Origin of the sequence: Pseudomonas salomonii (assembly GCF_900107155.1) — a bacterium.
Taxonomy (GTDB): Bacteria; Pseudomonadota; Gammaproteobacteria; order Pseudomonadales; family Pseudomonadaceae; genus Aquipseudomonas; species Aquipseudomonas salomonii.
Map to the genome: position 1 here is coordinate 208238 of NZ_FNOX01000008.1, position 113692 is coordinate 321929.

A 113692-nucleotide genomic window follows, 5' to 3' on the forward strand; every position below is an offset into this window, starting at 1 on the left:
CGTCGGCTCATCGTCCCCCGGAAACAACGCCACCAGGCGTCCGGCGTCGTCGTACTGGTACGCCGTCACCGCCCCAAGCGGGTCCTGCTCGACCGTCAGGCGGCCCTTGTCGTCATAAGACTTGAAGTGTTCAGCGCCGTCCGGATCAATCCGTTGCACCAGCCGCGCACGATCATCATGGACATACACTTCCCGGCTGCCATCGGCGTTATGCACCGTGACACGGCCGTCGTCACCCCAGGCATACCGCGTATCCATCTGCGAAAAGCTGGCCCAATGCCGAACACACCGCGCCGCCTTGCCCGCTCGTTCCCATTCCCAAAAGAAACTCGCGCCACCGGCCAGTCCACGCTCAAGAATGACGTGCTGCTCGTCGTACCGATAAACCTCGCGTTCGCCTACAGCATTGGTCGCAGAAACCAGTCGCCCAAGGTCGTCATAGGCGTAGGAAACAACCTTCTGCTCGGTCACCCATTCAAACGGTTCATGCCCCTTGGCTCGATGAACCTGATAGTCCACCGCCACAATGCGGCCCAATTCGTACCGCAGAAACAGCGAGCGCCCCACACCGTTATCCAGCCGCTCAACCCGCCCCAAACGATCGTGAAAAACGCGCAGCCGGTTGTCATACGCATCGCTGATGGCAACCAGAACGCCATCGTGGAAGTGATAAAACCGCGACGCCTGAGCCAGCACCAACTCATCAGGCAATTCCCCCAAATAAATCGCCGCTTCAGCCAAGCTATTGGTAATCGCCGGTCGAGCAGCGGTAGGCAGTACAAACTCAGTACGGCGATTTTCATGATCGGTCCACACCACCGAATCACCCGAAACCACCAACCGCTGTGCCAGTGAATGGCTCCAGCCAAACCCCAACCCGCCATCCACTTCCACCGCACTGGTGCGATACAGCCGTGTCCACTCAAATGGCAAAATCCCATCCAACGTGCCATCTGTGAGGGTCAGCAATTCCTCGCCGGTGACCATCGACACGGGGCAACCATTGGTAACGGTTTTGTCCGCCGCAGCTGCAGCATCGCCATTCAGGTTTTTGCCTGAAGCTGGCACGTCATCAACACGCTCTTTCTGCTTCAGTACCGCGTTCTGCCGCGCCCGCCAGCGCATTTGCAGCGTGCCTTGCTTCAACCCGCCAACCACACCGCGAACCGCCACCGCCTTGTAACGGTCCACCGCCTGCATGAATGTGGTCAGCATCCCGAGCAGGCTCCTGACAAAACCCACCGCGGCCTCCAGCACCCACGCGCCGTATTTGGCCAGCCGCAAGCCGAGATAAGCCACGCCCGCCGCCGGCAACGCGATGGTCAGTACTGCGCCGATCACCAGATCAATCAGCAGCGACACTACAAACCCTGCCGCTGTCTCCGCGATTTCGCCGGGTGGCAGCGCGTCCAGCCAGAGCATCGCGGTGCGCAATATCAGGTACAGCGCGGCCTCATCGCTGGCCAGTAACATGGCCTGTTCCATGACCTTGGGCGTATCGGTGGCCAACTGCGCCAACTTGGCGGCCTCGGCGCCGAGTTGCTCAGCGAATTTCAGCGGGTCTTCAAGAATCGCCTGCACCTGCTTGATGCTGTCCCACACGTCGCGGATTGCTGCCCAACTGCCCGCCAGTACACCGTTGCCAATCGCGCTGGCGGTCGATTGCTGCCAATAGGGTTTGAAATCTGTCCACTGCTCGCGCAGCCAGTGCTCCAGGTCGGCCGTCAGCCCTGCGTAAGAGGCAAATAGCGCGTCCACTTGCTGCGCAGAAACGCCGCCCTGTACCCGCACCTGATAGCGCCCGCCAGCGGCGCAAAAATGCGAGCCCTTGCCGTGCTCATCGAGCATGACAAGCGTGGAACTGCCGTCATCCAGCCCGACAACCTCAACGGTGATATTGCCGATCGGCACCTCATACACCGATTCGAACAGGCTCTGGATTTTCAGCTCGCCGCCCGCCGGGCACTGGGCCACGGTGGAAAAGCCCATGTCAGTCATACTCACGGACTGCTGCGCATCGCCAACCCGCAGCACGCGGTCCATGCCCAGCAGCGACGGCATGTCCGCCGCATGGCTGAGCGTATCCAACGCCCGCGCATACCAGGCGCCTATCTGCTGGCGATACTCCGCCAGGCTCTGATGAAAGCCATTGAGCTCATGTTCGATAAAGGCGATGTGGGCGGCGTTGGTCATCCGTGACGTCTCGGCAAAAAGGGCAAGGCGTCGGAGTCTGCTGCAGGAAAAAGCCGCTGGACGAATGGTTGAAAAAATCAGAATGGGATGACGCGGGACGGGTAAAAACCGCGAAAAACTATCCCGAAGGACTACGCGAAAAAGCGACCCGGCTCATTGCAATAAAGTCATGCAAATAAAAATGACTCTCATCCTTGCCCGATTTGGCGACATGGCCGTCATGGTTAATAGAACCTCCATTACGCAGGATTTCCCATGTCGCGCCTTGCTCGTCCCTTGCACCCACTGGCCCTGTCAGTGGCGATGGCTTTTGCCGCTGTGCCGTTGTTCGTCGTCCAGCCATCCTTTGCCGAAGAAACCGGCAGCACGTTGCGCCGGTTCTCGATTCCCGCCGGTGACTTGAGCCAATCCCTCAATAGCCTTGCCGAGCAGGCCGGGCTGGTACTGGCGTTTGATCCAGGCTTGACGCGCGGCAAGCACAGCAACGGTGTGAGCGGGCAATACGACACCGACGTGGCACTCGCGCAATTGCTCGCGGGCAGTGGCTTGCAGGCCATCAAGATCTCCGCCGACCGTTACCGCCTCGAAGCGATCCCGGACGATGGCGGCGCCATGCAGTTGCAGGCCACCACCATCAGCGGCGCCTACCAGAGCGAAAGCCCGACCGGGCCGGTGGCGGGTTATGTCGCCACCCGCAGCCTGTCGGGCACCAAGACCGATACCGCGCTGATCGAGACGCCGCAGTCGATTTCAGTGGTCACCAAGGACCAGATGCGTGCGCAAAACGCCGAAAGCCTCAACCAGATCCTGCGCTACAGCGCTGCCGTGGTGCCGGAAACCCGTGGCGCCACGGCATCGCGTCTTGATCAGTTGACCATTCGTGGTTTCGCCCCGGCTACCTACCTCGACGGCTTGCGCATGCCGTCCAGCCGGGATGCCTTGCCGCAGAAAGACGCCTTCGACCTGGAGCGCGTCGAAGTGCTGCGCGGCCCGGCCTCGGTGCTGTACGGGCAGGGCACGCCAAGCGGGGTGATCAACATGGTCACCAAACGGCCACTGGACACGCCGTTTCATGAAATCGGCGTGGAGTACGGCACCTTCAACAAGAAGCGCACCACCTTCGATCTGAGCGGCCCGCTTGATGATCAAGGTGTGTATGCCTACCGCGTGGCGGGGTTGTTCGATGACGCCGATGGCCAGGTCGAACACACCGAAACCCGCCGCCAGTCGCTGTCCAGTGCCTTCACCTGGCGGCCGGACGATGCCACCTCGCTGACCTTACTCGGGCATTTCCAGAAAGACCCGAAGGGCGCGTCGTACGGCTCGGTGCCGGCCTGGGGCTCGGTGCTGCGCAGCCCTACGGGACGCAAGATCGATGTGGACTTCTATGACGGTGAAAAGAACTTCGAGAAAAGCGACCGCGAGCATTACTCCCTCGGCTATGCCTTCGAACATCAGTTCAACGACGTGTGGACGGTGCGTCAAAATGCTCGTTACCTGCGCGCCGAAGGCGTCTACCGCAGCATCTACAACAGCTACCTGATGGGCGATTACCGCACCTCCAAGCGCTCGACCATCGCTGCCGACGTGGACATGGATGCCTACACCCTCGATAACCAGGTGCAGGCCAAATTCGACACCGGGCCGTTGCAGCACACGCTGTTGATGGGGCTCGATTACCAGAACACTCGCACCGACACCAAGACCGGCTATGGCAGTGGCCCGGACCTGGATATCTTCGACCCGGTCTACGGCGCGCCGGTCACCACGCCCGCGTTCATCACCGACGCCACGGCGCGCAGCGAGCAGACCGGTGTTTACCTGCAAGAGCAAATGAAGTGGGACCAATGGGTGCTGTTGCTCGGTGGCCGCTATGACTGGGCCAGCACCGACAGCACCACCAAAACCATCAGCTCCGGAGCCAAGAGCAAGTCGTCGCTGGACAGCAAGGCGTTTACCGGACGGGTCGGCCTGGTCTACCTGTTCGATAACGGCCTGGCGCCGTATGCCAGCTATGCGGAGTCGTTCAACCCGCAATCGGGCACCGGTTACGGCGGTTCGGTGTTCAAGCCCACCGAAGGCAAACAGTATGAAATCGGCATCAAGTACCAGCCGCCGGGCAGCAACAGCTTTATCACCGCAGCGATTTTCGACCTGCGCCAATCCAACGTACCGACCATGGATCCGGACCCAACCCACCTGTGCGGCAGTGGCCGCTGCCAGATCCAGGACGGCGAACAACAGTCCCGTGGCTTTGAACTGGAAGGCAAGGCCAGCCTGAATGACAACCTGGACATTACCGCGGCTTATGCCTACCTGGACAACCGCGCGAGCAAATCCAACAGCACCGTTCGCTACGCGCCGATCAGCGATGTTGGCACCGGGCCGGCGGTTCCCGTTGAGGGCACCACCACCTACGGCGTACCGCGCCATACCGCCTCGGCGTGGGCCGACTACACCTTCCACGACGGCCGGCTCAAGGGCTTCGGCGTGGGCGCCGGCGCGCGGTATGTGGGGTCGTCCTGGGGCGATACCGCCAACACCCTGAAAGTGCCGGGTTACACCTTGATGGATGCGGCGCTGCACTACGACATCCCGAATATCGCCAACCCCACGGACAACCTGCGCCTGGCGCTGAACGCCACCAACCTGGCGAACAAGGAATACGTGGCCTCTTGCTACTCCTACTCGTGGTGCTGGTATGGCTCGCAACGCACCGTGCAGGCGAGCGCCACCTACCAGTGGTAGTAATTGCCGATAAGGCAATTTAATGGCCCCTTTGTAACAAAATCCCCGCCAAAATCACTTTTATTTTCAGGTGGTTAGGTGGGGATGCAAATGCGCACTGTTGGAATGATGCTGATCGCCTGTTCCCTGGTCGGCGGCGCGGCGAGCGTGCAGGCCCGAGAGTTGCGCGAGGGCGACAAGTACATGTGCAGTTGGGGCGCCGGCACCGCCGCCAGGGCTCAGGAACTCAAGCTGTCGGGTGTGTCGCTGTATGCCGCGCGCCAGAAGATCCAGACCATCAAGTTCAGCAAGTCGTGGATGCGCATGATGGCCATGGGCATCACCGAGCAGACCTACGACAGCCGCTCACGGCTCAAGCCCGAGGTCATCCGCCAGAGTTTTTATCAGGACTGCCTGCGCTACAAAGTGGCGCGTAAATGATCGCTGCGCCGGTTCAGCGTGACAGCGGCGAACCGGCGTCCTCCTGGAAAAACGCGCGGGCTATTTCGATAAAACGCCGATTGGCCTGCGACAGGTACTCATTGGCACGCCAGCACAGGTTGAAGTGCATGAACTGCGCGGGTTCGAAGGAAACGCCCACCAGTCCCGCTTCCTGGATTTGAACCGAACGCAAGAGGGTGGACGCGCCCATGCCGTTGCGCGTGGCGGCGATCACCAGCGGCACGAAGTTGCTTTCCAGGGCAATGTTGAACTGCACGCAGGCGTTGCTGCAAAAAGTATCCAGCAGGTGGCGTTGCAGGAACGTGTTGTCGAACACCAGCATGGCCTGATCCTGCAAGCGTTCTGCCGGGATCGAGGCGAACCCGGCCAATGCATGCTCCTGGTTCATGCACAGCACCATCTCATCACTGCCGAGCCATTCCGATTGCCACTGCGGATTGACCCGCCGTGACTCCAGCAGTGCCACGTCAATGTTGCGTGTGGCCAGGCGTTCGCTGATGTCATCGGCACTGCCTTCCACCACATGCATGGCAATCCCCGGATAGCGCGCGCGAAACTGCATCAGCAATTCGGGAATATGCCGGATGCCGTACATGGGCGGCACGCCGACGCGGATCTCGCCGCTGTGCAATTGGTCCAGGTCCTGCAGTTCACGGCGGGCGCCGGCAAGCCCCTGCAAACATTTTTCGGCGTGGGCCAGAAACAGTTGGCCTTCGGCCGTGACACTGATCTGGCGCGTGGCCCGGTTGAACAGCGCCACCCCCAGCTCATCTTCCAAGCGACTGACCGCCATGCTCAGGGCCGGCTGTGCTACGTGCAAGGCCTGCGCGGCTTTAGTGAAACTGCCTTGGCGAGCAATCTCTACGCAGTACTCCAGCGCTTTAAGATTCATAGAGCTCACATAACAAAGAATGATAACAGGCTTCACAAATGGATATTTTTTGTGATGAGCGCAAGTCTATAACCTGTCGTCATTCTTCTCCATGCCGGATTTCATCATGCCCCGTGACCCTCGCTTTTACTGGCCTGTAACGCTGATCGTCGGGGCTTTGGGCGGCAGCCTTGCCCACTGGGCGGGGTGGCCTTTGCCTTGGGTGATAGGTTCATTGCTGGCAGTGTTGCTGACACGTTGCGGCGGCGGCCGGATACCGCAAGTACCTCACGGGCGCAAGGCCGGGCAGTTGATTGTGGCGGTGGCCATCGGTTGCCACTTCACCTTGCCGGTCATGCAGGAAGTGGCGGCCCACTTTGGCTTGATCGGCATGGCCGTCCTGCTGACGCTGGTGCTGGCACTGTGCTCGGTATTGGTCTTGCATCGGTGGGGCGTACCGCTGCCCACCGCATTTTTCGCGTTGATGCCTGCCAATTCCACCGAGATGGTGCACCTGGGCCAGCAGCGCCAGGCCGACCCCCGTTTCATCGCCGCCGCCCACAGTCTGCGGTTGTTGCTCATTCTGCTGGCAGTGCCTGCTGTTGCGAACTTTGGTGTGGCACATAGCGTTGCGCGCACGGCGTTGCCGGTGGTCTGGCCGTGGCTGATCTTCCTCCTGGCCATGGGCTTGCTGGCGGCGTTGGCGTTCAAGCGTTGCAACCTGCCCAATCCCTGGACGTTTGGGCCGTTGCTGATCTGTGCGGTCGGTGTGGGTTGCAACAATCTGTCGATGAGCATGCCCATGTGGCTCAGTGGCTGCGGGCAACTGTTGATAGGGTGTGCGCTGGGCGCCACGTTCGACCGCGACTTTTTGCGCCGCGCCCCCGGTTTTCTGTTGAAGGTGCTGTTGCTGCTGGCGGGCTCGGTGATTGCTACCGCACTGGCCGCATGGGGCCTGGGTGCCGGTTTGGGATTCTCGTGGTTGTCGCTGGCGCTGGGCATGATGCCCGGTAGCGCGCCGGAAATGAGCTTGACCGCCGAGGCGCTTGGGCTGGCAGTGACATTGGTGACGGCGATGCAGATTATCCGCATGTTACTGATCCAGGCCGCGTGCCTGCCGCTGTATCGCTTGCTTGATCGAGCGTTGCGGGCACAAACACCGGCCAGTGCAAAATCTGCGTAAACCTGTCCAACTTTGCCTTGGCGCTGCTGGCCATACTGGCGCCAGGTAAACCAAGAGGTACAGGCCATGACTGATTACGTATTCACCCCCGCGACAACACCATCCCTGGCCGTTCAGGGCGGCGACGCACGTTTCCCGCTGCGTCGCGTGTTCTGCGTGGGCCGCAACTACAGTGAACACGCCCGCGAAATGGGGCACGACCCGGATCGCGAACCGCCATTTTTCTTTATGAAACCGGCGGATGCGGTGGTGCCGGCCGAAGGCGTGATCGCCTACCCGCCGCTGACTGCCGACCTGCACCATGAGGTGGAACTGGTGGTGGCAATCGGCAAGGGTGGGGTGGATATCAGTCCTGACGACGCTTTGTCCCACGTATGGGGGTATGGCGTCGGCATCGACTTGACCCGTCGCGACCTGCAGGCCGAGGCGAAAAAGCTCGCGCGCCCGTGGGAGTGGGGCAAGTCGTTCGATGAGTCGGCGCCCAGCACCGCTTTGCAACCGGCGAGCGTCATCGGTCACCCGGCCAGCGGCAAGATCTGGCTCAAGGTCAATGGTGAGCAGCGCCAGGTCGGCGACCTGGCTGACCTGATCTGGTCGGTGAGTGAAATCATCAGCTACGCCTCAACATCCGTGGCGCTCAAGGCCGGTGACCTGATCTTTACCGGCACCCCGGCAGGCGTCGGCGCATTGCAGCGTGGAGACGTGGTGACCGCCGGCATCGACGGCATCGGCGAGTTGAGTTTCACCCTCAGCCAGGGTTGAGGCTAAAGTGGGGCCCAGGCCATTCGAGAGACCGTTATGCCAGGCACCCGCGTCACCACCTATGGCATGGAACAACGCAGCGACCGCCCCGACTTCTATATCCGCGACAAGCGCGGGCGGGCGGCGCTGACCAGCCCGCATCGGCATGAGTACTTCCAGATCCAGATCAACCTGGGCGGCGACACCGTGCAACATATCGGCGGCGCGGTGCGTCCGTTCCCGCACAAAGCCATGGCGTTTATCCTGCCCCATCGCCTGCATGTAATTCCCCACCCGCAAGACGGCGAATTCATGCTGATCAACTTCAGCCAGGCGTTCTTCCTGCCGCAGTTGGCCTGCGACCCGCTGGACCTGGAAGACATCCCCATCAGCCAGGCGCCGGAACTGTCACCGTTTCGATTTCAGGAGCATCTGGACTTCATCCTTGACGACGCGGACTTTGAGCAAGTGCACACCTGGCTCGGCCATATGCGCACACTGGACGCCCAGCGCACCTTCGGCGCCCGTGAGCGCTTGAAAGGTTACTTGTTCCAACTGGTCGGGTTGGTTTGCCAGCAGTACGCCGAACCCTTGCAGGCGTTTGCCGCCAATAACGCCACCCGGCGCGGACGCAAAGACGCCCTGGCACGGGTGCACGGCTACATTCGCGAGCATCTGCACGAGCCGGGCCTCAATCTTACTGACGCGGCGGCCGCTGCGTTCCTGTCACCCAACTACCTCACCCATTTGCTGCGCAAAGAAACCGGCAAACCCTTCTCCCAGTGGGTGCTCGACCGCCGCATGCAATTGGCGCGCACCTTGTTACTGAACACGGCGCAGATGATCGGAGCCGTTGCCCGGCGTTGCGGGTTTACCGACGAGGCGTACTTCTCCCGCTGTTTTCGCAAGGCCCATGGCCTGGCGCCAGGGCAGTTTCGGCGACAACAACAGGCAAAACCCCTGTAGTCGAGCGCCTTCTCTTACAAATCCACGACAATCTATGTGTTTCTATTTACATACAATTGCGTGCATCCCCTGAGGAGGCATCTATGCAAACCTTTATTCGGCTGGCGACGCTGGCGGATATCGACACAGTGTTCGCCATTCGCACCGCCGTGGTGCAGAACCACTTGAGCCGTGAGCAGATGGCGGATCTGGGCATTACCCCACAGGTGCTGGCCGACAGCATCCGTGAAGCGCCGTGCGTGTGGCTGGCAGAAGTGGCGGGCGAGCCGGCGGCTTTTTCGATGGTCAATTTTGACAGCGGCGAGGTATTTGCGATGTTCGTACTGCCCGCCCATGAAGGCCGGGGCCTGGGCCGCCAACTGATGGCGGTGGCTGAAGCCGCGCTGTTTGAGCACCACCCGACGCTGTACCTGATCACCGACGGGCGCGATGAGATCCGCGCCAACGGGTTCTATCAACGGCTGGGCTGGACGCAGGTGGGCCGGGTCGAGGGCGACGATGTGCGGTATGAAAAGAGCAGGGCACCTTAACTCATGAACCCGGCAGAATCCCCGTCCTCCAACGGCCTTCGCTATGCGGCGATGGGGGTTGTGTGCGCGGCGGTGCTGCTGGGCGTCTTGTTTATGCGTTTCAATGCTCGGGTCGACCTGGAACGGCAAGAGGCCGCCGAACGCTTGGTGCTGTGCCAACATCTTGAAAGTGTGGCCCGCGCTACTTCGACGTCCGGTCTGGAACTGCTTGAAGCCTGTAGGCAACTCAAAAAGCGTTATAGCGAGAGTGTCGCGCCGTTATGAGTAATAACCCCATTTGAATAATGGATATATAGCCACGAAGTGCTCAGGGTTATAGCGGTTTATTGCACCAAAAAGTGGCACTTGTTTGCTTGGCCACCTTAAAAATCATGTGGTTATTGAATGACTTACGCGGCTTTTAATCCGACGAAAGGAATAAAATAATCTTGTTACAGGTTTTTACAGTCGTTACTATAGCCGGGCGTTCACCTCCCACGGTTTATGCATTTTTAAATCCCAAGTTTCCATCAGCTACTTGGGATTTTTTTTGCCCGCAATTTGACCTCGCTTCACACTTCACTGTCGGCGAACTCTGCGCGCATGCGTCCATTGCGTTTGGCCTGATACAGCAACTTGTCGACCGACTCGACGAACGCCAGCAGGTCGCTGTTGGGCGTCACGGTACGCGTGCCCACCCCCAGGCTCAGGCTCAGCAACTTGGAAACCGGCGAAACGGCGTGTTCGATCTGCTGCTGGCAAATCAAGTGCAGGCAGCGTTGCGCCACTTGCCTGGCCGAGGCTGCGTCGGTTTCGGGCAGCAACCACACAAATTCCTCGCCGCCGATACGCGCAATGAAATCCCGCGGCCGGTTAGCCGCCAACGACAAGGTGCGCGCCACCTGGCGCAAGGCTTCATCGCCCTTGATATGGCCATAGTGGTCGTTGTACTGCTTGAAAAAATCGATATCCAGAATGATCAACGACAGCGGCAACTGGCTGCGCAGCGCACTGGACCATTCGCGCTCGAGCACGGTGTCGAACATGCGGCGGTTGGCGATGCCGGTCAGGCCGTCCTGGAAGGAGTATTCCTCCAGTTGTTTTTGCAGGCGAATCAAGTGCTCTTCGGTCTTCTTGCGCTCGCTGATATCGAACATAAAGCCGATCAAGGCTTGGACTTCGTCGCCCTTGCGCACCACGTGCACCACATCGCGGATCCACACATAGTCGCCGTTGACCGTCAGTGCGCGGTAGTCGGCCTCGTGGTCCACGCCGGCGCGCGATTGCGACACGCAAAAGTTCACCACGTATTCACGGTCGTCCGGGTGCATGCGTTCGACCCAGTCATCCACGCTCACCCAGCTTTGCGGGCTCCAGCCCAGCAATGCTTCGATCTGCGGGCCGATGTAGCTGAACGTCATGCTCTGCCAATCGATGCGCCACGGGATGGCGTTGGTCGACTCCAGCAGGGTTTTGTACACGTCGCTGTCGGGCTGGCTCGGAGGAACGATGCTCATGGCGGTCGGCTCGGGATGATGGCGAAAAGCCAAGAGCGTCTTTTGATACAGATCGTGAGTCAAGCCCTTGCCAAAGCAGCAGACGAGAGGTCGTGTGCTGGGTTTCTGACGCCAGTGCACCAGCGTTTACAGGGCGAAATGCGGCACAGGTATCACTTTTGAATTAATTGTTCAGTAGCAGGCAAAACCTTATCTATGCTGGTTGCATCACACCCACAGGGTCGAACCCAGGGATGGGGGCTCAGCATGATTGCGATCAATGAACTCAATAAGATCATGGCCTCAGGCTTCCTGCCGCTGGCTTGTGATTGCAGCCTTAACAGCGACGGTTCACTGCGCATCAGCGTGTTCGAGCCGGCGTCGGGTCGCGTCGATCTGCTGCTGACCCGGGTCTCGCCCCAAGGCCTGGACAGCATCCGTTCCATCTCAAACCTTATTGGCGAACTGCGCACGGAGATCAAGGCCGGGCGCCGTGGTTTTGCGGCGGTAGGTTAGCTGTTCACGGTGCTGGTTAAGGTGTCGACTGCGCCGTAGTAGCGCCAGCAGCAATGCCGGTGTTCAGGCAGGATCACGCAGCCGCTCAGGCTGACAATCAGCAGGGCGGCAACCAGCATAGAGAGTCGACGGGTCATGATATTTCCTCATTGTGTGTTCTGCGTTACGTCTTGAACGCAACCACCTGCACAAATCCGTCGCGATACTTTCAAACATTTCATCCAGCGCATTCATCCTCTGAGCAATACTTCCAGCGTCGAGAAAAAACTTGGGTTTCTCGCGACGGATTTCCCTGTGCCCAGCGTTCAACCCATCAGATGCGAACATTTTCGTCCGCCGTATGAAGGAGTTGCCATGAACCCACTGGCCAAATTGCGCTACGCCTTGCTGGTCCCGCTGGCCTTCGCCGCGCTTGTCAGCACCCCGACCTTCGCCCAGACCGAAGTGATCATTCGCCAGGCCCCACCGGCGGAGCGCGTCGAAGTGATCCCGGCTGAACGCGCAGGTTTCGTCTGGGACCGGGGCCATTGGCAATGGGAACGTGGCGCCTATGCCTGGGTGCCGGGCCACTGGCAGGAAGTGGTGCGTAACGCACGCTGGGAGCCTGGGCACTGGGAATCCCGTGGCCCCAACTGGTACTGGCGCGAAGGGCACTGGATCCGCTGAAACCTCTTAGCCCCCGGACCGAGTATTACCTGATTGAAAGACACTGATCCGGACGTTGAGCTACTGGCACGTATCGGCAACAACGAACCTGCGGCCGTCAACGAAATGGTGACGCGCAAGCTGCCGCGCCTGCTTGCGCTTGCCGGTCGGCTGTTGGGGGATGCCGACGAAGCCAGAGACGTGGCCCAGGAAAGCTTCCTGCGCATCTGGCGCCAGGCGGCCAACTGGCGCCCCGGCGAAGCGCGTTTTGACACCTGGCTGCACCGCGTGGCGCTCAACCTGTGCCATGACCGCTTGCGCCGGCGCAAGGAACGCCCGTTGAATGAGGACGAGGCGCTGGAACTGGCGGACAGCGCACCCTCGCCGGATGAACAGTTGGAAACGGCGGACCGCAGCGCCAGGATGGCCGCAGCCCTGGCGAGCTTGCCCGAGCGCCAGCGTGAAGCCATTGTGCTGCAGTACTACCAAGAGCTGTCGAACATCGACGCCGCGGCCCTGATGAACATTAGCGTCGAGGCACTGGAGAGCCTGCTGTCGCGGGCCCGACGCCAGTTGCGCAGCCAACTTGCCGACACACCCGGGCTCGCCCGCCCAGGAAGGGGAAAACCATGACACCTGAACGCTTTGCGCACCTGGCTGACGCCTACGGTGCCAGCCTGCATCGCTGGCCCAGCGCCGAACGAGCCGCTGCCCAGGCATTGCTCGACAGCGGCAACCCTCAAGCCCGCGAGGCATTGCGCGAGGTCGGTTGGCTCGATGCCCGGTTGGACAGCCACCCGCTTGTGTTCAACGAACCGGCCCTTGCGCGACAGATTCGCGAGTCTGCCCCGCGACGGCCGTCGTTCTGGTCGCGCTATGCCAACTGGCTGTCGCCCGCCGGGTTGGTGGGCGTGGGCATTGCCGGCATTGCCGCCGGGGTGCTGGTGGCGTCACTGAGTGTGCCGTTGCCGATGCTGTCATCCGACGTGCTGCCCAGCGTCTTCGATCAGGGCGACGCCGATGTCGTCTTCACCGTCAACGCCGAGGAAACCGAGCAATGACCCCAACATCCCTTAAACCCTGGCTGGTCTTTTCGGTATTGCTCAACGTGTTTTTGATCGGCGGTGTGGGCGGCGGCCTCTATCACTGGATGGCCACTGCCAAGCCCGCCGAAGCGGTGGTCAACCAGCACGGTCTGCGCCAGGCGATGATCAAGTTGCCGATGGAGCGGCGCAAGGAATTGCGGCAGTTGCTGCGCCACAACCGCGCCGACAGCCAACCGCTGATCATGGCCGGTCGCGAAGCACGCCTGGGGGTGATCAAGCAGCTCGAAGCACCGACGCTGGACCGTGAGGCACTGGTGACTGAACTGGCCAAGGCCCGCGAGGCGGATGCGGCGCTCAGAGCATTGGTGGACTCGACGCTGGCGCAGTTCGCGAGCAATTTGCCCCAGGATGAGCGGCAGAAACTGGTCGAAGCGCTGTACCAGCGCGGGCAGGCCAAAAACCGTGAGAAGCTGCCGCAGGTGGCCGGGGCCAGGCCGCGTTCTTGAACGGTTGCTCACATCCAGCTGATGCCATGCGATCCAATTGTGGGAGCTGGCTTGCCTGCGATGCAGGCGCCTCGGTCTATCTGGCTTTAAGCGGCAGCAGGGGAGAGGGTGATCCAGTACGCGTTGGGTGGGGCGGGATTTGCAGCCGCTGCGGTGTTCGTCAAATCCTTTGTCGAACGGCAGAGCAGGGAATCAGAGGCGGCGCACGAAGGACTTGACGATGTGCCGGGTGGCATCCGTGGTGTCTAGCTCGTCTATGGCGCCATAGGCGTGCCACCGGCAGTCAATGATCTCGTTGCAAGGGCGCGCCTCGCTGATGTTGACCACCGAGGCCTCGAACACGTGATGTACGGTGTCGCGGGCCTTCAGCTCCTGCAAGTACAACAAACCATCCACATTCAACCCGGTTTCTTCTTCCAGCTCGCGTGCGGCGGCGCCGACCGGGCGCTCGTCACGCTCGACCTTGCCGCCCGGCAGCGCCCATTTGGAGCGGGCCTTGCGCACGAAGAGGATATGCCCCTCGTGTTCACAAATAACGGTTGCACGGATTTTCAATGTCTACACCTGCCTGCCTCAGTGACTGTCATTAAAGTGTAATGCAATTGTCATGCTGATTGAGGCTGGCATGCACCAGCGGTGATGTGGATACTGCCCCCTTGATGAAAACGGACGAGGACAACTGATGAATACCGTACGTTGGGGCATGATTGGCTGTGGCAGCGTCACTGAACTCAAGAGTGGACCCGCTTTCTACAAAGCGCCAGGTTCGGCGCTGGTGGCCGTGATGGGGCGCCGTGAAGAAGCGGTGCGTGATTATGCGGCACGCCACGGCATTGCCCGCTTCTATACCAACGCCCAGGCCTTGATCGACGACCCCGAAGTGGACGCGGTGTACATCGCCACACCGCCCGACAGCCACCTCGAATACAGCTTGATGGTGGCGGCAGCCGGCAAGCATTGCTGCGTCGAAAAGCCCATGTCGCTGAATGCCGAGCAGAGCGCCTTGATGCAGCGCACCTTCGAGCGGGCGGGGCTGCATCTGTTTGTTTCCTATTACCGCCGTTCGTTGCCGCGCTTCCAGCAAATACGCGACTGGCTGCAGGCCGGGCGCATCGGCGACTTGCGCCAGGTGACCTGGAGCTTGTGCAAGCCGCCGGCCGCCGCCGATGCCAGCGCTGCCAACTGGCGCACCGACCCGACCATTGCCGGTGGCGGCTACTTTGCCGACCTGGCCAGCCATGGGTTTGATTTGTTCCAGTACCTGGCCGGCGATATCGTCGAGGTCACCGGGTTTACCGCACGCCAGGCCGGCAATTACGCCGCGGAAGATGCGGTAACGGCCTGCTGGACCTTCGCAAACGGCGCGCTGGGCATGGGCTGCTGGAACTTTGTCGCCGACCGGCGCGAAGACCGCGTGGAGTTGATCGGCAGCCGTGGCCGCATCACCTTTGCCGTGTTTGAAGACCAGCCGTTGCGCTTGGAAAGTGAGGTGGATGAGGTGCTGGAAATAGCCTGCCATGAACATATCCAGTGGCATCACGTACTGGCCATGAATGCGCATATTCGTGGCGAAGCCGAACATCCTTCACTGGCGATCGAGGCGCTGAAGACCGACCGGATCCTGGATAAGGTATTACAACGAAACCCCAATTTGCCCGGTTAATCGCGATATACCGGTGTTTTCTCTAAGGAATGGGCAAATGAAATATTGGATGCTGTTGTGGCTGTTACTGGCCACGAATGTGTTGGCGGCTCCGCGTAGCCAAGGGACGCCTGGGGAGTTTGATTTTTATGTGTTGTCGCTGTCATGGTCGCCGACGTTCTGCCTGACCAACCCCGGCAACGAGCAATGCACGGGCAAGGGCTACGGGTTTGTGCTGCACGGGCTTTGGCCGCAGTACGCCAAAGGCGGCTGGCCCGCGTCGTGCGATAAGCAGTCGCGGTTGTCGGCGGCCGACCTGGCCAAAGGCGCATTGATCTTCCCCACGCAGGCCTTGCTCAAGCACGAGTGGGCCAAGCACGGCACCTGCAGCGGGCTGGACCCTTCGCGTTACCTTGAGGCCACCGATACAGCCTTGGCCAACGTGCAGATTCCGCAGCAGTTGCAGCCGTTCAATGTGCCCGGTTACATGAATGCACAAGCGATCGAAAGCCTGTTCCGCCAGAGCAACCCGGCCATGGGCAACCATGGCATGGCGGTCATCTGCAAAGGCAAGGTGCTGTCTGAAGTCCGCGTGTGCCTGAGCAAAGAGCTGCGTTTTGCCGGCTGCCCGCGCAGTGTTAAAACCCAGTGCAAGGGCGGCGATATCCGCATTCCGGTTCAACGCTGATCAACTGTCCGGGTGCAACGCGATGGCGGCAGGCGCCGTTGCACTCGACGCGCCGCTGCGATCGGCCAGGTAACGCGCCGGCGGTTGGCCCACCGCCTTACGGAACATGGTGATAAAACCGCTGGCATTCTCGTAACCCAGGTCCAGCGCTCGGACGTGCTGGTGGCGCCCACGGCCACCACTGCGCGCGGAATCAGGTCGGCATCCCTGGACCGGGGCAGGTCGCGTTCTTCGAGGCGGTGACGTTGCATCGCGGGTTCGCTCTTTGGCCGAATTGCGAAATATTCTGGCTATTCTGTGCAATGCCGTCCAGTCGCGAGATCACTATAGTGAGAGCCACTCTCATTCAGGAGCTCTGCCATGCGACTCGACAGTACAACCTTCCCCGTGGTGAAAATCGTGTTTGACGCGCCGAACGAAGGCGGCCCCGAGGATGCTTTTGTGGTGTTCGAAAGCCTGCTGGCTCGCGAGCAAGCATTTGTGCTGCTGCACGAAAAAGCCGTCGACGAAAACAACCACAAGCACGCTCACGATGAGCGCAAACACGCATCGATCTGGATGAAAAAAAACAAACAGGCGCTGCGTGCCTACGTCAAAGGCATGATCCAGGTGGAACCCAGCGCCGCGCAACGCCTGGCCCTCAAGCCCTTTGCGGTGATGTTCGGCAAAGCCTGGGGCTATCCGCTGCTGGTGGTGGAATCCAGGGACCGCGCCTGGGCGCTGGCGCGGGATGTGCTCGATGAGCAGGTGTCGGATGTGGCGCATTTTTGACGTGCCCGATCGTTGCGCTATCGTTCCCATGCTCCGCGTGGGCATGCATCCTGTGACGCTCCGCGTCACGACTTCAGGTGCGGGACGCGAAGCGTCCAAGGCGGCATTCCCACGCAGAGCGTAGGAACGATCAAGGGGGTGTCCTCGCGGGCGCATTAAAGTATCCTCCGCGCCCCGCCTATCACTGATTCAATAAGAATGACCGGAAAAGACATGCAGGCACTGCTGGAATCGATCCTGGGCGAAGTTCGCCCCCTGATCGGCCAGGGCAAAGTCGCCGACTACATCCCCGCACTCGCCGATGTACCCGCCAACCAGCTCGGCATCGCCGTGTACGGCAACGACGGCTCGGCCTATTGCGCAGGCGACGCCGACACGCTGTTCTCGGTACAGAGCATCTCCAAGGTGTTCAGCCTGGTGCAGGCCATCGACCATGGCGGCGAAACCATCTGGGAGCGCCTGGGCCACGAGCCTTCGGGGCAACCGTTCAACTCCATGGTGCAGCTGGAGTTCGAACGCGGGCGCCCGCGCAACCCCTTCATCAACGCCGGCGCCCTGGTGATCTGCGACATCAACCAGTCACGCTTTGCCGTGCCGATTCTGTCGATGCGTGACTTCGTGCGGCGCCTGTCGGGCAATCCGCAAATCCTGGTCAACAGCGTCGTCGCCGACTCCGAGGCCCAGCACGGCGCGCGCAACGCAGCCATGGCCTACTTGATGAAGTCTTTCGGCAACTTCCACAATGACGTCGACGCGGTGCTGCACAGTTACTTCAACTACTGCGCGCTGCAAATGAGCTGCCTGGATCTGGCCCGGGCCTTCAGCTTCCTGGCCAACGAGGGTGTGAGTGCCCACAGCGGCGAGCAGATCTTGACCGCGCGCCAGACCAAGCAGGTCAACTCGATCATGGCCACCAGCGGGCTGTATGACGAGGCGGGCAACTTTGCCTACCGTGTGGGTTTGCCGGGTAAAAGCGGGGTGGGCGGCGGGATTGTCGCGGTGGTGCCGGGGCAATTTACGGTGTGCGTGTGGTCGCCGGAATTGAATGCGGCGGGGAACTCGCTGGCGGGGATGAAGGCGTTGGAGTTGCTGAGCGAGCGGATTGGGTGGTCGGTGTTTTGAGTGCGTCGACCTCGATGCACGTGTCGCTGACACTGGCTGAGAGGACAGGGGATATATATTGAGGTAAAGTTGAGCCAGCGATCGACGCCCGGGGTGATCTATGCTAATCGTCATTGATCCTCCCTTGTCTTAAGCCGGAGACCAGCATGTCGCGTAAAAAAGTTAAGCCGCAGATCACCGAAGCACAGGTGCTTGCCCAAGAATCGAGTATTCCTTCCATCGCCGCCAAGGCATTTCGGGACGCTTATGAGGTGGCCATTTCCAAGGGCGAGTCTGTCCTCGTGGTGCGTGCGGGCCAACTCATGAAAGTGTCAAACACAGAGGCTCTGGTTATTCGACCGGTCGAAGCCTACGGGACCCTCAAGGCCGGCACGCGCTTGAAAACCAGAAAATCTCTGTTGGATCGCCGATCCGACCAGGCGCAGATCCAGGCTTGAGTACAACGCCCCGAGTCCGGATGTTTGCCGGACCTAACGGGAGTGGGAAAAGTACGTTTAACTCAAAGGTTCCGGCGCATTTGCTGGTTAACTACATCAACCCTGACGCGATTGAGTTAGGCATCCGAGAAACGGGAGCATTCGAGTTCGCTACGTTTGAACTTGAGCAATATGCCAGGCTGGCGCTTCCATTCTTGCGCAGTCATACGCTACTTTTAAAATTCCCCGACTCTCTTGCCAAGCTGGATAACCTGGTGGTGGACGGCGAGCGGATGACCTTTCCATCCCGGCAAATTGATTCCTATATTGCGTCAGCTTTATCTGACTTTATTCGTGTGTCTCTGATTAAAGAACGCGTGAGTTTTACCTTTGAAACCGTGATGTCGGACACTAGCAAAATAGAGTTGTTGCGGCACGCGAAAGCTGCAGGTTATCGCGTCTACGTTTATTACGTCGCTACGGCAGACGCAGATATCAATGTTGCTCGGGTTGCTTACAGAGCTTCCATTGGCGGGCATGATGTTCCTGCCGACAAAATCCGATCTCGATATAACCGCTCTTTGGAGAATCTTTCCGAGGCGATATTGCTATCCAATCGAGCTTATATTTTTGACAACTCGCAGGACGGTGAGCCTAGCTTTGCTCAGCTTGCTGAGATCACAGAGGGCGAGGATATTGATATCGTCTCTGATACACAGCCGGCGTGGTTTCAGCAATATGTAATTGACAAGCTGACGTAGCAAAGAGGGCGTGGGCCTTGGGGTTGACCATGCCTCGGTGCTGATGTTGTTGTTTAAGGCGTACGCGGCATTGATCGTTCCCACGTAGAGCGTGGGAACGATCTTTATGCAACCCAAAGTGATCACGTAAAGCGGCGAAACGTTATGCCTGGAGGTAGTTGAGGTGACCTGCTACATCTATGAATAATGCCTCCATATAACAAAGGAGTCATGTTTATTGCGCTTTGTGTCTTCGCAGACGGAAATGCACTCGACTTCCCTGTTTTATCAAGCGCTTAGAGAGCATCTGGTCGCGTTAAAATATAGTTAACTATTTCGCTTGACGTGCGAAAATTTTCCGCAGTCGCGTCCGGGATCTCAATAGAAAACTCTTCTTCTACTGCCGTGGCGATTTCAACTTGAGCAAGAGAGTCAAGGCCGAGATCCTTATGGAAATCTGCCTGAGGCGTGTATTTGTTCTTGTCGACTTTTTCAAAGTTGATGATGAATTGACGTATTCGACTCTCTATATCTTCTGCTGAAAGACCAGATGCAGTGCTCATTTTTTAGTTCCTCAATGAAAAGCTTCTTGAGAGGCTAGTTTTCGTTTTTTAAGTTGTAAAGATTTAGTTTGACAGGATGGAGTAAATACCTTTTTGAAATATTAAATTTATTTTTATGTTGATGGTGTCTAAAAAACTGTAATTAATAACAGTTGTAAATCTTAAAGATCCAATGTTCTTAAATAAGTGGGGGCGATAGGCGACGTCATCACTGATTGAGGTTATTGATCGTTCCCACGCTCTGCGTGGGAATGCATCTTGTGACGCTCCGCGTCACGTTGCTGGGGACGCAGAGCGTCCGGGGCGGCATTCCCACGCAGAGCGTGGGAACGATCTTCAGGCTGCCGGGTGGGCCACGTTCAGGGCTATGTCCACCAGCAACTGCACGCCTTCGAGCATGCGGCAGATGCCCAGCGCGACATTGCGTTGGGAGCCTTCTATTTCAAACGCCAAGTGGTTGGCGATATCGCTGATGGACGCCAGATCCTGGGAGGCGTTGACCAGCAGGGTTTCGGTGCCCAGGTCGGCGCGCACGGTGAAGATGCCTTCACTGGGCTCGGGAATGGGTTTGCCGGGGTTGAGGTAGTGGTTGATCGCACGGTAGGCCACTTCATGCAGGGTGCTGGTGTCGTAGTCTTGCTGGCCTGGGGGATTTGGGCTGTCTTTGATCACGGTGAAGGTCCTAAGATTGAGTGAAGCTGCCAACATTCGCGGTCAAGCGAAGAGGGTGGCAGCTGTACACGGGTTGACCGACCGGCAATCAAAGGAAATCCGGCATACCCGAAGGTATCCCGCGTACAGCCACCGCAACACGATACCTCAGGCGTGAAAAAAACACCTGAAATAGGTTAGAGCCAAGCTATACTTTAATTAATCGGACGGTCAAATCCGGCCGCTGAATTGGCAGCGACGAAGCAGAGATTAGTCAGCGCACGTCCGACCGACAACCTGAAACCCTTGTGGGAAATATCTGAACGCACGCGATCACCTGTGGGAGCCGGCTTGCCTGCGATAGCCGTGTGTCAGTCAACCCATGCGGTACTGAAAGACTGCAATCGCAGGCAAGCCAGCTCCCACCTATTGATCTTCATCCGATTTGAGGTTGATCGGTTGATCGTTCCCACGATCTTCAGGCGGCTGGGTGGGCTACGTTCAGGGCTTTGTCCACCAGCAGTTGCACACCTTCGAGCATGCGGCATATGCCGAGCGCGACATTGCGTTGGGAACCGTCGATTTCAAACGCCAGGTGGTTGGCGATATCGCTGATGGACGCCAGGTCCTGGGAGGCGTTGACCAGCAGGGTTTCGGTGCCCAGGTCGGCGCGCACGGTGAAGATGCCTTCACTGGGTTCGGGGATGGGTTTGCCGGGGTTGAGGTAGTGGGCGATCGCACGGTAGGCCACTTCGTGCAGGGTGCTGGTGTCGTAGTCTGGCTGGCCAGGGGGATTTGGGCTGTCTTTGATCATGGTAAAGCTCCTTTATAAATGGAGCTGCCACGCTTCGCGGTCAAACGAATTAGGGTGGCAGCTATACGCGGGTTGACCGACCGGCTAAAGAAGCAAATCCGGCATACCCGAAGGTATCCCGCGTACAGCTGCCGCGACACGATACATCAGACGTAAAAAAACGCCCAATATCGGTGTTGGTGCAGTTGCTCTTTAAAGTCGGACGGTCAAATCCGGCCGCTGCATTGGCAGCGACGAAGCAGAGAGTAGTGAGCCAACTTCCGACCGACAACCTGAAACCCTTGTGGGAACTATCTGAACGCACGCGAGCACCTGTGGGAGCTGGCTTGCCTGCGAAAGCGGTCTTCCAGTGCCGGATGTATTGACTGAATCACTGCCATCGCAGGCAAGCCAGCTCTCATATTTGCCTACCTGCGGCGTTACATTCAGCTGATGTTGAGGCGGTCCAACAAGCTGTACCACGCCACACCCGCACCAATATAGAACCGTTGCAGCCCATGCATCGGCAAGCGCTGCAATGGCGTCACCGGGTAGGCAAATTCCGCCTGGCTGTCACACAAGCGTGCCGCCAATTGCTGGCCCAGGCTGGTACACAACGCAATCCCGCGCCCATTACAACCCAAGGCCAGCGTCAGCCCCGGCGCAGGCTGGTGAACATGCGGCATAAAATCCCGTGTGATCGCGATGCGACCGGCCCAACGGTACTCGAATTCCAGCGGCCCCAGTTGCGGAAACAGCAATGCCAGGGAGCGTTCAAGGTGCGCAAAGTCGGCAGGCGATGTGGGGTCGTTAAACAGCCCGCGCCCGCCCATCAATAAACGGCCATGGCTGTCCTTGCGAAAATACAACAGCAACCTTTGCGCGGTCGACACGGTTTCCTGGCCCGGCAAAATGTTCTCGGCCGCGCTGCCGCTTAACGGCTTGGTGGCGACGATGAAACTGTTGGCCGCCAGGATGCTCTGCGCCATGCCCGGCCACAGGTTACCGCTGTAGCCATTGGTAGCCAGCACTACTTGATCGGCTGACACCTGCGCACCGTTGGCGGTCTGTAATTGCCAACCGGACCCCTGGCGTTGCAGGCCGATCACAGCGCTGTGACCGTGAATGCGTGCACCCGCTGCCAACGCCGCCCCCACCAACCCGCGCGCATACGCCAGTGGCTGAATTGCCCCGGCGCGGCCATCCAGCCAGCCACCGGCAAACGACTCACTGCCCATGCGTGAAGCCACCTGCGCGGCATCCAGACGCTGCACTGGCACGCCACGCCGCGCCCATTGCTCGGCTCGCGCATGCAGCCCGGCCACGCCTTTTTGTGTGTACGACACCTGCATCCAGCCTTTGCGCACCGGCGCGCAGTCGATGTTATGGCGTTCGATCAGCTTGAATACCAAATCCGCAGAACTCGAGACGGTCGAAATCAACGGCTCAGCGCGCTCAGGCCCGTACATCTGCATCAGATGTTCAGGGTCGTATTTGAGTGTGGGGTTGACCTGCCCACCATTGCGCCCCGACGCGCCCCAGCCCGGCTCATTGGCCTCCAGCACGCACACACTCACGCCGCGCTCGGCCAAATGCAGCGCGGTGGACAGCCCGGTGTAACCTGCGCCAACAATCGCCACATCGACTTTCACCGACGCCCCCAGCGCGGGTGTCGGCACCACGCACGGCGCGGTCGCTGACCACAACGACCTCATGACAGGCTCCGCGTATTACCGATGGGGTGCAGCACGCGGCGCAGGAAGTCCTGGGTGCGTGGGTGCTGCGGGTTACCCAGTACCTGCTCGGCCGCGCCGCTTTCGACGATGTAACCGCCATGCAAAAAGCACACGCGGTCGGCCACTTCACGGGCAAAGCCCATTTCGTGGGTGACCACGATCATGGTCATGCCTTCGTCGGCCAGGGTGCGCATTACCGCCAGCACGTCGCCGACCAGTTCCGGGTCCAGTGCTGAGGTGGGTTCGTCGAACAGCATGGCGTCAGGCTTCATCGCCAGAGCGCGGGCGATGGCCACGCGTTGTTGTTGGCCGCCGGAAAGTTGTTCCGGGTAGGCGTCGGTCTTGGCACTCAGGCCGACTTTTTCCAGCAGCACCAGGGCTTCTTCGCGGGCTTGTTTCAAGGGTTCGCCTTTGACGTACACCGGGCCTTCCATAACGTTTTCCAACACGGTGCGGTGCGGGAACAGGTTGAAGCGCTGGAACACCATGCCCATACGGCTGCGCAGTGCGTGCACGCTTTTGCTGGCGCGCTGCACGGTCTGACCGAACACCGTGATGACCCCGCCGTCGTAGGCTTCCAGCGCATTGATGCAGCGCAGCAAGGTGGATTTGCCCGAACCCGACGGACCGATCAGGCACACCACTTCGCCCTTGGCCACGTCGAGGTCGACGCCGTGCAGCACGCGGTGGCTGCCGTAATGTTTTTGCAGTTGGCGAATCTCGATCATGCTTTTTTCCTCCGGCTCAGGTGCTGTTCCATGCGGCGCAGGCCATACACGAGCGGCAGGCTCATCAGCAGGTAGAGCAGGGCAACCAGGGTGTAGACGGTCATGTTCTGGAACGTGGACGAGGCAATCAATTGGCCCTGGCGGGTCATCTCGGCGACGGTGATGGTCGACACCAGGGACGAGTCCTTGAGCATCATCACCAAGGTGTTGCCATAGGGCGGCAGCGCGATGCGAAACGCTTGCGGCAGGATTACCCGGCGCATCATCAACACCGAACGCATGCCCAGCGCTTCGGCGGCTTCACGCTGGCCCTGTTCGACGGCAATGATGCCGGTGCGAAAGTTCTCCGCCTGGTATGCCGAGTAGGCGATGCCCATGCCGATCACACCCGCGTAGAACGCGGTGAGGTGCACGCCCATGTCCGGCAGCACAAAGTAGATGTAGAACAGTTGCACGATGATAGGCAGGCCGCGAATCACATTGATGACGGTGCTTGCCGCCCACGACAACGCGCGGATCGGCGACAACTTGAGCAGCGCCAGCACCAGGCCGATGGCGCTGCTGAGCAGGAACGACAGTACGGTGATCTGAATGGTCACCCAGGCGCCTTGCAGCAGAATCGGCAGGAAGTCCTGGGCGTTTTGCAGGAATTCAGCCGGATTCATGGGCGCACCTGGGTATCAAGTCCCCACTTCTTGAGGATGTTGTCCAGGGTGCCGTCGGCCTTGATGCTGGCGATGGCGCTGTTCAGGCGCTCGAGGGTTGCGGCGTCGCCCTTGCGCACTACCAGGCACACTTCGCCGACATTGGTGGGCGTGTAGTCGCTGGCCAGTTTTACGCCTTTAAACAGCTTCTGACGGATCTGGTAGGCCACCACTGGCTGGTCACCGACGGCAGCTTTGATCCGGCCCAGGGACAGGTCTCGGACCATCTCACCGATAGAATCGTAGGTGCGGATTTCCTTGAAAATGCCCAGTTTGTTCAACTGGTCGTAGAAGACAGTGCCGGCTTGTACGCCGACCACCTGATCTTTCAAGGGCGTGAGGTCGGGGTAGGCGGCGTTGTCATCAGCGCTGATGATCAGGCCTTCACCGTAGGCGTACACCGGGGCGCTGAAGTCGACCACCTTGGTGCGCTCTGCGGTCTTGAGCATGCCGGCGGCGATGAAGTCCAGCTTGCCGGAGGTGAGGGAGGGGATCAGCGCAGCGAAGTTGGTCTGTTCGATCCGGCTGGTAAACCCGCCGGCTTTGCCCACTGCCTCAGCCACATCGACCATCACGCCCTGGATGCTGTTGCTCTTGATATCGAGGAAGGTAAACGGAGAGCCACTGGCCGTTGCACCGACTTTGTACGAGGACGCACTTTCTGCGTGCACGGCGGTAACGGCGAGCGTGGCGCATATACCGAAGGCGAGGCGGCGAAACAGGGGCGAAAGACTGTTCATCGGGTTACTCCAGAAGGAAAACGGATCGTCAGTACCGCAAGCGGTTACGGATGAAACCGCAAGCTCTGTGCCATTTCGATTCATAAAAATCGTATATCGCTATCTAAATTCGACAAAATGAACCATTCGTATCGATATGCGATTTTTAATGGTCTATTTTTGTGATATGAGGTAGAAATATCGCCACGCCCGACCGACCAGACCCCTGAGCTCACCATGTCCGAAGAACGCAACAGTTTGCACAACCAATCCTTGGAAAAGGGCCTGTCGGTGCTTAAGGCATTCAGCGCCCAGCGCCGCAGCATGAGCCTTGCAGAGGTGGCCGAGGCCGCCGGCATGACCAAAAGCTCGGCCCAGCGCATGGTGTTTACCCTCGAAAGCCTGGGTTACCTTCGGAAACACTCGCGCACACGGCATTACCAACTCACACCCCGCGTGCTGGAATTGGGGTTCAGTTATCTGGATGCGCATTCGCTGATCGAAGTGGCCAACCCGTTTCTCTCGGAGTTGACGCGCTTGACCGGCGAAACTTCATGCCTGACCGAGCCGGCAGGCCTGGACATGACCTACATCGCACGCTTTGTCAGTGCGGGTTTTGTGCCGGTGCACATGCCGATCGGTTCACGGGTGCCGATGTACTGCACGGCGTCGGGGCGCGCGTATTTGAGTGCCTTGCCGGTGGATGAAGCGCTGGTGTTGATCGAGAACAGCCAGCGCATTGCGCACACCAGCCAAACGTTGACTGAGGTCGACAGGATTCTGGAGTCGTTGCAGCAGGTGCGCGAGCAGGGCTACGCGGTGAATGGCCAGGAGCTGTTCCTGGGCGACATGACCATCGGCGCACCGGTGCTCGGTGCCAACGGCCGGCCGGTGGCGGCGGTGCATGTGGTGGCGCCGACCAGTCGGTGGAGCCGGGCGGATGCGGAGAAGCAGCTAGCGCCGGCGCTTTTGCAGTGTTCAAGGGCATTGAGTAATTCGGCGCGGAATCTTGAATAGCTCCATTCTCAAGAACACAGCCAATCCAATGTGGGGGCTTGCTCGCGAAAGCGGTGTGTCAGTCATACATGTATTGGCTGATCCACCGCATTCGCGAGCAAGCCCGCTCCCAAATTTTGATCTTCATTCTTCGTTGAGCGTTATGTGAGCCCCAACAAAAAATGCGCCTCTGAGGGCGCATTTTTTTGTTCGGTCAGCAATCACCTGATCAGGCCATCGCATCCCAAGCCCGATCACCGTGCTCGTCTTTAATCCGAGTCGGCAAGCCCATCACGTCCAGCGCCTTCAGGAACGGTTCAGCCGGCAGTTCCTCAACGTTGGCCATGTGTTTCACGTCCCACTCGCCACGCGCGACCAGCAGCGCAGCGGCCACCGGTGGTACGCCTGCGGTGTAGGAGATGCCCTGGCTGTCGGTCTCGGCAAAGGCTTCTTCATGGCAGGCCACGTTGTAGATGAACATCTCACGTGGCTGGCCGCCTTTGGTGCCTTTGACCAGGTCACCAATGCAGGTTTTGCCGGTGTAGCCCGGGGCGAGCGAAGACGGGTCGGGCAGCACGGCCTTGACCAGTTTAAGCGGCACGACTTCCAGGCCTTCGGCGGTGGTGACCGGCTTTTCGGAGAGCAGGCCGAGGTTTTTCAATACGGTGAACACATTGATGTAGTGTTCGCCGAAGCTCATCCAGAAACGCACGTTGGGCACGTCGAGGTTTTTCGACAGCGAGTGCACTTCATCGTGGCCGGTAAGGTAGAGGTTCTGCGAACCGACGACCGGTAGGTCGTCGGTGCGTTTGACTTCGAACATGGTGTTGCTGGTCCACTGGCTGTTCTGCCAGCTCCACACCTGCCCGGTGAACTCGCGGAAGTTGATTTCCGGGTCGAAGTTGGTGGCAAAGTATTTGCCATGGCTGCCGGCATTGACATCGAGAATGTCGATCGAATCAATGCGGTCGAAATGCTGTTGCTGCGCCAGCGCGGCATACGCGTTGACGACACCCGGGTCGAAGCCCACGCCAAGAATGGCAGTGATGTTCTTCTGTTTGCACTCTTCCAGGTGGTTCCATTCATAGTTGCCGTACCACGGCGGGGTCTCGCAGACCTTGCCCGGCTCTTCGTGAATGGCGGTGTCCAGGTACGCAACGCCCGTGTCGATGCAGGCACGCAGTACCGACATGTTGAGGAACGAGGAACCTACGTTGATGACGATCTGCGACTCTGTCTCGCGGATCAGGGCCTTGGTCGCTTCCACGTCCATGGCGTTCAGCGCAAAGGCTTTAATATCCGCAGGCACCTTGAGGCTACCCTTGGCCTTGACGCTGTCGATGATGGCCTGGCATTTGGAGATGTTGCGCGACGCGATAGCAATACGACCGAGTTCGTCGTTGTGCTGCGCGCACTTGTGGGCCACCACCTTGGCGACACCTCCTGCACCAATGATAAGAACGTTCTTTTTCAATTGCTTTATCTCTCCTTTATCCGCCAGCTTACGAAAGGCTGGACAGGTAGTCGTCGTAACCAAATTCACGAACCACCTCGACTGTACCGTCGAGTTGTTTCACTACGATGGACGGCATTTTCAGGCCGTTGAACCAGTTTTTCTTGACCATGGTGTAGCCTGCGGTGTCGATGAACGACAGCCGATCGCCGATGGCCAGCGGACGATCAAATTGATACTCGCCGAAGATGTCCCCGGCCAGGCAGGATTTGCCGCACACCATGTAGGTGTGTTCACCCTCGCTCGGCGCCAGCTTGGCGTTGAGGCGGTAGATCAGCAGGTCCAGCAGGTGGGCTTCGATGGAGCTGTCTACCACGGCGAGGTTCTTGCCGTTGTAGAGGGTGTCGAGCACAGTCACTTCCAGCGATGCGCTGTTGGTGATCGCCGCTTCGCCGGGTTCCAGGTACACCTGCACGTCGTACTTCTGCGAGAACGCCTTGAGGCGCTGGCAGAAGGCGTCGATGGCATAGCCTTCACCGGTAAAGTGGATGCCGCCGCCGAGGCTCACCCAGTTGACCTTGTGCAGCAGTGCACCGAAGCGTTCTTCGATGGTGTTGAGCATCTGGTCGAACAGGTTGAAGTCACCGTTCTCGCAGTTGTTGTGGAACATGAAGCCCGAGATCTGCTCGATCACGCCTTCGATCTTCACCGGGTCCCACTCGCCCAGGCGGCTGAATGGGCGCGCCGGGTCGGCGAGCAAATAGTCGGAGCTGCTGACCTGCGGGTTGACGCGCAGGCCGCGGGTCTTGCCTTCGCTGCGTTCGGCAAAACGTTGCAGTTGGCTGATGGAGTTGAAGATGATCTTGTCGCAGTTCTCCAGCATCTCTTCGATTTCGTCGTCAGCCCACGCCACGCTGTAGGCGTGCGCTTCACCTTCGAACTTCTGGCGACCGAGCTTCAATTCATACAGCGACGACGAGGTGGTGCCGTCCATGTATTCCTGCATCAGGTCAAACACCGACCAGGTGGCGAAGCACTTGAGCGCCAACAGCGCCTTGGCGCCGGACTGCTCGCGCACGTAAGCAATCTTCTGCATGTTGACCAGAAGCTTCTGTTTATCGATGAGGTAGTACGGCGTTTTGATCATTTTTGAGAGCCTGCGGCGGTGCCTGCCAAAAAAGGACACGCATTGTGCCCGCACTTGGATCAGATCGAAAGGTTAGCGGGCGGATTTTGCGCGCCAGGTTTCCAAGGGTAGCGTCTGAGTATGACTGTTTATGGCTACAACGCCGGTCTTCGGTGGCTGCAGGTGAGCCAAATCACTGCACGGACTTGGCGTGAGTGGCGGTGTCATCAGTTATCGAGTGAAACCCGCACTGTAGATAAAACGCTGCACCCTGCGCTGTATCTGTAGTCAGGCGCACCGTTTGAAAGTGCATGGCGGCGAATGCCAGCAACTGTTGCACCAGTGCTTTTCCAATATGTTGCCCACGCATCGATGGCGCGACGTAGACGCGGCGGATTCGGCCGTTGTCGGGAGTGGCATACGGATCGCGTGAAACGCCGCCGATTGCGACCAACTGGTCGTGGCGAAACACACCCAAAAGGCACTCGCCGGGTTGATCAAACCGAGTGGTGCGGTTTTCCCATTCGGTGACAAGCCGCGTGAGGAACCTGAACCCTTCGGCGACGGCCTGCGCGTGCAGCGTGTGGAACTGCTCGGGCAGATCTTCCAGGCGTTTTATCGAAAAGTCTTGGCAGGGAACCATCACGCCACCCGATTGCGACCCGCGCCCTTGGCCTGATACAGCTGCATATCCGCACGCTTGAGCAACGCCGAGGAATCCCGGTCGGCTGACTCTGCGATGCTCACGCCAATACTCACCGTCACCTGCCCCACCGCTGCAAATGTCGCCGCCGCCACTGCTGCGCGGATTTTCTCGGCGACCACCTCAGGGCTGTCCGGCTCTTCGACTTCCGGCAGCAACACCGCGAATTCTTCACCGCCATAGCGTGCGACAAAGTCGGTGGCGCGGGTGTTGCTTTCGATCAGGGCTGCCAGTTGGCACAGCACCTCGTCACCGACCGCGTGGCCGTAGCTATCGTTGACGCGTTTGAAGTAGTCGGCGTCGATCAGCAGCAGGGCGAAGGTGCGACCGGTGCGTTGGAACAGCAGGCTGTTCTCGGCAAGTTTTTCGTCGAAACGGCGGCGGTTGTAGACGCCGGTCAGCGCGTCGTGGGTCGCCAGGTTGAGCAGGTCGGCGTTGGCCTGGGTGAGGTCGGCCGTGCGTTGGGCGACGGTGGCCTCGAGGGTGGCGTTTGCCTCTTGCAATTGGCGCTCCTTGGCCAGCAGCGATTGGGTCATGCCAGTGAGGGAACGGCCCAGTTGCGCGATCTCCAGCACTGAATGTTCCTGTGCAAACGCGGCGCCAGGTTGCTGCTCCTGAACGAGCCTGGCGGATTTGGCCAGGCGTTCGATCGGCCGGCTGAGGGAGGCGGCGAGGTAGTAGGCCGCCAATACGAACGCGACCGCTGCCAGCACGCCGAGTATCAGCAATTTATACAGCAGCGTACGCGCCGGCTGCAGGGCCACGTCCAGCGGCTGGCGGACCATGATGTACCAGGTCATGTTCGCATTGGATGGGCTCGGCACGGCGACCGAGGCGGTGACGTAGCCGTTGCCGGCCCACCAGCCGGAATGGGTGATCAATTTGCCTGGCGGCATTTGCTCGCCGGCGAGGCTTTCGGGGTAGAGCACCTTGCCGTCGAAGTCGACGATCAGGGCCTCGATATCAGGGATAGCGTCTTTTTGCATCACTGCCGAGTCGACGATCTGCGTGACCCAACTCCAGTGCGCATGCGCACCCAGCACGCCGATGGTCTCTCCCTGGGCATTGCGGATAGGTGCGGCAAAGTCGATAAAACGCAATGGCTCGCCGTTGGCCGAACTGGGCAACAGCTTGGCCAGCAACACCGCTTCGTGAGGGTCACCGGTGTATTCGCCGTGCATGCCGGCCTGGAACCAGGGCCGCTGGCTGACCGACTGGTTGACCAGTAACCCATTGACCGCCTGACGAACATGCCCCTCGGCGTCGGCGATACCCATCCAGGCATATTCGGCCCGTGACTGGGTGCGCAGTTCCATCAGAGCGAGGAGGTCCGGCGCATCCAGGTTGCCCTTGCGCATCAGGGGCGCCTTGCTCAACAAAGACACTTCCAGCTGGCGTTCACGCAGCTGCACGGCGAGCAAGGCCGCGGTGGAACGCGCCGTGCTCAGCAGGGCATTGCCGCTGGCCTGCTTCATCTGTTCGGTGGCGATATGGCCCACGTAGATCCCGACGCTCAGCAGTGTGAGCAGTGACAAACCGGCAAACCATAAGGTCAGGTGAGTGCGCAGGCTGGCGTTGATCATGGGTACTCATTTGAGTGGGTATTTTAAACATGATAGTCGTTGTGCAGAGGTGATGAACAACCACAAACGTTCAAGAATGCGCACCAACCTCCTCAGTAGACTCGCCAGACTTCTTCTACTGCAGGTTCCCCATGGACATTTTTCTCTACGCGTTCAGCGTCATGTACAGCCCCGGCCCCGTCAACCTGATGGGCCTGAACGCCGGCCTCACGGGCAAGTTCCGTCGCTCCACCGGCTTCTACATCGGTGTGGGGTGCGCGATGCTGTTGATGTTCGTGCTGTTCGGCTACACCGGCGAAGCGATCATCTCCCAGGCGGCGTTGCCGTATATCTCGTTGATTGGCGGCGTGTACACGCTGTACCTCGCGTACCAGGTGTTCACCGCGCGTACCGAGGTGGATGACGCTTCAAGCTCGCCTGCCAGGACCCTGACCTTCTGGAATGGCCTGGTGATTCAGTTGCTCAACCCCAAGGGCATCGTCGCGGTGTTGCCGATTACCAGCGTGATGTTGCCGGCGGCGCATATTACCGGCGCCTCGATCTTTGGCGTATCGGCCTTGCTGGGGCTGGGGGCGGTCGGCGCGCCATGGGCGTACGCCTTGCTGGGCGCGCTGCTGGGGCGGCGGATCAACGGGGCGGCGGCGTTTACCTGGTTCAACCGCTGCATGGGGCTGGCGCTGGCCGGCTGTGCGTATTTCATGTTTCACGCATTCTACCTGCACGTCTTTACACCTTAAGCCGTGGGTCAGCCTCGGTGGCGCGCAGTCTCAGGCTCCGACGTCAAGGGCGTTCAATACCCACAGGTGCGAACGCGCACCAGCTTGCGCGGCGCTTGTGGGAAACTGAATGGATATCGCCGACGTCGATGATGAAATCTACCGGGCTTTTTTTGCGTTAAAGAGTGGGAGAGAACAATGACGAGCATGAACGAACAAACCGCCGAGGAGGTGATCGCGTTCTGGAAGCAGGCAGGGCCTAAACGCTGGTTCGCCAAGGACGACGCATTTGACGCAGCCTTTCGCGAGACCTTTCACGCCACGCATATGCAAGCCGCTCGAGGCGAGCTGGAAAGCTGGCTGGAGTCGGCGCAGGGCGCGCTGGCGTTGCTGATCTTGCTGGATCAATACCCGCGCAATGCGTTTCGCGGCACCGCGCATATGTTCGCCACCGACCCGCTGGCACGTCTGTATGCGCGGCGGGCGGTAGAGGCCGGGTTGGATCAACAGATCGAGCCCCAACTGCGCGCCTTCTGTTACCTGCCGTTTGAACATTCCGAAGACCCGGCGGACCAGCAGCGTTCGCTGGCCTTGAACCAGCATTTGGACGCCGGTACCTACCATTGGGCCAAGGAGCACGCCGATATCATTGAACGGTTTGGGCGGTTTCCCCATCGCAACGCGGTGCTGGCCAGGGCAACCACCGAACTCGAGCACGAGTTTCTCAAGGCCGGCGGCTTCGCCGGCTAGGCGGCGGTCGCGTGATCGTTCCCACGCTCTGCGTGGGCATGCATCCAGCGACGCTCTGCGTCGCCTTGCGCAAGGCTTAAGGCATGCGCCAACTTGGGACGCGGAGCGTCCGGGGCGGCATTCCCACGCAGAGCGTGGGGACGATCATGCTTCTTGGGCGCTGGCGGGCGCCAAGGTTGCCTTGGCGCCCACTGGACGAAAGCGCCGCAGCCCCTTGAGGTCGACCGCCCAGCGCAGTGCTTCGGTGGCCGAGGGGCGCGGGCCATGGGTGGTCGCGTGTTCATCCTGGGTGAGCGTGCCGAGGTAGCCCTGGGCACCGCCGCGTTCGCTCCAGTAGCGGGTGTGGCTGAGCCAGGAGCGGGCGAGCCAGCCTTTCCAGGTGCCCACGGTGACGGGTAAATCCAGCACGCCTGCACCCATCACCGGCATGACCGGGCCGCCGACGATATCGCCAAACAAGCCGTAGGGCGCGGGGAAATACAGGTTGGTCCAGCGCGTCACGGCAAACGCCGCGGCGTGGTGCAGGTACTGCGGGGTGAACGGTTTTTGCCCGAGCATCGCCGGCTGGCGGGCGTTGTAGCCGTAGCCCTTGGTGTCTTCGGTTGGCGGGCAGGCCGGCGCTTCGCGGCGCTCGATGCGTTTTTTAAAGTCACTCACGCTGCGGCCCAGTAACAGGCTGGCGTGGGCCATGGGGCTACCCACCGTGACCAAATCCGTGATGCGCCAGGGGTTGCCCAGGCCACGCTGTTCGATAAACGCTTGGGCCTGTTGTTCACGAAATGTCAGGACACTGCCCAGGCTACCGTTGAGGGCGGCGCCGGCGTTGGGCAGCGTTTCGTTGATCACCGGTTGCAGCGGTTGGCGCTCGGCATAACGGTCGGCCAGCTCGCGGTTGCTGGGGATCACCTTGGTCAGTTGATCGTGATGTTCATGCCACAGGTAGCCGACGATGTCGTAGGCAATCACACTGCCCAAACTGTGACCGACGACGATGATGCGGTCGTAGTCGCCCTTGTTGTGCAGGGCGCGCAGTAACGCGACGCCATCGGCGCGGATCTGTTCGCGCACCACCACGTTCTGCGGGTTGGGGCTCAGGTAGCGGGCCGCATCGCCCAGGTAGGACAGCGCGGAATAACGCAGCCCCAGGCCGATGGCGCCGAGCAGCAGCGGCACCAGCGCGAAGGGGTTGTCGCTGTGGTCGAACCGGCCCCAGGCCGTGGCGAGGGTACCGCTGGCAATCAGCAGCACAAGCACCGTCACCGTCCAGCGCGTGGTGCGCCAGATCGGCACGATGGCCTCGGGAATGTCACGGCGCGGGCGCTTGAAAATATCCCACAACCAGCCCAGCAGGTGGCCAACCTTGGTGCCCTGCATCTTGTGGGCCCAGTAATACTCGTAGAAATCCGTGCTGGTGCGGCCGGAGGACTTCAAAACGCGCAGGTCAAAATTGCGCGAAAGCCGGTCCGGCTTGCTCCAGTAAAACGGCGTGCCATCGGGCGTGTCCGCCGGGATCATCGCTTCGACGAAGCCGCGCAAGGTGTCCATCGGGCGCTGTTCGCCGATGCCATGGATAACGACAACTGCTTGTTTCATAGGCTTATCTTCCTTGAAAGCTATGGGTGAGTGGTGCGAAGGCTGGAACGGCTTCGCGGCGTGGCAAAGAGCTATGATCTTGCCACTAATGCTGCTATTCCTGCCAGGAATGCCTCCATAAAAACTGCGCATTGTCTTTCTGGTTGCCGATCTCGTAGCGTGGGCCTTCACCCAAGGAGAACCTTATGCCTGCACCGTCGTTGCGCCTTTATGTCGATGCTCAATTCACCAGCCCCTACGCCCTGTCGGTGTTCGTCACCTTGCTGGAAAAGGGCCTGGCCTTCGAAACCGTCACCCTTGACCTGGACACGGCGCAAAACCGCGCGGCGGAATTTGCCCAACTGTCGCTGACCCAGCGCGTGCCCACGTTGGTGCAAGGCGACTTTGCAGTGTCGGAGTCCTCGGCGATCAGCGAATACCTGGATGAGGCTTACCCCGAGACCACGGTGTACCCGACGGACCCAAAACAGCGGGCGAGGGCGCGCCAGGTCCAGGCGTGGCTGCGCAGCGACTTGCAGGCGATTCGTCAGGAACGCTCGACGCTGGTGGTGTTTTACGCACAGAAGAGGCCGCCGCTGTCGCCTGCAGGTGAGGCGGCCGCACGCAAGTTGATCAGCGCGGCACAGGCGTTATTGGCAGGCCACTCGGAATACCTGTTCGGCGCGTGGTCGATTGCCGATGTTGACCTGGCCGTGATGCTCAACCGCCTGATCCTCAACGGTGACAAGGTGCCGTCCGAGCTGGTGGCCTATGCACAGCGCCAATGGCAGCGGCCCTCGGTGCAGGCCTGGGTCAACCTGCAACGCCCGGCGCTCTAGGGGTTACAGCCATTCCTGGGCCACGCGCCGGTCCAGGTCTTCCCAATCGGCCATGCCCAGCACGCGCATGGTGTTCAAGCCGCGCAGGTAGCCGCGCAGTTGCTGGGCGCTGGCGCAACGCAGGTCGGCATCTGCGGTTGGGTCCTGCAGCACGTTTTCATAATCGACCAGGTAATCGGCGACCCGCTCGCGAAACTCCGGCAATACGGCTTCGCGGATGCGGTCGAAGGTTTTCTGGTGGGGCTTCATGGCGTGGTCCTTATAGGTTTTATGAGAAGAGGCTGCCTGACACTATCGGTTCAAATGATAGTCACCATCAAGGATCACACGTTCTGTTTTTGCGCCAAAAGCGGACAATCGCCCCATCGACACGCTGCTCAAGGAAATGCGCGATGAGGACGATTATTCAGCTGGGCTTGATGATACTGATGCTCGGCACCACGGTGCTGGCCAACCCGGCGATTGCCGATGATCTGCGTACCGGCCATTTGCTGCCCATCGTCGGTAGCGTAGACTCGCTGCGGCACGCGCAATCGGTGGGGGTGCTGTACAGCGATAACACCCGCGACAACCTCAGCTACCTTGAACGCTACCACGCCATGGCCATGAACGGCGCCAAGGATGCCCTCGACGGGCGCATCCGTGAGGCATTCGTCAACAGCTCCGACCCGGAACTGGCGATCGATTGGTTAATGAGTTCGTTGCAGGGCACTTTTCTTGCCGTAACGGTCTATAGCAGCCTGGATGAACTGGTGCAGGCGCACCCGGATGTGGTGGTGGTGCTCGATACCCACAACCAACTGTTGACCCAGCGTAACGATCAGGTTGAGGCGCGCTTTGTTGCACGCTTCTATGACGCGAACCTGCAATACATCGCCAAGGCCGAAGGCTCGGTGCACAAGCAAGTGCCGTCGGTGTGGGTGCATGACAAGGCGGCGCCGGAAATTGCCGCACAGATTGAACAGCAGCGTGATGTACAGCTTGATGCGTTGAAGCAGTTCGATGTGTCGCTCAAGGCGTTGGTACGCGCCAGTTGATGTGAACTTTTCTTTTTATACTCAGGATTTTATATGCGCGCTTTTTTCATTCCGGCCCTGGCTGCTGCACCTTTGTTGCTGACCGGTTGTATCACCGCTCCCAATGCTCCGAGCTTGACTCTGCAAACCAACAAGACCCCTGAGGGCTATGTGCAGTGCGTATTGCCCAAGCTCGAAAAGCACGGCATCACCTCGACTGTGACCCAGAACTCGCGTCACGCCAAAGTGGTGTTGACCAGCAAGATTGCCGCCGATGATGTGCTGGAAGCCTACAAGTCCCAGGACGGCACCAAAGTGTTCCTGTATGAGCGCAAGCCACTGGCGTCGGCAATCAAGCCTTCGCGGCTGGAGTTGGCGGCGCAGGATTGCAAATAATCCTGGTAGGCGTACAGATTTAAACGTGGGAGCGAGCAAGCCCGCTCCCACATTGTGCTGTGTGTTCGGCTTAAGGTTTGGCTTCGTTGCTGAAGGCGTTCACGCTGTTGACCAACCCCTTGGCCGCCAACGCTACCAACTCACCGCCTTTTTCCACCGTCGCCAGCGCCGGGTCCGAACCCATGCGCCCATCCGGGAAACGCGCGCGAAAATCCAGCGCTTCGCGGATCGGCCCGGTATTGGCGATTTGCGGCGAGTACTCCGCCGACTTGATCGATTCCGGGTACGCCCACTGCGTCACCGCAATCTCCGAAGGCGTGGCGTGGCTGCCGTGGCCCACCGGGAATTGGCGGTGAGCCAGCTCATTGACGCCTTCCAGGTCCCACCAGTTCACCAGCTTGAGCGCAAACCCGGCGGGGCGTCGGGCGTAGCTGGCTTCGGCGTACAGCTCTGAAAAGGCCGCTTCGATGGTGGCGATGTTGCCGCCATGGCCATTCAAGAACAGGATTTTCTCGAAACCATGCCCGGCCAATGAACGCACCCAGTCGCCAATTGCAGCGATAAAGGTGGAAGGGCGCAACGAAATGGTGCCGGGAAAGCCCAAATGGTGCTGGGCCATGCCGATATTGAAGGTCGGGCCGATCAGAATGTCGGCGTTCTTCTGCGCCTCATGGGCGATGATTTCCGGGCACATCCAGTCAGTGCCCAGCAGGCCGGTGGGGCCGTGTTGTTCGTTGGAGCCGATGGGAATCACCACCGTGCGGCTGCGCTCCAGAAACTGCCCGATCTCGATCCAGGTGGATGTGTGTAGAAGCATGCGACGCTCTCTTTTATCTGTGGGGACAGGCTAACCACCACGGATTGTACGACTACTCGCCACTTGTTGGGGCTTGCAGTTCAAGTACGTCGAAGACTTCAGCCAGCGCTGGTCCGGGTACCAGGAGAACATGAACTGCCCATCCTTGAGTTTGTCTACCACCTGGCGCGCCACTTGCGGGCGTACGGCCGGGCAGCCCTGGCTGCGGCCGATACGGCCTTCGCGCCTGCTCCAGGCCGGGTTCACGTAGTCGGCCGCATGAATCACCAGCGCGCGGTCGCGGGCCTGGTCATTGAAGCCCGGCTCCAGGCCGTCCATGCGCAACGAGTAGCCGTGGGTGCCCAAGTAACTCTCCTGGGTGCGGAACAAACCCAGGCTGGATTGGTGGCTGCCTTCTCGATTGGAAAATTGCGTGGCGAAGTTTTCCCCGGATTTGGCACCATGGGCCACCAGGTCGCGCAGTACCAGGGTCTTCTTGCGCAGATCGAAGATCCACAGCCGACGGGCGGTCGAGGGCTGGGAGTAGTCAATGACGGCCAGGCGATCCGAGCGCTCTTCGCCGTTATTGACCGCGCATTGCACCGCGCTCAGGGCGCTTTTCAGTACAGTGGGATTGAGTTCTGGAGCCGAGCGCGCCAGGCTGCTATACAAAGTAGGAGGGTTGGCAGTGGCGGCGAGCGTAACATTGCTCAGCGAAGCCAGGGTCACGGCGATCAAGCCGACGCGGCATATTAAAGTCAGCATGTACAGTACATCCCCCCGCTGTGGATTGGAGTTGAGTCAATTGTTCAAAAAACACGCATGTTACTTGAGCATTTGCCTGCTCGTTGCACCACTGGTCGCGACAGCTGATGAGCTGCCGGTGGATGCTGTGCCGGTGGTTTCGACCAGCCCGGTGCAATTGGCCCTTTCTCAACTGCCCAGCGTTTGCCCCGACCTTGCCGCGCAGATAGACGCCACGGCCCAAGCGCGCTTGCAGGCGTTCTACCAGCAACAGGGCAATGTGACGCTGTGGTCCGATGAGCGCCGCCACGCACTGCAATCTCAGTTGCTGATGCTGGCCGACGATGGCCTGGAGCCTTCCCACTATAGCCTGCCTATCGTGGAGGCCACCGGTAACATGCTGTGCAGCGATATCGGCAGCAGCCGGCAATACCTGCAAGCCCTGCAGGATTTGCATTACGGGCGTCTGCAACAATCGCGTTTAGAACCGCTGTGGCATTCCCAGCCACCCACCCTCGACCCCAATATTCAAGTGCTGGCCTTCGCCGCCACCGGCCTGCAAGACATGGCCCAAGCCTTTGACCAGGCGCGCCCCAGCGCCGATCTGTACCGCAGTTTGCGCAATACCTATGCCACCGTGCGCCTGCAGCCGTTGCCCCACTGGGACCCGGTCGCTACCGGGCCGCTGCTCAAGCCGGGCATGGACGACCCGCGCGTGCCCGAACTGGCGCGGCGCTTGTACAACGGCGGCTACCTGGCCAAGGCGCCGGCGGGCAACAGCCGGCAGTACCGCGATGAGTTGGTCAAGGCGGTGAAGGCTTTCCAGCTCAGCCACTCGCTGCAGGCCGACGGAGTGATAGGCACGGGCACCGTGGCCGAGCTCAATATCAGCCCGGCGATGCGCCGCGACCAGCTGCGCATCAACCTTGAACGCTTCCGCTGGCTGGCCCAGGACCTGGAGCCCGAAGGCGTGGTGGTGAATGTCGCGGGCGCGCAACTGAGCGTCTACCAGAGCGGCATCCCGGTGTGGCAAACCCGCCTGCAAGTCGGGCGTGCCGAGCGCCAGACGCCACTGCTCAAGTCGCGCATTACCCGGCTGACCCTCAACCCCACGTGGACCATTCCGCCGACCATCATGCGTGAGGACAAACTCCCGGCCATCCGCCTCAACCCCGAATACCTGCGCCAGCAAAACCTGCAAGTGCTCGACGCCCAGGGCCGCCCATTGACGGCCGACCAGGTGGATTGGTCGCACCCCGGCAACATTCTGCTGCGCCAGGAAGCCGGCCCGCGCAACCCCTTGGGCCGCATCGTGATGCGCTTTCCCAACCCCTATTCCGTTTACCTGCACGACACGCCGAGCCAGCCGCTGTTTACCAAAGGCCCACGGGCTTTCAGTTCGGGCTGTGTGCGGGTTGAGCAACCGATGATGCTGCGCGACCTGCTGGTAACCCCGGCCGAACGCACGCGCACCGAAGAGTTGCTTGCCACCGGCACAACCCATGAGTTCAGGCTGGCCACGCCGGTGCCGGTGCTGTTGGGCTACTGGACAGTGGAAGTCGATCGCCAAGGCGGGTTGGTGTACTCGCCGGATATTTATGGGCGTGACCCGGTGTTGGTGAAGGCGATGGGGGCGGTGCTCTGAAGCTCATGTGGCCGGCTTTTCGTGGCCAGTAGGCTAGCTGTGGCGAGCGGGCTTGTTCTCCACATCATGCCTGCTCGCCACAAGGTTGATGTGCGCCAGGATCACGTCGACGGCCTCGGCAGCTGTCGCACCTGCAGTGTCGACAGTCAGTGGCGTTTCAGCCCACGCTTCATATTCATGGACTGAAACGGATTGCCAGGAAGGCGGCACCAACCCGGCAACATCACCGGTGCGGCTTTCCACACGACGCCGATGTTCCCGCAGGTCAGAGCAAACCACTTCAATATCAAGCAGCTCGACACCCGCTGTCGCCGCCACGGCCTGCCACGCCTCCCGGCTCTCCTTCACCGGGTTTACACAGTCGGCAATCACCGTCTGCCCCAATCGCAGGTTACTCAATGCCAGCGCATTCGCCACCCCATAACCGCTGGCACCCACATCAGCGTTCAATACGTTTGCGTCCCTAAGCGCCTGCTCAATCACGTCAATGCGCAGGTAAACCGCGTTAATCCGACGTGCCAGTGCGCTGGCAATCGTGGTCTTGCCGGTGCCGGGCAGGCCGCTGAATACAATAAGCATGGTCAATCCTTTAAGTAGGGCGCCTGGCCAGTCTAGCGTTGCTTACTTCAAATAGCAGGCGCTGATCCAGTCGGCGGGGCGGGCGGCCAATTGCGTGGCTACGGGCAGGTAGCGTTTATCCAGTTGCGCCGCCAGCCAGAACAACGTTGCGCTGCTTCTGGCATCCCAGGTGCCGCTGTAACCGGCTTCACCCACCTTGGCGCGGTCTTTGTCGAATTGTACGTGGGTGTGCACGAACTCCTGGTGGCTGCGTTGCCCGTTGGCATAGGGCACCAGCCAATCCAGGGCGGCGCCCAGGGACGCGCCATTGCTCTTGAGGTTGAGCCAATCGACGCCGTAGGGCTTGGCCGCCAGTGCGGCTTGCACCAGCGGTTCAAGGTCGTAGACCACGTAATGCAGGGCGTCACGGTCCTGGAAGTCGGTGACCGAGCCGTCGGGCAGGATGTTATCGGCGACTTGCTGTTTAAACAGCTGATGAGCCTGCTCAAGCATGGCTCGGTCGTCGAGTGCGGCGGCGGCCAGGGTCACCAACTTGACGCGGTGACTCTGCCAGTTATTGGTCTGGGTGCCTTTTTTCTGCCCGTGGAATTGCTCGATATGCGCGATGTAGCCATTGCCCAGGTTGCTGATCAAGCGGCGGCTGGCGGCGCGGGTTTCCAGGCGCAAATGGTCGGCGGTCAGCGCATAGGCCGTGATCAGCATATCGAGGTTGGTTTCGTCGATGGGGTTGAAGTCCGGCTGGTAGACATCGGCCCAGGCGGCAAGGTACTCGTCGACTTGCTTGAGGTAACGCGGGTCACCGCTGATGCGCCAGGCCAGCGCCGCCTGGCGCATCAGCGGCCAGTCCTTTTCGGCAACTAGGCTTTGCTCGCGAATGCCATGGTTTGGCAGGGTGCCTTCAGTGTGCACATGCGGCAACGGCGCTGGCCGGTCTGCCAAATGCCGTTGGGCGGCGGCCAACAAGGCGTTGGCTGCGGGGTTTGCAGCCGCAGGCTGGCAGAGGCTTGCAGCCATCGTCACCGCGGGCGATGCGGCCAGCAGCAAGGTAAAGGCAAAAGTCGTTTTGTTCATGAGCGGTTCTGTTGGACAAGGATGCGCCAACGCTAGCACGCGGCTGAAACGGCCTGGATGAAACTCCCGTATGCTTGCAGGCTGATCTCGACCAAGGACCGCCCATGACCTTGCCCTTTGTGAAGATGCATGCCCATGGCGACGATTTCATCATCATCGACCGCCGTGGCCAGGACGACCCGATCACTGCGCAGGTCGCCCGGCGCCTGGGCAACCGCCACACCGGTATCGGCTTCAATCAACTGGCCGTGGTGCTCGACTGCGAAGATGCCCTGGCCCGCATCAAGTTCTGGAACCCCAACGGTACGCTGCTGCAAACCTGCGGCAGCGCCACCCGCGGCGTGGCCGACCGCTTGATGCATGAAACCGGCCGCGACACCGTCGTACTGCGCACCGATCGAGGCTTGCTGACCTGTGTGCGGGCCGCCGGGCAGCAAGTGTCGGTGGACATGGGCGCGCCCTCGTTGGACTGGTCTGCCGTGCCGCTGGCCGAAGCGCTGGACACCCGCACCTTGCCCATCGATGGCACGCCTGCCGCCTGCAGCATGGGCAACCCGCATTGCACGTATTTTGTCGACGACATCAGCGCCATCGACGTGGCGGCCGTGGGCCCGGCGCTGGAAACCCATCCGCTGTTCCCGGCCAACACCAATGTGCATTTTGTGCAGGTGCTGGACCGCAGCCACATCCGCCTGCGGATCTGGGAGCGCGGCGGGGGCGTGCCGCTCGGTTCCGGCTCCTGCTGCTGCGGCGCGGTGGTCAATGGGATTCGGCGCGGGTTGCTGGATGCTACGGTTGAGGTGCAGTGCGACGGTGGCACGGTCACTGTGCAGTGGGATGGGCAGGGCGGTGTGGTGTTGACCGGCCGTGTCGAGCCGGTCATGCAGGGCACGGCGTATCTGGTCTAAAACGTCACGGTAAAGGTCGTGCCCTTGGTGGCGCAGGAACTCACCACCACGTCGCCACCGTGGGCCTTGGCCAGTTCACGCACGATATACAGGCCCAGCCCCACACTGCGCACCTCGCTGCCCTGGTCGGTGCCACGGGTCATGGGCTCGAACAGCCCGGCCAGCAGTGTTTGCGGGATCGCGGCGCCGTGGTTATGCACGGCCACTTGGCAGCCACCTTCGCCCAAGCGTGAAGTGATGGTGATGGGCATCAACAAGTCGCCGTAGGCCACGCTGTTGGCCACCAGGTTACCAATGATCTGCTGAACCCGGTCGGCATCCAGGCACGCTTCGCCCATACCTTCGGCCTGATGCTTTAACGTGGCCGTGGGGAAAGCCACGCGCAGTTCATCCACGGCGTGCAGGATCACGCTGTGCAAGTCCAAGGGCGTGGTTTTGATGCTGATCCCGTGGCCGACCCGGGCCTGAGTGAAATCCAGCAGGTCGGCAATCATGCGCTGAGCGCGCTCGGAGGATTGGCCGATATGGCCCAGCAACTGGCGCTCCTTGGGCGTGCGCTCGCTGCGCGCGAGGATGTCCGTGGCCATGCGGATGGCGGTCAGTGGGTTTTTCAAGTCATGGCTGACGATCGCCACCATCTGCTCGGCAAACAACGCGCGACGCTGGGCGATGGCATAAGCTTCGCTCAGTTCCGCCTGGGCCTGATGCAGCGCCAATTCGGTACTGGTGCGTTCCTGCAACAGGGCTTCGGCAAGCTTGCGTGCATTGAGCAGCTCGCGCTCGTACTTGTCGCGGTCGGTGGTGCCGAACAGCGCGATCTCGTGTAGCAACGCGCCGGCCTGTTCGCGGGCGCTGGCGTTAAGCAATACGGTCACTTTGTGCCCGTCGTGGTGCACCAGGTCGAGTTTGACTTCGCTCACGCTGCCGCGCATGCGCAGCATGGGTGCCAGGTGGGTCTGGTGGAATATTCGCCCGCCCATGGTCAGCAAGTCCTGGAAGCGCCGCCCGCACAGCTCGGCGCTGCGCAGCCCCAGCCATTCGCCGAACAGCGTGTTGGCACGCAGGATCGTGCCGTCCTCAGTGGTGACGGCCAGCGCACAGGCGGCGCTGTCGAACAGGTCAGCCGACATGGGCCACGGCCCACGGCGCCAGGAAGTCGTCCATCGCCGCCGTGCAGGCCAGGGGCGCGCTCATATGCGGGCAATGGCCGACGTTATCGACCAGGCAATAGGTGCTGTTGGGCAGCACGCTGTGCAGGTATTCGCCCACTGCGACTGGCGCAATCACGTCGTCGCGTGATTGCAGGATCAGCACGGGCGTGGTCAGGCCGATCACGTCCTTACGGTTGTCCGACATAAAGGTCACTCGCGCAAATTGCTTGGCGATGTCCGGTTCGGTGCGGCAGAAGCTGTCGCTCAGCTCGGCACTCAACGCCGTTGGCTCGGGGGAGGCACCCATGATCACCGGGGCCATGGTGCTGGACCAGCCCAGGTAGTTGCTGTCGAGTGTGTCAAGCAGGTCATCGATATCGCTGCGCTTGAAACCGCCGATGTAACCCACGTCGTCGATATAGCGCGGCGAAGGGCCGATCATCACATGGGCGGCGATACGGCCTGGTGCCAGGCGGTCCGCGAGGGTGGCGATCATCGCGCTGACCGAATGGCTGACCAGGATCACCGGGCCGCTGGCGAACGCGTCGATAATCTCGTTCAAGTCACGGGCGTAGCCCTCCAGCGCAGCATATTTGGTCTTGTCGAATGCGCTGAGGTCCGACAGGCCGGCGCCCACCAGGTCATACATCACGACGCGAAAACGCTCGGTAAAGTGCGGCACCAGATAATTCCACATGGCCTGGTTGCAGCCGAAACCGTGGGAGAACACCAGGGTCGCCGTGCCGTTGCCCATCACACTGATGTTGTTGCGGTGCTTTAGGTTCATGGGGTTCTCTGCTATGGCGCATTGCTATATGTGTGGCAGTTTAGATAGTCGCGGGCGTGGGGTCACGCGTTATACGTCTATAAGGTAAAGTCGACGCCTCCTCGAAGAAACTTCAGGTAACAAAGCATGCGGCTGTATTTGCGCCAATCCGTCTTGAGCCTGCTGTCCCTGCTGCTGATGGGGCTGTTGAGCATGGCCCAGGCGGACACTTCGCCGATCAAGGTCGCCCTCAACCAGCGGGTGATCGACCTCACCCATTCGCTGGATAACGACACAACCGAGCGCTTGAAGGCTCAACTCGCCGCCCTTGAACAACGCAAGGGCGCCCAGGTTGCGGTGCTGCTGGTGCCCACTACCGGCGGCGCAACCATCGAGGACTTCGCCAACCAACTGTTCCGTGCCTGGAAACTGGGGCGCAAGGACGTCAATGACGGCATCCTGCTGGTGGTGGCCAAGAACGACCACACAGTGCGTATCGAAGTGGGTTACGGCCTCGAAGCCACGGTTACCGACCTGCTGGCCCATCGCATCATCGAAGAACACATCACCCCGGCGTTTCGCCAGGGCGACTATGCGGGAGGGATTCAACAAGCTGTCGATGACCTGGGCGTGCTGGTAGACGGCGGCGACCTGCCCGAACCCGTGGGGCCTGAGGTCAACCCGCAGGCTATTGCAGTGTTGTTGGCGTTTATCCTGGGCGGCGTCGGCGGCGTGCTGATCGCCGCCGGCAAGCTGCCCTGGCGCCGGGCGTTAATCGCCACCGCGGCGGTTACGGTGTTGTTGACGCTGTACGGGGGCGGCCGCGACTGGCCTATGTACCTGCTGGTATTGCCCCTGACCCTGCTGATTGGCGGCGCGACTTTCGGTGCGTTGTGGCTGGCGCGCATCGTATTTTATTGCGTGATTGGCGTGTTGGCCTACGTTGCCGTGCTGCTGGGGGTGGACCACTTCGTGGCCGTCAACTTCGTCCATTGGCTGGTGTGGCCGTTGGGCAGTGCGTTGGTGCTGGGGTTATACGTGGGACTGTTTTTCGTTATCCACCAATCCTGGAAGAACAGCCCGCGCTTCTTCCTCCTGCGGGTGCTGGCGGTGGCTGCCGTTTATGTGGCGGTGGGGTTGCTGCTGGGGCACGGCTACCAAGGCTGGATCATCGCCATACCCGCCGCTTCGGTAGTGGCGTTTATTGTGTTTTTGCAGAGCATTTCCGATGGCGGCTCGGGTTCAGGGGGCGGTTCCGGCTCAAGCTCCGGCAGCTCAGGTTCAAGCTCCAGTTCAAGCAGCAGTTCGTCCGGCGGTGGGGGTTCCAGTGGTGGCGGTGGGGCATCCGGTAGTTGGTAAGCGCTAGCGCGGTTTGTAGCTTACCCATCCGGCCTATGCAGGTCATCGAAACCCTGCACCAGGCGCACAGGCCCTTCGGCAGAGGCAATTACCGTCGCCTGTATTCGTGGTAAAACGTTAACCCTTGCACCCCTGGGTATGGAGACTCAATGTCTGCTTTCAACGCACCACCCATGACTGTTCGGGAGGCCACTGCCGAGGATGCCTTATGCATTGGCGTGCTCGGTATGCAGGTGTTTCTCGACACGTACGCCACCCAAGGCATCCGCGCCTCAATTGCCAATGAGGCGTTGCAAGCCTTTGCGCCGCAGACCATCGCCCAACTGCTGGCACAACCCGGTCTCTCGCTGGTGGTGGCTGAGTCGAATGGCCATCTTGTTGGCTTCGCCCAGATCAAACTCCATGCCACTCATTCGATGATCACAGCACCGGATGCCGCCGAGTTGCAGCGCCTTTACATCCAGGAGCGATTTACCGGGCAGGGCATTGGCTATCGGTTGCTGCAGGCGGCGGAACAGCGCGCGGCCCTGGGCGCCGCGTCTTTATTGTGGGCGACCGTATGGGAAGGCAATGAACGCGCGTTGGGTTTTTACCCTCGACGTGGTTACGAGGTGCTGGGTTCGCCGACCTATACCTTCCAGGGAGAAACCCACGGTAATCGTTTATTTGGCAAAGCCTTGGAGCCCTGCACATAAGGGCTCAGGGCAGGGTGATGTAATCGTTCTGCTGGATGATCGGCTGGTGTGCGCCTTGCACCAGGTGAATATAGCGCCCGTCCACCAGATCGATAGGCAGGCAGTCGTCAATATCCATCACGCCATCGGTATGGGCCTGCGACCAGTGCTGCAATAGCTGCTGCCGGCCCTTGCGCTTGGCTTCCTGTTTGTCGCGTGCCACCACCAGTAAGTAATGGTGGGCCTCGCCGAACACCCTGGCTTCATAACCACCCAGGTTGATGAAATACAGGTGATGGGCACCGGCAGGCGGCGCCATTTGGCTGAGTTCGACCTTCCAGCCGTCTACGCCATCGACCGCCATCCAGGCGTCGATATGCATACCCTTGGGGCTGCCGAACCAGCCGTCGCGCAACTGCGAGTAGGTGGCTTGCAGCGTATCCGCCACTGCGAACACCACATCGTGAACTTCGATTTTCGCCCTTGGGTGCTTGCCCCCGAGCATGACCACAAACAGCATTACAGTTCCTGCCTGGCGGTTGGGTAAAGGCTAACCATACTTCGATTGAACCCTTTTGTCCGGTCAGTGCCACACTGTTAATTCGCCAACTCATCAGGAGGTTGTTATGCGCACCATTGATCTGGCCGGTGTTCCCGTGCCTGTCATCGGCCAAGGCACCTGGCGCATGGGTGAAAACCCGGACCTGCGCAAAGCCGAAGTCACCGCGTTGCAATTGGGTATCGACGAGGGCATGAGCCTGATCGACACCGCTGAAATGTACGGCGAAGGCGGCGCCGAAGAGGTGGTGGGCGAGGCCATTCGCGGCAAGCGCGAGCAGGTGTTCCTGGTGAGTAAAATCTACCCTCACAATGCCAGCCACAAGGGCGTGCCGCGTGCCTGTGAGGCCAGCCTCAAGCGCCTCGGCACTGACTATATCGACCTGTACCTGCTGCACTGGCGCGGCCAGTACCCGCTTGAAGAAACCGTCGAAGCATTTGAACGTCTGCGCGAGGCAGGCAAGATCGGCCGCTGGGGTGTTTCCAACTTTGACGTCGCCGACCTGCAGGAACTTGCATCTCCCAACTGTGCGACCAACCAGGTGCTCTACAACATTGAAGAGCGGGGTATCGAGTTCGACCTGTTGCCCTGGTGGCAACAGCACCATTTGCCACTGATGGCGTACTGCCCAATCGCCCAGGGCGGCGAACTGCTGTCCAGCCCGACCCTCAAGCAAATTGCCCACCGACATGAGGCCACCCCGGCACAGATCGCCCTGGCCTGGGTACTGCGCCAGGACGGTGTGATTGCCATCCCCAAGGCGGTGAGCCCCGAGCATGTGCGGCTTAACGCAAACGCCGCGAAACTGGTGCTCGACGAGCATGATCTGGATGCGATCGACCGCGTGTTCGGCGCACCCAAGCGCAAGCATCCACTGTCAATGGTCTAGCAGACCCGCAGAAACGGTGCCGTCCATGGCCGCCGTTTCTGCGTCACCCAGGGTTAGCCGGCGACCGGGCTACGCCAGTCGTCCGAGCCGGAAGTGCCCGCTACTTCGTGCGTCCAGATGATCTTGCGATAGGTGAAATGCACGTCTTCCAGATGCGTGAAGTGCGCGTTTTCCGGTGCCTGGCAGTTGGGCATGCGTGACTGGATGTCCACGATGGTCGCCCCCTCAAGCTCGATGGTGAAATAGTGTTCCTGGGTGCCGGCCGAAGAGGTACGGAACCATTGCAGTTGGCATTTGACTTCCTCGCCACTGGTCAGCGCGCTGAACAGCAGGGGCGATGATTTATCGAAGACCTTGCTGATCATCAGCGGTTTGTGAACGCGCTGGCCGGTTGGCTGACCGGATTGCGGGTCACGGGGAATGATCACCTGGTGCGAAAAGGCCTGGACCAGGATCTGGTCTTCATGGCCCTCCTGGTAAATGTTGCCTACCGAGTCCTGGGTGAACGTGCCTGCCGTAATCAGTCCTTGTTTGACACCGGTGATCGAGAGGTATGCGGGTGTTGGCATGACGGGTTTCCTTGCCTGATGGATGAAGTAGTAGCCAGCCGTAGTTGTGCCGGCTGGGCAAGTTCCTATAACAAGAAGCGTGCCTGAAATTAACAAGCCCAGTAAAAGCAGGGGGTTTGCTTGTTATTGAACTTGATTTCATTAAAGGCGTGGATGTTTTAATCAGATTTAAATGAAATTGGTTGCGCGGAAGTGTGCATTAATTTGCTCGTCTAGCTTTTTCGTGTGCTTGTTGGGGGAGAGGTTTAATTGAACGTGGTGTGTTGGTTTTGCTGCGCAAAATGGTGCGCACGCCAATGATTTAGGGGTTTGTAGGAAAATCCTTAAGTGCGGTTTTGACACTTGCTGGATGTTATTTGTCCGGCTAGTGTTTGCGAACTTCGTGGAGAGAATGGCGAGGTTTTTATAATCGTATTTTTTGCACCTGAGTGTGCTTCAGGTGCGTGGAATTTAATGTTTTAAATGGTGTGCGGCCCAAAATGGATTATTCAGGCGCTTTGTGTGGTTATTATCTTGAACTTGCCTTAGTGCCCTGTTCGCCAGGTAACTATGCCGGCGCAGACATGCGCTTTTCAAGTGAATATGAGGCTTTGGAAGCCGAGCTTGGCAAGCTGCAATCGATGCATGTCAGCACCCAGCCGGACTGGCAGGTGGTCATGCAGATCAGCGAAGGCCTGTTGCGTCAGCACACCAAGGATCTGCGAGTGGCGGCCTGGTTGACCTGGGCGTTGTACCAACGCGAATCTTTTCCAGGGCTGTTGGCGGGCCTGGGGTTGATGCGTCATTTGTGTGAGCACCATTGGGCGGTTGTCTATCCGCAAAAAATGCGCACCCGTGGCGCCGCACTGGGCTGGTTGGCGCTGCGCCTGGAGCAGGTGTTTGCACACAACGTTTCGCTCAAGGATCAACAGCCACTATTTCGCAGCATGCTTGAGCACCTGGCGCACCTTGATCAGCTCTGGTCTGCGCACTTGAGTGATGAGGCGCCGCTGTTGCTGCCGCTGCGCAGGCAGTTGACGCAGCGGTTGGAGCAGGCCGTACAAGCAGAACTGCCAGAAGCCGTTTCGGCGGGTGTGATTGCTCAGGTCAAGCAGGCGGCGACGCGGTTGCTGAGCCCCGAGCCGGCAACAGGTCATGAAAAAACAGGCAACCCTGCGATAGCCAGCGAAAAAGAGGCCCACAAGTCACTGCGCACGTTGCAGGAGCATGGACGGCACTTATGCAACTGGTGGCTGCGCCAGGATGCGACCGACCTGCGCGCCTTGCGCCTTAACCGGGCACTGACCTGGCTGGCGCTCAACAGCTACCCCGACGCTGACAGCGACCGGCTCACGGTGCTGCGTGGCCCGACGCCCGACAAGCTCAAGCGCTACCGGGAGCGTTTTGCCCAAGGGCATTACGGCGAACTGTTGCTTGAGCTTGAGGCCAGCCTGGCGGGGGCGTTGTTCTGGTTTGACGGCTTGCGCATGGTCTGGGAATGCCTTGAGGCCTTGCAGGCCGATCTGGCCATGACCGAACTCGAAGTCAGCTTCGCGCTGTTACTGCAACGGCTGCCGGACCTGCCCGAATTCAGGTTTCACGGGGGTGCGCCATTTGCCGATACCGCCACCCGGGACTGGATCACGCTTCAGGTCGCTCGGCACTTGCAGCCGCCTGCGCCGTCCGGCGTGGTGGTGGATGCCAACGCCGAACCCTGGGAGGCGGCCTTGCAAGAGGTCATGCCCAGGTTGCGCAAGGACGGGCTCAAGGAGGCAATACACGACCTCAAGCAGGGTATGCACAGCGCACGCAGCGAGCGCGCGCGTTTTCATTGGCGGCTGGCACTGGCGCGGTTGTGCATATCGGCAGGCAAGCATGAGCTGGCGAAGGTGCAGCTGGAAGGCCTGGACCACGAGCTTCAGCGCGCCGGTCTGGATCGTTGGGAGCCGGAACTGGCACTGCAGGTTGCACAGCTTTTGTATCGCTGTTGCGAGCTTTTGCCGCAAAACCAGGCCATACGCGAGCGCAAGGAAAGTACCCACCGAAGGCTCTGCCACTTCGATGTTGAAGCGGTACTTGAATAGGCTTTTGAACCCCCTCGAAAAAGGAGATTTACCGTGGCCAAAGAAGGTTCGGTAGCACCCAAGGAACGTATCAATATCACCTTCAAGCCCGCCGTCGGGGGCGCCCAGGAAGAGGTCGAGCTACCGCTGAAGTTGCTGGTGCTGGGCGACTTCGCCCAGCGCGAAGACCCACGCAAGCTCGAAGACCGCAAGCCGATCGGTATCGACAAGCACACCTTTGATGACGTGCTGGCCAAACAGGCACTGGCGTTGACCCTGAGCGTGCCGAATCGCCTGCAGGAACAGCCCGATATCGAAGCGCTGTCGATCCATGTGCGGGTCAACTCGATGAAGGATTTCACCCCGGCGAACCTGGTCGAGCAAATTCCGGAGCTGCAAAAGCTCATGGCGCTGCGTGAAGCGCTGATGGCCCTCAAGGGGCCGTTGGGTAACACGCCGAGCTTTCGCAAGGCGATCGAACAGGCGCTGGCGGATGACGACTCCCGCGCCCGGGTATTGGCCGAACTGGGGTTGAGTGACCCCGCAGCCTGACATTTTCAGTGAAGGAAACTGATGCCATGACCATCCCACAGCATGCGCTGCCCACCCGAATGGCTGACGAGCACAGCATTCTCGATACCATCATTGCCCAGACACTGCTGAGCGCGGATGACGAGGCCTACAGTATTGCCAAACGCGGTGTCTCGGCGTTTATCGAAGAGCTTGTCAAACCGCACAACAGCGGCGAGCCGGTCAAGAAGCGCCTGGTCGATCGAATGATCGCCGAGATCGACATGAAACTCAGCGAGCAAATGGATGAAATTCTTCATCACCCGGATTTCCAGGCGCTGGAAGCTGCCTGGAGGGGGTTGCACCTGCTCGTCGATCGCACCAATTTTCGCGAGAACATCAAGATCGAACTGCTGAACGTCTCACGACAGGACCTGCTGGACGATTTCGAAGACTCCCCGGAAACCACTCAGTCCGGGCTGTACAAGCATATTTACAGTGCCGAGTATGGCCAGTTCGGCGGCCAGCCCGTGGGTGCCATCATTGCCAACTACTTCCTTGGGCCCAGCGCGCCGGATGTGAAGCTGATGCAATACGTTTCCAGTGTTGCCTGCATGGCCCATGCACCGTTTATTGCCGCCGCAGGGCCGAGCTTTTTCGGTTTGGAAAGCTTTACCGGTTTGCCTGACATGAAGGACCTCAAGGATCATTTCGAGGGGCCTCAATTTGCCAAATGGCAAAGCTTTCGTCAGAGCGAAGACGCCCGTTACATTGGCCTGACCGTGCCGCGGTTCCTGTTGCGTACCCCTTACGATCCCCTTGAGTGCCCGGTCAAGACATTTGCCTACCAGGAAAACGTGGTCAACAGCCACGAACACTATTTGTGGGGCAATACCGCGTTTGCCTTTGCCACCCGGCTGACGGACAGTTTTGCCCGCTTTCGCTGGTGCCCGAACATTATCGGCCCGCAAAGCGGTGGCGCGGTGGAAGACCTGCCCCTGCATCACTTCCAGAGCATGGGAGAAATTGAAACCAAGATCCCGACCGAAGTGCTGGTCTCTGACCGTCGCGAGTACGAACTTGCGCAGGAAGGCTTTATTGCCCTGACCATGCGCAAAGGCAGTGATAACGCAGCGTTCTTTTCCGCCAGCTCGGTACAAAAACCCAAGTATTTCGGTAACAGCGCCGAGGGCAAGGAAGCTGAGTTGAACTACCGCCTGGGAACGCAACTGCCCTACATGATGGTGGTCAACCGGCTGGCGCATTATCTCAAGGTGTTGCAGCGCGAGCAGTTGGGTTCATGGAAGGAGCGTACCGACCTGGAACTGGAACTCAACAAATGGATCCGCCAATACGTTGCCGACCAGGAAAACCCCAGCGCCGAAGTGCGTGGGCGACGCCCATTGCGGGCTGCTCGCATCGTGGTCAGTGATGTCGAGGGCGAACCGGGTTGGTACCGCGTCAACCTCAGTGTACGGCCGCACTTCAAGTACATGGGCGCGGACTTCACCTTGTCCCTCGTCGGCAAACTCGACAAAGAATGAGAAAGGGGCAGGGGATACCCGACTATCGCAGCCTGTTTGAGCGTCTCGAAGGCCTGGCACCCGCCAGGGCCGGCAGCGTAGCGTCGATCGCCGCGCACTTGGAGAACATGCTCGGCACACGTGCAGGCAGTGTCTTGACGCTGCCAGACTACGGGCTGCCCGACCTCAATGACATGCGCTTGAGCCTGCATGAGTCATTGAGCCAGTCGCGGCTGTCGATTGAACGGTTCATCCAGGTATACGAACCACGTCTGTCGAATGTGCGTGTCAGGGGCTTGCCCGATACCGGCAACCCTTTGGTCCTGGCGTTTGTGATTGAGGCGACACTGCTCATCGACGGCGTTGTGCAACCGGTGGTTTTTAATGCGCAGTTGGCCGGTGGTGGTCAGGTTGAGGTACAGCCTGATGTCCTTTAACCACTTTTACCAAAGTGAACTCAGTGCCTTGCGCCAACTTGGGCGGCGTTTTGCTGAGCGTAATCCTGCCTTGGCACCTTTTCTCGCCGATTCAGGCCAGGATCCGGATGTAGAGCGTCTATTGGAAGGCTTTGCGTTCCTGACCGGGCGCTTGCGCCAGAAGCTTGCCGACGAGCTTCCAGAGCTGACTCATTCATTGATGCATCTGTTGTGGCCCAACTATATGCGGCCACTGCCGGCCTTCAGCATCTTGCAGTTTGACCCGTTGAAACATGCGTGCACCACGGTCAGCGTAGAACGGGACACGCCGGTTGAAAGCGTGCTGGTCAATGGTGAGCGCTGCCGCTTTCGTACCTGCTACGCCACCCAGGTGCTGGCGCTGCAACTGAGCCGCCTGGAGTACGTGGCCCAGGGCGCACAAACGCTCCTCAACCTGCGCATGGAGATGAGCGTGGAGGGCAATTTGAGTCAGTTGGCATTCGATCAATTGCGCTTGCACCTGGCGGGTGATCGGCAGGTGAGCCAAGGTTTGTACCTGAGCCTGCTGCGTCATCTGGAAGGCATCGAACTGCGGCTCTTTGACCATGAAGGGCTGGTGATCAGTGATCGCGAGGGCCAGCCGTTGTCGCTGCGGCTTGCTGCAAACCAGGTAAAACCGGTGGGGTTCGATGAGGAACATGCACTGATTCCCTATCCGGCGAACACTTTTTGCGGCTATCGCCACCTGCAGGAGTATTTTGCGTTTGCGGACAAGTATCTGTTTGTCGATGTACTCGGGCTGGATGCGTTACAGGCGTTGCCACATGAACTGCTCAAGCGGGCCAGGTGTGTAGAGCTGCGTTTCAAGTTAAACCACCACGCGCAGGCGACGTACCGTCCCACTCTGGACAACGTAAAGCTGTATTGCACGCCCATTGCCAACCTGTTCAAACATGATGCAGTGCCGATTCGCCTGGATGGCAAGCAGGATGAGTACCTGCTGCTGCCGGGTGGCATAGCGCGGGGCAATGCCGCGGTCTTTTCCGTGGACCAGGTGACCGGATGGCGCCCGGGTGGGCTGGGCTACCAGGCGTATGTGCCGTTCGAATCCTTCGAGCATGGCAGTGGCAATGCCACTTCAGCGCGCACGCCCAGCTACAGCATTCGTCAGCGTTCGTCGGTGCAAAGTGCCGAACTGGATACCTGGTTGAGTTTTGGTATTGGCCCAGGCCATGAGCAGGAAACCCTCTCGATTGAATTGACCTGCACCAACCACAACTTGCCACAGCTGCTGCAAGTGGGAGAGATCAACCAGCCCTGCGAACAAACACCGGAATTCCTGACGTTTCGCAATATCTGTGCGCCGACGGCGAGCTTTGCTCCGCCTCTGGACCAGGACTTCCTCTGGAAGTTGATCAGCAACATGTCGCTCAACTACCTCTCGTTGACCGATACCAGCGCCCTGAAAGTCATCCTCCAGACCTACGACTTGCCGCGCTATCACGATCGACAGGCACACAACGTCAGTCAGCGAAGACTGGATGCATTGAAGGCCATCCGTCATCAAGCCGTCGACCGAATGCACCGTGGGCTGCCGATACGCGGCCTGCAAGTCGACCTGAGTATTGACGCCAACGGCTTTGCCGGCCAGGGCGACTTGTTTGTCTTCGCCTCGGCACTCAATGAGTTTTTTGCCCTCTACGCCGGCCTCAATTCGTATCACGAACTGCGGGTCACCAGCACACAAGGAGACGTGTATCTATGGCCACCCCGGATGGGTCGGCAGGCCCTGCTTTGAGCGCTCTAACACGCACAATTCGCGAGTATTCGTTGTTCCAGGCGGTGCTGCAGGTGATCGAACGCCTGCGCGACAGCCATCCATCGCTGGATGACGACACGTTATATGACTTGCTCGAGTTCCAGGCCAACCCAAGCTTGGGGTTCCCTGGGCACGACATTGACCGGGTGGCTTTTTTTGTCGAACACGGACAGTTACGCGCTCGCCTGCGGCTTAACGTGCTGGGCCTGTTTGGCGCCGGTTCGCCATTGCCCGGGTTCTATCAAGAACAGGCGAGTGGCAGCGTGAGCCGCGGCTTTCTTGACGTATTTCACCATCGCCTGCAGAGGTTGATGCTGCCGATCTGGCGCAAATATCGCTATCGAGCGAGTTTTCGCACCGACGCCAGTGATGCTTTTTCCGCGCAGATGTTCGCGCTGGTCGGGCTGGGCAGCCACCAGATTCGCGACGCGGCGCAATTGGACTGCAAGCGATTGTTGCCGTACCTGGGGCTGCTGAGCCTGCGAGTGCACTCGGCCACCTTGATCGAAACGGTGCTGCGTCATTACTTCAAGCACAGCCGTTTGTTCATAGAGCAATGGGTTGAACGCACGGTGGTTATCGGCCAACAGCAACGCAATCAACTCGGGGCGGCCAACAACGTGCTTGGCGAAGACCTGCTGCTCGGGCACCAGCTTGCCGATCGCAGCGGCAAGTTCAGGGTGCAGGTCGAGGGCTTGAGCTGGCGGCGCTTTCACGCGTTTCTACCCGCTGGCAGCGCGTGCAAGCCGTTGTGCTCGCTGGTTCGCCTGATGCTGCGCACGCCACTGGAATATGACGTGCGCCTGGTACTGGCCGAGGGTGAAGTTCGGCCGCTGCATATTGGCGAGCGCAACGTGTGTCGTCTCGGTTGGACCAGTTGGTTGGGGTACGAGAGTGCCGACGGTGTGGTCACTCTGGCCAGCAACTCTGATTAGGGACTGATGATTATGATGAATGTAGACCTGCAACAACTGATCCGGACCTTGACGCCTCAGACGCGCCTTGACCTGGCGCGGTCCGCCGAGCGTTGTGTAACGCGTGGCGGCAAGGAAGTGTTGGTTGAGGACCTGCTGCTGACGCTGCTGGAACATGCCGAGGGGCCTTTGGTAAAGGCGCTGGCGGATGCCGAAATTGCTCCAGGTGAGCTTCAGGCCCTGTTACTGCTCAAAGGCGAACAAAGTGCATCGCGCAGCCCGGTGTTTGCCCCGGCACTCGTGCAATGGTTGCAACAAGCGTTAATGGTTGCCCACCTGGAGTTGGGGCAGGTTGAGGTCGGCGCCGGTGCTTTATTGCTGGCACTTCTGCGTCATCCGCTGCAACACGCGGGCAGTGCTTATCAGCCGTTATTGAGCCGCTTGGACGCGCAACGCGTGCGTGATTTTTTGTTGAGCCGGGGCTGCGAAACCGCGCCGTTGCGACAAGGCGAGTCACTGCTGGAGCGCTTTACCCATGACCTGACGCATCAGGCGCGTGAAGGGCGGATCGACCCGGTCCTGTGTCGTGACGCGCAGGTCCGTCAATTGATCGATATCCTTGTGCGTCGGCGCAAGAACAACCCGATTCTGGTGGGAGACGCGGGCGTGGGTAAGACCGCCATCGTCGAAGGGCTCGCATTGCGAGTGGTTGCCTCACAGGTGCCCGAGCCACTCAAGGGCGTACGCATACTGACCTTGGACATGGGCTTGTTGCAGGCCGGCGCCAGCATCAAGGGCGAGTTCGAACGGCGGCTCAAAGGTGTGATCGACGAGGTTAACGCCTCTCCACAGGCCGTGATCCTGTTTATTGACGAGGCACATACCCTGGTGGGTGCCGGCGGGCAGGTGGGTGGAGGCGATGCCGCCAATTTGCTCAAGCCCGCCCTGGCGCGCGGTCAATTGCGCACCATCGCCGCCACGACCTGGTCCGAGTACAAAAAATACATCGAAAAAGACCCGGCATTGGCACGGCGCTTCCAGCCGGTAAAAGTCGACGAGCCAAGTGTGGCGGCGGCGGTCTCCATTTTGCGCGGGTTGGTGCCGGTGTATGAAGCCAGCCATGGCGTCTATATACGTGACGACGCGGTGGTGGCAGCAGCACAACTGAGCGCTCGTTACCTGGCAGGGCGACAGTTGCCGGACAAAGCCGTCGACGTACTGGATACCGCCTGTGCGCAAGTGCGTATCCGCCTGACGACGGCGCCTGAGGCGTTGCAGCAGCTGTGCGCTGAATGGGCTGAGGGCACTCGCCAGCGTGTGGCGCTTGAGCGCGATGTTGAAGCCGGCTTGCCCGTTGACCAACCGGCGTTGCAGGCACTGGCCCAGCGGCTGGACGCTCTCGAGCTTGAGCGCCAGCAAACCGAGCAGCGCTGGATGCAGCGTGAACAGCAGCAAGCCAGCCATGAAGTATGCCCACGGGTAGTCGCCCAGGTCATCAGCGGCTGGACCGGCATCCCGGTTGAGCAACTGGCCTTGGAGCACAGTGAGCGCGTCCTGGGTTTTGCCGACGCCCTGCGCGAGCGAATCATTGGGCAGGAACCGGCGGTGCAGGCGCTGGATCGTAACCTGCGAGCGGTGGCTGCGGGCCTCAATAATCCTGAGGCGCCGGTGGGCGTATTTTTGCTCGCCGGCCCGAGCGGGGTCGGCAAGACCGAGACGGCGCTGGCACTGGCGGACTTGCTGTACGGCGGTGAGCGGTTTGTGATCACGCTGAATATGTCGGAGTACCAGGAGCAACACTCGCTGTCCCGATTGATTGGTGCGCCTCCCGGTTACATTGGTTACGGCGAGGGCGGGGTGCTGACGGAGGCCGTGCGCCAGCGACCTTATTCGGTGGTGTTGCTCGATGAAATCGAGAAGGCCGACCCAGAGGTGCTGAGCCTGTTCTACCAGGTCTTTGACAAGGGTTTGGCCAATGACGGTGAAGGCCGCGAAATTGATTTTCGTAATACGTTGATCCTGATGACGTCCAACCTGGGCAGCGATTGCATCAGCGCACTGTGCGCCGATGGCAGGCGACCTGACGCTGCGGCCCTGGAGGAAGTGATTCGCCCGGTATTGCGCGCTCACTTCAAGCCGGCTCTGCTCGCTCGCATGCGAGTCGTACCGTATTACCCACTCGCAGGCGAACGCTTACAGGACGTGGCAAGGCTCAAGCTGGCGCGCCTTGGCCAACGGTTGCAGGCGCGCGAACTGGTGTTCAGCTACAGCGCCGAACTGGTCACGCACATGGTCGAGCGTTGTATGCACCAGGACAGTGGGGCGCGTTATATCGACCAGTGGATCGAGTCCCACCTGCTGCCGCCGATCGTTGATCGTCTGCTCGGTGCGATGGCCGTTGGCGAATCCCTCTCGGCCACCCACGCGACGCTCGATGGCAGCGGTGTGCCAGTGTGTGAGTTCAGCCCATGACGCACAGCCCGTTCAAGTCGTTGCCTGATTCGCCGGCCTACGTCGACCAACTGCTGGGCTGGTTTACCCGCCTGGGCTTCGAGCGCGAGGAGTCGAGGTTGGCAGACCTTTGCGTCACGGCCGCTGCGCAGTTGAGCCAGTGCGACCTGTGCCAACTGTATGCACGGGATGAAACCACCGGCCAGCCGGGGCTGATCGCTCAGTATTTTCCCGACGGGGAACCCTCAGGCCAGCGTGGCGCAAGCGTAGATGTTCAGCACCAGCAGTTATTGCACTACGTCCTTGATCAGGGGCGTGAACTGACCATTGATCAACTGTGCAACAGCGCCTATGACAGCGGTTTTCTGCCCTTGGCGGCGCTGCCTTGGCACTCGCTGACCTGCCTGCCCTTGTTTAATCGGAGCAAGGCGGTGTGCGGCGTTCTGCTTTGCGCCAGCCTGCGCCCTGCGCAATTGCACGGCTACGCCGCTTCTTTGGGCCGATTGGGCAGCTTTGCCCTGGGCCAATCAACCCTGTTGCGGCTTGCCCAGCCCAGGCAAGTCCGGCTTGTTCCCCCGTGCGATACACCCGTGACCGGCGCCTATGGCTTGATTGGCAACAGTGCCGCGATGGAGGCGACCTGCCACCTGATTGGCAAGGTTGTGCAGGCACCGTTTACCGTGCTGTTGCACGGAGAAACCGGCACGGGCAAGGAGGTGGTGGCGCGTGCGATTCACGCCGCCGGCCCGCGCAGCACGCGAGCGTTTGTGGTGCAAAACTGCGCAGCCTTCCCTGAGGGCTTGCTGGAGAGTGAGCTGTTCGGCTACCGCAAAGGCGCGTTCACCGGTGCGGAGCGTAACTATGCGGGGCTGTTTGACGCAGCCGATGGCGGCACACTGCTGCTGGATGAGATTGGCGATATGCCACTCTCCCTGCAGGCAAAGCTGCTGAGGGTTCTACAAGAAGGTGAAGTGCGCCCGTTGGGTGCCAATACCGCTCACAAGGTCGACGTGCGAATTATCGCCGCCACCCATCGCGACCTGCTGGCAATGGTCAGCCAGGGGACTTTTCGCGAAGACCTCTATTACCGATTGGCGCAGTTCCCTATCCAGTTACCGGCATTGCGTGAGCGCGACGGCGATGTGCTGCTGCTTGCCCGGCACTTTGCTGAAAAGGTCTGCGCGGCACTCGAAAAACCGGTGGTCAGCTGGTCCAGCGCGGCGCTTGATCAGCTCTCCAGCCATGCCTTCCCTGGCAATGTGCGTGAGCTCAAATGCCTGGTCGAACGGGCGGTGCTGCTGTGTGATGACGGGGTGATTTTACCTGCGCACCTGTCGCTGTCATCGGCGCCCGCAGGTGCAACCATCGAGGCCACCCTCCGTCAGCGCCTGGAGCGCGTGGAGCGGGTCTTTCTGATCGACTGCCTGCACAAGAACCGTGGCAATCGAACGCGCACTGCGCGTGAACTTGGGGTAGCGCGTCGCACGCTGCTGTACCGGCTTGCGCGGTTGAATATCCCCAATCGAGGGGAATGTTGAATGGCGTATTCACGCTGGCGTGCTCATGGGCTCTGCGCTTACCCGTTTGTCTTATCTACCTGGGAGAACCCCGATGCCTGATCGTCCATGGCGAGCCGTGGTGCTTGTGTTGTGTTTGCTGAGCGGCTGCAGCGGCAATTACGTGTTTGATGATGCTGACTATCGTCCTTTGGGTGATCCCCAAGCGACCCGTCGCGGCCAATGAGATGGAGCCTTTCATGCAATTAGTGCTTGAGGTGTGTGAGGGCGGGGGCGATGAGCCGCCACCGCGCAAGGTGTTCGATGGGATGGGCGGCGTGGTCGGTCGTGGAGCCGGTTGCGACTGGATTATTCCTGACCCCAGTCGTTTGCTTTCCAGTCACCACGGGTTGATCGCTTACCGTGACGCGCGTTATTTCCTGACGGATATCAGCAGTAATGGTATCCGTGAGGTGGGCAGTGGCAAGTCGCTGCAAAAGGGGCAGGCGCGGCTGATCGTGGAGGGTGATGTTTTCCAGTTGGGGCCATTTGCTATCCGTGCGCGCTTGATTGAACGCGTGACGCCGCATCGTCAGCCATTATCCGCTGCGGGCGGGGTGATACCCGAGGATGCTTACCTGGGCCTGGACCCCGTTCAAGAATGGGATCGCCAGTCGATGCACGGGGCACCACCGTGCGAGCTGGACGCCTTGAACGACGTGCAAGAGGCACCGAGTGCCTGGATGTCGAGTGACTGCGTTGAGCGCGATTACCTGGCCTTACCCGCCCAGGCAGACGCTCCGGGAGAGAGGGTCGAGCCTGTCTTGCCTGATTCGCAGGCGCCGCAGACCGATGAAGCGTTCTGGACGCAGTTCGCCACAGCGTTGGGCGTCCGTGTGCAGACGCTTGATTGCGCTGGCCGCGAGGCGTTGGCGATTAGAGCTGCGGGCTTACTCAGGCACGTGATTGATGGGTTGCAACAGAACCTGCGCACTCATGACGAATTGCACAGTGAATTGAGCCTGGACCCTAGCACCTTGATCAAACGTCCGAACGTGTTGAAGGACAACCTGGGCATTGACTCAGTGTTGGCGTCGCTGCTGGGCATGGGAGCGTTGGCGCAACCCGGCGCCGAAGCGGCCATTACGCAGGTGTACCGGCAAATGCAAGTGCATCAGGTCGCGCTGCTCGTTGCGTGCCGCACGGCGCTGCGCACCTCGCTGGCGACGTTTGCCCCCGGCCATTTGCAGGCCGGTTTTGCGCGCGATGACAAGCTGCCAAGGTTCTTTGCCGACAGGGCGCATTGGCGGGCCTACCAGCGCCACTATCAACGCTTGGTCGAAGCAGATGCATTGAACACGGGCCCGTTGCGCGGCGATTTTGCCAAGGCCTATGAGGAACAGGTACGCCTGGCCTCAGCCTTGTTTGCCACACCGTCAGGAGGATGCCCATGACCCGTGTCGCGCTACCTCTTTTGGTCGTATTGATGCTGCTGGGTGGTTGCACCAGCCTGTCACCCTTTTCCACAGTGACCAAGCTCGACCTGACGCTGGCCGCCAGTGACGAAGTGAATCCCGACCTGCATGGGCGCCCCTCTCCGGTGGTGGTGCAGCTGTTCGAACTCAAGCATCCAGTGGCATTCGAAAACGCGGATTTTTTCACGCTGTACGGGCATGCCGAGCAGGCACTGCCCAAAGACTGGGTGAGCAGCGAGGAACTGGAGTTGCGCCCCGGCGAGCAGGTGGCCCTCAAGCTCAGGAGCGAACCGCAAAGCCGTTACGTGGGCATCATCGCGGCATACCGTGATTTGCCCCATGTGCAATGGCGTTGGGTGCTGCCGCTGGCGCCACAGCAAGTGACGCGAGCGCACCTGGTGCTTGACCAGGCGGGCATCCGTGCTGGCGACCCGCTCGTCAGCGCCTTGGAGAATTAAGATGCAGGTTCATAAAGTCATCTGGCAGGAAGGGATGTTGCTGCGCCCCCAGCACTTGCAACACAACGACCGTTATTACCAGCACCAGCTCAACCGAACCCGCTTGCTGGGCAGTGATGCCTGGGGGTTCCTGAGCCTGGACATCGATCTGCAATACCTGGGCCTTGGCAAGTTGGTGGTCAATCAAGCCAGTGGCGTTTTGCCGGACGGCAGTCTTTTCGAGTTGACCACCACCATGGCGCCACTGGTACTGGAGGTGCCGGCCAACGCGGGCAGGCAATCGGTGTACCTGGCGTTGCCGATGGCGATCGGCAATCAGGTTGAAACCCGCACGCAGGAGGCGCCGGATGTGCTGGCGCGCTACATCGCCTGTGACGTTGAAGTGGCGGACTCCAATGCGGGCCGGGACGCGCGTTGCCAGATCAGTTGCGCACGCCCGGATTTGCGCCTGTTGCTGGGCGAGCAGCCGGGTGATGAGGTCTACGTGAAGCTGAAGATTGCCCAGGTGCTGGAATGCTCTGCGCAAGAGGGGCTGCGGATGGAGCCTGATTTTGCCCCGACGTTTATTTATGTGCAGGGCTCGGGGTTTGTTTCGTCCTGCCTCAAAGAAGTGATCAGCCTGCTGGCCAGCCGGGGAGATGCGATTGCTGAGCGGATTGGCGGCAATGGCGCCACGGCGGGTGCGCAGATTGCCGACTTTCTGATGCTGCAACTGATCAATCGGGCCGAGCCGGTGTTGCGTCATTACCTGGCTCAGCCGCAAGTGCGTTCAGAGGCGTTGTTCCGCGAGATGCTGTCGATACTGGGCGAACTGGCGACGTTTGCCAGTGACAGCAAACGTGCCACCCAGCAGGTGCGCTACCTCCATGGCGACCAGGGCGCGAGTTTTCGTGGGTTGATGGCGGGGTTGCGCACGGTGCTGTCGATGGTCTTTGAGCAGCATGCCCTGGAGCTGGTGCTGCAACAACGCCAGTACGGGGTGATGGTCTGCCCGGTGGCCGATCTCAAGCTGTTGGGCAGCGCGACATTCATCCTGGCGGTCGCGGCTCAATGCGATTCGGAAGAACTGCGCCATCGTTTGCCGGCCCATCTAAAGGTCGGCCCCGTAGAGCGCATCCGTGAACTGGTCAACCTGCACCTGGCGGGCATCAAGGTCAAACCGCTGCCGGTCGCGCCACGCCAGATCCCGTTTCATGCCGGTAAAACCTATTTCATGCTCGAGCTCAGTGCCCGTGATATCGCGCAACTGGAGCAATCGGGTGGTTTTGCGTTCCATGTCGGCGGCGAGTTTAGCGAGTTGGAACTGACCTTCTGGGCTATCAGGAATTGAACATCATGAGCATGGACAGTGAATACCCGCTGGATGAGAAAACCGTCTTGCTGGACCGTAATGGCCACGGCCCGGCACAGGGGCCGGTGACGGACTTCGTCTCGCCACCGCGTTTTGAACAGTTGGAAGACCGCATGGTGTACGCCGCCGCAGTACAGGGCGCGCAACGTTTCAACGTGGGCCTTAACCCGCTGGTGACAGCGGCCTGGGAACTGATGTCCGAGGTGCTTGAGCTCAAACTCAGCAGCGGCCGGGAGAACCTGCAAACGCTTAACGACCGCCTGGCCGCGAGCCTCACACGCTTTGAGGTCCGCGCCCAGCATGAAGGCATGGAAAGTGCTCAGGTGATTGCTGCTCGTTATGTGCTGTGCAGCGTCGTTGATGAAGCGGTAGTGACCACGGCGTGGGGGAGCCGCAGTGACTGGTCGAAGATCAGTCTGCTGAGTCGTTTTCACAACGAAACCTTTGGCGGCGAAAAGTTTTTCCAGCTGTTGGAGCGACTGTCTCGCGACCCGGTAAAACACTTGGCCATGCTGGAGCTGATGTACCTGTGCCTGTCGATGGGGTTTGAAGGCAAATACAGAGTCATGGAGCGCGGCGTGATCGAGCTTGAGGGCGTACGTGACGCGTTGTATCGCCAGATAAGGCATGTGCGTGGCGCCCCGGTTTCTGTGTCTGCCTGCGCCTCCCGACCCCAGCAGGCACGCCACAAGCGGCTGCGCACGCTCTCCGCAACCGGGTGTGTGGTGCTGGGCGTGATCGCTTTGCTGGCGATGTATTCGACAACTGCCTGGGTACTGGGGCAGGAGCGAGCCCATGCATTGCAACCCTTTCAATCTTCGGCGCCGGAACTGACTCCGACGCCCTTGTAACGCCGGGAACATTCAATGAACGCTTTTTTCAAGGGCGCGGGCACCCTGCTGCGCATCGTTTGGGTATGGAGCTTGTTGCTGGTGCTTTGCAGCGCCTGCCTGGTGTGGTTTTTCGGGCCTCTGCTGGCGGTGGATGACCACCGGTTCTGGCAAGGCGCTACGGCTCGCCTTTTGACCATCAGCACGCTGTTTCTGCTATGGGGGCTGGCAATGGCTGTTATGGGAACACGCCGCAGCGTGCTGCCCCGGATCGAGGAGGACCAGGCTGGCCGTCAGCACCCTGGGCTGGTAGAGGATGAGCGCAAACAGGTGCGCGGGCGTTTCAAGGAGGCGCTGCATACCTTGAAAACATCTCGCCAATATGTCGGGCGCAGCTTGCGCGCACGCAATGAGCTGCCCTGGTACTTGTTGATCGGACAGCGAGGCAGCGGCAAGAGTGCTTTGCTGGCGGCCAATGGCTTGCAGCGCCCGCCGGATCACCTTCAGGCCGTATCATCAGGGGCCGGTGCTTACTGTGACTGGTTCTTCGCCGATCAGGGCGTCCTGATGGAGAGTGCCGGGCGCTACCTGGACCAACCCGACCGCGCAGTCGATGCCGCAGGTTGGTCGACGTTACTCGGGCTGCTCAAGTCCAGGCGCCGGGTGCGGCCACTCAATGGCGTGGTGGTGACGTTGTCGGTGGACACCCTGTTGGGCAGCAATGAGCATGATCTGGAGCGCCATGCACGGCATGTGCATTCCCGGTTACAAGATATCCAGCAGACGCTGCATATCGATATTCCGGTGTATCTGGTGCTGACTCACGCTGACCACATCCCGGGCTTTAGCGCGTTTTTTGATACGCCGCACGACAGCGCCGCAGAGGGCGTGCTGGGTGAGCTGATCACTGGCGACCCCACGGGTGTGCCCATGGCGCAGGTACGCCAGGCGTTCGAGGCGTTGCTCCAGCGCGTGAGTGGCGAACTGATGCAGCGCCTGCACCAGGAGCGCAATGTCGAGCGCCGTGGCCGGATGCTGGATTTTGTGCCCCAGGTGGCACGCATCGGTGAGCGTTTGTGCCTGTTTATCGAAGTGGCGTTCTGCGCCCATCGCAATCAGCGCATCCAGGGGGTGCGAGGTTTCTTTTTGACCAGTGCGGGTGAGCGGCACGAACGCTTTGTGCAAGGTCTTTTCAACCAAGTGATTTTCGCCGAGGCCGATCTGGCGGGGTTGCACACCGAGGAGCATCAACGCATTCGTTGGCAGCAGGCGGGATGGGCGAGCGCCGTCGCGTTGGTAATCGGTGCGGCGGGCATGCTCTGGATGCACAGCTATGGGATCAACCACCAACGCCTGGAGCAGTTGGCGCAGTTAGGTCAGGTGGATACGTCGGCCCCGACCGATGCGGACCAGACCCTGAAGTTACTGACGTTGCTGGACAATCGCCTGGCGGCGACGCGGGTGTTTCCGCCGGTGTCAGAGGCGGGCGTGCTGGAGAGAGCCGGACTGTTTCAGGGCGAAGTAAGCCGGCCGCCGCTAGTCAATGCCTACAACGATGCCCTGCAGCAAATGGTTGTGCAGGTCGCTTCGCTGCTCGAAGAGCAGGTGCGGTCGAGCCTTGGGGATCGCGAACGGTTACTGGATAACCTGCGCGCCTACCTGATGCTCAATCTGCGCGAGCGACGTGACGCCGGGTGGCTGGCGGAGCGCGTGGCCAGTCGGTGGTCCGAGCGCTTTGCCGGGGAGTCTGCGACGCAGGCGCGCCTGAGTGAACACTTCGCCCGGCTGCTTGAACAACCCTTTGCCGCGCCACTCAATGATGAGCTGGTTGCCCAGGCTCGCCAGGTGTTGCGCGGAGAGTCGTTGGCAGATGTGGTGTATCGCGTACTGCGCGAGCAATCGCATACGCTGGAACCCAGCCGCCTCACGGACGGCACTGTGTTCACGGCGCTGGATCAACCGATTGCCGGGTTTTACAGCAAGCGCTATGTGCAGTATTTCGACCAGCAAGGCCCGCGACTGGTTAACGCGATTGTCCTGGACAATTGGGTGCTGGGGCAGGCGACTGACCTCAGTGCGATAGAGTTGCGCCGGTTGATCGTCGAGCTGCAACAGCGCTATTTCAGTGAGTACGCCGATGCGTGGAGCCAGGCCTTGGGTCAGGTTCGATTGCGCGAAACCGACAACCTGCGCCAGGACGCCGAACAACTGGCGCGCCTTACCTCGGCGCAATCACCGCTGGTGTTGCTGTTGCAGCAGGTGCGTGAAAATACCCGTTTGCTATCCACCGATGCCCCGATGTCAGCGGTGCCCCACGAGGCCGGTGACGTGGCGGCTATCGCTCAGTCGATGGCTGCCCGTGTACACGCAGGCGTTTTGCCCAAGCCCACAGGCGATGACGCCGCAAGACGCGCCTTGCAACGCCGTTTCGAGCCCTTGCATCAACTGCTTGATGAGCAGCAAAACCCCGGTGAACAACTGACCCAGGCATTGCGCCAGCTTGATGCTGTGCACCTGCAACTGGCGGCGCTGAATCGCGAAGGGGCGCCGGAGCAGGCGGCTTTCCAGATGGTGAAACGGCGTATGGAAGGGCAACAACCCGGGTTGGGACAGTTACGCGACAGTGCCGCACGTTTGCCGCTGCCGCTCAAAGGTTGGGTCGAGGGCCTTGCCGACGACAGTTGGCGGCATTTGTTCGATGAGGCTTATACGCATGTGAACCAACGCTATCAGAGCGAGGTGTATAGCCTGTATGCCAGGGCTATCCGCCAGCGTTACCCGTTCAATGCCCATGCCGGCAGCGACGTGGCTTTGGGCGATTTTGAGGAGTTTTTCAAACCCCAGGGCGTGCTGGCAAGGTTCCATGACCATTACCTGCGCCCGTTTATCAGCGCCGACGGCGGGCGTTATCGCTTGCGCGGGCTGGAAGGCCAGAGCCTGCCAATGTCACGCGCGTTGCTGGAGCAACTCGGCAAAGCGCAGATCATCCGCCGTGGTTTTTTCGGTGGCGACCCCGCCGAGCTGGCGGTTCGATTTACGTTGGCGCCTTATAGCCTGGACCAGGCGGTCAGCCGCGCGGTGTTTAGCTTTGGCGGTCAGCAGCTGGAATACCGCCATGGGCCGATTGTGCCTGTGACGTTCCAGTGGCCCAGCGAGGCGGAAAATGGTCGCAGCAGCCTGGTCCTGGAGCGCGGCGCACAGCGGCCATTGGGCATCGAGAACAATAACGGGGCCTGGTCGTTGTTTCGCTTCTTTGACTTGCTGCACAGCGAGCCCGCCAGTGGGCGCGATGCGCAGCTACTCAAGGCCGATCTTGCCGGTTTGCGTGCCAATTACCTGTTGGTCAGCCAGCGCACACCCAGCCCGTTTCAGATGGACGCGTGGCGCACATTCCGTTTGCCGGAGCGACTATGACCGCGTCGCAAGCCGCTGCAAACAGCGCGGCACGCAGCCAACGTGGCAAGGCCAGGCAGCGCAACGAAGATGCGTTCCTCGACTGCCCCCAGCAGGGTTGCTGGGCGGTTGCCGACGGTATGGGCGGCCACCGGGCAGGGCACAGGGCGAGCCAATGGGTGATCGACAGCCTTTCCGCGTTGCCGGCCCAGGGTACGTTCGATCAGCGCATTGATGCAGTGCGGCGATGCCTGCAACGGCTCAATCAGAGTTGGGGGGATAACGCCTCTGCGCCGGCCGAAGGTCGCGACGACAGAATGGGCAGTACCGTCGTGGTCCTGCTGCTGGAGGGCCGGCGCGCAGCGTGTATCTGGGCGGGGGACAGCCGCTGTTACCTGTGGCGAGGCGGGCGGTTGTACCAGCTGTCGCGCGATCACTCACTGCTGCGCCAGTTGATGGATGAGCAGCGGTTGAGCCTGGCGCAGGCTCAGGCGCATCCCGGCGCCAGGGCATTGACCCGTGCCGTAGGCGCCCGGCACCCGCTGAAACTCGAAGTGTTGGAGTTGGGCGCACACCCGGGCGATGTTTTTTTGCTGTGCAGTGACGGGGTGTACCAGGCGATGACGCACGCCGAGCTGGGCTGCGCCATGGACAGCGGTACGCCACAACAGGTGGTGGCACGGCTGTTCACGGCGGCGCTACGCGGCCCGGCGCGGGATGACCTGACGGCCGTTGCGGTGCGCACATGACCACGGCACCTGGCATGCCCACCTTGCTGGCGGGGCGTTATCACCTTGAGCACGTGCTGGGTTCGGGCGGCATGGGCGTGGTCTACCGGGCGCGCGACCTGCTGCATGAGCAGTTTGGCGAGCCCTGTTCCAGTGTGGCAATCAAGGTGCTCGGTGAGAATCTGCGCCTGGCGCCCGATGCACATGTGCTGCTCTACAGCGAGTTCGCCCTGACCCGCAGCCTGCAGCATGAGCGCGTGGTGCGCATGTTTGCGTTCGAGGTGGATATCAGCAGCCAGATGGCTTTTTTCACCATGGAGTTGATGCGCGGCATGACCCTGGACCGGCTCCTGCTGGAGGGTCCCGATGGCTTGCCCTGGCGTGAGTTGCAGCCCCTGGCCGTGCAATTGCTGGATGCCGTGGCGTATGTGCATCGCCAAGGTGTACTGCACGGTGATGTAAAACCGGTGAACATCATGCTGGGTGACGACGGTATTCGTTTGTTCGATTTCGGCCTGGGGCAGGCGACGGCAGAGGCGATGGCGGGGCTGGCGAGTGTGAGTCGTGACCGGTTCAGCGCCTGGACTCCGGCTTATGCGGCGCCGGAGTTGTTGGCGGGCGGTGCGCTGACGGCGAGTGCTGATCTGTATGCGGTGGCGTGTGTGGTGTATGAGTTGGCCCATGGCAAACGCTTGGGCGAGCGTCGGGCCACTGAGCGGCTGGAGCGCCCCCGGCACCTGCCCGCAGCGTGTTGGCCCGCCTTGCGCTTGGCGTTGGCGATGGATCCTGAGCACCGAACGATCAGCGTGGAGGAGTTGGGCGAGGTGATGGCGCGTTGTCGATGGCGCTGGTTCAGATAGCTAGGGGTGTCTGCCGATGTTTCGATTGGGCCGACGCTGTGTATCTGCTGTTTTGTGGGGGGCTCCCACATTAGCTACCCGGCCAAGTCATGCAGCCGGCAGTACTCTTCCCACCCCAACCCGGCCATCTGCGCGACTTCCTTGTGCACTTCCAGGCGCTGAGCCTCAAAGGCTTCGGCCGATTCGGCCGTCAACTTAAGCGTCAGCTCCCAGGCAAACAGATTCTGGCGCTCAGCCTCGGCCTCGAAAGCCTCATGCAAGCGCTCGGCGCGATACTGCGCGAGGGTTTCGCCTTTGGCTTGGGCGGCCAGAGGGTTGAGGGTGTCCAGTTGCGTAGCCACCTGGGGGTGTTCACTCAAGAAACGGTCCAGGGCGCGCTGGTGGTTATCACCGGGTTCTGACAAGGGCTTACTCCTGATTGGATGAAGTCAATAGATGGGGGCATGCACTAGGCTTTGCAATCAGTCAGCGGGCAATCGCCATACAGGCGGCCAGGGTCGCCGGCCTGGCATGGGGGAAGCCGGTTTGAAGGCTAACCCGATGGCCCCGACAAATCGCGCAAACTGACATTAATTCTGAATAATTAATCGTAGTACGGCAAAAGCCTTTCGCTACCGGTAGGTGGCCGTGTAGCGTTACATGGGATTTGGGCACTGCCAAGCATGGGCAGAAAGCGATACGGGCAGAGGGACGGGGCATGTCGCAAACGCTGTTCAAACTTTTCCTCACCCAGCGCCTGGCTGCCTTGGCCAGCACCGAGTCATTACGCGCTATTCGCGAGGGCTTGTTGTGGATCCTGCCGTGCCTGCTGGTCTCCGCCGGTTTCCTGATCTTGTCCGAATGCGCCAACGCGCTGGGCTTCGATCCGCAGGTAGTGGCGTTTCTGTCGGGGTTGCATAACCAGATCAGCTCGGTAATTCCGCTGCTGGTGGCGGCCTCCATTGGCTACATGCTCGCCATCCAGCACCGCCTGCCACAATTGCCGGTGGCATTTTTGTGCCTGGCGCACGTGGTAGTCGCCACGTTTGTGTTGCGTGACTACCCGCGCGCATCGGCGACGTTTGTGTTGTTTATCGCCATCGCATCGCCCCTGTTGAATGTGCCGGCAATCGCCTGGCTGCACCGCTTTCGCTGGACGCGCCTGGTCAACGAAGACCTGGTGGGCCACAACCTGCGCGGCACCATCAATATGGTGGTGCCGGGCGCCATTACGGCGCTGTTGCTGGTGCTGGTGTTGTCATTGCTGGTGCAGATTCCCTCTGTGGCGCAACTTCAGGGGCCGCAGGTACTGGATGCGCTGCAATCACCCTATGGCAGCGGGTTGTTTGTCACCCTGATGAACTCATTGCTGTGGTTTTTCGGCATTCACGGTGTGTACGCCATGCAGCCGCTGTTCGACGTACTGGACCAGGCCGTGGTGCTCAATGGCGCCGCGCTGGCGGCGGGTGAGCCGATCAAGTACCTGCTCAACAGTGGCCTGCTCGGCTCTTTCGCATTTATCGGTGGGTCGGGCGGGGCGTTGTGTTTGCTGTTGGCGATCCTGCTGTTTTCCAAAAGCCAGTCCATGCGTTTGCTGGCGATGGCCAGCCTGCCGCTGTCGTTGTTCAATGTCAGCGAAGTGCTGTTGTTCGGCTTGCCGATCATCCTTAACCCGCGTTTGTTTATCCCGTTTTTGCTGGTGCCGGCGTTCAACACCCTGCTGGCCTTGACGGTGGTGCAGTGGGGCTGGGTGTCGCCGGCAGTGGCCAGCGTGCCATTTACCGCGCCCGTGCTGCTCAATGCTTACCTCAGCACCCACGGCGACATCGCGGCAGTGGTGCTGCAAGTGCTGCTATTGGGCCTGGGCACCCTGGTGTATGCGCCCTATGTGCGCGCGATTCATCGCCAGTCCAGTGATGGCGGCACCGTGTACCTCAAGTCGTTGGATATGACCTTCCGCGGCCTCGAAGAGAAAGGCCGCCTGCTGGAACTGGACCCGGTGTTGGCGTCCCACAAGGCGGCCGCCCGTCAGGCCGTCGAATTGAGCCGTATCCAGCAGATCAGCGATTACGAGTTCTACCTGGAATTCCAGCCCCAAGTCTCGACCCGCACCGGCCTGTGCACCGGCTGTGAGGCGCTGATGCGTGCGCGCGACAGCCAGGGCACGGTGCATTCGCCCTGGGAATTCCTGCAATGGCTGGCCCAGGCGCGGTTGATGCCGGACGTGGATGTGTGGGTGGCCTCCCAGGCCGTACGCCAGTATCAGAAGTGGCAGAAGATCGGCTTTGACTTGCCCATGACTATCAATATTTCCAGCGCCACGCTGACCCAGGCTGGCTATGGCGAGCGCCTGGTGGAAATTCTCGCCCAGGCCCATGGCCGGGTCTCGGTGGAAATCACCGAAGACGCATTGGTCGGTGATCTCCAGGCCACCCGCCAGACCATCCAGAGGCTCCAGGCGATCGGCGCCAAGGTGTATATCGATGACTTCGGTACCGGGTTTTCGGCCTTGAGCTATCTGCACCAGTTTCCGGTGGACTTTATCAAGATCGACCGCAGTTTCGTGGTGGCCCAGCGCGACCCCAAAGGCGCCCAGGTATTGACCGGCATGCTGCGCTTCTGTGAGGCGCTGAACCTGGGCGTGGTGGTCGAGGGCGTGGAAACCGCCGAGCAGTTGGCCTTTTTGAACACCGGCACCGAGTTGTTTATCCAGGGCTGGTATTTCAGTAAGGCGCTGCCCGGCGACCTGCTGCCGGGCTTTGTCCGCAGGCGGGCGGCGGCTCAGCTGTAAGCGTGGGCGGATGCGTATTCGCGCTGGGTCTGTTCGATCTCTTCGACCAGAGCGTCGATACCCGCCAGCCGTGCACGATTGTCATGGTCCCAGGGGTGAAAGCCCGGTTTGAAGTAGTGCAGCCACGGCCGCAGCATGCGTGGGAACACGCCCTTGGGTCCGTATAGAAACTTGAGCATGCGCCAGAATCCCTTCAGGTGCCCACCGGCTTTGCGGTCGGCCAACAGCAGGCGCACGTGGAAATCAAACACCACCAGCCAGAACAGCAGCGTGGTGGTCAACATGGTGCCGGTGCGCAACAGATAGCGCATCGGCCCAGGCTTGATCACGGTGTTCCACACATCGAACGCCACGGCCTTGTGCTCGGTTTCTTCGAGGGCGTGCCAGTACCACATCTGCTGGTAGCCCTTGAGTGACTTGCCAAAACGCGACGGGTCGCTGAGCAGGATTTCCGCGAGCATCGCGGTGTAGTGTTCCAGGGCGATGGTCACCGCCAGGTTGAACGACGGTGGCAGGTGTTTCTTTTGCAGGTCGAGGAAGAACTTCAGGCGCTTGTCGAGGGGGTGCGCCGGCAGACCGGCCGCTTGCAAGTGATCGTTATAGGCCACGTGTTCGCGGCTGTGCATGGCCTCCTGGCCGATAAACCCCTGGATTTCTTTCTTCAGCGCCGGGTCGTCGATGCGCTGGCGGTAGTGGCGCACGCTGTCCATGAAAAACAGCTCGCCCTGGGGAAACAGCAGCGACAAAGCGTTGAAAAAGTGCGTGATGAACGGGCCTTGTTCGTGCCAGTCCTTGATGCGCTCGGCAGGCAAGGCAAAACGGATATCGCGACGGATCGGCAGCATGGTGCGTGCTCCTGTTCAGAGTCGGGTTTCGTCGTTGGTTTCGAACACCGGCGTGCGTGGTTTGGGCGCCATACGCTTGCTGGCGAAGACCACAAGGGCTTGATAGGCCGCCGGCAGGCAACGGGCGAGCAGGTCGAGAAAATACGCGTCGCGACCGATCAGCACGCGGCGCTTGTTCTTGAGCACACCGTGCAGAATCACCTTGGCGGCCTGGTCGGCGTCGGTAATGAAGAGTTTTTCGAAGTCGGCGCGGGCCTGTTGCTCGCTGTGGATCAGAAAGCCGGTCATGTTCGCGTCGATACGGCTGCTGCGGCAGATATCGGTGCGAATGCCGCCGGGGTGCACGCAGGTGGCGGACACACCGCAGCCTTGCAGGTCGAGTTCCTGGCGCAGGGATTCGGTAAAGCCGCGCACGGCAAACTTGGTCGCGTTGTAGCCGCTCATGCCCGGCTGGGCAAACAGGCCGAATACGCTGGAAGTATTGACCACATGCCCTTCGCCGCTGGCTTTGAGGTGTGGCAGAAACGCCTTGGTGCCATGCACCACGCCCCAGAAGTTGATGCCGACGATCCACTCAAGGTCGGCATAGTCCACGCCCTCGACCGTACTCGACAGCGCCACGCCGGCATTGTTGAAGATCAGGTTGACCTGGCCATGCTCCGCCGCGCAGCGTGCGGCCCAGTCTTGCATGGCCTGGCGGTCGGCCACATCGACGACGTGGGTGGTGATCATGACCGGCGACAAGGTCGATGACTTGATCAGCGCCAAGGTCTGTTCCAGGCCTTGGCTGTTCTTGTCCGAAAGCGCCAGGTGGCAGCCTTCGCGCGCCAGTGCGAGTGCCAGGGCGCGGCCCATGCCGGAAGCTGCGCCGGTGATTGCCGCCACGCGGCCCTTGAATGACTTCATGACAGGCTGCCTTCTGCAGTGGGTTGCGGGGCCACGACAACCGCGCGCGACGCAGAGGCCGGCAACGGGTTGGCGAGGTAGTCCTTGAGCGCAAAGTGCCGGGTGACCTGCTTGAAACGCCAGGTCGAGCCGGGCCACAAGGTGGTGTTCTTGCCGGTGCGCGGGTCCAGGTACCAGCTCTGGCAACCGCCGGTGTTCCAGATGGTGCGCTTGAGCTTGTCCTGCAACTGTTGGTTGTAGGCCTGCTCGACGGCGGGTTTGACCTCGACCGTGGCAATGCGCTGGTGCTGCATGTGTTTGAGCGCATCGAGGATGTAGGTAACCTGGGCTTCGATCATCAGAATCATCGAGTTATGCCCCAGGCCCGTGTTAGGCCCGACAATCAGGAACAGGTTGGGATAACCCGGCACCGTCGTGCCTTTATAGGCGTGGGCGCCATCGCGCCAGGCGTCCATCAGGTCGACGCCGTCGCGACCGATGATGCAGTCGCGGGGCAGCGGGTCGGTGGCCTGGAAACCGGTGCCGAAAATCAGGCAGTCGGCCGGGTGCTTGATGCCGTCGCTGGTCACCACGCCGTCGGCTTCGATGCGCAATACCGTGTCGGTCACCACCTCGACATTGCTGCGTGACAGCGCCGGGTAATAGTCATTGGAGATCAACACGCGCTTGCAGCCGATGGTGTAGTCCGGCGTCAGGGTTTTGCGCAGGGAAGGGCGCGCCACCTGTTTGCGCAAGTGGCGCAGGGCGATCTTCTGCACCATCTTCATCAGCCGTGGATGCAGGGCAAAGCCCACCACGCGGCCTTCCAGCGCCCAGTAAAAGGCGCCGCGCACCAGGCGTTGGGTAAACGGCAGGTGTTTGAAGGCCCAGCGTTCCACCCTTGAAATCTCGCGATCCGGCTTGGGCATGATCCACGGTGGCGTGCGCTGGAACAGGTCCAGGTGCGCCACCAGCGGGGCAATCTGCGGCACGAACTGGATCGCACTGGCGCCGGTGCCGATCACCGCCACGCGCTTGCCTTTCAACGAATAGTCGTGATCCCAGTGCTGGGAGTGGAAGCGTTTGCCCTTGAAGCTGTCCAGCCCAGGAATATCCGGCAGCGCCGGGCGTGACAGGCCGCCCATGCCCGACACCAGCACCCGCGCGCTAACCTCGCGGCCATCGCTGAAGCTCAGGTGCCAGCGTTGCTGCTGCTCATCAAACACCGCACGTTGCAGGCCCATGCCGAAGCGCAAATAGGGCGTCAACTCGAAGCGCTGCGCGCAGTGCTCAAGGTAGGCGCGGATCTCCGCTTGCGGTGCGAACTGCCGCGTCCAGGTGGGGTTGGGCGCAAACGAGTACGAATACACATGGGACTGCACGTCACAGGCGCAACCGGGGTAGTGGTTGTCACGCCAGGTGCCGCCCAGGGTGTCGGCCTGCTCGGCGACAAAGAAGTCGGTAAACCCGGCTGCCTTGAGTTTGATTGCCATGCACAGGCCGGCAAAGCCTGAGCCGATGATGGCGATGTCGATTGAATCACTGTGGGCATTCATAGGCTGTCCCTCATGGGCATCAGATGTGCTCCTGTTTTTGTTTTGTCTTTTAGATAGAACACCATTGCAAAGAAAAAATGAATTAATTATTTTAAAAAAGATTTTAAATAATCTACCTGAAAATATCGCCTACGCTAGGACCTTGTTCCCAATGTGCGCCTTGTCCGACGGACGAGCACGCTGGGCAGCAAGTCCGGGTCCAGGGTGTGGACGGTGGCTGAGGCCTTGACCAATACCGGTCAGGGAGCAGCAGCAGGGAAGCAGAGGACCGAGCTATGGCGGTTGAATGGGTTGTCGCTGCGGGTGTGGTGGTGGGTGCCAGTGCGTTGTTGTGGGGCTTGAGTGCCTGGATGACACGGCGCATAGAAGCCACCGTTCCGATTAACGGGCGTTTCGTTGAGGTCGATGGCGAACGCTTTCATTATGTAGACGAAGGTAAAGGCCCACCGCTGGTGATGATTCACGGGCTCATGGGCAGCAGTCGCAACCTCACTTATGCATTATCCGGGCAATTACGTGAACGCTTTCGGGTGATTACGCTGGACCGTCCGGGCTCCGGCTATTCCAGCCGGGGCGCACACACGGCGGCAGACCTGCCGGCCCAAGCCCGGCAAATCGCCGCGTTTATCAAGACCCTCGACCTGGATAAACCGCTGGTGCTGGGGCATTCCCTTGGCGGTGCGATTGCCTTGGCATTGGCGCTAGATCATCCGCATGCGGTGTCCGGCCTGGTCCTGGTTGCGCCGCTGACCCACCCGCAGCGCCTGTTGCCGCTGGTGTTTTTGTCATTGGCGGTGCGTCCTGCATGGTTGCGTCGCTGGCTGTCGCACACCCTGACCATGCCCGTGGGGCTGCTGACCAAAGGTTCAGTGGTCAAGGGCGTGTTTGCTCCCGATGCCGCGCCGCCGGACTTCGCCACCCGTGGCGGCGGCCTGTTGGGGATGCGCCCGGACAACTTTTACGCCGCCTCCACCGAGATCAACACGGTCAATGATCACCTGCCGGACATGGTCAAATGCTACCCGCAACTGACCCTGCCCATCGGCCTGATCTATGGCGCGCGGGACAAGGTGCTGGACTTCCAGAAGCACGGGCAGGCCCTGGCGAGCAAGGTGCCCGGCTTGAAGCTGCAAGTGGTGGAGGGCAGGGGCCATATGCTGCCGATTACCGCCACAGAGCGCGTGGTGGCGGTGGTGGAGCAGATTGCCAAGCGCGTCAAGCCGCCGCAAAACGACCCGCTGCCGCAACGGCCATTGGCCTTGGTGGGCAAGTAGCTGAGTAAACAGCTGAGTTAAAAAATTGTGCTACCCGACTCGCGGTTCGACGGCGTCGATGCCTGCTTTAGACACCTGACCAAACGGCAAAAAAAGAGACTGCCTGGTCACGTAAAAAAGCCTACGAGAAACTAGTTGACGACCTAACGATTCCGCGCTATTAATTTTAAAAAATTATTTCAATGTATAATTTGAAACAATTTTTGAAATGCCTAAGAGCGAATAAAATAATGAAAAAAACGCCTTTTATCGCATGTCCAATCTGCCTCGTTCGGAGGCTGCCATGAATCACACTCTGGCAACCCCAGCTGTCTGGACCGACGGCAAGCGTCACCTGTGGTGGCTCGGCATCATGCCGCTGGCAACTCCGCTGCTGTCCGGCGCCTTGGCGATGACCACCGGTGTACAGCAACTGTGGTGGGTCGGTGTGCTGGTGATCTTCGGCCTTATCCCGCTGATCGACGGCCTGCTCGGTGAAGACGTCAGCAACCCACCCGAATCCGCCGTCAACCACCTCGAATCCCAAAGCTACTACCGCTGGATCGTCTACACCGGTGTGCTGTTCGTCATCTCGTCGGTGGTGATCACCGGCTGGCTCGCCGCCGGCGGCATCGACTGGATCATCAGCGGTGGTCTGTTGAACGCCACCGCCCACCTGGCCCCGTCGAGCTGGCTGGCCAAAACCGCCGCCTTCATTACCGCGCGCACTGAGTTGCACGGCGCCGTCAGCGGGTTCACCTACCTGGGTATGGCGATGTCCACCGGCGCCGCCACCGGCATTGCCATCAACACCGCCCACGAGTTGGGGCACAAGCCCAAGCCGCTGGAAGTGTTCCTGGCCAAGGTCACCCTGGCGCCGACTTTCTACGGGCACTTCTACACCGAACACAACCGTGGCCACCATGTACGCGTCGCCACCCCGGAAGACCCGGCCAGCTCGCGCCTGGGTGAGAGTTTCTGGGCGTTTCTGCCGCGTTCGGTGTGGTTCAGCGCCGTGTCGGCCTGGAACCTGGAGCGCGAACGCCTGCGCAAACTCGGCCTGCCGGCTCTGCACTGGAAGAACGCGGTGCTCAGCGCCTGGATGTACAGCCTGGTGTTGTGGGGCGCGATGATTGCCTGGCTGGGCGCGGCGGTGATTCCGTTCCTGATCATCCAGGGCATCTACGGGTTTTCGCTGCTGGAAGTGGTCAACTACGTCGAGCACTACGGGCTTAAACGTCAGAAGTTGCCCAACGGCCGTTATGAGCGTTGTTCCCCTCGGCATTCGTGGAACAGTAATCGGATTGTCACCAACATCTTTCTGTTCCAACTTCAGCGCCACTCCGATCACCATGCCAACCCGACCCGTAGTTACCAGTCGTTGCGCCACTTTGATGAGTCGCCGCAACTGCCTTACGGTTACGCCAGCATGATTGTTTGGGCTTATGTGCCGTACTTGTGGCGACGTCGCATGGACCATCGTGTATTGAATCACTATGCCGGGGATATCACCCTGACCAACCTTCAACCCTCACAGCGGTTGAAGTACCTGGAGAAGTACAGCAACAGCGCGACACCGTTTTAATCTGAACTAACGCGTGTGTGGGTGAACGCGGGGTCTGTGTACCACGCAGGCTTTCTTCGCCCGGGATTCATCGGTTTTATTGCAAGTTAGTGGTTTGACCCTACAACAATAATTTCAAGGGAAGGACGTACACCATGCAAAGCCCTGCCAACTTTACTGCCCATGTCATCCTGGCCGCACTGGGTCTGATGGTTTACCAACAGGCCCAGGCTGCGCGGATCGAGCCGGCCGGCAGCGCCTTTACGGCCCAAGGTCCGATCAGCTTTTCCAAGGGCGCGCTGATCAGCGCCGACTGCACCATCAAAGTGGCCGGCAAGGTCGCGGCCGATGGCACGTCGGTGAATGTCGATAAAGTTGAATTCGACGGCGGCCTTAAATGCAGCCGTGTCGAGGCCATCAACTTACCCTGGGTACTCATTGCCAAAGACACTAAAAGCGGCTCGATGTCGAACATCAGCGTGGATGTGCATGCCTTCGGTTTAGGCGGCAAGTGCGGCCCGTCCACCGCCGACGGTACCTGGGATAACGCCACCGGTAAGTTGGAAGCGGCGAATGTGCCGATTGGCGAAGACTGCAAGATCAAGACGGTGTCGATCAAGATGCCGCCGACCTTCAAAGTGGTCGAATAAACGAATTCTAAAACTGTAGCGGTATATGCATTGAAATTTGGCTGGAAAGGGAAGTTCTGCAGTTTCACCGTGACCTCTCGATCATGGCCATTACCCCTGGCGAAATGATTCGCCATAACATGTGAGGAAAAACAATGAAAAGCTTGAAAACTCTCGTGTCGTTGACTGCTCTGGCTGTTTGCATGGGTGCTACTTCCATGGCGAGTGCAGCCACCATTTCTCCTGCGGGCACGGGCTTTTCCACGCCTGCCGGGACCATTGCGGTGTCGTCGCCGGCGTCGTTCGGTGCGCCTGTTTCCTGCAATATCGTGTTCACCGGTAGTGTGGCTGCCGACGGTTCCGCCGCTGCTATTACGGGCGCGACCGTCAGTGGTGCCAACCCACTCTGTGGCGTGCCGGTGTTGCTGGGTCTGCCTTGGACCTTGACGCCAACCTCCACCGCCACGGGTGCAGGTGTGTATGCGGGTACCGTGTCCGGTGTTAACTTCAAGATTGTCAGCAACTGCGCCAGTGGCCCGACCACGATCAACGTGCTCTACAACAACAACACCCACACCATCACCCTGCCATCTGCTCAAACGGTCGGCAGCTGCAAGATTACTGCTCTGAACGCCGCTCCAACCCCAGCAATCACCGTAAATCCTTGATAGCAATGCGTTGGACGTGATGATCACACGTTGAAATGCAGGTGCTCCTTTCGGGGCACCTGTTGAGGAAAACCAGGGACGGTAGGCCCGGCCGTGGTGGATAAAAATAATAAGGAGTGGAGCATGAATAATAAGAAACAACCGGCCCAGACGTTAATCGGCTTGGCATTGTTGGGCGGTCTCATGGTCGCGGGCGGTTCGGTGCAGGCCGGCGGCTTCTCGACTCCTACATTTGGTGCCCAAGGTTGGGGTCGTGCGTTCGGTGGTGGTTCGTTGTTCAAGGACGACCCGTCTTCGGCGTACAACAACCCGGCTGCCATGGCGTTTATCGACCAAACTATCGCGCAGCAAAACGTCATTTATGCGCGCGTCAATATCAAGTTCAAAGGCAATGCCACTGATTACAAAGGCGACCCTGCCTCTGTAGGGGTGTTGGACGAATTTGGCGGCGTTACCTCTACGCCGCGTACGGGTGACGGTGGCGAAGGCGGGTTCACCGCTTGGCTGCCGACCGGGTTCCTGGTGATACCGATTAACGATCGCTTCAGTGTTGGTCTGAGCCAGGTGGTGCCCCAGGGGATGAAGTCGACCTGGGACCCGGATTGGAAAGGCCGCGATTTTGCGGTGGACACCAAAATCGAAACCGTGGGCCTGACCGGTTCGCTGTCCTTCAAAGTTAATGACCAGTTCTCTATCGGTGGCGGCGCCATCGTTCAGCATACGAGTGGGTTTGTCAGCCAGAACGTCGACTTGTACGCAGCCGCGGCAGTGTCACCGGGGCTGGGCGGCTTTGGTATTCCCTTTCCATCCGGGGTGGGCCAATCGCTGATTCGGGTCAAGGTCGATAATACGTCTGTGGGTTGGTTTGGCGGCATGGCGTGGAAACCCACCGACCAGGATACCGTTGGCTTCAACTACCACGCCAAAATCAAGAACAAGCTGGAGGGCAAGTACAAATTCAATGCCGACCCAGGCAGTCGGTTACTGATGACTGACGCAGGCGGCGACGGCTTGACGCTGGTTGAGCGCGCTTACCCAGGCTTGAAACTGTTCCCGGACGGTGCCAACGCCAGCACGCAACTGGACATCCCGGCGACCGCTGCCATCGATTGGGTACACGTGTTCAATGACCGCTTCACCCTGGGCGCCAGTGCCTTGTGGACCCAGTGGTCTTCCTTCAAGGCCCTGACGTTGAAGTCTGACGGCAATACCATTGTGTCGATTCCCTACAAGTACAAAGACGTGATGATGTACTCGCTGGGCGGCGACTATAAGCTCACTGACGATTTCACCCTGCGTGCCGGTGTTGCCTATGATCAAACGCCTACCCGTGACTCCACGCGGGATCCGCGCATTCCTGACGGTGATCGTTATTTCGCCTCGTTGGGTTTTGGCTACAACATCAAAGCGGTTCCAGGCTTGAGTGTTGACGGCGCCTACTCGCGGCAGTTTGTACAAGAGGTCAAGCTCAAGACTGTCAACGAAGATCGCCTTGGGGCTGCGCGCCTGGATGGCAAGGTGGACAGCAAAGGGGAGGTGGTTAGCCTGTCGGCCACTTATAAGTTCTAACCCACAATCTGTGCGTGCTCAGGTGTGAAGTGGTCAGTCGGCGCATCTTTCTGGCGCTTCACACCCGTGCTGTACATGCTCCGTTTTTGTAGTTTTCCCGATGCAGAAACCGGCTGATTCGATCAGCCTATTTTTTTTGCGTATGCATTAAATAAAAATTTCAAAACAAAATTTGAATTTATCCTTTCAAGTTTGTAGTGTGGCTTTACGCCCTCGTTCATCCTGAACGGGCGACGCGCATGCCATACCCTGAATTGAGTAGAGGTATCCCCATGGTTATCTGGTTATTGATGGGTGTCGCCGCCGCGATTGCCCTGGCCTATCGACAAGCCGCCGCGGCCCTGTGGCTGGGCGTCGGCCTGGTCTGGCTGGCGCTTGGTTATCTGTTCAATGTGGTCGCAGGCGTTGGCGCCAGCGTCGCAGCCATCCTGGTGGTACTGCCCGCTGTGCTGATGACGATCAAGCCGCTGCGCCGCACACTGCTGACCAGCAAGGCGCTGGGCCTGTTTCGCACGATCATGCCGGCGATGTCCGACACCGAGCGCGCGGCCATCGAGTCCGGCACCGTGTGGTGGGACGCTGAGCTGTTCAGCGGCAAGCCGAATTGGCAGCGTCTGCTGCAAGCCGCGCCGGCCAGCCTGAGCGCTGAAGAACAGGCGTTCCTCGACAACGAAGTGGAAACCCTTTGCGACATCGCCAACGACTGGGAAACCACCCAGGTTTGGCAGGATATGTCCCCCGAAGGCTGGCAGTACACCAAGGACGCCGGGTTCCTGGGCATGATCATTCCCAAGCAGTACGGCGGCAAAGGCTTCTCTCACTATGCGCATTCGCAGGTGGTGATGAAGCTGTCGACGCGCTGCTCGGCGGCGGCGATTTCGGTGATGGTGCCCAACTCCCTCGGCCCGGCTGAACTGCTGCTGCATTACGGCACCGATGCCCAGCGCAATTACTATTTGCCGCGCCTGGCACGCGGCGAAGACATCCCGTGCTTTGCCCTGACCAGCCCATACGCCGGCTCGGATGCCGGGGCGATTCCAGACCTGGGCATCGTCTGCAAAGGTGTGCACGAAGGCGAGGAAGTGCTGGGTTTCAAAGTGACCTGGGACAAGCGCTACATCACCCTCGGCCCGATTGCCACGGTGCTGGGCCTGGCGTTTCGCGCCGAAGACCCGGACGGTTTGCTCGGCAAGGCCGGCTCGCTGGGCATTACCTGTGCGTTGATCCCCACCTCCCATCCGGGCGTGAACAGCGGTCGTCGGCATTGGCCGCTGAACGCGGTGTTCCAGAACGGGCCGACCACCGGCAAGGATGTGTTTATTCCGCTGGAATGGGTGATCGGCGGCCGCGAACAGGTCGGCAATGGCTGGCGCATGCTGATGGAATGCCTGGCGGCCGGGCGCGCGATTTCGCTGCCGTCGGCCAATGTCGGCCTGGGCAAGGTGGCGGTACGCGGCACCACGGCTTATGCGGCGATGCGCAAGCAATTCGGCCTGCCCATCGGCAAGTTCGAAGGCGTGCAGGCGCCCTTGGCGCGCATGGCCGGGCATCTGTATGCCTGTGATGCGGTGCGCAAGGTCTCGGTGGCGTCTTTGGATGCGGGTGAAAAGCCTTCGGTGATCTCGGCGATTGCCAAGTACCACGTCACCGAGCGCGCGCGGATGATCGTCAATGACGGCATGGACATCGTGGCCGGCAAAGGCATCTGCATGGGCCCCAACAACTTCCTGGCCCGCGCCTACCAGCAAAGCCCGATTGCGATCACGGTAGAGGGCGCGAACATCATGACCCGCTGCCTGATCATCTTTGGTCAGGGGCTGATTCGTTGCCATCCGTATGTGTTCCGCGAGATGGAAGCGGCGCACAACCCGGATCGGCGCAAAGCCCTGGAAGCCTTTGACAGCGCGATGTTCGGCCACCTGAGTTTTGTGCTGGCCAATACCGTGCGCGCTGCGGTGCATTCGCTGACCGGCGGGCGGCTGCTTGCCGCACCGGCCAAGACCGACCCGGCGCTGGCGTCCTACTACCGCCAGGCCAATCGGCTGTCGGTGGTGCTGGCGTTGATCTCGGATGTGTCCATGGGCGTGCTCGGCGGTGCGCTCAAGCGCAAGGAAAGTATCACCGGGCGCCTGGGCGATATTCTGTCGCAGCTGTACATCTTGTCCTGCGTGCTCAAGCGTTTTGAGGACGACGGTCGGCCTCAGTCCGACTTGCCGCTGGTGCACTGGTCGGCCCAGGACGCGTTGTTGCGCGCCCATGAAGCCCTGGCCGAAGTGCTCGACAACTACCCGTCGAAACCGGCGGCAGCCGTGGTGCGTGCCTTGAGTTTTCCGTTCGCTATTCCCCTGCACAAACCCTCGGACCGCCTGCTGGCCCAAGTGGCCGACGTGGTGCAAACCCCCGGCGAAACCCGCGACCGCTTGCTGGCCAATTCCTACATCCCGCGCCCGGAAATCGACAAGCTGGCCTATGGCGAATTGGGCTTGCGGCTGTTACCGCAGGTGGAGCTGATCGAAGCGCGGCTCAAGCCTGCGATCAAGCAAGGCCTGATCGAACCGATGCCGATTTCCGCCACCGCCTTCACCGCCTGGCGCGTCAAGGCGCGGGCGCTGGACCTGATCAGCGATGAGGAAGACAGCTTGCTCGGGCGTTATGTGGAATATGCCGACCACGGTATTCAGGTCGACGATTTTCCGCAGGATTTTGGCTTGTTGGAGGCTTTGCAACAGCGCAAGCAAGCCTTGGAGCCGACGACCAAACGCCGCAGCAGCCAAAGCGAAAACGCCTCAGTTAGTTAACACGGTCAGTGTGGGAGCTGGCTTGCCTGCGATAGCGGTTTACCTGGCACACCGCTATCGCAGGCAAGCCAGCTCCCACACTGGATCGGGTTTACAGGGAAAGAATGTTTTATGAGTGACAACTACCTATCCTTCGTCAATTCCCCCTGGGGCCGACGCCTGGCCCAGGCCATTGGCCTGCCGCAACCCTTGCCATTGCAACGCCACCGCAGCGGCCAGCAGGGCCTGGCCAACCCGGTGATTGTCGCCGGGGCAGGGCGCCTGGGTGCGCAGGTGCAACAGCTCTTCAAAGACACCGACACCGTCGTCGCCACGCCGGCAACCCTCAAGGCGCCGTCTACGGTCAAGGTGCAGGGCGCGGTATTCGACGCCACGGCGGTGCTCGACCTGCACCAACTCGACGAGCTCTACCTGTTCTTCCACGCCAATGCCAAGCGCCTCGGCCAGCACGGCCGCGTGGTGGTGCTCGGCACCGCGCCGGAACATTGCCAGGACTTGCCCCAGGCCATCGCCCAGCGTGCCCTTGAAGGGCTGGTGCGCTCGCTGGCCAAGGAATTGCGTCGGGCGATCACGGTGCAATTGATCTACGTGGCGCCGGGCGCCGAAGACGCGCTGGACAGCAGCCTGCGGTTCTTTTTGTCACGCCGCTCGGCCTATGTGTCGGGCCAGGTGGTGCGCCTGGAAAAACCCGTGGACGCCCAGGTGGCGGTGAACGGGGACAAACCCTTCGCCGGTCGCCGTGCCCTGGTCACCGGCGCCTCCCGTGGCATTGGGCTGGCAATTGCCCAGGTGCTGGCCCGCGACGGTGCTCATGTGGTGTGCGTTGACGTGCCCCAGGCCCAGGCGGCGCTGCTTCAAGCCGCCGACAGTGTGAACGGCTCGGCCTTGCCGCTGGACATCACCGCAGCCGATGCGGCCGCGCTGTTGCAGGCGCATGTCAGCCAATACGGCGCATTCGACGTGGTGGTGCACAACGCCGGGATCACCCGCGACAAAACCATCGCCAAAATGACCGAAGCCGCCTGGCGCAGTGTGCTGGCGGTCAACCTCGAAGCGCCGTTGCAGCTCAGCAGCGCATTGTTGGAGGGGCAGGGCTTGAACCCCGGCGGGCGGATTGTGTGCGTGTCGTCGATTTCCGGTATCGCCGGCAACCTTGGGCAAAGCAACTACGCCACCTCCAAGGCGGGCGTGATTGGCCTGGTGCAGGGCCTGGCACCTCAGGCGGCCGCGCTGCACGTCACGGTGAATGCGGTGGCGCCAGGGTTTATCGAAACCCAGATGACCGCGAAAATCCCGCTGATGATCCGTGAGGCCGGGCGGCGCATGAACTCGTTGTCCCAGGGCGGGCAGCCGATCGATGTGGCCGAGACCATCGCCTGGCTGGCGCACCCGGCGTCCGGCGGCGTCAATGGCCAGGTGGTGCGCGTGTGCGGCCAAAGCCTGTTGGGAGCCTGAGCCATGGACTATGTGACGCAGATCATCGACCCGCCACCGTCGCGCACCCAGCTGTTGCTGGACGGCGTGCGCGCACTGCGCAAACCCAAGCTCGACGGGCCGCCGCCGCTGCCCACCGCGCGCCTGGTGCGCTCGGCGGTGGAGCTGAGTGCCGCTGGCATCGCCGACTATGGCCGCGCCTGCGGGTTTCGCCGTGAGCAGGGCGTGCCACTGTCTTATCCGCACGTGCTGGCGTTCCCCTTGCACCTGATGTTGCTGACCCGGCCAAGCTTTCCGTACCCGGCCAGTGGCATGGTGCACCTGGCCAATCGCATTCGTCAGCACCAGCGTTTGCACGAAGGCCAGGCCTTGCGCCTGGAAGTGTATTGCGAACGCTGGGTGGCGCACCCCAAGGGCCAGGCGCTGAGCATCGCCACCCGCGCCTTTGCGGCGGATACGCTGGTGTGGGAAAGCGACAGCCTGTACCTGCGCCGCGACGTCAAAGACCCGGTTGGTGAGCCTTGGGAAGACGTATTGCCCCTGCAGGAAGACGGCCTGTTGCGCACCCAGCGCTGGGTGCTGCCCGCCGACCTGGGGCGCCGGTTTGCCAAGGTCTCGGGGGATTTCAACCCGATTCACACCTCGGTGATCGGCGCCAAAATCTTCGGCTTTCGCCGTGCCATCGCCCATGGCATGTGGACCCTGGGCCGCGCACTGGCGGCGCAGCAACCGCCGGGCGGCCTGGATCAGGCCCAGGCGCATTGCGACTTCAAGCTGCCGATCTTCCTGCCCGGCCAGGTTGCGCTGTGGAGCCGCCCGGTGACCGGGCCGCGCCGTGAGTTCGAAGTGCGCAATGGTGCCGGTGATAAACCGCATATGCGTGGGCTATTTATTTGGAAAGAGAGCCACGAATGAGTGACTACAGTTTCAACCCGGCCCCGACCCGCCGCGTGGCGATTATCGGCGGCAACCGTATCCCGTTTGCCCGCTCCAACACCGTGTATGCCCACGACAGCAATCAGGACCTGCTGGTGGCGGCCCTGCAAGGGCTGGTCGAGCGCTATAACCTGCACGGCCAGCGCCTGGGCGAGTTTGCTGCGGGCGCGGTGATCAAGCATTCGCGGGACTTCAACCTGGCGCGTGAGGCGTTGCTGTCCACCACATTGTCACCTGACACGCCGGCCTACGACGTGCAACAAGCCTGCGGTACCGGGCTGGAAGCGGCCTTGCTGGTGGCCAACAAAATTGCGCTTGGCCAGATCGAAGTGGGTATCGCCGGTGGCGCCGACACCACCTCGGATGCGCCCATCGGAATCAACGAATCGCTGCGCCACACCTTGCTGGCGGCCAATCGCGCCAAGGGCATGGGCGCCAAGGTGAAGACCTTGCTGAAGGTGCGTCCGTCGATGTTTTTCAAGCCGCTGCTGCCGCGCAATGGCGAGCCGCGCACCGGTTTGTCCATGGGCGAGCACTGCGAAGCAATGGCCAAGCGCTGGCAGATCAAACGGCTGGCCCAGGATGAACTGACCCTCACCAGCCACCAGCGCCTGGATGCGGCCTATAAGCGTGGCTTTTTCGATGACCTGATCAGCCCTTATCGCGGGCTGGCACGCGACAACAACCTGCGTGCCGACACCAGCCTTGCGAAGCTCGCCGGCCTTTCGCCCGCCTATGATCGCCAGAACGGCACGCTGACGGCGGGCAACTCCACGCCGCTGACCGATGGCGCCTCGGTGGTCTTGCTGGCCAGCGAAGCCTGGGCGGCCGAACAGGGTTTGCCGGTGTTGGCCTACCTGCGTACCGGCGAGACTGCCGCAGTGAACTTTGTCGACGGCACCGAAGGCTTGTTGATGGCGCCGGCGTATGCCGTGCCGCGCATGCTCAAGCGCGAGGGTCTGGGGTTTGCCGACTTCGATTTCTTTGAAATTCACGAAGCCTTTGCCGCCCAGGTGCTGTGCACGCTCAAGGCGTGGGAAGACCCCGAGTATTGCCGCGAGCGTCTAGGCTTGGAGGCACCGCTGGGCGCCATCGACCGCAGCAAGATGAACGTCAATGGCGGCTCCCTGGGCTGTGGCCATCCGTTCGCCGCCACCGGTGGCCGGCAACTGGCGGCGCTGGCCAAAACCATCCATGAGAACGGGGGTGGGCGCGGCCTGATTTCGATTTGTGCAGCCGGCGGGCTGGGCATTACCGCCATCGTCGAAAAATAGCCTGATCAAAAACAACAATAAGGAGACTGCCATGAACGCTGTAAGCCAGGAACACACCGAACGGATCTGGTTGAACGCCTACTTGCCGGGCGTGCCGGCGGACATCGAGGCCGGTATCGAGGCGTACCCGTCGCTGCGCGAGGTGTTCCTGGAGCACCTGGAAAAATTCCGCGAGCGGGTCGCCTACGTCAGCATCGGCACCGAAATGACCTACGCCGACTGGCAGGTGCAAGGCCAGGCGTTCGCCGCGTGGTTACAGGGCCAGGGCGTGAAAAAGGGCGACCGGGTGGCACTGATGATGCCCAACTGCTTGCAGTACCCGATCTGCCTGCTGGGCACGATCCTGGCCGGCGCGGTGGTGGTCAACGTCAACCCGTTGTACACCTCCCATGAACTCAAGCATTTGCTCAAGGACAGCGAAGCCGAAACCCTGGTGATCTTTGAAAACTTCGCCCATACCTTTGAAAAAGTCGCGCAGGGCAGCCGTGTCAAACGCGTGGTGGTGGCGGCCATTGGCGATCTGCTGGGCACCTTCAAGGGCGCGGCGATGAACTTTATCCTGCGTCGCGTGCAAAAGCAGGTGCCAAAATTTCATCTGCCTGGCGCAGTGCGGTTCAACAACGTGTTGAAACAGGGGCGGGCGCTGAACCATTTTCCGGTGGAGATGCACCTCGATGAACTGGCGTTTCTGCAATACACCGGCGGCACCACCGGCGATGCCAAGGGCGTGATGCTCAGCCACCGCAATATCATCGCCAACCTGCTGCAAGCCAAGGCCTGGGTCGGTGATCAGTTGGATCAGGACAAGCAGGAAACCAACGTGACCTTGCTGCCGCTGTATCACATCTTTTCGCTGACGGTGAACTGCCTGATGTTCATGTGCCTGGGCGGGCGCAACATCCTGATTGCCAACCCACGGGACGTGAAACGGGTGCAGATGATTTTGCGCAAGGAGCGCTTCAATGGCATTGCCGGGGTCAACACCTTGTTTAACGGCTTGCTCGAAAACAAGGAGTTCTGTGCGCGGGATTTCTCTGACCTGCGCATGGTGATTGCGGGCGGCATGGCCACGCACACGGCGGTGGCCAAGCGCTGGAAGGAGGTGACTGGGTTGCCGATCATCGAGGGCTATGGGCTGACGGAGTGCTCGCCGGTGGTGAGCATCAGCCCGATCAACATTGCGCGCATGCGCGAGATGGAATTCACCGGCAGCATCGGCGTGCCGCTGCCGTCGACCTGGGTGCGGTTTATGCGTGAGGATGGCGAGCTGGCGGAGATTGGCGAGCAGGGTGAACTGCAAGTGCGTGGCCCGCAGGTGATGCAGGGGTACTGGAAGCGGCCCAAGGAAACGGCTGAAGTGCTGGATGCGGAGGGCTGGCTCTCCACCGGGGACATCGGGGTGATGGATGAGCGTGGGTATATTCGTCTGGTGGACCGCAAGAAGGACATGATCCTGGTGTCGGGGTTTAACGTGTATCCCAATGAGATTGAAGACGTGGTGGCCTTGCATCCCGGTGTGGGGGAAGTGGCGGCGATCGGGGTGGAAGATCCGGTGACGGGGGAGAAGGTCAAGATCATTGTGGTACGCAAGGACCCGAGCTTGACCCAGGAGCAGATCCTGGCCCATTGCCGGGAATATCTCACGGGGTACAAGGTGCCCAAGTATGTGGAGTTTCGCAGTGTTGAGTTGCCCAAGACTACGGTGGGTAAGGTACTGCGGCGGGCGTTGCGTTGATTTGATTTGAGGGTTAGGGGCTTTAAGTGTGGGAGCTGGCTTGCCTGCGATGGCGGTTTGTCGGTGTACATATCCGTTATTCGGGTAACGGCGGCTTATGGTTCCGCTCTTACAGCGGGTCACTTTTGGCAAACGCCCCAAAAGTAACCAAAAGGTCTTCGCCCCACCACTCGGTGCCTCGCCTAGGCTCGGCATGCCCGCACTCCGGCTTGAATCCGTGGGCCGCCGCGATGGGCCATCCTTGGCCCAGCGCGGCTAACCCGGCGTCCTGCCGGGTTACCCACGGATTCAAGCCTGCGTTCGGCCATCGTGGTTAACGGGGCGCCTCAGATCAAAAGCAAGATCAAAAGCAGAGCACGGCGGCCTGAAAGCCGACCTGAGTGGTTGAGGCAAGAGCCAGATCAAGTGCAAAGCAAAAGCCTGTCTACCTGATGCAACATAGTCTAAATGTGGGAGCGGGCTTGCTCGCGAAAGCGGTGGGTCGGTCAATTCATCTGTCACTGACCCACCGCATTCGCGAGCAAGCCCGCTCCCACAGTTGACCGAGTATGGCTCTGCTGTTGCTGTTGCTCCGGCCCTTACATCCTTTTCGATGACGAAGTCAGCGGTCTTTTGATCTGCGCTTTTGATCTTGATCTTGATCTGAAATCGCCCCGTCAAACACGATGGCCGGAATTCGACAGGGATTTGGGGGGTAAACCGGCAGGGATGCCGGTTTAGCCGCGCTGGGCCAAGGATGGCCCATCGCGGCGGCCCCCCAAATCACTGTCGGATTGCGGGCATGCCGAGCCACAGCGAGGCACCGAGTGTTGGGGCGAGGACTTTTTGCTTACTTTTTGGTCCTTCAAAAAGTGAGCCGCCGTAAGGGCGGAACCCTAAGTGGCCGTTACCGCAGCAACGGATATGTACACAGCAGCGACGCCAGTCACCGAACCCGCCAACGGACCCACCGCAAGCTCAAGCATACACACTCGGATTAACCAGATTGTCCGGCCGCTCCCCAGCCAGCGCCGACAGCAAATTTTCCACCGCGCAAGCGGCCATAGCCTCCCGCGTCTCGTGGGTCGCCGAACCGATATGCGGTGTGGCCACCACATTGTTCAAGCGCAACAACGGCGAGTCATGACTTAACGGCTCGCGCTCAAACACATCCAACCCCGCCGCCCGAATCGTGCGTTGTTGCAGCGCCTCAACCAGCGCCGCCTCATCCACCACCTTGCCACGCGAGATATTGATAAAAATCGTCTCCGGCCCCATCAACGCAAACTCACGCGCGCCAATCAGCTTTTCGGTTTCAGCCGTGAGCGGCAAGGTCAGGCACACAAAGTCAGCCTGCTGCAACAACTCCGGCAAGCTACGAAACTGCGCCCCGAAGCGCTCCTCTACCCGCGGCTTGGGCGAGTGACTGTGGTAGATCACCGGCATGCCAAAACCAAAATGCCCACGCTGAGCCAGGGCTTCGCCGATGCGGCCCATGCCGATAATGCCCAGGGTCTTGCCATGCACATCGGTGCCGAAATGCGCCGGGCCGATGTTTTTGTTCCACTGGCCGGCGCGCACCATTTCGGCCAGTTCGACCACCCGGCGGGCAGTGGCCAGGATCAACGCAAAGCCGGTATCCGCTGTGGTTTCGGTCAGCACGTCCGGGGTATTGCTGAGCAGGATGCCGCGTTGGGTCAGGTAGTCGATGTCGTAGTTGTCGACGCCCACCGACACACTGGCCACCGCTTCAAGCCTGGGGGCCAGGTCGAGCAGCTTGGCATCCAGGCGCAGGCTCGCACCCAGCAGGCCGTGGGCGTTGGGCAAGGCGTCACGCAGCCGGGCCAGGCCGGGTTCGTCGAGGGCGTCAATCAGGGTCACGTCGACGTGTTCGTGCAAGCGAGCCATCAATGGCGCGGAAAGTTTTTTGTACAAAACGACAGACTTTTTCATGAGGTTTTTACCTTCAACTCCAGGGTTGGCACCGGCACGCGATCACTGGCGCCGGGCTTGAGGAAAATCGTCAGCACCACGGCTAACATCAGCGCGCCGCTCATCAGCAGGTAGGAGGCGCCGGGTGAACCGGTGCTGCTATTGAGGTAACCGACCAGGTACGACCCGCCGAACGAGCCCAGCGCGCCCATGCTGTTGATCAGCGCCATGGCGCCGCCGGCGACGTTGGCCGGGAGGATTTCCGGGACGATGGCGAAAAACGGACCGTAAGGCGCGTACATGCACGCCCCGGCGATGACCAGCAGGGTGTAGGACCACCAGAAGTGCTCAGCACCCAGCGCGTAGGACGCGTAGAACGCGATCGAGGCAATCAGCAGCGGCGGCCACACAAAACGTTTACGTTTTTGCAGCTTGTCCGAGCCCCACGACACCGCCAGCATGCCGATCACCGCCGCGAGGTACGGCAGCGCCGAGAGCCAACCGGCTTCGACCATGTCCATCTGCAAGCCGGCCTTGAGGATCGACGGCAGCCACAGCACAAAGCCATAGACGCCGATGCTCCAGCAAAAAAACTGCAGCGCCAGGATGATCACCTTGGGCGAACGAAAGGCTTCGGCGTAGTTCTTCACCGCCTTGATCCCGACCTGTTCGGCGGCCAGGGCGCTTTGCAGGTCTTGTTTATGCCGCTCGCTCAGCCACTGGGCGTCGGCGGGTTTTTCATCCGCCAGCTTCCACCAGATAAACGCCCAGATCACCGCCGGCAGCCCTTCGATGATAAACATCCAGCGCCAGCTGAAGTGCTGCACCAGGTAGCCCGACACCACCGACATCCACATCATGGTCACCGGGTTGCCGAGGATCAGGAAGGTGTTGGCCCGTGAGCGTTCGGCACGGGTAAACCAGTGGCACAGGTACACCAGCATCGCCGGCATCACCGCCGCCTCGACCACGCCGAGCATGAAGCGAATGGCGATCAGCATATAGGCGTTGGACACCACGCCGGTCAGCGTGGCCAGGCTGCCCCACAGAATCAGGCTGACGAAAATCAGCTTTTTAACGCTGCGTTTTTGCGCGTAGATCGCGCCCGGCACCTGGAAGAAAAAGTAGCCGAGAAAAAACAGCGCGCCCAGTAATGACGACATGCCGGGGGTGATCATCAGGTCTTCGGCCATGCCGGAGGCCGCGGCGAAGCCGTAGTTGGCGCGGTCCAGGTACGCCAGGCTGTAGGTGATGAACACGATAGGCATGATGTACCACCAGCGGCGGGTGGCGAGTTTCACAGTTTCCATGGGGTTGCTCCTGAGCTTGTTGTAGTTGTGGCAACAGGGAGTGGGTCATGCAACAGATCGGCTGGGTAATTCAGAGCGGTTGGGCAAACCCTCCATATCACCCCGGCTTTGCACTGCGCGGCTGCCGATCCAGTTGCCGCGCTGTACCGCCTCAGGGAAGCTCAGGTTTTCGAGCAGGGCGCTGATCATGCCGACGGCAAAACCATCACCGGCGCCCACGGTATCCACCACGGTTTCCACCGGGACGGCGGCAATAAAACCCTGGTCCATGTGGGTGCGGTAGTAGGCGCCGTCCGCGCCCAGCTTGATCGCCACGGCTTCGGCGCCCTGGTCGAGGTAGAACGCGGCGATGTCGGCCGGGTCGTCAAAGCCGGTGAGCAAGCGGCCTTCGCCCAGGCCCGGCAAGACCCAGTCGGCGAGGGCGGCGAGGGCGTTGATTTCGCGCACCATCTGCGCTTGGCTGGCCCACAACGACGGGCGCAGGTTCGGGTCGAACGACACGCTGCGCCCGGCCTTGCGCATCTGCGTCATCAGTTCCACGGACAACTCGCCGGTGGCCTCGGACAAGGCGGGCGGGATGCCGGTGGCGTGCAGGTGGCGCGCTTGCAGCACGGCGGGGCTGATCGCGGCAATCGACAAATGGCTGGCTGCCGAGCCTTTACGGAAGTACTCCACCTGCGGGTCGGCGCCGGCTTCTTCGCGGGACTTGAATTGAAAGCCGGTCGGGTGCAGCGGGTCGATCGCCACATGCCGACAATCCAGGCCTTCTTTTTTCAGCGTGTCGGCCACAAAACGCCCCAGGGAATCGTCGCCGACACGGCTCAGCCACGTCACGTTGAAACCCAGGCGCGACAGGCCGATGGCAACATTGCTGTCGGCCCCGGCAATGCGCTTGTGAAACTGCGCCACCTGGGCCAGGTCGCCGGTCTGTTCGGCGACAAACATCGCCATGGTTTCACCAAACGAAAGGATATCGATCTCAGACATGGGCGTTCTCCGCACGGGGCTGGCCAAGGAGGGCGAGGGCGGTCACCTGCTGCGCGGTAACGGCAACCAGGTCGTCGCCTTGCAACGGGAATTCCACGGCCCGGGTAATGCCTTGAGTCATATGTTTGAGCAGTTGTTCCCACAGATGCAGGTCAGTGGCGCCGGGCGGCAAGGCCACCAGCTTGCCGTCCTGGCGCCGCGCCACGGCCTTGCAGTGCAGGTAGTCCACATGCCGGCCCAGCAGGCGTGCGGCAGTGAGCGCAGATTGGTCTTGCCACTGCCAGTTGCCGATGTCGAAGGTCATTTTCACCGGCAGGCCCAGGCGTTCCACCTCACTGAAGAAGCGCTGCATCGGCTCGATGCGCCCGCCGTGCAGGGTCTGGTCGTTCTCCACCAGCAGCTTGACCGGGTGGCGGTTGAGCAGGGCCTGCAGGCTTTGCAAGTCGTTGGTGTCGGTGAAATAACCGAGGGACACTTTAAGCCAGCGCGAGCCGAAGGCCTGGGCGCGGTCCAGGGTTGCACTCAGCTCGGCGTTGGGCTGGGCGCGCCCGGCCACCCACAGCTCCAGCGGTGAAGAGAACACCGATTCCAGGCCGTGTTCGGCAGCGGCTTGGGCGAGGGCGGCGGGTTGTTCGCTGGTCAACAGTTCTTCGCGCCACTCGATGCGCTGGGCGCCGGCGGCACTGAGCAGATCGACAAAACTCAATTGGCCAAGCGTACGTACCAGGTCGGCACCGTAGCTGGATAGGCTGATGGAAACGGGGTATTTATGCATTGTTATGTACCTCTGAAACCGGTTTCATTTTTACTCGCAAACAATGTGAAAGCTGGCTTGCCTGCGATAGCGGTGTGTCAGTCGGCTACGGCTTCGCCTGACAGACCGCCATCGCAGGCAAGCCAGCGCCCACAAGGGATTGGGTGGAGCCGCGAACGATCAGTTCGGGCAAAAAATCCAGGGTGCGCGGTGGCGCGTCATCGCCGCGCAAGCGTTTAAGCAGGCAGTCGAAGGCGCTGGCGCCAATCGCGTCGGTGGGTTGGGCGAGGGCGGTGATGCCGTTGCCCACCAGCGGGTACCAGTCGAGGTCATCCAGGGCAATCAGGCCGATGTCATCAAAGAGGTTGCAGCCCAGCGCTTTGAGCACGTGGGTGCAGGCCAGCGCAGCCACGCCATTGGCGCAGAACAACGCCTTGGGGCCGGGCTTGGTCAGGAAGCTGTGCAGGTGGTTTGCCAGGCTGTCATCGAGTTCGAGCACTGCGCCGGTCAACGCCGGCCGGGCCGCAATTTCCGCCGTGAAACTCGCTTGGCGCTCCACGCGTGAACTGGTGCCATCGGCCTTTTCGCTCACCAGCAGCAGGTCGCGATAACCCTGCTGTGCGAGGTGCTGCACGGCAACACGGACCGCCGCAGGGTTATCCAGGCCGACCATATCGCTGTGCAGCGGCTCGACCTTGCGGTCCACCAGCACCAGGGGCATTTCCCGCTGCAACTCCAGCAACTGGTCAAGGTGGTGGCCGAGGGTGTTCACAATCAGCCCTTCGATGTTGTACGAGCGCAATGCCGCCAGGTGCTGGCGCTCTTGCTCGTCATCGCGGTCGGTGTTGCACACCACCAGGCTGTAGCCATGCTGGCGGCAGGCGGTTTCGACGCCGTGCATCACGGCAATGGAGTAGGGGTTGCGGATATCGGCCACCAGCATGCCGATCAGGCGCGTGCGGCCGCGCTTCAAACCGCGGGCCATCTGGTTGGGGCGGTAACCGAGCTCGCTGATCGCCTGCTCGATGCGCAAGGCAATTGCGTCGGAGAGCAGCGCGCGGTCGTCACCGATAAAGCGCGACACGCTGGCTTTGGACACGCCGGCGCGTTCGGCAACGTCGAGCATGGTCACGCGGCTGCGCTGGGCGGCGGAAAAAGGAGTCACGGTGGCAGGCCTTTCTTATTGGAGGTAGTGATGCTCTGAAACCGGTTTCAGGAGAACTCATTCACGGAACAACGTCAAGTGTCATTCAGCGCAAAACAACGGCTCACGCGGTCGCGCATCCGACGGACGGCGGTGCGACCTGTTAAATCTGACAGTTACGAGAAGTTGTCGGCAGGTATTCAATCGAGGCTAAAGCAATCAGACAATAAACCAGTGGCTGGCGCAATGTTGATGTTCTGGAGAGCGATATGAGCACCCCCCCAACCAATAACAATGGTCAAATCAATAGAGCCACAACGTTGCCCATCGATGCAATGACAGCTGCTTTCGGAACGCCGACGTTACCCGCACTCAGGGTGGAGGGCAGGTTACCGAGTGGTGTCATTCCTACTGCCTTTTTATATCAACCGCTGAAAATTTTTTTGGATACACCTTGGGTACTGCTGCCTCAGTTAGGGGAGAGTGATTTTTTTGTACTGGTTTGGGAGGTCGAGGGGAGTGTGCCTTTCCCTCTTCCTGCCAGAGAGTTGGTGGGGCCTATAACCGCCAAAGACTTTCCGTTGGAACTCTCTATTCCTGCGTCTTACCTGCTTAATAATGCCCGTGTGCGTATTTACTACCGTATACATAACCTGTACGAAGATGCTCAGGTGTTCGAGTTTTCGCACCCGGTGGACATTATTATTGATCGCAGGCCGCCAGCAGAAAATGAGGTGCTTAAAGCGCCCTGGTTTGTGGATGACGACATCACTGAGTCTGATGCGACTGATAATGCAACCTTCGATGTTGTCGTGCCGGGGGATTATTCAGGTCGTGCTGCGCTTGACAAGATATACCTGTATCTCATGGGCACTAATGCATTTCCGGTCGGCCTGCCAATTTTAATAGAGACATTTGCTGCCACCACCGATGCTATGGTTCTGAAAGTACCGGCTGCTGAAATTCGTAAGTATGCGGGTACCTCACCACTGTATGCCTGTTATAAAGTCATGGACGAGGCAGGCAATATAACCCCGCAGTTTTCCTTGTTCGGAAGTACCAAGCTCTCTCTGGAGGCGTTGCCAGCCGATTTGCCTGTGCCCACGGTGCCCGCGTTTGATTTTGATCGCCTTATCAATCGGGAAGACGCGCGTAATATCGTATCGTTCGGTATCAGCACCTATACCCATTATCGGCAGGGGGATCTGTGTATCCCTGTATTGGCCGGGGTTGAGTACCCGGCAATACCCGTAATGTCATTGCCGTTTACCGGGACCTTAAGTTGGCAGCAGTTGATTGCCAATGGCGCCAATCTGCAGCGCAAGGACAATGTACCGTTCCGCTACTTTATTCGACGTGCTTCCAACCCGGGGAGTGGTGGGACGCCTTCTCCTCTGAAATTGATCAATATGGATTTCACGGTGTTCGGCCGCGATCATAATCAGGCGCCCGCGCTGTTGAATCTCCTGCTGGACAAGGTCAACATCTTTGGCGCTGAGTCTAATACGGCTAATCAGCTGGACAGTCGCGACAATAACCAGCCTTGCAGGGCTGAAGTGCTGCTCTCCGGCGACCCTCAAGTGGGTAACATGCTGTCGCTCTATGTGCAAGGACAGACAAATGTAGTAACGACCTATACCGTCAAGAAAGGGGACGTCGCCGGTACCAATATAATCTTTGATAATTTGATCCCCTGGTCGGTAATACAGTCTGTCGGTAATAAAACTGCGCTGTTTTACTATCTGTCCACAAATGGGGTCAACCAGCAACAATCAGCTGATCAACCGGTGGCGGTAAATATTACGCCGCCCACTGTCTTATCCAAACCCACTTATCCGCACGCAGATGATAGAGGGTTTATTACGTGCAGAACGGATCCGCCGATTTGGGAGGGGCTGACTATTCGGGTGATCCCCGGCAGTAAAGTATTGCCGGGGGATATACTGACACTGGCCTTTGTTGGGTATTTAATCCCCCTCAATCAACAGCCAATAAAGTCTACGGAACATACAATGACTCATCGATGGGACGCCACGCAAACGTTCCACGATTTTGTGATCACGGACTATAAGAACTATCTTCAGCCGTTGAAGGCTTTTGCCAGCGCGGGTGCCAAGTACAGTGTTATTCGAAACAGCGTACTAATAGGGGTGTCTGAAACCGGCTACGTGAGGGTGGATCGTAAACATTCGACCGGGTTTTACTGTACGCCGACAGGTAAAGGCGTGGATTGATTCGCCGAGGATGGCAGGCGCATATTTGCAATTGAAGGTAGGGTGGTCAAGCAATTAAAAGTGTTTCAATGCCAGGTAGTCAGTGGGTCGTGAGCGGTGGCTCTGCAGGTAAAGCATATCTGATGATAACGGAGAATATGAAATGACTATTAAAATCGTTCCAAGAATTCTTATAGGTCCTCCCAGCTCGAACTTAAGCGCGGCAGTGCTTGATCCATCAGTTGTCATAGATCCGGCACTGGGGCTTGTTTCAAAAGATGGAGCCAGTAAAAATTTAATCTTTACAATCACGTCGGGACCGATTTCGTTTGATGGGGACTGGTGCAGGATTTATAAACAACCTGTAAATAGTCCAACCCCCACTCAATGGACGCTGGTGGAAGACTACTTCCAGTTCACCATTGCGAATCCAGGCGATACCTTTACTTATGAAATGAAAGTTCGACCGGATACGGGCCTGCAGGAACATGGTGCGTGGCTTTTCTGTTTTGATTTAACAGAAAATTATCCGGCGAGCAATCCAGGCGACGTAGACGTTCCTGCTAACACGTCAGAAACTTCGCCGCCTACCAGGTTTGAGATCGACTTGATTCCTGCCTATTCCAATGGCAACACTGCCATTCGGCCACCGCCACTGGTCTATACGGGTACGCTCCCGGCGGGTCAGGCCTTTACGTTGGCCCATCTGACCCAGTTCGGATTCCCATTCAGCATTCCTGCCAACACTTACGCTTTTAAAAGCGGGCAGTGGGACCCGAATGATAAAGTCCGGATGTATCTCACTAAAGGCGACATCGTCATTCCTGCGGAAGAGGTGGGGGGGATAATTCCACCGCGGCTCATGCTGCAAGCCGGCAATACCGGCGTACTGACCGAGAGTGACTTGAATAAAAGCGGTAGTGACTGGCGGCTTATCTATCAAATCGAGGACCGGGCAGGCAATCTCAGTGAGCCTTCATTGCCCTCCCTGCCTTTCACAATAGTGCTGGCGCCTGCGCCAGCGAATTTGCAGCCGATTATAATTGATCAGGCTCCAGACTTGGCTGACGACCTGATCAATCTTGCAGACCTCGCCGTAGGCCCAACCGGTAAAATCCCGGTTTTTGGGAACTACAACAGTGCGAGCAAGTACCGGTTTCGGGTGACATGGGGCGGTCAGCCTGTGAGCCAGTGGTTTGATGTTGTCGCGTTTCCGATAACCTTGGATCGGCTCTTCCTGAACCCGCTGTGTACGGCTGACTATGGTAATGCAAAGGGTCCCAAAACCACCGTGGTGGGCTATGAAATCGAACAAGACGGAGACATTGTACCCGGCCCGACCACCACGATCAGAGTGGATCTGAGTTACTCTGGACCGACTACCACAACGCCGGGTAGTGAAAATGGCCGATTGCTTGTTGCAAGTTTTATGGGTGAAGTCTCGAAGGAGTTGAATATACTCAGGGAGGTAGACGCTAACCAGGACGTGACCATTACCGTTGTGACATGGACCGGCCTTGAAACGCCGACCAGAGGTATGTGGTTGGTTCCTCAGCTGGCCGATGGAACGTTTCTGGCACCTGCTCAAGAATTGGATGACACTCAGGTAGCCGGAACTCCGGTCAGTTGGAAGCTCCCCTGGTCTTACTTCGCCGCATTGGGGAACGGCCCGCATAAGATTAGATATGTTGTTTCGCCTACGCCAACGCCAACAGCGGCCACTAACCTGAACCCTGCACCCTACACCGACATTAATCTGATAGACGCCGTGGTTACTGCCTTGCCAGCACCTCAATTTGGGGGCGCTCGAGGCATGGGGGCGTCCCTTTCGGTTAACTGCGATGCGCTGACCAGGATGCCGGTGACGACGCCAAAAATCTTTGAGCTACGGGTTTTCGTAGCCGGGAATCCGAAAATGGTGGTGGGTGAACGGCTGACTTTGGACCTGCGGATTACGAGGCCCATCGCAGCACCTCTGGCTTATGACCAAACGCAGTCCCCTAGCGTCCCTATTACGGATGCGGTCAAGGCCAGTGGGCACACTTTCATATTCGATTTCGCTTTCGTTGGGAACGCACAGGCAGGGCGCGCTTATGCGCGTGCTTTTACCAAGCTAAACGACGGTACGCTGGGGGTCGGCACGGCGACGGCCATTATGCGTACTGGGCTGTCGGCCTCGCGGTGTGATCTCTCGCCACTCGTTAGCCCGTAACAGGCGTTAGTCAGGCGGTGACAGCATCCCCCCTCTCTTTACCTGAGAGAGGGGGAACTCCCTCACACCACTCCATCCCATAGATCACCCATTACTCAGGTTTCTTACCAGGGTTCTACAGACTAATCCTACATAAGCGGGAGCGTTTAATTCTTACTCTACGCGCTGCACAGGTAAGGCCGCATTTTGTCTGCAGTAGGCCAAACCGCTTTTGTAAGTTTCATCATGAGAGTGATTGAGCATGTCGGCACTGAATACGTTTGACCTCAAGCCATTGAGTGTGAAGATGAAAGTTCCCACCCTTACATTCTGCTTCTTCGTAGCAGTACAGGGCCAAGCACAGGCGATTCAGCTGGATAACGGTGCCCAACGTACTATCGGCCCTAATACGGCCGCTACGGATTGGCAACTGTCGGACGGGTCCACGCTGACGATGAACAGCGCGAGAGCCACCGGCATCGACCTGTCAGCTTCTACATTAAACATGAACAGGGGCAGCCAGTCGGGTGCAGTGCGTGCTTCTGGCCGTTCTACCGTCAATATCAATGATTCGCACGTGACGTCGAGCGACCCTGTTCTGGGCGCCGTGCGGCTTGAAAACAGTAAAGCTTTTATTACTAACAGTACGGTCACCAACTCCGCCGGCATGGGGTTGCAGGCGGTCAGCAACGCAGGTGCAGCCTCACTGGCACAAATCGCCAGCAGTTCTATCAGTGGGGCTTCTGGCGGTGCGCTAGCCACCAGTGGCAGTGAGCTTCACTTCACCCAAAATTCAGTCGTGCAGGGTACGGGAGCCGCAGCCTTTGGCCTCGCTTTGGTCGGTGCAACGGCAACCGCCAACCAGAGTGCGATCATCGGCAACGGTCATGGTGTCTTGTTTACTCGCGGTCGCTCCGATACAACCGATGGCAAACTGGTGTTGGACCAATCTGTGGTTGAGGGACGCACGGGTTCGGCCCTCTCGGTCAGGGGCACGCCAGGTCAGGTGCCAGTGGTGTCGATCGACGTACTCAACGGTTCCACGCTCAAAGGCGGCAATGGCAATCTGCTGTCGGTGTCGGGTGGTGCCACCGCGACAATGAATGTGGATAACAGCCGGAACCTGGTCGGTAATGTGGTCGGCGACGCCACCAGCACTGTGCATTTGAACCTGCAAAACAACGCAGAGTTGAAGGGCCAGCTGCAAGGTGTCGACACGGTAAAGGTGGGCAGCAACTCCAATTTGTTCATCACCGGCGACAGCCAGGCACGCTCACTGACGATGGACCGTGGTACGGTGACCCTCGGCGCACCGGGCGAGTTCTATCGGTTGAAATTGGACTCGCTGTCCGGCGAGGGCCGGTTTGTCGGGAGCGTCAATTTTGATGAGGGCAAGGCGAGTTTTATCGACGTCGCCAATCAGGCCTCGGGCAACCACACGCTGGCGCTCTCCGCCAGCGGCAGCGAACTGGTCAAAACCCAGGTTGTGCACACCGGCGGCGGTGACGCGGTGTTCTCCCTTGAGGGCGGCCCGGTCGACATGGGTGCCTATGCCTACAACCTGAAACAGGAAGGTAATGACTGGTTTCTGGACACGCAAACCCGTGTAGTCAGCCGCAGTGCCCGCGTGGTGACGGCATTGTTCAACACCCCGGTGACCATCATGACCGCCGAAGAGGGTTCGTTGCGTGCTCGTATGGGTGAGTTGCGCTACTCCCCGAACAGTACCGGTCTCTGGATCCGTGGTTTCGGCAGCAAATATGATGTGTCCCAGAGTTCGGGCACCGGCTACTCGCAGAGCCTGCAGGGTTTTTCCATCGGTGCTGACATGCCGCTGGCCGACACCCAATGGAAGGTGGGGGTATTCGGCGGCAACAGTAATTCTGACGTGAACCCGGCTCGCGGCGCTGCCGGTACCGTCAAGAGCTACTTCCTGGGTACTTATGCCACCTGGGTGGACGAAGAGAGCGGTTTCTATTTTGATGCCGTGGCCAAAGCCAACCGGTTCCAGAACCAGGCCAAGGCAACACTCAGTGATAACACGTCCACCAAGGGTGGCTACAACAACGTAGGCGGTGGTATATCGGCTGAGTTCGGCCGTCATATCAAGCTGGGTGACAGCTCCTTTATTGAACCTTACGGCCGACTGTCGACCATTGTGGTCCAAGGTGGCACGTACAGCCTGAAAAACGGCTTGCAAGTGGACGGTGAACGTACCCGCTCAAGGACCGCCGAGGCCGGCGCGACCGTTGGCCATGAGTTCCAACTCGATGATGGCACACTGATCAAGCCTTACCTGCGTGCGGCAATGGTCCACGAGTTTTCCGACAACAATAAGGTCACGGTCAACAACCAGACCTTCAACAATGATTTGTCGGGTTCGCGCGCCAAGTACGGTGCCGGTTTGGCCGTTTCGTTTACCCAGGACCTGCAGGCACATGTCGACGTGGAGACCAGCACCAGTGACAAAATCAAGCAAAAAGCCGCGGTTAACGTTGGCCTGCGTTATGCGTTCTAAATAAACAGGCAACGCTAAAAAGCCCTGATCGAAAGATCAGGGTTTTTTTTGATGAACGCAAAAGCGTTTTTCAATCGCCTTCCCGGTTAGATCAGGATTGGCGCCGCAGCATTTGGGTTCAACTGAACAGTCCGGCAGCAATATTGATCGAGAAACCCAGAATCGCCGTATTGAACAGAAATCCAATCAATGACTGGCCCAAAACGACTTTGCGCATTGCACGTGTTGCAACCCCTACATCCGCCGTTTGCACTGCTACGCCAATGGTGAACGAGAAATACAGGAAGTCCCAGTAATTGGGGTTACGCAACCCTTCGGCAAAACGCAACGCCGGCTCGTCGCCCTCCCAGGTGTAGAACAGACGGGCGTAATGCACGCTGAAAATCACCCCGGTCAGCAACCATGAGCCAATCACCGTCATGCCGGTAAAACCGTAGTGCAGCAGGCGCGCCGTGCTGTCCAGGTCTTTGCTGCCCACAAGGTTCACCGTGATGGTCGCAAGGCTGGCTATCGCGGCAATGCACACCATGAACAGTACCAGCCCGGCGTTTTCATCCTCGATCTCGGCGATGCGTTTTACGTCATCGGCGTGTGAACGGCTGGTGAGCCACAGCATGAGCGCCAGGTAGGTCCAGACCCCGGCGTTCCAGCCAATCAGGATTTTGCTGATCAGCGTATCGGCCGGCGCCAGAATGCCCACGGCAAGGCCAAGGACGGCGGCGGATGAGAGGCGAGGGTGGGTGCGGGCGAGGAAGGCCATAGGTGCTCACAACAGGAGGGAGGTTGTGAGCACCATAGCTTATTCAGGCGGACTTGATCATGAACAGCACGATGCCTCCTGTGGGAACGGGCTTGCCCGCGATTGCGGTGTGCCAGTCAAAACATCTGATCTTGATACACTGCTATCGCGGGCAAGCCCGCTCCCACATTTTGACCGAGTTCTGTCGGGTTAATCAGGCTTGCTGCGCCTGCGCACCAGCTTCATCACCACCACAAAAAACACCGGCACAAACACCACCGCCAGCGTCGCAGTGATCATCCCGCCGATCACGCCTGTACCAATCGCCTGCTGGCTGGCCGAGCTGGCACCGGTGGCAATCGCCAGTGGCACCACGCCGAGAATAAACGCCAGTGAGGTCATGATGATCGGCCGCAACCTCAGCCGCGCGGCCTTCAGGGTGGCGTCGATCAAGTCTTCACCTTGGTCTACCAGGTCCTTGGCAAACTCGATAATCAGAATCGCATTCTTCGCCGACAAACCGATGATGGTGATCAGGCCGACCTTGAAGAACACGTCATTGGGCATGCCACGCAAGCCCACCGCCAATACGGCGCCAAGCACACCCAGCGGCACCACCAGCAACACCGAGGTGGGTATCGACCAGCTTTCGTACAGTGCCGCCAGGCACAGGAACACGATCAGCAACGACAGGCCCAACAGCAACGGCGCCTGGGAGCCGGACAAGCGTTCCTGCAACGACAACCCGGTCCATTCCTGGCCCAGGCCGGCCGGCAGTTGGCTGACCAGGCGCTGGATTTCTTCCATGGCCTCACCGGTGCTGTGCCCCGGCGCCGCTTCGCCGCTGATGGAAATTGCCGGGTAGCCGTTATAACGCGTCAGCTGCGCCGGGCCTTGGGTCCAGCTGGCTTCAACGAATGATGACAAGGGCACCATCTTGCCGGCGTTATTGCGCACGTTGATCTTCATCAGGTCCGCCACCTGGCTGCGCTGGTCGCCTTCGGCCTGCACCACCACCCGCTGCATGCGGCCCTGGTTGGGGAAGTCGTTGACATAGGCCGAGCCGATGGCCGAGGACAGTACATTACCCACATCGGCAAACGACACGCCCAGGGCGTTGGCTTGCTTGCGATCCACCTGCAACTGCACTTGCGGTGCTTCGGCCAGGGCACTTTCGCGCACGTTGGCCAGGATCGGGCTTTTTTCCGCGGCCGCCAATAACTCGGTGCGCGCCTGCATCAGCGCGGCATGGCCGACGCCGCCACGGTCCTGCAAGCGGAACTCGAAGCCGCTGGAAGTGCCCAGGCCGTCCACCGGCGGCGGCAGGATCGCGTAGGCAATCGCATCCTTAAGCTCGCTGAACGCTTCGTTGGCACGTTCGGCAATTGCCGAGGCCGAATCTTCGCTGCTGCGCTGCGACCAATCCTTGAGCGTGGTAAAGGCCAGCGCCGCGTTCTGCCCGGAACCGGAGAAACTGAAACCCATAATCATGGTGGTATCGCCCACCCCGGGTTCGCCGGCATTGTGCGCCTCAATCTGCTCGGCCACCTGCACCGTGCGGTTCTTGCTCGCGCCCGGTGGCAGCTGGATATCGGTAATGGTGTAACCCTGGTCTTCCACCGGCAGGAACGAGGAGGGCAGGCGACTGAACATCCACCCCAGGCCCACCAGCAGCACCAGATAGATCAGCAGGTAGCGGCCGCTGCGCTTGAGGGCATAAGCCACCCAGCCTTCATAGCGGTCGGTGAGGCGCTCAAAACGCGTGTTGAACCAGCCGAAAAAACCACCCTTGGCATGGTGCTCGCCCTTGGCAATCGGCTTGAGCAAGGTGGCGCACAGTGCCGGCGTCAAGGTCAGGGCCAGGAACGCCGAGAACAGGATCGAAGTGGCCATCGACAGCGAGAACTGCTGGTAGATCACACCCACCGACCCCGGCATGAACGCCATCGGCAGAAACACCGCCACCAGCACCAACGTGATACCGACGATGGCGCCGGTGATCTGGCCCATGGCTTTTTTCGTCGCGTCCTTGGGCGACAGGCCCTCGGTGGCCATGATGCGCTCGACGTTTTCGACCACCACAATCGCATCGTCCACCAGGATGCCGATCGCCAGCACCATGCCGAACATGGTCAGCACGTTGATCGAGAAACCCAGCAACAGCATGGTGGCGAAAGTGCCCATCAGTGCAATCGGCACCACCAGCGTGGGGATCAGGGTGTAGCGTACGTTCTGCAGGAACAGGAACATCACCGCAAACACCAGCGCCATCGCCTCCAGCAAGGTGTAGACCACCTTGGTGATCGAGACTTTGACGAACGGCGACGTGTCGTAAGGGATCTTGTACTCCACGTTGGCCGGGAAGTAGCGCGACAGCTCGTCCATTTTCGCCCGCACCAGGGTCGCGGTGTTCAGCGCGTTGGCGCCGGGCGACAGTTGCACACTGACGGCGGTCGACGGCTTGCCGTTCAGGCGCGTGGAGAACTGGTATTCCTGGCTGCCGACTTCCACCCGCGCCACATCGCCGATGCGCACGGTGGAGCCGTCGGGGTTGGCCTTGAGCACGATGTCGGCAAATTCCGCCGGGGTCGACAACTGGCCCTTGACCAGGATTGCGGCGGTGATTTCCTGGGTCTTGGTGCCCGGCAAATCCCCAATGCTGCCCGCCGAGACCTGGGCGTTCTGCGCGCTGATCGCGGCGTTCACGTCAGCCGGCGTCAGGTTGAAGCCGATCAGCTTCTGCGGGTCGATCCAGATGCGCATGGCGCGTTCGGCGCCGTACAACTGGGCCTTGCCCACGCCGTCCAGGCGCTTGAGTTCGTTCATCACGTTACGCGCCAGGTAATCGCTGAGCGCTACGTCGTCGAGCTTGCCGTCATTGGAGGTCAGGGTCACCAGCAGCAGGAAGCCGGCGGAGACTTTCTCCACCTGCAAACCTTGCTGGGTCACGGCTTGCGGCAAGCGCGGCTCCACCGCTTTCAGGCGGTTTTGCACATCCACCTGGGCCATTTCCGGGTTGGTGCCCGGCTGGAAGGTTGCGGTAATGGTGGCCGAACCCAGGCTGCTTTGGGATTCGAAGTACAGCAGGTGATCGGCGCCGTTAAGCTCCTGCTCGATCAGGCTGACCACGCTTTCATCCAGGGTCTGGGCCGACGCGCCTGGGTACACCGCGTAGATCTCCACCTTCGGCGGCGCGACGTTGGGGTACTGGGCCACCGGCAACTGCGGGATGGCGAGCGCGCCGGCCAGCAGGATAAACAGGGCCACCACCCAGGCGAAAATCGGGCGGTCAATAAAGAACTGCGGCATGGCGGGTTATTCCTTGACTGGCTGGCCGGAGGCGGGGCTGTCGTCCACCTCGACTTTTTCACCGGGGCGCGCGTGTTGCAGGCCTTCGACGACGATGCGGTCACCGGGCTTGAGGCCGCTGCTGACGATCCAGCGGTCCTCAATCACCGCACCCAGTTCCACCGGCTGCTGGCTGACGATTTGCTCGGCGTCCAACAGCAGCACCATCGGGATGCCGGCGCTGTCACGGGTGATGGCGCGTTGCGGCACGCTGATACCTTGCTTGTCCACGGCCTGTTCGAGGCGCACACGCACAAAGCTGCCCGGTAACAGGTCAAGGTCCGGGTTGGGGAACTCGCTGCGCAGGATGATCTGCCCGGTGCCCGGGTCGACGCTGATTTCGGCAAACAACAGCTTGCCCGGCAACGGGTACAGGCTGCCGTCGTCCTGGATCAGCGTGGCCTTGGCCTGGTCCTGGCCGACCTGCTTCAAGCTGCCGGCGCGAAAGGCGCGGCGCAGGTCATTGAGTTCGCGGGTCGACTGGGTGAGGTCGGCGTGGATCGGGTCCAGTTGCTGGATAATTGCCAGCGGCGTGGCCTCGTTCTGGCCGACCAGTGCACCTTCGGTCACCAGCGCACGCCCGATACGCCCGGAAATCGGCGCGGTGACGGTGGCGTAGCCCAGGTTCAACCGGGCACGTTCGACCGCGGCCTTGTTGGCAGCGACTTCGGCGTTGGTCTGGCGCAGGTTGGCGCGGGCATTGTCGTAGTCCTGGCCGCTGATGGCGTTGCCTTCGACCAACTGGCTGTAACGCTGCTCTTGCAGACGGGCCTGGAACGCGTTGGCCTCGGCCTTGCTCAGGTTGGCCTGGGCGCTGTCCAGGTCGGCCTTGAACGGCGCGGGGTCGATGCGAAACAGCACATCACCCTGTTTGACGTCGTGGCCTTCCTTGAACACCCGCTGCATGACCACGCCGGCGACCCGTGCGCGCACTTCGGCAATGCGCGGCGCGGCGATACGCCCGCTCAATTCGCTGGTGATCGACAGGGGCTTGGCTTGCAGGGTTTCGATGCGCACTTTGGCCAGTGGCGTCTCTGGCGCTTCATCGGCCGACTGGCCACAGCCGCTCAGGGCCAGCGTCAGGGCCAGCAGGCAAAACGGCGCAAACAGATTCTTCGACATGCTCATATCCCAATATTGACTGGCGCATCCTAAAGACACCTGCGCCTTGGTGCTGTGAAGCTGTGTAGGCCGTGTGTGAAGAAGTGTAAGGTGCGGCGCGCTGCGCGACGGGGGCGTATATCCTTGCACAATCCTGCAACACACCAACAAACAGTATTATTTGGAAACACCATGCCCAATATCCTCCTGGTGGAAGACGACGCCGCACTCTCCGAGCTGATTGCCAGCTACCTGGAACGCAATGGCTACCACGTCAACGTGCTCAGCCGTGGCGACCATGTGCGCGAACGGGCGCGGCTCAACCCACCGGACCTGGTGATCCTCGACCTGATGCTGCCCGGCCTCGACGGCTTGCAGGTGTGCCGCCTGCTGCGCGCCGACTCGGCGGGCCTGCCGATTCTGATGCTCACCGCCCGCGATGACAGCCACGATCAGGTGCTGGGCCTGGAGATGGGCGCCGACGACTACGTCACCAAGCCCTGCGAGCCACGCGTGCTGCTCGCCCGTGTACGCACCTTGCTGCGCCGCAGCAGTTTGTCCGAACCGCAGGTGGCCAATGACCAGATCGTCATGGGCAACCTGTGCATCGACCTGTCGGAACGCACTGTGACCTGGCGCGAGCAGGCGGTGGAGTTGTCCAGCGGTGAGTACAACCTGCTGGTGGTACTGGCTCGGCATGCCGGTGAAGTGCTCAGCCGCGACCAGATCCTGCAACGCCTGCGCGGTATCGAGTTCAACGGCACCGACCGCTCGGTGGACGTGGCCATTTCCAAGCTGCGGCGCAAGTTCGATGACCACGCAGGCGAGGCGCGCAAGATCAAGACCGTGTGGGGCAAGGGCTACCTGTTCAGCCGTTCCGAGTGGGAATGCTGATCCATGTTTCGTGTACTGCTGCGCCTCTACCTGGTCACCATCATTACCTTCAGTGCCGCGATCTTTCTGATACCCAAGTTGGTGATCCAGCTGTTTGAACACCGCTACATGGACTACAACATCGAGCAGACCCGTGGCCTGCAAAAGCTTATCGTCAAGCAGTATCTGCGCGCGCCGGTGGAGCGTTGGTCCCGTGTGACCGAGCAACTGAACCGGGATTTCGCACCGCTGCAAGTCAAGTTGCTGCTGCGCCAGGACGCCAGCTATACGCCCGAGGAAGAGCAACTGCTCGAGCACGGCAAGCCGGTGATCCGCCTGGGCGAGTGGGGCTGGATGGAAGACATCAGCTCGCCGATCAACCAGCAGTTTGCGGTGAAACTGAGCATCCCGCCGGACCCGCTGGACATGAACCTGTTGTATTGGTCGATGAACGTACTGATCGGCGCGGCCTTGCTCGCCTGCCTGCTGTTCTGGCTGCGCCCGCACTGGCGTGACCTGGAGCGCCTGAAAAGCACCGCCGCGCAATTGGGCCGGGGCAACCTCAGTGAGCGCACGCAGATTCCCGCCAGCTCCAACATCGGCAGCCTGGCGTCGGTGTTCGACACCATGGCCGACGATATCGAACGCCTGCTCAACCAGCAGCGCGACTTGCTCAACGCCGTGTCCCATGAACTGCGCACGCCGCTGACGCGCCTGGACTTCGGCCTGGCCCTGGCACTGTCCGAAGACTTGCCCCAGGCCAGCCGCGAGCGCCTGCAAAGCCTGGTGGCGCATATTCGCGAACTGGACGAGCTGGTGCTGGAATTGCTCTCCTACAGCCGCCTGCAAAACCCGGCGCAGTTGCCGGAGCGGGTCGACGTGGTGCTCGATGAGTTTATCGACAGCGTGCTGGGCAGCGTCGATGACGAACTGGAAAACCCCGAGATCGTCATCGATGTGGCGCTCGACTGCGCGGTGGAGCGTTTCAGCCTCGACCCGCGCCTCACGGCCCGGGCGTTGCAGAACCTGTTGCGCAATGCCACGCGCTATTGCGACAGGCGCATCCAGGTGGGGGTCAAGGTGTGTGCCGACGGCTGTGAAATCTGCGTGGACGATGACGGCATCGGCATTCCTGTGGAGCAGCGCGAGCGTATCTTCGAACCCTTTTATCGCCTCGACCGCAGCCGTGACCGCGCCACGGGCGGTTTCGGCCTTGGCCTGGCGATCAGCCGGCGCGCCATGGAAGCCCAGGGCGGCACCTTGACGGCCCTGGCCTCGCCTCTGGGCGGGGCGCAATTCAGGGTGTGGTTGCCCAGCTCCAGCTGATCAAAGCACTTTGACCGCGCGGCCGATGGCCTGGATCGGCCCGGTCGGCTTGCCGGTCGGTGAACCGCGAGGGTCTTCCAGGGTCAGCTCGAACAGTTGGTTAGGTGTGAGCGGCGGCAGTTTGTTCAGCGGCACCGACAAGGTTTGCCCAGGCTTGACCAGCCCCAACGAAACCGGAGCCTGCCAGCCATCGCCCTTGGTCCAGAATTGCAGGGCTTTGTCGCTCGGTACCTCCATCACCCCCAACGGAATCAGTTGGATCTGCTGATCATGGCTGGCCTGTATCACCCAGCCGGGTGCCTGGCTCTGTGGCGCGACCAGCACCACCACAAAGGTTGGTTCTGCCACGGGCGGGCGGGTCAGCAGAAGCGCGGCCAACACCAGAGTGGTCACCAAGCCTGCGCCGGCCAACCCCCGCCAGAGCGCCAGCAGGTTCCACCACGGCACGCCGGCTGGCTGATCGGCCGTGCTGCGTTCGATGCGCCGCCACAGTTGTGCGGACGGCGGCACGGGTTCGGCCAAGGCGGTCAGCGGCAACAGGCGCTGCTCCCAGGCATCCACCGCCGCACGTAATTCGAGGTCATGTTTCAAGCGTTGTTCGACCTCGGCGCGTTGCTCGGCGGGCAGGGTGCCCAGCACGTATTCGCTGGCGAGTTCATCCAGTGGGTTGCTCATGCCATGCACTCGCGCAGCGCGACGAGGCTCCGTTTGATCCAGGCTTTGACGGTGCCCAGGGGCGTGTCCAGTTTCCGGGCGATTTCGCTGTGGGAAAAGCCGTCGACATAGGCATGAAGAATGCACGCGCGACGGGTTGGGTCGAGTTGTTCCAGGCAGCGGTACACCTGATCTTCTCGGGCGCTGAATTCGAAGCTGTCATGGGCGGCGGCGAGCTGCTCGTGTTCTTCGCCCAAGGCCACCTCCCGGGCGTGATTGCGCACGGCATTGAGTGCCAGGTGCCGGGTGATGCTGAACACCCAGCCCCGCGCCGAGCCACGGCTTGGGTCGAAACTGCCGGCGCCGCGCCAGACCTTGATAAACGCGTCGTGCACGACATCTTCGGCCAGGGCTTTGTCGCGCACGATGCGCAACGCCACGCCGAGCAACCGGCTGCTGTCCTCGGCATAGAGTTGGCGCAAGGCGCGTGGGTCGCCACGGGCACATGCCGCCAGGCACGCTTGATAATCAAACAAACACGGCATCCTTAAAAAGGCTGGGTCCTGTGGCGAGCGCACTCGCCACAGGCAGCGTAGCCGAGTTTGCTCAGTTGGCCGCCCAGAAGATGTAGTCGGCCTGGTACTTCACCACGGCCTGCTGGCCTTTGTTCGCCGCCGTGCATTCGCTGCTTGGCGCCACGCCGCCTTTGAGCGCGACCCGCTGGATGTAACTGACACCACTCATGGCACCTTTACCTTCGGCCGGGTTGGCCTTGACCAGTTGATAGGGCAGGTTGCCTGCACTGGAAGGCGCTACCGCCAATTGAGTGCCGGTGATTTTCGAGCCGTCCTGGGCTTGCCAGGTGGCAGGCGGGCCGAAGTAGCTGCCCACTGGCTTGCCGCTGCGGTCATTCAACACGGCTTTGGGGCCGACAAAGAACCATTCGGTCTGGCCGACGGCGTTGGCCTTGTCACGGCATTCGTAGGTGATTTCGCCGACCCCGGTGGTTTCCATCGCAATCTTGTGCCCGTCCGGTACCTTGATGTTGTCCGGCAAACCGGTCTGGGCGAAAGCCGCGGGCGCGACGGTGAGTGCAGCCGCGAGGCAGAACAGTGTTTTAGCGTTCATGGGTAGTGCTCCATCTGAGTAAAACAGCGGGGTGACTGCAAGGACTACACGCCACACGCCCGATTGGATGCACGGGTTAGAAAATAAACCTCAGAGGGCGCACACTGTGCGCCCGCCCCCGAGGAGAACGTCGCAATGACTGGTGTTCACACGTCTGCTCAACAAGGTTTTTCGACCCAGGCCGCCACCTACGCCCAAGGTCGTCCGGATTATCCCCGCCAACTCACCGGCTGGTTGACCAACACGCTGCTGATCAATGCACAGTCGACCGTGATCGACCTGGGCGCCGGCACCGGCAAGTTCACCCGTTTGCTCAGTACCCTGGCGCCCAGCCTGATTGCCGTCGAACCGGTCGAGGCCATGGGCGCGCAACTGAGCAAACTGTTGCCGGATGTGCGCCTGCTCAGCGGCACCGCTGAAGCCATACCGTTGCCGGATGCCAGCGCCGATGCGTTGGTGTGTGCGCAAGCCTTCCACTGGTTCGCAACCGAGGCCGCACTGGCCGAGATCCACCGCGTGCTCAAGCCCGACGGGCGCCTGGGGCTGGTGTGGAATGTGCGCGATGAGTCGGTGGATTGGGTTGCGGCCATCACCGAAATCATTACGCCCTATGAAGGTGACACCCCGCGTTTTCATACAGGGCGTTGGCGCGAAGCCTTCACGGGTGAGTATTTTTCCGCGCCGCAAATGAGCTGTTTTGCCTATCAGCATGTGGGCAGCCCTCAGGAAGTGATCATGGATCGCTTCCTGTCGGTAAGCTTCATCGCGGCGCTACCCGCCGCGCAAAAGGCCACGGTGACCGAGCAATTGCGCCAGCTGATCGACACGCACCCGGCACTGCGTGGGCGTGACACTGTGGCGTTCCCGTATCAGACCCAGGCGTATGTCTGCCATCGTCTGACAGAAAAAGCATAAAGTCAGATCATATTGGTATAAGTCGTTATAAGAAAAATCGCTATCCTGCGGCCAGAATTTTATAAGGCCGCGGGTAGTTGTAATGGATGTAGGCAATATTGGTTTTGTAGTCGCTGGCCTGATCGTTGGTTTTATCGTCGGCATGACCGGGGTCGGCGGGGGCTCTTTGATGACGCCGATCCTGTTGTGGTTCGGGATCAACCCGGCCACCGCCGTGGGCACTGACTTGCTGTATGCCGCCATCACCAAGTCCGGTGGCGTGCTGGTGCACAGCAAAAACCGGAACATCGACTGGACCATCACTGGCTGGCTGACGTTGGGCAGTGTGCCGGCGGTGTTGCTGACCCTGTGGTTCCTGGCCAGTCTGCACACTGATCCGAGCGCGATGAATGCGGTGATCAAGCAGGCGCTGGGTTTTGTGCTGTTGCTGACGGCACTGGCGATTCTGTTCAAGAAAAGCCTGTTGGCGTTTGCTCAGCGGCATGCCGGTGATGATTATCACATGAGCCCGCGTAACCTGAATGCGCTCACGGTGGTCACCGGGGCGGTCCTGGGCACCATGGTGGCGTTGACCTCTATCGGTGCCGGCGCCCTCGGGACTGTGGCATTGTTTATCTTGTATCCGTTCCTGGCCACGCGGCGGTTGGTCGGCACCGAGATCGCCCACGCCGTGCCGCTGACCCTGGTGGCGGGCCTGGGGCATGCCAGCATGGGCAATATGGACTGGCACCTGCTGGGCTTTTTGCTGATGGGGTCGTTGCCGGGGATTTACCTGGGCAGTCACATGACCGGCAAAGTCCCGGACGGCGTGTTGCGACCGTGTCTGGCGATTATGTTGATGACCATTGGGTATAAGCTCGCGTTCTGAGTGGTACACAGGATCGTTCCCACGCTCTGCGTGGGAATGCCACCCCGGACGCTCTGCGTCCCGCTCTTGAAGCCGTGACGCGGAGCGTCACAGGATGCATGCCCACGCAGAGCGTGGGAACGATCAATTACGCTTTGCCAGGCCCATTCCCGATCTGCCATACAAACGGCGGCTCGGTCCCATTGATCACCCAATCCCCGACAATCCGCGCCTTGTAGATCACCGGGTTATGCGACGACACAGTCCGTGCATTGCGCCAATGGCGATCCAGCGCTTTGCCCTGGCGTACATCCGACGCCCCCAGCGCATTGAACAGCTCACTGGTAGCCCGCTGAATCAGCTCCGACACCACCACCTGCGCTGTCGCCGATTCAATCTCGGCAGCCACGTTCGCCGCACGCTCAGCCACCGCATCCCCGGCAAATCGTGCCAGGTAAGCCCGCTGCGCCGGCACCGCAGCTTTCAACGCACTGGCCTCGGCGGCATACACCAGGGCGGCTACTTCACCCACCACTTGCTGAGTCTGTGCGTCCTGGCTGACATGCGCGGCATTGCCATGGCTGTAGATGCGTTTACGGTTGCGCACCTGCTGCGCCACGTCGTTGAGCGCGGCACGGCCGATGCCGGCCAGGCTCGCCAGCAGTACCAATTGGTAAAACGCGGTCTGGTATTTGAAGCGCGTGGCAAAGTCGATCACGTTGTCGGCCTCAACCACCGCATCGGTAAACCGCGTGGTGCCGCTGCCCGTGGTGCGCTGGCCGAACCCGTCCCAGTCATCACGTTGCACCACGCCAGGCTGGCGCGTGCGGGTGGCGGCGATCACGTCGGCGCCGGTGTCGCTGCGCTGGGCGTACACGTCGATCCAGTCGGAGAAAAGGCTGCCGGTGCTGTAGAACTTTTCGCCGTTGAGCTTCCAGTTGTCGCCATCCGGGCTGACTTGAGTGACCACATCGCCGATCGCCACGTTACCGATTTCGGTCCAGGCGCACCCGACAATATCGCCGTCGACAAAACGCTTGAACCACAGGTCGCGACCCGCGCCGGGTGGCGCGTTCAGGCGGTCCTCGGCAAAGGCGAAGTGCCCGCGCAACGCCTGGGGCACATTGGAGTCGGCCGCCGCCAGTTCGATCAGCAGCTCAAACAATTGCGGCAGGGACGCGCCGCCGCCGCCGTATTCCACCGGCACCCGCACCGCGCCGAACCCCGCGTGTTTGAGCCACTCAATCGGCTCGTAGGCCAGGGCGCGCGCCTGTTCACGCGCCACGGCACCTTCGGCGATGCGCTGGAAGATCGGCCGAAAGCGCGCGGCAAGTGTGGGGTAATCGACGCCGATGGACAGCGGGTTGATGACATGTTGCTCGGTCATGGGGTACGGCTCCTGGGCTGTGATCAATGCTTAGCGGATTGCACAGTCCGTGCCGGGCGGCGCAGCCCGTATTTGCTGGGGCTGGAGCCAAACTGCTGTTGCTCCAGCAACAGCAAATCGACAAATCAAGGCCATCCGCGACATTCACCCGCCTGGCAACCACCACGGCG

Annotated in this window: 104 protein-coding genes and 2 pseudogenes (1 of these 106 only partly in view); 63 read left to right on the forward strand and 43 right to left on the reverse strand. The window is 60.3% G+C overall.

Annotation, left to right across the window (positions count from 1 at the left end; all coding sequences use genetic code 11):
• Window positions 1-2193, reverse strand: a pseudogene (locus BLV67_RS19340) (RHS repeat-associated core domain-containing protein) (it extends 2427 nt beyond the left edge of the window).
• Window positions 2194-2448: 255 nt separating this feature from the next.
• On the opposite strand from BLV67_RS19340, the gene BLV67_RS19345 reads away from it, so the two are divergent.
• Together BLV67_RS19345 and BLV67_RS19350 are read left to right on the forward strand one after the other, a co-directional pair.
• Window positions 2449-4941: a TonB-dependent siderophore receptor gene (locus tag BLV67_RS19345; RefSeq protein ID WP_069788777.1), complete on the forward strand. Its 2493-nt coding sequence runs from the start codon at window positions 2449-2451 to the stop codon at window positions 4939-4941.
• A gap of 90 nt (window positions 4942-5031) precedes the next feature.
• Window positions 5032-5361, forward strand: coding sequence for a hypothetical protein (locus tag BLV67_RS19350; RefSeq protein ID WP_065912151.1), 330 nt, complete (start codon window positions 5032-5034; stop codon window positions 5359-5361).
• Window positions 5362-5374: 13 nt separating this feature from the next.
• On the opposite strand, the gene BLV67_RS19355 is transcribed toward BLV67_RS19350, so the two are convergent.
• Window positions 5375-6274 carry a LysR family transcriptional regulator gene (locus BLV67_RS19355; RefSeq protein ID WP_069788778.1) on the reverse strand — a complete coding sequence of 300 codons (900 nt, stop codon included), beginning with the start codon at window positions 6272-6274 and terminating at the stop codon, window positions 5375-5377.
• A gap of 106 nt (window positions 6275-6380) precedes the next feature.
• Here BLV67_RS19355 and BLV67_RS19360 point away from each other — a divergent pair, with 106 nt between their 5' ends.
• The 5 genes from BLV67_RS19360 to BLV67_RS19380 all read left to right on the forward strand — a co-directional run bounded on the left by BLV67_RS19360 (window position 6381) and on the right by BLV67_RS19380 (window position 9937).
• Entirely contained in the window at window positions 6381-7436 is a 1056-nt protein-coding gene (locus tag BLV67_RS19360; protein WP_069788804.1) for an AbrB family transcriptional regulator, read from the forward strand.
• Between the two features lie 66 nt (window positions 7437-7502).
• A complete protein-coding gene (locus BLV67_RS19365; protein ID WP_069788779.1) occupies window positions 7503-8198 on the forward strand; it encodes a fumarylacetoacetate hydrolase family protein in 696 nt (231 codons plus the stop codon).
• A 36-nt stretch (window positions 8199-8234) separates the two neighbouring features.
• The gene (locus BLV67_RS19370; RefSeq protein ID WP_069788780.1) at window positions 8235-9143 is read left to right on the forward strand and encodes a helix-turn-helix transcriptional regulator; all 909 of its coding nucleotides are present in this window, start codon (window positions 8235-8237) and stop codon (window positions 9141-9143) included.
• An 83-nt stretch (window positions 9144-9226) separates the two neighbouring features.
• The gene (locus tag BLV67_RS19375; protein ID WP_065911997.1) at window positions 9227-9673 is read left to right on the forward strand and encodes a GNAT family N-acetyltransferase; all 447 of its coding nucleotides are present in this window, start codon (window positions 9227-9229) and stop codon (window positions 9671-9673) included.
• A 3-nt stretch (window positions 9674-9676) separates the two neighbouring features.
• Window positions 9677-9937, forward strand: a complete 261-nt coding sequence (locus BLV67_RS19380; RefSeq protein WP_069788781.1) for a hypothetical protein — start codon at window positions 9677-9679, stop codon at window positions 9935-9937.
• A 287-nt stretch (window positions 9938-10224) separates the two neighbouring features.
• On the opposite strand, the gene BLV67_RS19385 is transcribed toward BLV67_RS19380, so the two are convergent.
• Window positions 10225-11169: a sensor domain-containing diguanylate cyclase gene (locus BLV67_RS19385; protein WP_069788782.1), complete on the reverse strand. Its 945-nt coding sequence runs from the start codon at window positions 11167-11169 to the stop codon at window positions 10225-10227.
• A gap of 246 nt (window positions 11170-11415) precedes the next feature.
• On the opposite strand from BLV67_RS19385, the gene BLV67_RS19390 reads away from it, so the two are divergent.
• Window positions 11416-11664 (forward strand): DUF1652 domain-containing protein, encoded by a 249-nt coding sequence (locus BLV67_RS19390; RefSeq protein WP_065912004.1) that lies wholly within the window; start codon window positions 11416-11418, stop codon window positions 11662-11664.
• Here the strand turns inward: BLV67_RS19390 and BLV67_RS32985 are convergent.
• A complete protein-coding gene (locus BLV67_RS32985) occupies window positions 11661-11801 on the reverse strand; it encodes a hypothetical protein (RefSeq protein WP_163005486.1) in 141 nt (46 codons plus the stop codon). The two genes, BLV67_RS19390 and BLV67_RS32985, sit on opposite strands and share 4 nt — an antisense overlap.
• A 217-nt stretch (window positions 11802-12018) precedes the next feature.
• Between BLV67_RS32985 and BLV67_RS19395 the strand changes: the two genes are divergently transcribed.
• From BLV67_RS19395 to BLV67_RS19410, 4 genes are read left to right on the forward strand one after another with little or no spacing between them, the layout of a single operon-like run.
• Entirely contained in the window at window positions 12019-12330 is a 312-nt protein-coding gene (locus BLV67_RS19395; protein ID WP_069788783.1) for a YXWGXW repeat-containing protein, read from the forward strand.
• 33 nt (window positions 12331-12363) lie between these two features.
• On the forward strand, window positions 12364-12942 hold the full coding sequence (locus tag BLV67_RS19400) for an RNA polymerase sigma factor (RefSeq protein ID WP_069788784.1): 579 nt from the start codon (window positions 12364-12366) through the stop codon (window positions 12940-12942).
• On the forward strand, window positions 12939-13370 hold the full coding sequence (locus tag BLV67_RS19405) for a hypothetical protein (RefSeq protein WP_065912010.1): 432 nt from the start codon (window positions 12939-12941) through the stop codon (window positions 13368-13370). Before BLV67_RS19400 ends, BLV67_RS19405 begins: the two co-directional genes overlap by 4 nt.
• Window positions 13367-13861 carry a periplasmic heavy metal sensor gene (locus BLV67_RS19410; RefSeq protein WP_065912012.1) on the forward strand — a complete coding sequence of 165 codons (495 nt, stop codon included), beginning with the start codon at window positions 13367-13369 and terminating at the stop codon, window positions 13859-13861. The genes BLV67_RS19405 and BLV67_RS19410 overlap by 4 nt, the downstream gene beginning before the upstream one ends.
• A gap of 192 nt (window positions 13862-14053) precedes the next feature.
• Here BLV67_RS19410 and BLV67_RS19415 read toward each other — a convergent pair whose 3' ends face one another.
• Window positions 14054-14416, reverse strand: coding sequence for an NUDIX hydrolase (locus tag BLV67_RS19415; protein WP_065912014.1), 363 nt, complete (start codon window positions 14414-14416; stop codon window positions 14054-14056).
• Between the two features lie 127 nt (window positions 14417-14543).
• Here BLV67_RS19415 and BLV67_RS19420 point away from each other — a divergent pair, with 127 nt between their 5' ends.
• Window positions 14544-15524 (forward strand): Gfo/Idh/MocA family protein, encoded by a 981-nt coding sequence (locus BLV67_RS19420; protein ID WP_069788785.1) that lies wholly within the window; start codon window positions 14544-14546, stop codon window positions 15522-15524.
• A 37-nt stretch (window positions 15525-15561) separates the two neighbouring features.
• Window positions 15562-16191 carry a ribonuclease T2 family protein gene (locus BLV67_RS19425; protein WP_065912017.1) on the forward strand — a complete coding sequence of 210 codons (630 nt, stop codon included), beginning with the start codon at window positions 15562-15564 and terminating at the stop codon, window positions 16189-16191.
• Here the strand turns inward: BLV67_RS19425 and BLV67_RS32615 are convergent.
• Window positions 16192-16341: pseudogene (locus BLV67_RS32615) on the reverse strand (helix-turn-helix domain-containing protein); the annotation flags it as partial.
• 210 nt (window positions 16342-16551) lie between these two features.
• On the opposite strand from BLV67_RS32615, the gene BLV67_RS19435 reads away from it, so the two are divergent.
• The 4 genes from BLV67_RS19435 (at window position 16552) to BLV67_RS19450 (ending at window position 19261) form a co-directional block, all read left to right on the forward strand.
• The gene (locus BLV67_RS19435; protein ID WP_065912018.1) at window positions 16552-16962 is read left to right on the forward strand and encodes a hypothetical protein; all 411 of its coding nucleotides are present in this window, start codon (window positions 16552-16554) and stop codon (window positions 16960-16962) included.
• A gap of 213 nt (window positions 16963-17175) precedes the next feature.
• Window positions 17176-18084, forward strand: coding sequence for a glutaminase B (gene glsB / locus BLV67_RS19440; RefSeq protein WP_065912019.1), 909 nt, complete (start codon window positions 17176-17178; stop codon window positions 18082-18084).
• A 146-nt stretch (window positions 18085-18230) separates the two neighbouring features.
• A complete protein-coding gene (locus BLV67_RS19445; RefSeq protein ID WP_069788786.1) occupies window positions 18231-18521 on the forward strand; it encodes a hypothetical protein in 291 nt (96 codons plus the stop codon).
• Window positions 18522-18541: 20 nt separating this feature from the next.
• A complete protein-coding gene (locus tag BLV67_RS19450) occupies window positions 18542-19261 on the forward strand; it encodes an ATPase (protein ID WP_069788787.1) in 720 nt (239 codons plus the stop codon).
• A gap of 275 nt (window positions 19262-19536) precedes the next feature.
• On the opposite strand, the gene acpP is transcribed toward BLV67_RS19450, so the two are convergent.
• From acpP to BLV67_RS19485, 7 genes are all read right to left on the reverse strand, one after another.
• Window positions 19537-19803: an acyl carrier protein gene (gene acpP, locus BLV67_RS19455; RefSeq protein ID WP_069788788.1), complete on the reverse strand. Its 267-nt coding sequence runs from the start codon at window positions 19801-19803 to the stop codon at window positions 19537-19539.
• 336 nt (window positions 19804-20139) lie between these two features.
• Window positions 20140-20475, reverse strand: a complete 336-nt coding sequence (locus BLV67_RS19460) for a DUF6124 family protein (protein ID WP_069788789.1) — start codon at window positions 20473-20475, stop codon at window positions 20140-20142.
• Between the two features lie 457 nt (window positions 20476-20932).
• Window positions 20933-21268: a DUF6124 family protein gene (locus BLV67_RS19465; protein ID WP_017136868.1), complete on the reverse strand. Its 336-nt coding sequence runs from the start codon at window positions 21266-21268 to the stop codon at window positions 20933-20935.
• Between the two features lie 425 nt (window positions 21269-21693).
• The gene (locus BLV67_RS19470; RefSeq protein WP_065912026.1) at window positions 21694-22962 is read right to left on the reverse strand and encodes an NAD(P)/FAD-dependent oxidoreductase; all 1269 of its coding nucleotides are present in this window, start codon (window positions 22960-22962) and stop codon (window positions 21694-21696) included.
• Window positions 22959-23711: an amino acid ABC transporter ATP-binding protein gene (locus BLV67_RS19475; protein WP_069788790.1), complete on the reverse strand. Its 753-nt coding sequence runs from the start codon at window positions 23709-23711 to the stop codon at window positions 22959-22961. The genes BLV67_RS19470 and BLV67_RS19475 overlap by 4 nt, the downstream gene beginning before the upstream one ends.
• Window positions 23708-24376 carry an amino acid ABC transporter permease gene (locus BLV67_RS19480; protein ID WP_065912030.1) on the reverse strand — a complete coding sequence of 223 codons (669 nt, stop codon included), beginning with the start codon at window positions 24374-24376 and terminating at the stop codon, window positions 23708-23710. The genes BLV67_RS19475 and BLV67_RS19480 overlap by 4 nt, the downstream gene beginning before the upstream one ends.
• Window positions 24373-25155 carry an ABC transporter substrate-binding protein gene (locus BLV67_RS19485; RefSeq protein ID WP_069788791.1) on the reverse strand — a complete coding sequence of 261 codons (783 nt, stop codon included), beginning with the start codon at window positions 25153-25155 and terminating at the stop codon, window positions 24373-24375. Before BLV67_RS19485 ends, BLV67_RS19480 begins: the two co-directional genes overlap by 4 nt.
• Before the next feature lie 216 nt (window positions 25156-25371).
• Between BLV67_RS19485 and BLV67_RS19490 the strand changes: the two genes are divergently transcribed.
• On the forward strand, window positions 25372-26151 hold the full coding sequence (locus tag BLV67_RS19490; protein WP_065912033.1) for an IclR family transcriptional regulator: 780 nt from the start codon (window positions 25372-25374) through the stop codon (window positions 26149-26151).
• 208 nt (window positions 26152-26359) lie between these two features.
• Here BLV67_RS19490 and BLV67_RS19495 read toward each other — a convergent pair whose 3' ends face one another.
• The 4 genes from BLV67_RS19495 to BLV67_RS19510 all read right to left on the reverse strand — a co-directional run bounded on the left by BLV67_RS19495 (window position 26360) and on the right by BLV67_RS19510 (window position 30995).
• Window positions 26360-27604 carry a saccharopine dehydrogenase family protein gene (locus BLV67_RS19495; RefSeq protein WP_065912035.1) on the reverse strand — a complete coding sequence of 415 codons (1245 nt, stop codon included), beginning with the start codon at window positions 27602-27604 and terminating at the stop codon, window positions 26360-26362.
• Between the two features lie 28 nt (window positions 27605-27632).
• The gene (locus tag BLV67_RS19500) at window positions 27633-28730 is read right to left on the reverse strand and encodes a carboxynorspermidine decarboxylase (protein WP_065912037.1); all 1098 of its coding nucleotides are present in this window, start codon (window positions 28728-28730) and stop codon (window positions 27633-27635) included.
• Window positions 28731-28902: 172 nt separating this feature from the next.
• Window positions 28903-29352 carry a GNAT family N-acetyltransferase gene (locus tag BLV67_RS19505; RefSeq protein ID WP_069788792.1) on the reverse strand — a complete coding sequence of 150 codons (450 nt, stop codon included), beginning with the start codon at window positions 29350-29352 and terminating at the stop codon, window positions 28903-28905.
• Complete coding sequence (locus tag BLV67_RS19510; protein WP_069788793.1) at window positions 29352-30995, reverse strand: sensor domain-containing diguanylate cyclase; 1644 nt, start codon at window positions 30993-30995, stop codon at window positions 29352-29354. Before BLV67_RS19510 ends, BLV67_RS19505 begins: the two co-directional genes overlap by 1 nt.
• A 131-nt stretch (window positions 30996-31126) precedes the next feature.
• Here BLV67_RS19510 and BLV67_RS19515 point away from each other — a divergent pair, with 131 nt between their 5' ends.
• Both BLV67_RS19515 and BLV67_RS19520 read left to right on the forward strand, forming a co-directional pair.
• Window positions 31127-31732, forward strand: coding sequence for a LysE family translocator (locus tag BLV67_RS19515; RefSeq protein ID WP_069788794.1), 606 nt, complete (start codon window positions 31127-31129; stop codon window positions 31730-31732).
• Between the two features lie 177 nt (window positions 31733-31909).
• Complete coding sequence (locus tag BLV67_RS19520; protein WP_425272311.1) at window positions 31910-32461, forward strand: DUF924 family protein; 552 nt, start codon at window positions 31910-31912, stop codon at window positions 32459-32461.
• A gap of 144 nt (window positions 32462-32605) precedes the next feature.
• On the opposite strand, the gene BLV67_RS19525 is transcribed toward BLV67_RS19520, so the two are convergent.
• Complete coding sequence (locus BLV67_RS19525) at window positions 32606-34054, reverse strand: alpha/beta hydrolase family protein (RefSeq protein WP_069788795.1); 1449 nt, start codon at window positions 34052-34054, stop codon at window positions 32606-32608.
• Between the two features lie 185 nt (window positions 34055-34239).
• Here BLV67_RS19525 and yfcF point away from each other — a divergent pair, with 185 nt between their 5' ends.
• Window positions 34240-34872: a glutathione transferase gene (gene yfcF / locus BLV67_RS19530; protein WP_065912049.1), complete on the forward strand. Its 633-nt coding sequence runs from the start codon at window positions 34240-34242 to the stop codon at window positions 34870-34872.
• A 3-nt stretch (window positions 34873-34875) separates the two neighbouring features.
• Here yfcF and BLV67_RS19535 read toward each other — a convergent pair whose 3' ends face one another.
• Window positions 34876-35121 (reverse strand): hypothetical protein, encoded by a 246-nt coding sequence (locus BLV67_RS19535; protein ID WP_056859831.1) that lies wholly within the window; start codon window positions 35119-35121, stop codon window positions 34876-34878.
• Between the two features lie 143 nt (window positions 35122-35264).
• Here BLV67_RS19535 and BLV67_RS19540 point away from each other — a divergent pair, with 143 nt between their 5' ends.
• Together BLV67_RS19540 and BLV67_RS19545 are read left to right on the forward strand one after the other, a co-directional pair.
• Window positions 35265-35909 carry an ATPase gene (locus BLV67_RS19540; protein ID WP_069788796.1) on the forward strand — a complete coding sequence of 215 codons (645 nt, stop codon included), beginning with the start codon at window positions 35265-35267 and terminating at the stop codon, window positions 35907-35909.
• A gap of 33 nt (window positions 35910-35942) precedes the next feature.
• Window positions 35943-36284 (forward strand): hypothetical protein, encoded by a 342-nt coding sequence (locus BLV67_RS19545; RefSeq protein ID WP_065912053.1) that lies wholly within the window; start codon window positions 35943-35945, stop codon window positions 36282-36284.
• A gap of 70 nt (window positions 36285-36354) precedes the next feature.
• Here the strand turns inward: BLV67_RS19545 and BLV67_RS19550 are convergent, their stop codons facing one another.
• Window positions 36355-37101, reverse strand: coding sequence for a creatininase family protein (locus tag BLV67_RS19550; protein ID WP_065912055.1), 747 nt, complete (start codon window positions 37099-37101; stop codon window positions 36355-36357).
• Window positions 37102-37131: 30 nt separating this feature from the next.
• The gene (locus tag BLV67_RS19555; protein WP_069788797.1) at window positions 37132-37845 is read right to left on the reverse strand and encodes a murein L,D-transpeptidase catalytic domain family protein; all 714 of its coding nucleotides are present in this window, start codon (window positions 37843-37845) and stop codon (window positions 37132-37134) included.
• Window positions 37846-37885: 40 nt separating this feature from the next.
• Between BLV67_RS19555 and BLV67_RS19560 the strand changes: the two genes are divergently transcribed.
• Window positions 37886-39469, forward strand: a complete 1584-nt coding sequence (locus tag BLV67_RS19560; RefSeq protein ID WP_069788798.1) for a L,D-transpeptidase family protein — start codon at window positions 37886-37888, stop codon at window positions 39467-39469.
• A gap of 33 nt (window positions 39470-39502) precedes the next feature.
• Here BLV67_RS19560 and BLV67_RS19565 read toward each other — a convergent pair whose 3' ends face one another.
• Window positions 39503-40048 (reverse strand): P-loop nucleotide/nucleoside kinase family protein, encoded by a 546-nt coding sequence (locus BLV67_RS19565; RefSeq protein ID WP_069788799.1) that lies wholly within the window; start codon window positions 40046-40048, stop codon window positions 39503-39505.
• Between the two features lie 42 nt (window positions 40049-40090).
• Window positions 40091-41119, reverse strand: coding sequence for an alginate lyase family protein (locus tag BLV67_RS19570; protein WP_069788800.1), 1029 nt, complete (start codon window positions 41117-41119; stop codon window positions 40091-40093).
• A 104-nt stretch (window positions 41120-41223) separates the two neighbouring features.
• Here BLV67_RS19570 and dapF point away from each other — a divergent pair, with 104 nt between their 5' ends.
• Window positions 41224-42027 carry a diaminopimelate epimerase gene (gene dapF / locus BLV67_RS19575; RefSeq protein ID WP_069788801.1) on the forward strand — a complete coding sequence of 268 codons (804 nt, stop codon included), beginning with the start codon at window positions 41224-41226 and terminating at the stop codon, window positions 42025-42027.
• Here the strand turns inward: dapF and BLV67_RS19580 are convergent.
• Together BLV67_RS19580 and BLV67_RS19585 are read right to left on the reverse strand one after the other, a co-directional pair.
• Entirely contained in the window at window positions 42024-43157 is a 1134-nt protein-coding gene (locus tag BLV67_RS19580) for a PAS domain-containing sensor histidine kinase (RefSeq protein WP_065912070.1), read from the reverse strand. The genes dapF and BLV67_RS19580 overlap by 4 nt on opposite strands.
• On the reverse strand, window positions 43147-43965 hold the full coding sequence (locus tag BLV67_RS19585; protein WP_069788802.1) for an alpha/beta fold hydrolase: 819 nt from the start codon (window positions 43963-43965) through the stop codon (window positions 43147-43149). The genes BLV67_RS19580 and BLV67_RS19585 overlap by 11 nt, the downstream gene beginning before the upstream one ends.
• A gap of 126 nt (window positions 43966-44091) precedes the next feature.
• Here BLV67_RS19585 and BLV67_RS19590 point away from each other — a divergent pair, with 126 nt between their 5' ends.
• Both BLV67_RS19590 and BLV67_RS19595 read left to right on the forward strand, forming a co-directional pair.
• The gene (locus BLV67_RS19590) at window positions 44092-45303 is read left to right on the forward strand and encodes a TPM domain-containing protein (protein ID WP_074854503.1); all 1212 of its coding nucleotides are present in this window, start codon (window positions 44092-44094) and stop codon (window positions 45301-45303) included.
• A gap of 149 nt (window positions 45304-45452) precedes the next feature.
• Entirely contained in the window at window positions 45453-45998 is a 546-nt protein-coding gene (locus BLV67_RS19595; RefSeq protein ID WP_083221697.1) for a GNAT family N-acetyltransferase, read from the forward strand.
• A gap of 4 nt (window positions 45999-46002) precedes the next feature.
• Here BLV67_RS19595 and BLV67_RS19600 read toward each other — a convergent pair whose 3' ends face one another.
• Window positions 46003-46497, reverse strand: coding sequence for a DUF1543 domain-containing protein (locus BLV67_RS19600; RefSeq protein ID WP_065912080.1), 495 nt, complete (start codon window positions 46495-46497; stop codon window positions 46003-46005).
• Window positions 46498-46603: 106 nt separating this feature from the next.
• Between BLV67_RS19600 and BLV67_RS19605 the strand changes: the two genes are divergently transcribed.
• A complete protein-coding gene (locus tag BLV67_RS19605) occupies window positions 46604-47425 on the forward strand; it encodes an aldo/keto reductase (RefSeq protein WP_065912082.1) in 822 nt (273 codons plus the stop codon).
• A gap of 53 nt (window positions 47426-47478) precedes the next feature.
• Here the strand turns inward: BLV67_RS19605 and BLV67_RS19610 are convergent, their stop codons facing one another.
• Window positions 47479-47994, reverse strand: coding sequence for an Hcp family type VI secretion system effector (locus tag BLV67_RS19610; protein WP_017136833.1), 516 nt, complete (start codon window positions 47992-47994; stop codon window positions 47479-47481).
• 479 nt (window positions 47995-48473) lie between these two features.
• Here BLV67_RS19610 and tssA point away from each other — a divergent pair, with 479 nt between their 5' ends.
• The 16 genes from tssA to BLV67_RS19690 all read left to right on the forward strand — a co-directional run bounded on the left by tssA (window position 48474) and on the right by BLV67_RS19690 (window position 68260).
• On the forward strand, window positions 48474-50057 hold the full coding sequence (tssA, locus tag BLV67_RS19615) for a type VI secretion system protein TssA (RefSeq protein WP_074854504.1): 1584 nt from the start codon (window positions 48474-48476) through the stop codon (window positions 50055-50057).
• Window positions 50058-50090: 33 nt separating this feature from the next.
• Window positions 50091-50588 (forward strand): type VI secretion system contractile sheath small subunit, encoded by a 498-nt coding sequence (gene tssB, locus BLV67_RS19620; RefSeq protein ID WP_065912087.1) that lies wholly within the window; start codon window positions 50091-50093, stop codon window positions 50586-50588.
• 26 nt (window positions 50589-50614) lie between these two features.
• A complete protein-coding gene (gene tssC, locus BLV67_RS19625; protein ID WP_065912088.1) occupies window positions 50615-52090 on the forward strand; it encodes a type VI secretion system contractile sheath large subunit in 1476 nt (491 codons plus the stop codon).
• A complete protein-coding gene (tssE, locus tag BLV67_RS19630) occupies window positions 52087-52506 on the forward strand; it encodes a type VI secretion system baseplate subunit TssE (protein ID WP_083269465.1) in 420 nt (139 codons plus the stop codon). Before tssC ends, tssE begins: the two co-directional genes overlap by 4 nt.
• On the forward strand, window positions 52496-54283 hold the full coding sequence (gene tssF, locus BLV67_RS19635; RefSeq protein ID WP_065912091.1) for a type VI secretion system baseplate subunit TssF: 1788 nt from the start codon (window positions 52496-52498) through the stop codon (window positions 54281-54283). The genes tssE and tssF overlap by 11 nt, the downstream gene beginning before the upstream one ends.
• Window positions 54247-55239 (forward strand): type VI secretion system baseplate subunit TssG, encoded by a 993-nt coding sequence (tssG, locus tag BLV67_RS19640; protein WP_069788806.1) that lies wholly within the window; start codon window positions 54247-54249, stop codon window positions 55237-55239. Before tssF ends, tssG begins: the two co-directional genes overlap by 37 nt.
• 12 nt (window positions 55240-55251) lie before the next feature.
• Window positions 55252-57690 (forward strand): AAA family ATPase, encoded by a 2439-nt coding sequence (locus tag BLV67_RS19645; RefSeq protein ID WP_069788865.1) that lies wholly within the window; start codon window positions 55252-55254, stop codon window positions 57688-57690.
• A complete protein-coding gene (locus tag BLV67_RS19650; protein WP_069788807.1) occupies window positions 57687-59207 on the forward strand; it encodes a sigma-54 interaction domain-containing protein in 1521 nt (506 codons plus the stop codon). Before BLV67_RS19645 ends, BLV67_RS19650 begins: the two co-directional genes overlap by 4 nt.
• A gap of 73 nt (window positions 59208-59280) precedes the next feature.
• Window positions 59281-59412 carry a type VI secretion protein gene (locus BLV67_RS33360; protein ID WP_074854505.1) on the forward strand — a complete coding sequence of 44 codons (132 nt, stop codon included), beginning with the start codon at window positions 59281-59283 and terminating at the stop codon, window positions 59410-59412.
• Between the two features lie 13 nt (window positions 59413-59425).
• A complete protein-coding gene (gene tagH / locus BLV67_RS19660; RefSeq protein WP_069788808.1) occupies window positions 59426-60619 on the forward strand; it encodes a type VI secretion system-associated FHA domain protein TagH in 1194 nt (397 codons plus the stop codon).
• Window positions 60616-61098 carry a type VI secretion system lipoprotein TssJ gene (gene tssJ, locus BLV67_RS19665; protein ID WP_065912107.1) on the forward strand — a complete coding sequence of 161 codons (483 nt, stop codon included), beginning with the start codon at window positions 60616-60618 and terminating at the stop codon, window positions 61096-61098. Before tagH ends, tssJ begins: the two co-directional genes overlap by 4 nt.
• Before the next feature lies 1 nt (window position 61099).
• Window positions 61100-62428 carry a type VI secretion system baseplate subunit TssK gene (gene tssK / locus BLV67_RS19670; RefSeq protein ID WP_065912108.1) on the forward strand — a complete coding sequence of 443 codons (1329 nt, stop codon included), beginning with the start codon at window positions 61100-61102 and terminating at the stop codon, window positions 62426-62428.
• Window positions 62429-62433: 5 nt separating this feature from the next.
• On the forward strand, window positions 62434-63300 hold the full coding sequence (gene icmH, locus BLV67_RS19675) for a type IVB secretion system protein IcmH/DotU (protein ID WP_176727941.1): 867 nt from the start codon (window positions 62434-62436) through the stop codon (window positions 63298-63300).
• Window positions 63301-63315: 15 nt separating this feature from the next.
• Window positions 63316-66693: a type VI secretion system membrane subunit TssM gene (gene tssM / locus BLV67_RS19680; RefSeq protein ID WP_069788809.1), complete on the forward strand. Its 3378-nt coding sequence runs from the start codon at window positions 63316-63318 to the stop codon at window positions 66691-66693.
• Window positions 66690-67421: a PP2C family protein-serine/threonine phosphatase gene (locus BLV67_RS19685; protein WP_065912116.1), complete on the forward strand. Its 732-nt coding sequence runs from the start codon at window positions 66690-66692 to the stop codon at window positions 67419-67421. Before tssM ends, BLV67_RS19685 begins: the two co-directional genes overlap by 4 nt.
• Complete coding sequence (locus BLV67_RS19690; protein ID WP_069788810.1) at window positions 67418-68260, forward strand: serine/threonine-protein kinase; 843 nt, start codon at window positions 67418-67420, stop codon at window positions 68258-68260. The genes BLV67_RS19685 and BLV67_RS19690 overlap by 4 nt, the downstream gene beginning before the upstream one ends.
• Before the next feature lie 74 nt (window positions 68261-68334).
• Here the strand turns inward: BLV67_RS19690 and BLV67_RS19695 are convergent, their stop codons facing one another.
• The gene (locus BLV67_RS19695) at window positions 68335-68664 is read right to left on the reverse strand and encodes a DUF6388 family protein (protein WP_056859237.1); all 330 of its coding nucleotides are present in this window, start codon (window positions 68662-68664) and stop codon (window positions 68335-68337) included.
• 293 nt (window positions 68665-68957) lie between these two features.
• On the opposite strand from BLV67_RS19695, the gene BLV67_RS19700 reads away from it, so the two are divergent.
• Entirely contained in the window at window positions 68958-71030 is a 2073-nt protein-coding gene (locus BLV67_RS19700) for an EAL domain-containing protein (protein WP_069788811.1), read from the forward strand.
• On the opposite strand, the gene BLV67_RS19705 is transcribed toward BLV67_RS19700, so the two are convergent.
• Genes BLV67_RS19705 through BLV67_RS19715 form a run of 3 tightly spaced genes read right to left on the reverse strand, consistent with a single transcriptional unit; the run spans window position 71021 to window position 74316 of the window.
• Window positions 71021-71875, reverse strand: a complete 855-nt coding sequence (locus BLV67_RS19705) for a metal-dependent hydrolase (protein ID WP_069788812.1) — start codon at window positions 71873-71875, stop codon at window positions 71021-71023. The genes BLV67_RS19700 and BLV67_RS19705 overlap by 10 nt on opposite strands.
• Before the next feature lie 15 nt (window positions 71876-71890).
• A complete protein-coding gene (locus BLV67_RS19710) occupies window positions 71891-72781 on the reverse strand; it encodes an SDR family NAD(P)-dependent oxidoreductase (RefSeq protein ID WP_065912124.1) in 891 nt (296 codons plus the stop codon).
• The gene (locus tag BLV67_RS19715) at window positions 72778-74316 is read right to left on the reverse strand and encodes a flavin-containing monooxygenase (protein WP_069788813.1); all 1539 of its coding nucleotides are present in this window, start codon (window positions 74314-74316) and stop codon (window positions 72778-72780) included. Before BLV67_RS19715 ends, BLV67_RS19710 begins: the two co-directional genes overlap by 4 nt.
• 275 nt (window positions 74317-74591) lie before the next feature.
• Here BLV67_RS19715 and BLV67_RS19720 point away from each other — a divergent pair, with 275 nt between their 5' ends.
• From BLV67_RS19720 to BLV67_RS19765, 10 genes are all read left to right on the forward strand, one after another.
• Complete coding sequence (locus BLV67_RS19720) at window positions 74592-75590, forward strand: alpha/beta fold hydrolase (protein WP_069788814.1); 999 nt, start codon at window positions 74592-74594, stop codon at window positions 75588-75590.
• A gap of 283 nt (window positions 75591-75873) precedes the next feature.
• Complete coding sequence (locus BLV67_RS19725) at window positions 75874-77154, forward strand: alkane 1-monooxygenase (protein WP_069788815.1); 1281 nt, start codon at window positions 75874-75876, stop codon at window positions 77152-77154.
• Between the two features lie 134 nt (window positions 77155-77288).
• The gene (praA, locus tag BLV67_RS19730; RefSeq protein WP_069788816.1) at window positions 77289-77783 is read left to right on the forward strand and encodes an alkane oxidation protein activator PraA; all 495 of its coding nucleotides are present in this window, start codon (window positions 77289-77291) and stop codon (window positions 77781-77783) included.
• Between the two features lie 134 nt (window positions 77784-77917).
• Complete coding sequence (praB, locus tag BLV67_RS19735) at window positions 77918-78430, forward strand: alkane oxidation protein activator PraB (RefSeq protein WP_065912136.1); 513 nt, start codon at window positions 77918-77920, stop codon at window positions 78428-78430.
• 123 nt (window positions 78431-78553) lie between these two features.
• Window positions 78554-79999: an outer membrane protein transport protein gene (locus tag BLV67_RS19740; RefSeq protein ID WP_065912138.1), complete on the forward strand. Its 1446-nt coding sequence runs from the start codon at window positions 78554-78556 to the stop codon at window positions 79997-79999.
• 272 nt (window positions 80000-80271) lie between these two features.
• Complete coding sequence (locus tag BLV67_RS19745) at window positions 80272-82797, forward strand: acyl-CoA dehydrogenase (RefSeq protein ID WP_069788817.1); 2526 nt, start codon at window positions 80272-80274, stop codon at window positions 82795-82797.
• Between the two features lie 111 nt (window positions 82798-82908).
• Window positions 82909-84252: a 3-oxoacyl-ACP reductase gene (locus BLV67_RS19750; protein WP_065912142.1), complete on the forward strand. Its 1344-nt coding sequence runs from the start codon at window positions 82909-82911 to the stop codon at window positions 84250-84252.
• Window positions 84253-84255: 3 nt separating this feature from the next.
• Window positions 84256-85146: a MaoC/PaaZ C-terminal domain-containing protein gene (locus BLV67_RS19755; protein ID WP_069788818.1), complete on the forward strand. Its 891-nt coding sequence runs from the start codon at window positions 84256-84258 to the stop codon at window positions 85144-85146.
• Window positions 85143-86441, forward strand: a complete 1299-nt coding sequence (locus tag BLV67_RS19760) for an acetyl-CoA C-acetyltransferase (protein ID WP_065912147.1) — start codon at window positions 85143-85145, stop codon at window positions 86439-86441. The genes BLV67_RS19755 and BLV67_RS19760 overlap by 4 nt, the downstream gene beginning before the upstream one ends.
• 31 nt (window positions 86442-86472) lie before the next feature.
• On the forward strand, window positions 86473-88176 hold the full coding sequence (locus BLV67_RS19765; protein WP_069788819.1) for an AMP-binding protein: 1704 nt from the start codon (window positions 86473-86475) through the stop codon (window positions 88174-88176).
• Between the two features lie 957 nt (window positions 88177-89133).
• On the opposite strand, the gene BLV67_RS19775 is transcribed toward BLV67_RS19765, so the two are convergent.
• From BLV67_RS19775 to BLV67_RS19795, 5 genes are all read right to left on the reverse strand, one after another.
• Complete coding sequence (locus BLV67_RS19775; protein WP_069788820.1) at window positions 89134-90108, reverse strand: NAD(P)-dependent oxidoreductase; 975 nt, start codon at window positions 90106-90108, stop codon at window positions 89134-89136.
• Window positions 90105-91397 carry an MFS transporter gene (locus tag BLV67_RS19780; protein ID WP_069788821.1) on the reverse strand — a complete coding sequence of 431 codons (1293 nt, stop codon included), beginning with the start codon at window positions 91395-91397 and terminating at the stop codon, window positions 90105-90107. Before BLV67_RS19780 ends, BLV67_RS19775 begins: the two co-directional genes overlap by 4 nt.
• A gap of 45 nt (window positions 91398-91442) precedes the next feature.
• Window positions 91443-92384 (reverse strand): sugar kinase, encoded by a 942-nt coding sequence (locus BLV67_RS19785; protein WP_069788822.1) that lies wholly within the window; start codon window positions 92382-92384, stop codon window positions 91443-91445.
• Window positions 92377-93159 carry a sugar phosphate isomerase/epimerase family protein gene (locus BLV67_RS19790; protein ID WP_069788823.1) on the reverse strand — a complete coding sequence of 261 codons (783 nt, stop codon included), beginning with the start codon at window positions 93157-93159 and terminating at the stop codon, window positions 92377-92379. The genes BLV67_RS19785 and BLV67_RS19790 overlap by 8 nt, the downstream gene beginning before the upstream one ends.
• 85 nt (window positions 93160-93244) lie before the next feature.
• Complete coding sequence (locus BLV67_RS19795; RefSeq protein WP_069788824.1) at window positions 93245-94303, reverse strand: LacI family DNA-binding transcriptional regulator; 1059 nt, start codon at window positions 94301-94303, stop codon at window positions 93245-93247.
• 248 nt (window positions 94304-94551) lie between these two features.
• Between BLV67_RS19795 and BLV67_RS19800 the strand changes: the two genes are divergently transcribed.
• The 3 genes from BLV67_RS19800 (at window position 94552) to BLV67_RS19810 (ending at window position 101204) form a co-directional block, all read left to right on the forward strand.
• Window positions 94552-96516: a hypothetical protein gene (locus tag BLV67_RS19800; RefSeq protein ID WP_069788825.1), complete on the forward strand. Its 1965-nt coding sequence runs from the start codon at window positions 94552-94554 to the stop codon at window positions 96514-96516.
• 142 nt (window positions 96517-96658) lie between these two features.
• Window positions 96659-98707 carry a hypothetical protein gene (locus BLV67_RS19805; RefSeq protein ID WP_069788826.1) on the forward strand — a complete coding sequence of 683 codons (2049 nt, stop codon included), beginning with the start codon at window positions 96659-96661 and terminating at the stop codon, window positions 98705-98707.
• 241 nt (window positions 98708-98948) lie between these two features.
• On the forward strand, window positions 98949-101204 hold the full coding sequence (locus tag BLV67_RS19810; protein WP_069788827.1) for an autotransporter outer membrane beta-barrel domain-containing protein: 2256 nt from the start codon (window positions 98949-98951) through the stop codon (window positions 101202-101204).
• A gap of 118 nt (window positions 101205-101322) precedes the next feature.
• Here the strand turns inward: BLV67_RS19810 and BLV67_RS19815 are convergent, their stop codons facing one another.
• From BLV67_RS19815 to BLV67_RS19825, 3 genes are all read right to left on the reverse strand, one after another.
• The gene (locus BLV67_RS19815; RefSeq protein ID WP_065931684.1) at window positions 101323-101964 is read right to left on the reverse strand and encodes a DUF1345 domain-containing protein; all 642 of its coding nucleotides are present in this window, start codon (window positions 101962-101964) and stop codon (window positions 101323-101325) included.
• 189 nt (window positions 101965-102153) lie between these two features.
• Window positions 102154-105252, reverse strand: a complete 3099-nt coding sequence (locus tag BLV67_RS19820; protein WP_069788828.1) for an efflux RND transporter permease subunit — start codon at window positions 105250-105252, stop codon at window positions 102154-102156.
• A 6-nt stretch (window positions 105253-105258) separates the two neighbouring features.
• Window positions 105259-106413: an efflux RND transporter periplasmic adaptor subunit gene (locus tag BLV67_RS19825; RefSeq protein WP_069788867.1), complete on the reverse strand. Its 1155-nt coding sequence runs from the start codon at window positions 106411-106413 to the stop codon at window positions 105259-105261.
• Between the two features lie 171 nt (window positions 106414-106584).
• On the opposite strand from BLV67_RS19825, the gene BLV67_RS19830 reads away from it, so the two are divergent.
• Window positions 106585-107286 carry a response regulator gene (locus BLV67_RS19830; RefSeq protein WP_017135033.1) on the forward strand — a complete coding sequence of 234 codons (702 nt, stop codon included), beginning with the start codon at window positions 106585-106587 and terminating at the stop codon, window positions 107284-107286.
• 3 nt (window positions 107287-107289) lie between these two features.
• Entirely contained in the window at window positions 107290-108591 is a 1302-nt protein-coding gene (locus tag BLV67_RS19835) for an ATP-binding protein (RefSeq protein ID WP_069788829.1), read from the forward strand.
• Here BLV67_RS19835 and BLV67_RS19840 read toward each other — a convergent pair whose 3' ends face one another.
• From BLV67_RS19840 to BLV67_RS19850, 3 genes are all read right to left on the reverse strand, one after another.
• On the reverse strand, window positions 108592-109266 hold the full coding sequence (locus BLV67_RS19840; protein WP_069788830.1) for an anti-sigma factor: 675 nt from the start codon (window positions 109264-109266) through the stop codon (window positions 108592-108594).
• The gene (locus BLV67_RS19845) at window positions 109263-109790 is read right to left on the reverse strand and encodes a sigma-70 family RNA polymerase sigma factor (protein WP_069788831.1); all 528 of its coding nucleotides are present in this window, start codon (window positions 109788-109790) and stop codon (window positions 109263-109265) included. Before BLV67_RS19845 ends, BLV67_RS19840 begins: the two co-directional genes overlap by 4 nt.
• Window positions 109791-109851: 61 nt before the next feature.
• A complete protein-coding gene (locus BLV67_RS19850; protein ID WP_069788832.1) occupies window positions 109852-110373 on the reverse strand; it encodes a DUF3455 domain-containing protein in 522 nt (173 codons plus the stop codon).
• Between the two features lie 135 nt (window positions 110374-110508).
• On the opposite strand from BLV67_RS19850, the gene BLV67_RS19855 reads away from it, so the two are divergent.
• Together BLV67_RS19855 and BLV67_RS19860 are read left to right on the forward strand one after the other, a co-directional pair.
• Window positions 110509-111288, forward strand: coding sequence for a class I SAM-dependent methyltransferase (locus BLV67_RS19855; protein WP_065931678.1), 780 nt, complete (start codon window positions 110509-110511; stop codon window positions 111286-111288).
• A gap of 82 nt (window positions 111289-111370) precedes the next feature.
• Window positions 111371-112156: a sulfite exporter TauE/SafE family protein gene (locus tag BLV67_RS19860; protein ID WP_065931677.1), complete on the forward strand. Its 786-nt coding sequence runs from the start codon at window positions 111371-111373 to the stop codon at window positions 112154-112156.
• Window positions 112157-112283: 127 nt separating this feature from the next.
• Here the strand turns inward: BLV67_RS19860 and BLV67_RS19865 are convergent, their stop codons facing one another.
• Window positions 112284-113522, reverse strand: a complete 1239-nt coding sequence (locus BLV67_RS19865; RefSeq protein WP_069788833.1) for an acyl-CoA dehydrogenase family protein — start codon at window positions 113520-113522, stop codon at window positions 112284-112286.
• Window positions 113523-113692: the final 170 nt, after the last annotated feature.

Excerpts from the sequence above, each read along its gene's own strand:
- BLV67_RS19360 (WP_069788804.1), top strand. The coding sequence starts at position 6,381 with ATGCCCCGTGACCCTCGCTTTTACTGGCCTGTAACGCTGATCGTCGGG.
- BLV67_RS19805 (WP_069788826.1), top strand. The coding sequence starts at position 96,659 with ATGACTATTAAAATCGTTCCAAGAATTCTTATAGGTCCTCCCAGCTCG.
- BLV67_RS19425 (WP_065912017.1), top strand. The coding sequence starts at position 15,562 with ATGAAATATTGGATGCTGTTGTGGCTGTTACTGGCCACGAATGTGTTG.
- BLV67_RS19395 (WP_069788783.1), top strand. The coding sequence starts at position 12,019 with ATGAACCCACTGGCCAAATTGCGCTACGCCTTGCTGGTCCCGCTGGCC.
- BLV67_RS19745 (WP_069788817.1), top strand. The coding sequence starts at position 80,272 with ATGGTTATCTGGTTATTGATGGGTGTCGCCGCCGCGATTGCCCTGGCC.
- BLV67_RS19545 (WP_065912053.1), top strand. The coding sequence starts at position 35,943 with ATGCGCGCTTTTTTCATTCCGGCCCTGGCTGCTGCACCTTTGTTGCTG.
- BLV67_RS19540 (WP_069788796.1), top strand. The coding sequence starts at position 35,265 with ATGAGGACGATTATTCAGCTGGGCTTGATGATACTGATGCTCGGCACC.
- BLV67_RS19790 (WP_069788823.1), bottom strand. The coding sequence starts at position 93,159 with ATGCATAAATACCCCGTTTCCATCAGCCTATCCAGCTACGGTGCCGAC.
- BLV67_RS19350 (WP_065912151.1), top strand. The coding sequence starts at position 5,032 with ATGCGCACTGTTGGAATGATGCTGATCGCCTGTTCCCTGGTCGGCGGC.
- BLV67_RS19405 (WP_065912010.1), top strand. The coding sequence starts at position 12,939 with ATGACACCTGAACGCTTTGCGCACCTGGCTGACGCCTACGGTGCCAGC.
- BLV67_RS19585 (WP_069788802.1), bottom strand. The coding sequence starts at position 43,965 with ATGAACCTAAAGCACCGCAACAACATCAGTGTGATGGGCAACGGCACG.
- BLV67_RS19420 (WP_069788785.1), top strand. The coding sequence starts at position 14,544 with ATGAATACCGTACGTTGGGGCATGATTGGCTGTGGCAGCGTCACTGAA.
- BLV67_RS19480 (WP_065912030.1), bottom strand. The coding sequence starts at position 24,376 with ATGAATCCGGCTGAATTCCTGCAAAACGCCCAGGACTTCCTGCCGATT.
- BLV67_RS19715 (WP_069788813.1), bottom strand. The coding sequence starts at position 74,316 with ATGAATGCCCACAGTGATTCAATCGACATCGCCATCATCGGCTCAGGC.
- BLV67_RS19610 (WP_017136833.1), bottom strand. The coding sequence starts at position 47,994 with ATGCCAACACCCGCATACCTCTCGATCACCGGTGTCAAACAAGGACTG.
- tssF (WP_065912091.1), top strand. The coding sequence starts at position 52,496 with ATGTCCTTTAACCACTTTTACCAAAGTGAACTCAGTGCCTTGCGCCAA.
- BLV67_RS19765 (WP_069788819.1), top strand. The coding sequence starts at position 86,473 with ATGAACGCTGTAAGCCAGGAACACACCGAACGGATCTGGTTGAACGCC.
- BLV67_RS19500 (WP_065912037.1), bottom strand. The coding sequence starts at position 28,730 with ATGATCAAAACGCCGTACTACCTCATCGATAAACAGAAGCTTCTGGTC.
- BLV67_RS19760 (WP_065912147.1), top strand. The coding sequence starts at position 85,143 with ATGAGTGACTACAGTTTCAACCCGGCCCCGACCCGCCGCGTGGCGATT.
- BLV67_RS19580 (WP_065912070.1), bottom strand. The coding sequence starts at position 43,157 with ATGTCGGCTGACCTGTTCGACAGCGCCGCCTGTGCGCTGGCCGTCACC.
- praA (WP_069788816.1), top strand. The coding sequence starts at position 77,289 with ATGCAAAGCCCTGCCAACTTTACTGCCCATGTCATCCTGGCCGCACTG.
- tssG (WP_069788806.1), top strand. The coding sequence starts at position 54,247 with ATGGCCACCCCGGATGGGTCGGCAGGCCCTGCTTTGAGCGCTCTAACA.
- BLV67_RS19445 (WP_069788786.1), top strand. The coding sequence starts at position 18,231 with ATGTCGCGTAAAAAAGTTAAGCCGCAGATCACCGAAGCACAGGTGCTT.
- BLV67_RS19380 (WP_069788781.1), top strand. The coding sequence starts at position 9,677 with ATGAACCCGGCAGAATCCCCGTCCTCCAACGGCCTTCGCTATGCGGCG.
- BLV67_RS19600 (WP_065912080.1), bottom strand. The coding sequence starts at position 46,497 with ATGCTGTTTGTGGTCATGCTCGGGGGCAAGCACCCAAGGGCGAAAATC.
- praB (WP_065912136.1), top strand. The coding sequence starts at position 77,918 with ATGAAAAGCTTGAAAACTCTCGTGTCGTTGACTGCTCTGGCTGTTTGC.
- BLV67_RS19825 (WP_069788867.1), bottom strand. The coding sequence starts at position 106,413 with ATGTCGAAGAATCTGTTTGCGCCGTTTTGCCTGCTGGCCCTGACGCTG.
- BLV67_RS19835 (WP_069788829.1), top strand. The coding sequence starts at position 107,290 with ATGTTTCGTGTACTGCTGCGCCTCTACCTGGTCACCATCATTACCTTC.
- BLV67_RS19645 (WP_069788865.1), top strand. The coding sequence starts at position 55,252 with ATGATGAATGTAGACCTGCAACAACTGATCCGGACCTTGACGCCTCAG.
- BLV67_RS19780 (WP_069788821.1), bottom strand. The coding sequence starts at position 91,397 with ATGGAAACTGTGAAACTCGCCACCCGCCGCTGGTGGTACATCATGCCT.
- BLV67_RS19710 (WP_065912124.1), bottom strand. The coding sequence starts at position 72,781 with ATGAAGTCATTCAAGGGCCGCGTGGCGGCAATCACCGGCGCAGCTTCC.
- BLV67_RS19475 (WP_069788790.1), bottom strand. The coding sequence starts at position 23,711 with ATGATCGAGATTCGCCAACTGCAAAAACATTACGGCAGCCACCGCGTG.
- BLV67_RS19505 (WP_069788792.1), bottom strand. The coding sequence starts at position 29,352 with ATGGTTCCCTGCCAAGACTTTTCGATAAAACGCCTGGAAGATCTGCCC.
- BLV67_RS19390 (WP_065912004.1), top strand. The coding sequence starts at position 11,416 with ATGATTGCGATCAATGAACTCAATAAGATCATGGCCTCAGGCTTCCTG.
- BLV67_RS19785 (WP_069788822.1), bottom strand. The coding sequence starts at position 92,384 with ATGTCTGAGATCGATATCCTTTCGTTTGGTGAAACCATGGCGATGTTT.
- BLV67_RS19590 (WP_074854503.1), top strand. The coding sequence starts at position 44,092 with ATGCGGCTGTATTTGCGCCAATCCGTCTTGAGCCTGCTGTCCCTGCTG.
- BLV67_RS19385 (WP_069788782.1), bottom strand. The coding sequence starts at position 11,169 with ATGAGCATCGTTCCTCCGAGCCAGCCCGACAGCGACGTGTACAAAACC.
- yfcF (WP_065912049.1), top strand. The coding sequence starts at position 34,240 with ATGCCTGCACCGTCGTTGCGCCTTTATGTCGATGCTCAATTCACCAGC.
- BLV67_RS19755 (WP_069788818.1), top strand. The coding sequence starts at position 84,256 with ATGGACTATGTGACGCAGATCATCGACCCGCCACCGTCGCGCACCCAG.
- BLV67_RS19465 (WP_017136868.1), bottom strand. The coding sequence starts at position 21,268 with ATGATCAAAGACAGCCCAAATCCCCCTGGCCAGCCAGACTACGACACC.
- BLV67_RS19410 (WP_065912012.1), top strand. The coding sequence starts at position 13,367 with ATGACCCCAACATCCCTTAAACCCTGGCTGGTCTTTTCGGTATTGCTC.
- BLV67_RS19375 (WP_065911997.1), top strand. The coding sequence starts at position 9,227 with ATGCAAACCTTTATTCGGCTGGCGACGCTGGCGGATATCGACACAGTG.
- tssJ (WP_065912107.1), top strand. The coding sequence starts at position 60,616 with ATGACCCGTGTCGCGCTACCTCTTTTGGTCGTATTGATGCTGCTGGGT.
- BLV67_RS19570 (WP_069788800.1), bottom strand. The coding sequence starts at position 41,119 with ATGAACAAAACGACTTTTGCCTTTACCTTGCTGCTGGCCGCATCGCCC.
- glsB (WP_065912019.1), top strand. The coding sequence starts at position 17,176 with ATGCAGGCACTGCTGGAATCGATCCTGGGCGAAGTTCGCCCCCTGATC.
- BLV67_RS19810 (WP_069788827.1), top strand. The coding sequence starts at position 98,949 with ATGTCGGCACTGAATACGTTTGACCTCAAGCCATTGAGTGTGAAGATG.
- BLV67_RS19775 (WP_069788820.1), bottom strand. The coding sequence starts at position 90,108 with ATGAAAAAGTCTGTCGTTTTGTACAAAAAACTTTCCGCGCCATTGATG.
- BLV67_RS19565 (WP_069788799.1), bottom strand. The coding sequence starts at position 40,048 with ATGCTTATTGTATTCAGCGGCCTGCCCGGCACCGGCAAGACCACGATT.
- BLV67_RS19855 (WP_065931678.1), top strand. The coding sequence starts at position 110,509 with ATGACTGGTGTTCACACGTCTGCTCAACAAGGTTTTTCGACCCAGGCC.
- BLV67_RS19485 (WP_069788791.1), bottom strand. The coding sequence starts at position 25,155 with ATGAACAGTCTTTCGCCCCTGTTTCGCCGCCTCGCCTTCGGTATATGC.
- BLV67_RS32985 (WP_163005486.1), bottom strand. The coding sequence starts at position 11,801 with ATGACCCGTCGACTCTCTATGCTGGTTGCCGCCCTGCTGATTGTCAGC.
- BLV67_RS19355 (WP_069788778.1), bottom strand. The coding sequence starts at position 6,274 with ATGAATCTTAAAGCGCTGGAGTACTGCGTAGAGATTGCTCGCCAAGGC.
- BLV67_RS19450 (WP_069788787.1), top strand. The coding sequence starts at position 18,542 with ATGTTTGCCGGACCTAACGGGAGTGGGAAAAGTACGTTTAACTCAAAG.
- BLV67_RS19470 (WP_065912026.1), bottom strand. The coding sequence starts at position 22,962 with ATGAGGTCGTTGTGGTCAGCGACCGCGCCGTGCGTGGTGCCGACACCC.
- BLV67_RS19845 (WP_069788831.1), bottom strand. The coding sequence starts at position 109,790 with ATGCCGTGTTTGTTTGATTATCAAGCGTGCCTGGCGGCATGTGCCCGT.
- BLV67_RS19865 (WP_069788833.1), bottom strand. The coding sequence starts at position 113,522 with ATGACCGAGCAACATGTCATCAACCCGCTGTCCATCGGCGTCGATTAC.
- icmH (WP_176727941.1), top strand. The coding sequence starts at position 62,434 with ATGAGCATGGACAGTGAATACCCGCTGGATGAGAAAACCGTCTTGCTG.
- BLV67_RS19830 (WP_017135033.1), top strand. The coding sequence starts at position 106,585 with ATGCCCAATATCCTCCTGGTGGAAGACGACGCCGCACTCTCCGAGCTG.
- BLV67_RS19525 (WP_069788795.1), bottom strand. The coding sequence starts at position 34,054 with ATGAAACAAGCAGTTGTCGTTATCCATGGCATCGGCGAACAGCGCCCG.
- tssE (WP_083269465.1), top strand. The coding sequence starts at position 52,087 with ATGAGAAAGGGGCAGGGGATACCCGACTATCGCAGCCTGTTTGAGCGT.
- BLV67_RS19595 (WP_083221697.1), top strand. The coding sequence starts at position 45,453 with ATGTCTGCTTTCAACGCACCACCCATGACTGTTCGGGAGGCCACTGCC.
- BLV67_RS19850 (WP_069788832.1), bottom strand. The coding sequence starts at position 110,373 with ATGAACGCTAAAACACTGTTCTGCCTCGCGGCTGCACTCACCGTCGCG.
- BLV67_RS19725 (WP_069788815.1), top strand. The coding sequence starts at position 75,874 with ATGAATCACACTCTGGCAACCCCAGCTGTCTGGACCGACGGCAAGCGT.
- acpP (WP_069788788.1), bottom strand. The coding sequence starts at position 19,803 with ATGAGCACTGCATCTGGTCTTTCAGCAGAAGATATAGAGAGTCGAATA.
- tssK (WP_065912108.1), top strand. The coding sequence starts at position 61,100 with ATGCAGGTTCATAAAGTCATCTGGCAGGAAGGGATGTTGCTGCGCCCC.
- BLV67_RS19800 (WP_069788825.1), top strand. The coding sequence starts at position 94,552 with ATGAGCACCCCCCCAACCAATAACAATGGTCAAATCAATAGAGCCACA.
- BLV67_RS33360 (WP_074854505.1), top strand. The coding sequence starts at position 59,281 with ATGCCTGATCGTCCATGGCGAGCCGTGGTGCTTGTGTTGTGTTTGCTG.
- tagH (WP_069788808.1), top strand. The coding sequence starts at position 59,426 with ATGCAATTAGTGCTTGAGGTGTGTGAGGGCGGGGGCGATGAGCCGCCA.
- tssC (WP_065912088.1), top strand. The coding sequence starts at position 50,615 with ATGACCATCCCACAGCATGCGCTGCCCACCCGAATGGCTGACGAGCAC.
- BLV67_RS19515 (WP_069788794.1), top strand. The coding sequence starts at position 31,127 with ATGGACATTTTTCTCTACGCGTTCAGCGTCATGTACAGCCCCGGCCCC.
- BLV67_RS19705 (WP_069788812.1), bottom strand. The coding sequence starts at position 71,875 with ATGCTGCCGATCCGTCGCGATATCCGTTTTGCCTTGCCTGCCGAGCGC.
- BLV67_RS19650 (WP_069788807.1), top strand. The coding sequence starts at position 57,687 with ATGACGCACAGCCCGTTCAAGTCGTTGCCTGATTCGCCGGCCTACGTC.
- BLV67_RS19685 (WP_065912116.1), top strand. The coding sequence starts at position 66,690 with ATGACCGCGTCGCAAGCCGCTGCAAACAGCGCGGCACGCAGCCAACGT.
- tssM (WP_069788809.1), top strand. The coding sequence starts at position 63,316 with ATGAACGCTTTTTTCAAGGGCGCGGGCACCCTGCTGCGCATCGTTTGG.
- BLV67_RS19345 (WP_069788777.1), top strand. The coding sequence starts at position 2,449 with ATGTCGCGCCTTGCTCGTCCCTTGCACCCACTGGCCCTGTCAGTGGCG.
- BLV67_RS19370 (WP_069788780.1), top strand. The coding sequence starts at position 8,235 with ATGCCAGGCACCCGCGTCACCACCTATGGCATGGAACAACGCAGCGAC.
- BLV67_RS19365 (WP_069788779.1), top strand. The coding sequence starts at position 7,503 with ATGACTGATTACGTATTCACCCCCGCGACAACACCATCCCTGGCCGTT.
- BLV67_RS19490 (WP_065912033.1), top strand. The coding sequence starts at position 25,372 with ATGTCCGAAGAACGCAACAGTTTGCACAACCAATCCTTGGAAAAGGGC.
- BLV67_RS19700 (WP_069788811.1), top strand. The coding sequence starts at position 68,958 with ATGTCGCAAACGCTGTTCAAACTTTTCCTCACCCAGCGCCTGGCTGCC.
- BLV67_RS19555 (WP_069788797.1), bottom strand. The coding sequence starts at position 37,845 with ATGCTGACTTTAATATGCCGCGTCGGCTTGATCGCCGTGACCCTGGCT.
- BLV67_RS19605 (WP_065912082.1), top strand. The coding sequence starts at position 46,604 with ATGCGCACCATTGATCTGGCCGGTGTTCCCGTGCCTGTCATCGGCCAA.
- BLV67_RS19815 (WP_065931684.1), bottom strand. The coding sequence starts at position 101,964 with ATGGCCTTCCTCGCCCGCACCCACCCTCGCCTCTCATCCGCCGCCGTC.
- BLV67_RS19860 (WP_065931677.1), top strand. The coding sequence starts at position 111,371 with ATGGATGTAGGCAATATTGGTTTTGTAGTCGCTGGCCTGATCGTTGGT.
- BLV67_RS19510 (WP_069788793.1), bottom strand. The coding sequence starts at position 30,995 with ATGATCAACGCCAGCCTGCGCACTCACCTGACCTTATGGTTTGCCGGT.
- BLV67_RS19740 (WP_065912138.1), top strand. The coding sequence starts at position 78,554 with ATGAATAATAAGAAACAACCGGCCCAGACGTTAATCGGCTTGGCATTG.
- BLV67_RS19690 (WP_069788810.1), top strand. The coding sequence starts at position 67,418 with ATGACCACGGCACCTGGCATGCCCACCTTGCTGGCGGGGCGTTATCAC.
- BLV67_RS19750 (WP_065912142.1), top strand. The coding sequence starts at position 82,909 with ATGAGTGACAACTACCTATCCTTCGTCAATTCCCCCTGGGGCCGACGC.
- BLV67_RS19720 (WP_069788814.1), top strand. The coding sequence starts at position 74,592 with ATGGCGGTTGAATGGGTTGTCGCTGCGGGTGTGGTGGTGGGTGCCAGT.
- BLV67_RS19520 (WP_425272311.1), top strand. The coding sequence starts at position 31,910 with ATGACGAGCATGAACGAACAAACCGCCGAGGAGGTGATCGCGTTCTGG.
- dapF (WP_069788801.1), top strand. The coding sequence starts at position 41,224 with ATGACCTTGCCCTTTGTGAAGATGCATGCCCATGGCGACGATTTCATC.
- BLV67_RS19435 (WP_065912018.1), top strand. The coding sequence starts at position 16,552 with ATGCGACTCGACAGTACAACCTTCCCCGTGGTGAAAATCGTGTTTGAC.
- BLV67_RS19550 (WP_065912055.1), bottom strand. The coding sequence starts at position 37,101 with ATGCTTCTACACACATCCACCTGGATCGAGATCGGGCAGTTTCTGGAG.
- tssA (WP_074854504.1), top strand. The coding sequence starts at position 48,474 with ATGGATTATTCAGGCGCTTTGTGTGGTTATTATCTTGAACTTGCCTTA.
- BLV67_RS19840 (WP_069788830.1), bottom strand. The coding sequence starts at position 109,266 with ATGAGCAACCCACTGGATGAACTCGCCAGCGAATACGTGCTGGGCACC.
- BLV67_RS19820 (WP_069788828.1), bottom strand. The coding sequence starts at position 105,252 with ATGCCGCAGTTCTTTATTGACCGCCCGATTTTCGCCTGGGTGGTGGCC.
- BLV67_RS19535 (WP_056859831.1), bottom strand. The coding sequence starts at position 35,121 with ATGAAGCCCCACCAGAAAACCTTCGACCGCATCCGCGAAGCCGTATTG.